Genomic DNA, 115,343 nt, shown 5'->3' with positions numbered 1-115,343 from the left:
GCAGTCAACCAGAAGGGCTACGCCTGCGTTTGCACCGCGCTCTACTGGAAACAACACCTGATCAAGTGCGAGATCGCGCTGGCCAAAGGTAAGGCCGCACACGACAAGCGTGACACCGAGAAAGAGCGGGAATGGAACCGGCAGAAGCAGCGCCTGATGCGCAGCGACAACCGCTAACACCTAATTTGCCACCAAGACCAAATCTCAACTCAGCAAAAGAATAATTACAGGATTTACCATGAGTGCACCGCGAGGACAGTTCACTTCCAACCTCGGCTTCCTGATGGCCGCCGCCGGCTCGGCGGTGGGCCTCGGCAACATCTGGGGTTTCCCAACCAATGTGGCCGCCAATGGTGGCGCCGCCTTTGTAGTGTTCTACCTGATCATGGCGTTCCTGCTGGCTTACCCGGTCCTGATGGCAGAACTCACCCTTGGCCGCCACGCGCGCCGGAACATGGTGCAGGCGCTGCGCGGCATTTCCACCGGCCCGATCAGTAAGGGCGTCGGCACCATCGCGGGCTTTTCCGGCATTGTGGTCGCCTCCCTGATTCTCAGCTTCTACGCGATTGTGGCCGGCTGGATGGTTGCCCACCTGGCAGATCCCTTTGCCGAGCTGTTCGGCGCCGAGCAAACCGCTGCATGGCTCACCGGTGACAGCACCTCTCGCAACTTCACTTTTACCGCCATCTTCAGTGGCCTCACCATGCTGATCATTGCCAGCGGTGTGGAAAAAGGGATCGAGCGCTGGTCTACCCTGCTGATGCCGACGCTGATCATCCTGCTGTTGATGCTGATTGCCTATGTACTGACCCAGCCAGGTGCCATCAAAGGCCTTGAAGCCTACCTGATTCCCGACTTCAGCAAGCTCTCCCCGCAGCTGCTGCTGTCGGCCATGGGCCAGGCGTTCTTCTCACTTTCCCTGGGTGTAGGCACCATGCTGATTTACGGCTCCTACCTCAGCAAACAGGAAAGCCTGCCGCGCCTGGGCGCGCTGGTGACCCTGATCGATGTGGGCATCGCCTTCACCGCAGGCCTCCTGATCCTGCCGGCCATGTACGTGGCGCAGGAAGCCGGCACCCAGATTTTCTCCGCCAGTGGCGACCTGATTGCCGGCCCCGGCCTGATCCTGCAGGTACTGCCCGCCCTGTTCGACACCATGGGTACCAGTGGCCTGTTCGTGGCCATCGCCTTCTTCGCCCTGATGGTCATCGCCTCCCTCACTTCCTCCATTTCCATGCTGGAAGTGCCGGTGGCCTTCTCTATCGAAAACCTGGGCCTGAAGCGCCGCCCCGCCACCCTGCTAATGGGCCTGGTGATCTTCGCCATCAGCAGCGTGATCATCTTCAACTTCGACACCCTGTTCGGGCTCGTGGTCTCAATCAGCACCGAATACGGCCAGCCATTACTCGGCGTGGTCCTGTGCGTCTTTGCCGGCTGGATCTTCCGCAAAGACCAGCTGTTGAGCGAGCTGAAGGAAGGCCACCCGGATATCGAAAAGACCCTGTTCTGGAAGATCTGGCCCTGGTATGTGCGCATCGCCTGCCCGCTGCTGATCCTGGCCGCCTTCGTACAGACCATCATCTAAGCACTCCCTGTTGAGGCCGCGGAAATACCGCGGCCTCTTTGCTCCGCCCCCCTTTTCCCGCCTTTCTCCTCCCCTATTTCACCGCCTATCCCGGCCATACACGCGCATTTCTGTGCGCTGCGGACTATCATTGGCGCCCTCGCGACTCGCGAATTCCACGATCAACCAGAAGCCCGCCCCGGAAGCCCTAGCCACGATGCCATCCAGACGCCCGCCATTCCCCCGTAACAAGGCCCGAACCAGTTCTCAAAGCCGTGCCCAGCCCAAACGCCCGGCCAAGCCCTCCAGCAGCACACCAACCGTAACCATCGACGCCCTCAGCCACGAGGTGCGCGGCATCGCACGCCTGGACGGCAAGACCCTGTTTGTGGATAACGCCCTGCCCGGCGAGACCGTCAAGATCCGCTACCTGGCGCAACGGGCAAAATTTGATGAAGCGGTCGCCATCGAGGTGATTGAAGCCGCACAGGAACGCCAGGCACCGCCCTGCCCCAATTTCGAATTGTGCGGCGGCTGCGCACTCCAGCATATGCAACCGGACGCCCAGATCGCCGCCAAGGAAAAGATCCTGCTGGACCAGCTGCAACGCTTTGCCAAAGTCAGCCCGGATGAGGTGTTGCCGCCGCTTTCCGCCGACATTGTCGGCTATCGCAGCAAGGCGCGCCTCGGTGTTCGCTATGTCAAAGAGGCGCATACGAAAGGCGCAGGCAACAAACCGAAGCTGGTATTGGGGTTCCGCGAAAAGCGCTCCAACAACCTCACCGACATTCGCGAGTGCCTGGTGATGCCGGAATCTTTTTCCAGCCAGTTGCCGCAATTGCACCAGCTTATCGACCAGTGCCGCGAAGGCCGCCACATCTCGCATATCGAAGTGGCCGCGGGCGAAGAAAACATCGCACTGGTGGTGCGTCACCTGAAGCCATTGCCAGAAGGCGATATCCAGCGGTGGCTCGACTTCGTTCAACCGCGCGGCTGGCACCTGTACCTGCAGGCGGAAGACACCGCGCACAAAATCTGGCCCGCAGACGGCGAGGAAAGGCTCAGCTACACCCTGCCGGAATTCGACCTGACCCTGCACTTCCATCCCCAGGACTTTGTGCAGGTGAACTTCGCCATCAACCGCCAGATGGTGCACCGCGCCATTGAACTGCTCGACCCACAGCCCAGTGAGCGCGTACTCGACCTCTTCTGCGGCCTGGGTAACTTCACTTTGCCGCTGGCCAAACGCGCCGCCCAAGTGGTGGGCGTTGAAGGCGCCCTCGACCTGACCCGCCGGGGCCGTGAAAATGCCGAGCACAACCAGCTCAAGAATGTGCAATTCCAGGCCGCCGACCTCACCGATGACTTTTCCACAAGCCCCTGGGCAAGAGGCGGTTTCGACAAAATCCTGCTGGACCCGCCCCGCACCGGCGCGCTCGAAGTAGTACGCAACATCGCGCACTTCGGTGCCCGGCGTATCGTCTACGTCTCCTGCAACCCCGCCACCCTGGCCCGGGATACCGCGGAACTTCTGCAACGGGGCTACCGTCTAACTAAGGCGGGCGTAATGGACATGTTCCCCCACACTACCCATGTGGAGTCCATCGCCCTGTTTGAACGTAAGTAACTGAATAGTCACAAAATTGTGCCACCACCCTATGGCGGCCAGAGACCTTCAGGTATACTGCGCGTTACGCAAATGCGTTTCGAACTGACCAGTGAACAGCATCTGTCCACTGAGTTGATTCCGGGGATGACTTGGATTCGACGTTGGTTGCGAAACCATGGGTGCATGCCGTGAGGGTAGCGAATCACGTAAATCCAAAGCTGCATTTTATTAGTTGCCAACGACGACAACTACGGTGCCCAACTGGCTGCGTAAGCAGCCCGTAAAGCACTTCTAAGGGTTCGCCCTTAGCGGCCTTCAGCAAGGTTCCAGTACCGCGCTGCTGGCTGTCATACAGAACTGGATCGTCCTGAAGCGCGCCTGACGCGGATGGCCTAAAACTTATTCAGGTTCGCTCTCCACGTCCTGCCCGCTGGGCTGTAGAGAGTTAAATCAATAGGCGGAACTAAGCATGTAGAGCCTCTGGCAGAGTGCTGACGGACGCGGGTTCGACTCCCGCCATCTCCACCAAATTAAAAAGGCCCGTTACCGCAAGGTAACGGGCCTTTTTAATTTGGCGAGCTGACGCGAGTGGAATGTAACAGCGCCGGGTTCGATCAACGCGCAAAGCGCGTTAAGACGGCCGAAGGGCCGCCCCGAAGGGGTGAGGTGCAAAGCACCGAATCACTCCCGCCTAATGAACTGCCAGCTCCCATATAACTCCCCTTCTGCCGCTGTTCAGCTTCAGTAAATTTCTGTACAGACATCCGGAACAATACTGCGTCAAATATTTTTCTTCTCTCATTTATTCAGCAAACCCTTAAACTTGAATTAATATAAAATTGACTAATTTTAAAGCCAAGACAGATCCGTCGCTTCAATCAGATTAAGAAAATTAATGAAATATAACTAACAAAAATTGGTTTATTCTGTCCTTTCCCAGCAAATCCTTGTGTTACGATATGGCTCAACTTCAAATGAAGAATAAAAAGCCACAAAAAGCCAAATTATTGAGCCCACAATGAGCACCGAAGCATCCGAAAATAGCAAAGAATTATTGAGTAATGAAAACTCGAATGAGAAACAGGAATCGGAGGGGCCAGCACAAAAGACAGCCAACCCTATAGCTACGGCAATGAATTCCTTTATTCACTCGATTAAAGATTCTGAGGAAGTTGTTTACAACTTTGTCCCGCTTGCAGCTCGGGTCCACAACAAACGCATCTCAAAAATAAAAGAAAATGAAAAGCATGCTCTTGAACTCATAGAGGGAGAAGACAAACAAAACCAGGCTCTCGGGACAAAAAAATTATTCGACGTAATGCGCGAATATGATCGGATTGCTAATGCTAATGTCCCAGAAACTATAGAAAAATCACTTTTCCTTAACCTGTTCAGTAGCTTTGACACATTCATGGGAGAGCTTATTACTGCAATATATGAAGTTCGCCCTGACCTGTATAGTTCCCTCAACAGCCAAATCACTGTATCTGAAATACTATTATTCAGTAGCTTTGATGAACTAAAGCTAAAAGTTTTAACTGACGAAATTGAAACCCTGAGAAGAAAAAGCTACGTCGAACAGTTTTCAGACCTAGAAAAAATGTTTGGCATCCCTCTTAAAAACTTCAAGAACTGGCCACTCTTTGTTGAAATCTCTCAGAGGCGTAACATTCTAATGCACTGCAATGGAATTGCCTCTGAACAATATATATCCATCTGCACCAAAGAAGGATATAAATTTGACCAAGCAATATCGCCAGGAACTAAATTGCTGGCTGATTTCGACTATATTGAAGACGCTTTCAACATAATTGCTGAGGTAGCCATTAAGTTAGGCCACACTCTATGGCGAAAGACACAGCCAGAAGACCTAGAGCCTGCCGACGAACACCTTTCCGAAATTATTTATGACTACCTTCATGATAAAGATTGGAGTAAGGCTATATGTCTAGGTGAATTTTCGGTTTCACAAAGGAAAATTTCATCTGAATTAATGGCCAAGATAAACACGATAAACTTCTCCATAGCGCACAAAATGTCTGGCAATGAAGAGACAGCAAGAAAAATTCTATCAGAGGTAGATTGGAGCGCCTCGACCAATGACTTCAAACTTGCACATGCTGTACTCTTGGAGAATTATGAAGATGCAAAGTCAATAATGCTAAAGCTAGGCCCAGACGGTGGCGAATTAATTACGGAGAGCGCATATCACAATTTTCCGCTATTCTCTAAATTTAGAGAATCTGAAGAGTTCTTAGAAGGATACGAGGAAGTTTTCGGTTATTCATTCATTTCGGAGTTAATAAGGAACAAAGATGATAAAGAAGACGAGAAACCAGACGAAATCAAGGCGTCGCTAAAAACGACATCAAAGGACGAAGAAGCGAAAGAAATTGTCCACTGACGTGAAATAGCACTCGATCATCGCAACAACTGAAGACCACATTCAGTTAACACCAATATACCGAGCGAACGAGTTTTGTGACAGATTCATAAAATTGAGAAATCAGAAATAGCTATTAAATCAACAGATCAGAGCAATTTTTCGACTCCCACCATGTCCATCAAATTTACAGGACTCAATACCGCAAGGTAACGGGCCCTTTAAATTTGGCGACTTGACACAAGTGGAACGTAACAGCGCCGGGTTCTATCAACGCAAGTTGCGCGTTAGGCTGCCCTACAGAGAGAGGCGCACCTACGAATCATTCCCGCCACTCAAAATTCCAGGCCACCAAAAAAATTAGCAAAAAGAGCCTTTTTCGACAAACCAAAAAGAAGTGAATACGAAGTGGGCGCGCATCCAGCGTGCACCCTTCTTATTTACTTTATCTGCTACTAACTTCCAAACTCATCCCGCTGCTCAACCAAAAAATCAATCAACGCCCTTATCTTCGCCGGCATCTGCGCTCGCGAAGGCACATACAAAAAGAATCCCGGAAAAGGCTCACACCAGCTCTGCAACACCCTCACAAGTGAGCCATCGGCCAAATACTGCTGTACGCACAGATCCAAGTGCTGCACGACCCCCACACCATTAAGCGCGGCACGCAGCATACTTTCGTCATCATTGAACACCCCGTTGCCCTTCGGCTCGAACACCAGTGTGCGTTTATCAGCATCCGGCGATGTGAAGGACCAGCGGTCGATGTTGCCACTGGAGGTGAAACGAAAGGCGAGGCAGTTGTGCTGCAACAAGTCATCCGGCGTTTCCGGAGTGCCGTGCTTGGCGAAATATTCCGGGGAGCCAACGATCGCCATCGACATCGGCGGTGTTATCGGCACAGCCACCATATGCTCAGCGAGACTTTCCCCCAGGCGAATGCCTGCGTCCATACCACTGGAAATGATATTGGAAAGGCCATCATCCAGGATCAATTCCAACTTTAGTTTGGGGTACCACGCCAGGAATGTTTCCATCTTTGGCTCCAGCAATAACCTGGCTGCCACCCTCGACGTATTGATCCGTATTACACCGGACGGCTCTGCCTGCGACTCCCCCACCTCAGAGACTGCCCGGTCGACCGACTCAATGGCCGGGGTAAGAACGTCAAACAGCCGCTGCCCCTCCTCTGTTAGCGACATGCTGCGCGTACTGCGATTCAGCAAGCGCACATTCAGCTGCTGTTCCAGCGATTTCAGGTGCTGCGACAGGGCTGCGCGTGATACCTCCCCCTCCTCCGCGGCCTTAGTAATGCTGCTGTGATGCGCTATACGCACAAACCACACTAGAGATGGGTACAGCGAGGGATCGATGGCCATATTGTTAACCTGCACTTAACACTGATTTAAGTTTTAGCACGTTTTTCCAAATAAGGCCCGCCATTAATATTTCCCCTGTCTGAGCACAACGGCTCAGAAAAACACTGAGACCGAAGCTACCAACATGAAGGGCACCATCATGAAAAGCATCAGCATCAAGAACCTCAACGGCCAAGGCGTCACTATCGCCGCCAACGTGTACTTCCCTGCCGACTTTGATGAAAGCCAGCAGTACGCCGCAGTCGTGGTATCCCACCCCGGTGGTGGTGTGAAGGAACAGACCGCAGGCCTCTATGCCGAGCGACTGGCAGAGAGTGGCCTGGTCACGATTGCTTACGACGCCTCTTACCAGGGAGCGAGCACCGGTACCCCGCGTCAGCTGGAGAACCCCTACATCCGCACCGAGGATGTCAGTGCCGTGATCGACTACCTGACCACATTGTCATATGTCGACAACGACCGCATCGGCGCCATGGGTGTCTGTGCTGGCGGCGGCTATTCCGCCAATGCCGCGATCACCGACCGCCGCATCAAATCCCTGGCCACCGTGAGTGCGGTAAACATCGGCCAGATGTTCCGCAACGGCTGGGAGAACACCGTCAAGGATGCCGACGCACTGCCGTATGTTGTGGCGGGCTCCGAAGCGCGCACCAGTGACGCCAACAGCGATGAACTGGGCACCCTGCCTCTGGCCCCAATGAAGGAGGAGGATGCGCCCAATGAAGAGCTGCGTCAGGCATGGGAGTACTACCACACCGACCGTTGCCAGCACCCCAATGCACCCGGTTTTATGACCGCTCGCAGCCTGAACCAGATCATCACCTATGACGCCTACAACCTGGCCGAAGCCTTCCTGACACAACCGGTACTCACCGTTGCCGGCGACCAGGCGGGTAGCAAATGGATGAGTGATGACCTGATCGCACGCGCCGCCAGCAGCGACAAGACCATGCATGTTGTGAAAGGCGCGAACCACATGTCGCTGTACGACGTGCCCGAGTATGTGGACGAAGCAGTATCCGTACTGACGCCGTTCTTCGCGCGCACGCTGAAGTAACTGAATTCAAGGCAATTAATGTCGGGGCACAATCTGTATGTGCCCCGATTCAAAATTCGAGGTGATGTAAATGAGTAAGGTAAACGTACAAAACGTTAATTATCAGAACCTGGGATGGCAGTCGGCAGCTGACCTCTACCTGCCGCCAGAGTTTGATGACACTAAACAATACCCGGCCATCGTCAGCACGCACCCGATCGGAAGTTGCAAGGAACAAACCTCGGGCAATATCTATGCGAAGGCATTGGCGGAGGCTGGCTATGTAACTCTCGCTTTTGACGCCAGCTTTCAGGGCGAAAGCGGAGGTTCCCCGCGGTTTGTCGAGGACCCGTCGATTCGCACATCCGACATCCGCTTTGCGATCGATTACCTGGTGACTCTGCCCTATGTGGATCCAGAGCGTATCGGCGCCATCGGGGTTTGCGGCGGAGGCGGATACACCATTCACGCCGCGATTACTGATCACCGTATCAAGGCACTGACCTCCATTACCGGCGTGAACTTCGGACGCCTGATTCGCGAAGGCTTTAGTGAATTCGACCCCGTGTCTGCCCTGCTGGCCATGGGCAAGCAGCGCACCGCCGAAGCACAGGGTGCAGAACGCCACGTGATTGACTATCTGCCACCTTCGGTGGAAGAAGGCCGGGCCAATGGCATCACCGACAGGGATGTGCTGGAAGCGACGGACTACTACAAAACTGCGCGCGGCCAGCAGCCGAACGGGGCGACCAGCGGCCTGTTTTCGTTTAACAGCGCCGCCATGGGCTGGGATGCATTCCTCAACGCGGAAAGCCTGCTGACACAGCCGCTGCTTGTGGTCATCGGCGATAAACCCGGCGCTTTCGGTGCCTATCGGGATGGCTGGGAGATCTACGGACGTGCCGCGTCGAAAGACAAGCAGATCCTCGTGGCCGAAGGCTACTCCCATTACGACCTCTACGACCAGCCCGAACCTGTGGCACTGGCTATGGCCGAGATACTGCCCTTCTTCGAGCGGCACCTCTAACGGTAGCAGAGTGGCTTGAGTAAAAAGTGAGAAATGCCAGCCGACATGGCTGGCATCTTCATCAGACTCACTGGAGATACACGCGCAGACATACCGCCGGCTCTCCCGAATGTGGCAAAACAATCTATGAAAAATGTACTCGTATTGGGCGCAAACGGACAGATCGCCCGCTGGGTTATCGCTGCGTTAACCGATCGAAACGACGTGTTTTTGACGCTGCTACAGCGCAATCCGAACAAGCTTACCGGGTGGGAGCCTGCCAATGGACAGGTTGTCATTGGCAACGTACTGGATCGTAAGTTATTGCGCGCAGCAATGACTGGTCAGGACATTGTATATGCCAACCTCATTGGCGAGGACCTGGATATACAGGCAACGCGTGTGATCGAAGCAATGCAGAGCGCGGGTGTAAAGCGCCTGGTGTTCGTACTTTCGCTGGGTATTTACGATGAAGTGCCGGGCCAATTCGGTCAGTGGAACAATGCAACGATAGGAAACGACCTGCAACCCTACCGTAGGGCCGCAGATGCGATTGAGCGTTCAGGCCTGGATTACACCATCTTGAGGCCTGCCTGGCTGACCGACGAACATGAGGTGGACTACGAAATCACGACTAAGACAGACCCCTTCAAAGGAACTGTGGTATCACGCAAGAGTGTGGCAGACCTTATCGGGAAAATCATTACGTCCCCCGATCTGCACCTGGGCGGGAACCTGGGAGTAAACAAACCCGGCAGTGACGGTGACAAGCCGCACTTCATGTAAGTAGTAAATGGTTAAAGCCACCATTTTATTGTCACGTTCAGAAACCAGTCACTTGTAAAACGGAGGCACCTTAAATGTCACTTGAAATTGCAAAGACCAAGATTGGTGATGCCGAATTAATCCAGGTCATCGAAATGGATATCGGCCATCATTTCGACTGGTTTCTGCCGGACAATAACCCGGAAGCGATCCGCCAAATCACATGGCTCGACGAACCCTATCGCACAGCTGCTTACCGCCTGAACGGCCTCTCGCAGAGTTTCATCATCAAGCGCGCAGGCCGGATACTCGTTGTCGATACCTGTATCGGTAATGACAAGACGGTAGATGAGATCGAAGAGTGGAATGCCCTGCAGATTGATTTCCTGGGGCGACTGGAACGAGCCGGAATAGACAGGGAGAAGGTGACAGACGTGCTCTGCACGCATTTGCATGTCGATCATGTCGGTTGGAATACGCACTTGAATGACGGGCTTTGGCTGCCGACTTTTCCCAATGCAAAATATCATTTTGCGCGCGCTGAATACGACTTCTGGCTCGATGCGCTAAAGCAGGATAAGGAGGGAGGCATGCAGTCTGTTTCTTTCCAGGAATCCGTTTTACCCATCGCTAAAGCGGGCCTTGCCAATTTTATCGATCCACCGACGGATTTGGGGGATGGCATTACGGTTATACCTACACCCGGCCATACACGTGCACATGTCGCCGTAGTGGTGGAGGCCGACAGTAAACGTTTTGTGATTGCCGGTGATGCCATACATCACCCATGTCAGATCGCGCGGCCGCACTGGGCCACCGTTGCCGACTACGACAAGGATCAGTCGACCGCGACTCGTCGGAAGCTATTAGGTGATCTTGCCGGAACACCGACGCTGGTGGCAGGTATTCATTTCAACGTACCTTCCTTCGGTCGCATAGAGGCCGCGGTCGACGAAGACGGCTTTGTCTTCCTTCCGTACAAAGAATCGCGTTGAAACCAGTTATTTAAAGGAAAGCACTACATGGCAATGCTTGGCCAGAGCTTTGGCCACGAGGCTGGCGATTCCCAAAAAGTAGCAAATTGCTTTTGGTATTAGCCGAGCAAACAGCGTTGCCGCCCCACATTGTTCTCGGTCGCGTCGGGCTTGAGACGGTCAAAGCGGTTGAGGGTGTGCGTGCGGCGACCCGTGACGCATGGCAAGCGGTGGGCGACTGGATCGATTTTGATGTGACCGGGGAATTACCGCCGCTGCCTAATGGGCAGGCGTAGACAACGCCGCACAGGCAACCGACAAGAAATTCCGAATCGTAAGAGAGGAGATTCACAATGAGCCGTATTTGGTTTGTTACCGGTGCCACGCGTGGCATGGGTGTCGAAATCGTAAAAGCTGCGTTGTTGCGTGGTGACAAGGTTGCCGCTACCGGGCGCAATCTGGAAAAACTTCGTGAGGAATTCAGTGAAGTGCCGCCAAGTGGTATTGCACTGTTGCCGCTGGATGTTCGGGAAGAACAACAGGCAAAGGACGCGGTAAAAGCCGTCTCGGAGCGCTTTGGTCGTATCGACGTTCTTGTCAACAACGCGGGTTATTGCCTCCTTGGGCGCTTCGAAGAAGCCAGTGCGACCCAGATTAAGGAGCAATTCTCAACCAACGTCTTTGGCATGGCCAACGTGTTACGTGCCGTGCTACCAGTAATGCGTGACCAAGGTAGTGGGCACATCATCAACACCTCCTCCATCGCGGGGGTTAAAGCAGTGGCCAATGCCACCTTCTACTCCGCATCGAAGTTTGCCGTGGAAGGCATGACGCTGGCGCTGGCCGACGAGGTCGCGCCACTGGGTATTAAAGTCACCGCGATAGAGCCGGGGTTCTTTCGCACTGAATTCTTGAGCGACAACTCGGCCCAGTATGGCGAAAGGCAAATTGCCGACTATGCGCCATACGGCAATGCCCGTTCCTTGCTGGCATCCGCTGATGGCCAACAACAGGGAGACCCCGCGAAGCTGGCACAGGTTGTGATGCAGTTAGCCGCCATGGACAACCCACCGAGACAGCTGCTGATTGGCAACGATGCGGTGGACTTTGTCATGCCCTCATTACTGTCCCGCATTGAAGAAACACGCAGCTTCGAGTCCTTGACCAAGACGACCGATTTTTAATTCTCCCGCGAGACCTCTCGCCCGTTCCAAATCTCGCGCGTTCCAAATGGTGGTGAAGACAATGTCATTTCTGCACTGGATTGCTTTAGCTCTGGCACTGGTTGTCGTTGCCATAGTTGGTGTGTTGTTCAGCGTTACCCGCATAGAAAACTACCAGGCCCGGCATCTGAAAACTGTCGGGCCAGGCATACCGGCCGCATCGGACTCCAAGAGTGTTGCCGTCGTGTTTTTTTCACGTTCGGGTAACACCGGGTTGGCCGCCCGTCACCTGGCTAAACAGCTCGATGCGCATCTGGTGGAACTGCAGACCACGGAATACGAGTTGGGAATGGCAGGTCTTGCTAACGCGCTCAAAGATGCCAACGCATTAAAAGGCAATCATCAGGCGCTGCCCGATATCCAGCCCCGCACTGTTGACCTATCGTCTTTTGAAACCGTTTACCTGGGGTCACCGATTTGGCTCTATTCACCGGCACCGCCGATTTGGGCGTTTATTGAAAGCAACCGTTTTGATGGGAACCATGTGGTTTTATTCAATACGTTCAACAGTAACTTCAGCCAGGAGCGAATTGAATCCTTCCGCAGCAAAGTAATGAGTCGGGGAGCCAAGTCCTTCACACATCTTCAGTTCAAGCGCGGAAGGATGACACAGCAAAAGACTCCAGAAGAGATGTTGGAGTCAATCGATACACAATGGATGCCGGTTATTGAGCGCCCCTAGGGTTGCATATGTCGGGGTAAATAAGCCGCGGCCTTGGCAAGGCTGCGGTGGTGAGCGATATGGGCGATCCATGCCAGGGAGGGAAGAAGCGACGGGTCCATCAGGCAACCCGGTTGTAAAGTTTCACTTACCACTATTTTCACGATTAGCACCTTTTTCAGCCCCAATCAGATGCCTATTATTCGTTCACCAACTGCAAGTCGCCGGTTGAGGCCCACGTCAGCTGGGCAATGCGTCAGCGACCACCCCAAACCGTAATTGGAGAAGACTATGCAAACGGTCATGATCAAGACCCAGTACTGGGACATCGCAGCCAACATCTACTTTCCCCCCGGCTTTGACGACCAGAAGCAATACCCGGCCATTATCAGCGCTCACCCCATCGGGAGCTGCAAGGACCAGACAGCGGGCAACGTTTATGGTGAAGCCCTCGCGAAGGAAGGTTTTGTCGTCATTGCTTTCGACCGCAGCACACAAGGGCAGAGCGGCGGTGAGCCCCGCTATACGGAAGACCCGGCGTTGGCCGTAGAAGACTTCAGCCGCGTAACCGACTATCTGGTGACTCTGCCGTACGTGGATGCCGACCGCATCGGGGTGCTGGGGATCTGCGGCGCCGGCGGCTATGCCATCAATGCGACCATGATCGAGCGCCGCATTAAGGCCCTTGTCAGCATTACCGGTGTCAATTTCGGCCGCCTATGCCGTGAAGGCTTCAGTGATTTCGACCCCATCGGCCAGATGGAAGCGGTGGCTAAGCAACGCACCGCCGAGGCCAGGGGGGAAGCACTCAAGGTCGACCTGTTCGTACCCCCTTCCCTGGAGGCGGCAGCCGAAGCGGGTATTACCGACGTCGACGTGCTTGGTGCCACCGACTACTACCGTAATCACTGTGTCAACGACAATGCCGGCACGCGCGCATTGTTCTCCCGTCGCGCCGCCTCCGCTGCCTGGGATGCCTTCCATCTGGCCGAGACCCTGCTGACAACGCCGATGATGGTGGTGGTCGGCGACATACCTGGTGGCTTTGGTGCCTATCGCGATGGCCTGGAGATTTACGCGCGCGCTGCGTCGAAGGTCAAGGAACTGGTGGTCATCGAGGGTTACTCCCACTACGACCTGTATGACCAGCCGGAGCCAGTGTCTCAGGCTCTGGCCAAGTTAATTCCATTTTATAAGGAACACCTGTAGCTGCAGCGTGTGGGCGTGGATTCACCGCGCCCTATTCGGCAACCGCTTCAGACACTTGTGAATCGCTTATTTCGGCAAACGACACCATCGGAGTTATTCAAGATGACAGTCAAACATTCCGACACAGTATTTGAGTCTTTTACCTTTAAAAATGGCACAACCCTACGCAATCGAATTGTGATGGCACCAATGACGACTTGGTCCGCCAACCCTGATGGGAGCGTTTCCGATCAGGAGCTTGACTACTATCGCCACCGCGCCAACGGCGTCGGCATGGTGCTGACAGGATGTACCCATGTAATGGAAAACGGTATTGGCTTCACGGACGAGTTTGCGGCACATGATGACCGATTCATCCCGAGTTTGCGGAGTCTCGCCCAAGCCGCAAAGAGCGGCGGTGCTCCGGCCATCCTGCAGATATTTCATGCGGGTAATAAGGCGGTCCCTGACCTGGTACCCGACGGTAAAATCGTGAGTGCAAGTGCATTGAAGGCGCAACCAGGTCCATTCAACAGCGGGGAAGTTACGAGCCACGCACTGACTCATGAGGAAATCCTGGAAGTAATTCGGGCATTTGGTGAAGCCACTCGACGTGCCATCGAAGCCGGATTTGATGGTGTTGAGCTACATGGCGCACATGGGTTCCTGATCCAAAACTTTTTCTCGCCCATGTTCAATCAGCGTACCGATGAGTGGGGTGGCTCTCTGGAAAATCGCATACGCTTCCCTTCAGCCTTGGTTAAGGAAGTACGGCAGGTCATCGAAATGCATGCCGAGCAGCCGTTCCTGCTTGGGTATCGAATTTCGCCCGAAGAGTCCGGGGAAGGCGCACTGAGGATTGACGACTCCTACGCACTCATTGATCGCCTGATCGAGAGCGGAGTGGATTACATACATGTTTCGTTAGCGGACATTCTGAACGCGACACCAGTCAATGCCACGGCAGATCAGCTGACTGCCGAGTTGATCACTGAACATGTGGCCAACCGCGTACCTGTTATCGCAGCAGGTAACGTTCGAACGCCTTCAGAGGCTGAAGAAGCACTGAACCTTGGCCTGTCACTGGTCGCCGTAGGAAAGGGACTAGTGATGAACCCCGACTGGGTTGAGCTGGCACAAAGTCAGCGGGCCAGTGAGATTGATACGGAGTTGGCGCCTGAAAAAGTGTCCGGATTCGTTATCCCTGACAAGTTGTGGGGTGTGATCGAGGCTTCCAGGGGAAACGGCTGGTTTCCATTCCGTGAAGACGATCTCGTTGAGGCTTAACCCGCCTCTTGAAGCACTGGATGGTGGAGCGTGCCTGTTCGAGTTGCCGTGGAAGTAAAGAAGGCAGCATGGATTTTGCACAACCTGCAGCGGACACTGGCGCCCTCCTCTGGATGGGGAAAGGCGCCTTGTTTTGTAACACTAGATGTAACACCAAGCAGCACAACACGCCCAAAGTACCCGCCGATAATGCCCGCGGACGTATGTTGACTTCCGCCGTTAATCTAACGCTCTCAACTTAACTGTTCAGGGCCAACTTGCACCACAAGCTTCCCAAAGTTCTCACCTTGCAATAAGCCGATAAAGGCCGATACCGCGTTTTCAAGGCCCGTGACTTTGTCCTCTTTATATTTGATCTGACCCGACATCAACCAAGACACCATGGCTTGTTGAAACTCATCATAGCGATGGCCATAGTCATCAAAGACGATGAAGCCCTGCATTTTAATCCGTTTGACCAGCAGGTTACTCATTAACAATGGCATGCGATCTGGGCCTGCCGGTAAATCCGTTGCATTGTATTGAGCTATCAAACCGCACAGCGGAATGCGCGCTTTCGGGTTTAATAATGGCAATACCGCATCAAACACCTTGCCGCCGACGTTTTCGTAGTAAATATCAATCCCTTTCGGACATGCTTTAGCAAGTTGCTGATCCAGGTCATCGGCATGGTGATTAAGGCATTCATCGAAACCAAGCGCATTCACCGCGTAGTCGCATTTTTCCTGACTGCCCGCTATACCAATCACTTTACAGCCCTGGATTTTGCCAATTTGGCCAACCAGGCTGCCCACAGCGCCTGTCGCGGCTGCCACCACTAGGGTTTCACCGGCTTTGGGATCACCAATGTCCATCAGCCCCATGTATGCGGTTAGCCCCGGCATACCCAATACACCCAGGCCATAGGATGGGTTTGGCATTGCTTTATCGAGTTTGATCACACCTTCGCCATTCGACAGGCTGTAGTCTTGCCAGCCGCCAAATGCCACCACCAGGTCGCCTTTTTCGAAGTCTGCGTTCTTTGATTCTTCAACGCAGCAAATACTGCCACCAACCATCACCCCGCCAATGGCTACGGGTTCTGCGTATGATTTCGCGTCGCTCATACGCCCACGCATGTACGGATCGAGTGACAAGTAGATGGTTCTGAGCAGGATTTCGCCTTCATCCGGGGTTGGCACCGCGGATTCAACAAGTTTGAAATCATCTGATGTAGGCGCGCCATGAGGGCGAGATGCCAAGGTAACCTGGCGGTTAATATCGCGGCGTTGATTCATATAGGCACCATCGTTCTGCTCCGATGAACCCCGATGCACTGTGGCACGGGGGTCATGAGCGGGTTGATAACCGATCTAGCGATCTTTTTCCTTCCGGACTTCCTCGATAAAGTCTACGGCAATTTCTGTGATTCCTCGCTCGCGTGCCGCAGCTTCCACCTTCTTCTTAACGGTACCGCGTACGAATATGGGCACAAAATCCATCGACAGTTCCGCGGTCAAATTCCACTTGATCTCAGACTCACTCAGCGCTCAGCTCACTTAACAGGTAAATAGTCAGGTTAAATTGATCACCGAGCCAGTCTGCTCCACCTGGAAGGACGGGCGCGATTTCACCTATCAAGCCATTGAGTGGCCAGCTTTACCTTGTTGTTTGTCAAAAATGTGGGTGATTCCCCTAAGTATCGAAAATAATGTGGACTCAATACTACTGCGCTTCTTGCTGGATCCGGCTTGCGAGCTGATCACCAAGGGGGAAGTTATGGAACACAGCTACTGACTGGCAAGTTCCCATTTGCGCCGGCCATTCTACCTCTCAACTACAGTTAGGTATGGGATGCCACCAAATGGGGCAGAAGAGAAATATTGGAATGCTCAGAGTTCGGTGCCCAAAAGAGTTGACCACTACACGTCCCCCTTTCCAGCCCCCGTAGGATCCACTGATAAGAAATGCTTTGACTTAGCCCACAGGGGGGCATACAGTGGCCCTAGTTAAAAAGTAAGTCTCTTGTTTAAATCCTCAGTTTCGTCGTAGTCGTTGTTCTTCGTCCTGTAGCATCTAAATTCCAGTCTTTTTTTTGCTATTCATGCCTCATGAAGGCGTACCCCTATTTGTTTACAGGAAATTATCATGTCTAACACAACTACCGGCGTTGTTAAGTGGTTTAACGAATCCAAAGGCTTTGGCTTTATTGAACAGAAATCTGGTCCTGACGTTTTCGCACATTTCAGTGAAATCGTAAGCTCAGGTTTCAAAACCCTGGCCGAAGGCCAGGCTGTTGAGTTCTCCGTAGCGCAAGGCCCGAAGGGTCCGCAAGCTGAAAAAATCGTTTGCCTCTGAGCGAATACGCTCACACCTGTAGTGAACCAGACTCTGGTTTGCTGCTGAGTGGCCGTCAGTGCCACTCTGGTTGCGCCACCCCCTTGGGTCGCGCAATCTGAAAGTCGGGCGTCCACACTAAATCTGGTGTGCATGCCCTACCGCAACGTCCCTCAACACTGTTGAGTCATATCCGCCTGCATATCTTGCCGAGTAACACCTGATCTGTCCTGACACACCACTCCAGTTTTTACCAAGCGCAATCTTATTGGCGGTTTTCCCAAGAGGAAATCATGAGCAAATCCCCAATAGCTACGTTTAATCCACTGGACGCTGAGAAATACAGTAATCCCATTCCCGCACGCGAGTACATCATGAGCTTGCTGGAAAAGAACAAGAAAAATCTCGATCGGGAGCAACTGGCAAAAGTCCTGCATCTCTCTGGCGATGAGCAGAAAGAAGCTCTGCGCCGCCGTTTGCGCGCCATGGAGCGCGACGGGCAAATTCTTTTCGATCACGGTAAAGGTTACAGCCTGGTGAAACCGGAAGATCTGGTAAGCGGCCGAGTCATCGGCCACCCGGATGGCTTCGGCTTTCTTACCAGTGATGACGCCGACGAATACCTGTTTTTATCCGATAACGAAATGCTGAGCGTCTTCGACGGCGACCGCGTGCAGGCCCGCATCAGCGGCACAGACCGCCGCGGCCGTAAAACCGGCGTTATTGTTAGTGTGCTGGAACGCAACACCACACACCTGGTGGGTCGGTTACAGTTTGAGGAGGATCACTACTTCCTCAAGCCGGAAAACAGCCGCATTACCCATGAAATTGACCTCGACCGTGACGAACTGATGGGCGCACAGCCCGGGCAGTATGTGTTTGTCGAGATCACCGAATTCCCCAACCGCCGCTACAACGCCTTCGGCCGCGTGACTGAATTGCTCGGCGATTCCATGGGGCCCGGCATGGAGATCGATGTGGCGATTCGCAGCCACAGTATCCCGCACAGCTGGCCAAAGGATGCACTGCACCAGGCGAAGCGGCTGGGCAGCCAGGTACCCGAGGCAGACAAACTGCACCGCGCCGATTTGCGAGCACTGCCGTTTGTGACCATCGATGGTGAAGATGCCCAAGATTTCGATGACGCCGTGTACTGCAAAAAAGACGCATCCGGCGGCTGGCGACTGTTCGTGGCGATTGCCGATGTGTCCCACTACGTGTCGCCGGGCAGTGCGCTCGACCAGGAAGCGCAAACGCGCGCGACGTCCGTGTACTTTCCCGGCCGCGTTGTGCCGATGCTGCCGGAATCGCTGTCCAATGGTTTGTGCTCGCTCAATCCCAAGGTAGACCGATTGGTTATGGTCTGTGAGATGACCATTAGCAAGTCCGGTGAAATGACTGGTTACACCTTTTCTGAAGGGGTGATCCACTCCCATGCCCGGCTCACCTATAACCAGGTGAACGCGTTCATCACCTCGCCGGATTCGCGATCCGGGCGGCAGGCTGTCCGCCACCTCAACGGCACAGATGCGCACATCCAGGCGTTGCACCAGCTGTATTCGGTATTGAAAAAGGCGCGCACAAAACGCGGGGCCATGGACTTTGAAAAGCCGGAAGTAAAATTCCACTTCACCGAAGACCGCAAGATCGAACGTATAGTCCCGGTCATTCGCAACGATGCCCACAAGATGATTGAGGAGTTTATGCTGAGTGCCAACGTGGCGACCGCAGACTTCCTCAAGAAACAGAAAATGCCGGCGCTCTACCGGGTGCACGATGGCCCCAGGGATAAAAAGCTCACCAGCCTGCGCGTATTCCTGAATGAACGGGGACTCAAGCTGGCCGGCGGCAACAAGCCCTCGCCCGCACATTACGACCGGCTACTGAGCAGTATTGGGCAGCGCACCGATGCCCAGACCATCCGCACCATGATGCTGCGGTCACTGAGCCAGGCGGAGTACAGCCCGGAAAATCGTGGCCATTTTGGTCTCGCTTATTCCGCCTATGCGCATTTTACCTCGCCCATCCGTCGCTACCCGGACCTGCTGGTACACAGAGCCATTCGCTCGGTGATCCGCCAGGAAAAGCAGCGCAACCCATTCCGTCGCGCGCTTAAATTTGTGTTCGGCGCGGGCAGCGCACCGGTGCAGCGCTTCGAGAGCGCCGAACCCCTCTCCCCCGGGAAAAGTTACCCCTACGACAAGCCGGCCATGCAGACGCTCGCGGTACATTGCTCCAACGCATCGCGCCGCGCGGACAAAGCCAGCTGGGACGTGGAAGCGTGGCTGAAGTGCGAGTATATGCAGGACTTTGTCGGCAAGACTTTTCACGGGCTGGTGGGCAGCGTCACGCACTTTGGTCTTTTTGTTGAGATTGAAGATATTCAGGTTGAAGGCCTGATACATATATCCGCGCTAAAAAATGACTACTACAACTTCGACGCCGCCACACAACGGCTTACCGGCGAGCGTGGCAATACCAGCTTCGCCATCGGCGATGCCATCAAGGTGCGCGTAGCGGGCGTCGATATGGAAAGGCGCAAGATCGAATTTACGCTGGCTCATTAAAACTCCGGTAAAAACAATGCCAGCACCCTCTATTGCCTAAAATTAAAAAGGCCCGTTACCACAAGGTAGCGGGCCTTTTTTGTATGCCATACACAAAGAAATTCGGGCTATGTATAACGGTTACGAAACTGCCGAGCCGACGATTGGCGTTGGATCTCTATGAGAAGACCGGTCATTTCAGGCACTGGAAAGTTTCATCAGCACCAATCCCGTAACAATCAGGACTGCGGCCGTGATTCTCATTGCATTCACTGGTTCGGCAAAAACAATAATCCCGACAAGAAACGCCCCGATCGCGCCAATACCGGTCCAGATGGTGTAGGCAGTACCAAGTGGAATAGTCCGCATGGCGATGGCCAACAACCAGAAGCTGCCGAGCATTGTGACCAGGGTGATGAGGGAAGGTGTTAGCTTGGTGAAGCCATGGGACTGCTTCATGGAAAAAGCCCACACAACTTCCAGGGCTCCGGCGACGAGAAGGTAAAGCCAGGACATTGACTGCTCCGCTTCAAACAGGGCCAGGTCGTCCTGGGATCAATACCCGCAATGGGGGAGGTCGTCCTCCTTCAGTAGGCGGCACAATAACTCACCATAATTATTCACGCAAGTTGCAGCCCGCCTGTACCCACATGTGCGAATCCTTTCATTGCAGAGCCACCAAAAGCGACACATGTAGTGACTGACTGAGAAGTCCACGCCCCCCGCCCTATCCACCACTCGGCTACAGTTAGGTATGGGATAGCCCAATAACTTCCACTCGCGCGGAGCATACTGTGAAACTTAACGCTGTTCTGACAGTGAATCTCATCCTGCTATGCGCCTCACTGCATGCCGAGGCGCAGGAAGCCATAGATGCCCGGACTGGCAAACTGAGATTTGAGCGTGGCTACTCGCCAGAGGAGACGGCTACAACCCGACGCCTTTCATGAACGAATTCATATCCTTTCTCGCGGTTTTGGCACTGTGTGTGATCGTGGCATCACTGCCACATTGGTCTACCTTTCAACGAAATTCCCACCCTCCAATATTGAGCGTCTCCGCAGGAATAGGGGTTACCTATGTTTTTCTCGCTCTACTTCCAAAGTTGGCAGAGGTGCAAGCGTCACTAAAAGTGAGTGAAGACAAAACATCCATTCTGCCGGTAGAACTTCATGCATATTTGGCCGCTCTTGCTGTATTCGTTATTTTTCTATTGATAGCAAACAAGGGAATCTTCGAAGATTCCAATGCAAGTAGACGCAGGACTTCATTTGGTGAATTCTTAATATTCGGCGTTTTCGGCATTTATTATGCACAGATTGGATTTTCACTGGGTGACTGGCCCAGTGAAATCATTACGGCCTACTTTGGGCTTGTAACGGCTCTCTCGATGCATTTCGTAGGCATTAACTACCATTTATGGAAACGTTACCCACGCAGGTACCCGATATTCTTTAGGTGGTTTTTTTGCACCTGTCTGCTACTAGGATGGGTAGTATCAGTCTCTACCGAACAACTTACCGGAATAGTGAAAATATCAACCATGTTTGTGGCAGGTGGGATAATCATCACCGCAATACGCGAGGAAATACCTTCACACCAGGACGCGAACACCCCCTATTTCCTAGCGTCTATTTTAGCCACCACGGCGTTCATATTGTTTACAAAAATCTCCCTTCTTAAATAGAGAACAATTACTGAAAGCGTCCATCGACTGAGCAATTAGGTATTTTTTAAACAAAGAACGAGAGAATCAAAGATCCTCCAGGTTGCTCATCAGCTGATAAAAGAATCCTATGGATTTCCCATACTCATCCACTCTGATTCTTTCATTCACCCCGTGAAAGCCGGCAAATTCCGCCATCGACTCGAGTTGAATACCGGTAATCGTGTACACATTGGGAGCGAAGGGACGCGCCTGAAAATGCTTTGAATCGGAGCCGCCGATCACTAAGAATGGCGAGACAATCAGGTCGTTCCCCCAGGTTTGGCGAATTGTTTTCTCCAACATCTTGTAACCGCTGCCATAAGGGTCCGCAATATTAGTCGGCGGTGTCGAGGCGGAGATATCCTTGATTTGGATGCGATCATCATCAATCGCCTGTTTGACATGGGCGATAACGCTTTCTTTGTTATCTCCCGGGGCGATTCTGAAATTGACTACCGCAGTTGCCGATGGCGGCAGCACATTATCCTTGATCCCGGCGTTAAACATGGTGACCGCAATGGTGGTATGCAGCATGGCGCGCGTTACCTGCTGAGCGGCCATCTCGTCGATAAACTTCTTTTCCAACTCGGTGGTTTTACTGTCATTGCCGAACGCCACCGCTTCATACATCGGCTGATCTTCTTTCGGCAGCTCCGGGCCCATAAAGCGGTACTGGTAGCGCACCGCCCGGTTAATCTTGTAGGGGAACTGGGCGTTTTCGAGCTTAGTGATCGCCGCCGCCAATATGCCAATATTGGAATACTCAGGAGGCTGGGAAGAATGTCCGCCCTCACCGTTAACTGAAAGCTGCAGACTCATGTAGCCCTTTTGCGCGATACCGATAAGAGCGGAATTTTCCTTAATACCGGGAAACACGCCCGGTATTAACGGCGCCGACTCATCGATAACAAAGGCGATTTCTTTGATACCGCGGCCTTCCAGCACATCGACGATATGCTTGACGCCTTCCGGGCCACCGACTTCCTCGTCGTGACCGAACACAAAGTAGATGGTGCGATTCGGCTGGAACCCCTCCTTGATCTTCATTTCCGCGGCTTCCAGGATCGCGTGGATCTGGTTCTTGTCATCCAGCACGCCGCGTCCCCAAATATAGCCATCCACGATTGCACCGGAAAATGGTTCCTGCTTCCACTGGTCACGGGATTCCTCGGCAATGGGCACCACGTCCTGATGCGCCATGAATACCACCGGCGGCAATGACGGGTCCTTGCCTTCCCAGGTGTACAGCAGGCTATAAGGGCGGGGCTTGCCGAGTTTCTCCCTTTTCAGGGTCTTGTGAACGTTTGGATAGGCTTCTTCCAGGAACTTGTGGTACCCCTCGAAAGCCTTTACATCAAAGTCCCCCCTATCCTGATTTGAGATTGTTGAAAACTGCACGGCCTTTGACAGTCGCTTTGCTGCTGCGTCTACATCAATATGAACTTCTACCGGCTCTATATTTTTCATCTGCATGGAAGAAAAATCTTGGCTGGCATAACTTACCTCTGAAAGTACCGCACTCAAAAATACGACGCAGAGAAACCTCGAAAAGTAATATTTGTGCGCCTCCATTATTCCACCTCATAATTTTTTACTAGTTTAATTTAGTGGTGAACAGCGGGTAATGGTTCATTACGACGTAAAAAATTAATGGAAATAGCGCTAACCGATGAATACCTAGGCTTTCAATCCGGAAACAAATAGAAGAATTCCACACTGGTTTTACTGGCGTATTTTCGACAGTTTCAAATTTCCGGCTGACTTCACCTATAAAAGGCGCCAAATCGGCGCACAGCGTCCGTCAACACGTCGACATTCAACTATTACTAAGCTACCCGCATCCCGTTTTTTCCTTGAGCAAGGAAGTGAGTAGCCCATGCATATCCGCCACTATTCCCTGTTGGTTGTCGCACTGCTAGCGGCTTGCGGCGTGGATCACGACCGCGAGGCGGCACAAGATGCCAACGAGAAGCCGGCCGCCGCAGTAACAGAGCCCAGTACCGAAAGCGAGGCAGCAAGTACCTCAAGTGCCGAATCATCTGACGCAACCGATACCGCAGCCGACACCGCAACCGACACCAATGTGAAATCAAACCCAAATCGGGACGTGTATTTCGGCAACTTGCATGTGCATACCCGCTGGTCCTTCGATGCTTACATTAACGCCGCCTGGGTAAACCCCGAAGACGCCTACCGCTGGGCCATGGGCGAAGAGATTCCCGGCGGTGGTGACGTTGGGAAACCATTGAAAATAGAACGGCCGCTGGACTGGTATATCGTTTCCGACCACGCGGAATACCTCGGTGCGCTCCCGCTTATGGAAGACCAACAAAGCCCCATCAGCAAACATCCCCTGGCCGCGGATATCACCGGTGACGACCCGAAAAAATCCTTCGATGCCTATGGCACGATCAGTGACGGCATGTACTCCAATCCGCCAAAAGTAGATCCGATCCTCGGCAGTAAAGAACTCGCCAGAACCCTTTGGTCTGAAGTGGTTGCAATTGCCGACAAGTATTACGAGCCGGGCAAATTCACTACCATGCCAGGCTACGAATGGACTTCCGCACCGGACTGGCGAAATATTCATCGGGTAGTGATTTTTCGCGACAGCGCCAAGGTGCCGGATGCACCTTTCTCTGCACTCGACTCCAGCAAGCCGGAAGACCTGTGGCGCTGGATGGATTCGCAGCGGGACAGTGGCAACGACCTCCTCGCCGTTCCGCACAACGGTAATGCCAGCGACGGAATCATGTTTCCTGTGGATAAATCCTTTGGCGGTAGTGCCCTCGATAAGGAATACGCCGCGGCGCGCATGCGCAACGAGCCGGTGTATGAAATCACCCAGATCAAGGGCACCTCGGAAACCTATCCTGCACTCTTCCCCAACGACGAGTTTGGCAACTTCGAACTCTGGGATTACACCCTCGCTCCCACCGCTACGCCTCCGGAACACAAGAAAGGTGGCTATGTGCGCGAGGCGCTGATTCGCGGTCTCAAGCTCCAGAGTGAGGGCAAAGGTAACCCGTTCAAGTACGGTTTTATCGGCGATTCCGATACCCACAATGGCGTGTCCGCGATCGAGGAAGACAACTACACAGGTAAGTTTGGCTTCGAAATAGACCCCAAACACCGGCTGGAAGGACCGCCCGGCGTGGATGAAAAAGGAGCCAAGCAGGTGCGCCATTTCAGTTCCGGTGGCGTGGCCGCGGTATGGGCAGAGTCCAATACCCGCGATGGGATTTTTGAGGCGATCAAGCGCAAGGAGACCTATGCCACGTCGGGGCCGCGGCCAATGGTGCGCTTCTTCGGTGGCTTCGAACTGTCCGGGGTCTCGCTGGGTTCGGAAGACGGCGTGAAGCAGGCCTATGCGAAAGGTGTTCCGATGGGTGGCGACCTGCCCGTACCACCAGCGGGAGGTGGCAAGGCACCGACCTTCATCGTGCAGGCCCTAAAGGAAGCGGACGGCGCCAACCTCGACCGCATCCAGATCATCAAGGGCTGGATCGATAAGGATGGTGAGCAGCAGTCCAAAATTTACGACGTCGCCCTCTCCGACGATCGCAAACCCGGTCCCGACGGAAAAATCCCACCGGTGGGGGACACCGTCAATGAGAAGGATGCCACCTATCAAAACACCATCGGTGACAACCAACTAATGGCGACCTGGACCGATCCCGAATTCGATCCATCACAACCGGCCATGTACTACGCGCGTGTTCTGCAAATCCCCACGCCGCGCTGGTCCACCTACGATGCGGTGAGAAACAATCTCAAGCGGCCGGACGACCTGCCGGTGAGCATTCAGGAACGCGCGTGGACATCGCCAATCTGGTATACCCCGGACGCGCAAACGCAGTAAATAAACACTTTACCGGCGGCATCGGCATTATTCGGGAAAAACCTTTTCCCGATTGCCGCGTCGCAGGCGACTGAAATACTGCAGCTCCCAGGGGCGTAACGCCACCAACAGGCTGGAACCGTAGCGCTCGTCCAGCGCCAGCGCGCTGTCTGCGTCGTGCAGTTCGTCAAACTGTTGCAGCAGCCGGTCCATTTTTTTCATCAATTCGCCGTTTGCCGCCCGCGATAACATGCCGGTGCGAAAAACCAGTTTTTCACCAGGGCCGGAGAAGCTGGAACCGAGGAACTCCGGCTGTATTTCTTTCTGGAACAGCTGCTGGATTGGACCGTTGGGGAGCCAGCGAAATTCTTTTGCCACGATCAATCGGTAGCGGTTGAGCGGCAGGAGTTCGATGAGTTTCAGCCGGTCGAGGCGCGCCAACAATTGAATGCTTTCGGCTTCGCTGAGTTCGTAGGTTTCCAGGATCTGCTCGATGGTCCAGTGGTTGAGTACACACACCGCCATCAGCAACAGGCGCGGATCCACAGCAATTTCCCGCTCCTGCTCTTCGCTCAGGGTGGCGATGCCGCGCCTTGCTTCTGTGGCCTTGCGCACCAGCTCGGAAAAATCCAGCCCGGCGATGTGGCACAGGGATTCGAGCCGCGCAACGGATAAGGTGCCGCCGGTGAACATCCGCTTGATGCTGCTTTCTGACAGATCCAGTTGCCGGGCAATCTCCACGTAAGTGACTCCCCACTACTGCGCTTCTTGCTGGATCCGGCTTGCGAGCTGATCACCAAGGGGGAAGTTATGGAACACAGCTACTGACTGGCAAGTTCCCATTTACGCTGGCCATTCTACCTCTCAACTACAGTTAGGTATGGGATGGTCAAAAATGTCCGATCGCGCGGAGCGCCCAGTGAAACATAATTCATCTCTGACAGTGAATTTCATGCTACGAAGGGCTTCACTAAACGTCATCACGCAGGAAATCCAGGATAGCGGGTTTGACCGGCTCAGTGTGGAAAGTGAATACCCGTCAAAAGAGACGGCAGCAACCCGACGTCTTTCATGAACGAATACATATCCTTTCTCGCAATAGCCGTACTGTGTGTGATCGCAATATCACTGCCACATTGGTCTACCTTTAAACGAGACACGCATCCTCCTATATTGAGCGTCTCCGCAGGAATAGGAATCACCTACGTTTTTCTCGGCCTCCTCCCAAAATTGGCGGAGGTCCAAGCATCACTGAAAGTGAGCGAAGATAGCACGTCAATTTTACCCGTTGAGCTTCATGCATATTTGGGCGCTCTCGCTGGCTTCATCATTTTTCTATTAATTATAAATAAGGGATTCTTTGAAGACATCAACATAAATCAGCGCAGAGTCTCTTTTGGCGAAATCCTAATATTCGCTGTCTTCGGCGTTTATTATGCGCAGATAGGTTTCTCTTTAGGCGATTGGCCTAGCGAAATTGTTACTGGCTACTTTGGGCTTGTCGCCGCTCTTGCAATGCACTTTGTCGGGATTAACTACCATTTATGGAAGCGCTATCCTCGAAGGTATCCGATATTCCTCAGGTGGTTTTTCTGCCTATGCCTGCTGCTAGGATGGGTTACAGCAATTTCTACAGAACAGCTTACCGGAATAGTTAAACTATCAACCATGTTTGTGGCAGGAGGGATAATCATTACCGCAACACGGGAAGAAATACCTTCAAGCAAGGATGCGCACATTCTTTACTTCCTGGCATCTGTCATTATCACGACGGCATTTATATTACTTCTGAAAATTCTTGTCCTTAAGTAAGAAAAAACTCAAAGACTTTCCAAGTTATTAAGCAGCTGATAAAAGAAAGCAATAGCGCGGCCATATTCATCCACCAGAATACGCTCATTCACCCCATGGAAGCCGGCAAATTCCGCCATCGACTCCAGTTGTATCCCGGTAATCGTGTATACATTGGGGGCGAAAGGCCGCGCCTGGAAATGCTTTGAATCAGAACCACCGATCACAAAGAAGGGCGACACAATCAGGTCATTGCCCCAGGTCTGACGAATCGTTTTTTCCAACATCTTATAGCCATCGCCATGCGGGTCCGCGATATTGGTGGGAGGCGTTGATGCAGAGATATCCTTAATCTCGATACGATCATCATCAATCGCTTGTTTCACATGGGCGATCACACTTTCTTTGCTGTCCCCCGGGGCGACCCTGAAGTTGACGACTGCCGTTGCCGATGGCGGCAATACGTTATCCTTGATCCCGGCATTGAACATGGTGACAGCGATGGTGGTATGCAGCATGGCTCGCGTGACCTGTTGTGCGGCCATTTCGTCAATAAACTTCTTTTCCAGCTCGCTGGTTTCACCATCATTCCCAAATGCTACCGCTTCATACATAGGCTGCTTGTCTTGTGGTAATTCCGGCCCCATAAACCGATACTGGTAGCGTACTGCCTGATTGATCTTGTACGGGAACTGCGCTTTTTCGAGTTTTGTGATTGCCGCCGCCAGAATACCAATATTGGACTGCTCCGGCGGTTGGGATGAGTGGCCGCCTTCGCCGTTAATCGAAAGTTCCAGGCTCAGATAACCTTTTTGGGCGATACCGATCAGTGCCGAGTTCTCCTTGATACCCGGAAATACACCCGGTATTAGCGGCGCCGACTCGTCGATGACAAAGGCGATTTCTTTTACACCTCTGTTTTCGAGTACATCGACGATGTGCTTCGCGCCTTCCGGGCCGCCGACTTCCTCGTCGTGCCCAAAAACGAAGTAGATGGTGCGGCTCGGCTGGAAACCCTCCTTGATTTTCATTTCTGCCGCTTCGAGGATCGCGTGAATCTGGTTCTTGTCGTCCAGTACGCCACGGCCCCAGATATAGCCGTCCGCGATGGCGCCGGAAAACGGCTCCTGCTTCCACTGGTCACGGGATTCCTCGGCAATGGGCACCACGTCCTGATGCGCCATGAATACCACCGGCGGCAATGACGGGTCACTACCTTCCCAGGTGTACAGCAGGCTAAAAGGGCGGGGCTTGCCGAGTTTCTCCCTTTTCAGGGTCTTGTGAACGTTGGGATAGGCTTCCTCCAGGAACTGGTGGTACCCCTCGAAGGCTTCTACGTCAAAGTCGCTGCGGTCCTGGTTCGAGATCGTCGGGAACTGCACCGCCCTGGACAATCGCTTGGCCGCTGCCTCTACATCAAACTTGACCTCCACGGGTTCCACGCCGCGCATCTGCATGGAGGTAAATTCATCGTCTGCAAAACTTGCTGTTACGAGACCAATACTCAACAGCGCAGCGGAGATACATTCCAACCTGTGCCATTTCAGCGCCTTCATTTCCTGACCTCCCCTATTCAGATGATCTATTGAATCTAGTGAAAGCTAATCAAAGGGCGCGTATTGCGACGCCAAAAATCAGGTGCGCTTTTTTGATGGCTACAAGGAACCGTCAATTCTTATCGATGATCTCAAATAAAAACTGGGCACGTCGCACACATCTATGCAGCCCCAGAGTTATTGAAGGAATAAAGGAAGTTCGTTAATTGGAACCTTGTTTCAGGCCAGCCGAGTGCGAACCTTGATCTCTGATGTCAACGTACGATGCACAGGGCAGCGATTGGCGATTTCCAGCAACCGATGACGCTGTTCTTCTGTAAGCTCCCCCTCGAGGATTACTTCTCGTACTATTTCATCAATTTTTCCATTGCTGGATTCGCAATCCGCACAGTCTTGCGCATGGATTTTCTGGTGAGAAAGAATCACCCGCACCCGAGCCAGGGGTATCTTTTTATGATCCGCGTACATGCGGATGGTCATACTGGTACAGGCCCCAAGCCCCATCAGAACATACTCGTAAGGCCCCGGCCCGAGATCACTTCCCCCGACATCTTCCGGCTCATCTGCCAGTAATTTATGCATACCTGACGTCATCGTCTGCACGAACTTTCCGTCACCATTTTCTTCTACCGTGACAGTAGTTGACTTGGCATCTTCCATTTTCGTCTTCCCTTTTTTGGTTGATCAGGTGTTTCCGTCGACGGAGCCTGAAAGGCTGTGCAATACATATCTAATACAAGTTTCACCGAAATAGTGGTACGTGATACGTACCAGCGCTATCCGCGCGGCAACAGGATCCAGACCATCCAGGGAAAAGCTTCTTCCCCATCTTGCGCCTGTACAGCGCGCTGGAGCCCCTCTTCACCAAGCAGTGGCGGCCAAGTGAAGTCGAACTCGTGAAGTATTGAACCGGTTACTTCGCAGGCTTCACTTGGGAAAAACCTTTTCCCTGTTGCCGCGGCGCAGGCGACTGAAATACTGCAGCTCCCAGGGGCGTAACGCCACCAACAGGCTGGAACCATAGCGCTCGTCCAGCGCCAGCGCGCTGTCTGCGTCGTGCAGTTCATCAAACTGTTGCAGCAGCCGGTCCATTTTTTTCATCAGCTCGGCATTGGCCACCCGCGATAGCATGCCGGTGCGGAACACCAGCTTTTCACCAGGGCTGGAGAAGCTGGAGCCGAGGAACTCCGGCTGTATTTCTTTCTGGAACAGCTGCTGGATCGGACCGTTGGGGAGCCAGCGAAATTCTTTTGCCACGATCAATCGGTAGCGGTTGAGCGGCAGGAGTTCGATCAGTTTCAGCCGGTCGAGGCGCGCCAGCAATTGAACGCTTTCGGCTTCGCTGAGTTCGTAGGTTTCCAGAATCTGCTCGATGGTCCAGTGGTTGAGTACACACACCGCCATCAGCAATAGGCGTGGATCCACAGCAATTTCTCGCTCCTGCTCTTCGCTCAGGGTGGCGATGCCACGCCTTGCTTCTGCGGCCTTGCGCACCAGCTCGGAAAAATCCAGCCCGGCGATGTGGCACAGGGATTCGAGCCGCGCAACGGATAAGGTGCTGCCGGTAAACATCCGCTTGATACTGCTTTCCGACAGATCCAGCTGCCGGGCAATCTCCGTGTAAGTGACTCCCCTCGCCTTCAGCTCGCGCTTCAGCGTCTTCATCAGTGCCTGTACCTGGCTCATTCCCCGCCCTCCAATCCTGCCCTCAAACCCTGTCCTCAAACCCTGTCCTGCGGAACCACCAAGGTATCACCAGATGACACTTTTTGGTCCGGTTCACGCGACTTTATCGGATTCAGGTGACCCTTGCGATCCTTTGTCGATAGATTCCCCATCGGCGCGTGCGCTTGTGGCACGCAATCCCAATCAGCCCCAGTTGGCATATGGAGGAACCGACAATGCAACGTTTATGGCGCAACACCATCGGCTGGAGTGTGTGTTTACTATTGGGCGCGTTGGCGCCCGGGCTTGCGATGGCCGCGGGCCTGCTGACACCGGCCAACAGCAACCTGCCCCAGTTGGAGATCAAGGAGCACCACGTCAATGTGGTGATCGAGGACGGCTATGCCATCACCGAGGTGGACCAGACATTTGCCAATCCCCACGATCGGGAACTGGAAGCCATTTACTCCTTCCCGGTTCCGGAAAAGGCCTCGGTGGGTGAATTCACCTACTGGATCGATGGCAAACCGGTGACCGGAGAAGTCATGCGCAAACAGCAGGCGCGCGCACTGTATGAACAGGAAAAGTCCCAGGGCCGGCGCACCGCGCTGACGGAACAGGATGAATACCGCAGCTTCGACAGCCGCGTTTACCCGGTATTGCCGAATGACACCGTGCGTATCCGTCTGGTGTATATCCAGCCGGTACATGCGGAACTGGGTATCGGGCGATACGTGTACCCGCTGGAGGAAGGCGGTGTGGATGAAGAGCGCATGGCGTTTTTCACCTATCAGGAACACGTGCAGGAAGCGTTCAGCTTCAAGTTGACCATGCGCTCCTCCTACCCCATCGACCAGTTCCTGATGCCCGCACACCCACAGGCGCAGGTACAGCGCTCCTCGGATCAGGAATGGCAGGTGTCATTCGCAAATTCCGCGGGTGCCACGGCGTTTGCCGATGCTGAGGAACAGGCGCCAACATCGATGGCTGCGACAGCGACGTCCACCGGCAGCGCTTTTACCCTGGACAAGGACATCGTCGCTTACTGGCGCCATCAGCCTGGCCTGCCCGGGGCCGTGGATATGATCAGTTACCGCCCCGAGGGCAGCGATCGCGGCACCTTTATGCTGACGCTGACACCGGGGGATGACCTGGGTGAAATATCCCAGGGCCGCGACTGGACGTTTGTACTCGACCTCTCCGGCTCCATGGCCGGGAAATACCACAGCCTGGCGGAAGGTGTGCGCAAGGGACTGGGCAAGCTGCAGCCGGGAGATCGCTTCCGCATGGTGCTGTTCAATGACCAGGCCCGTGAGCTGACCAACGGCTATGTCGCCGTCAATGACACCAACGTGAACCACTACCTGCAGTTGCTGGAGTCGACCCAACCGAACGGCGGCACCAACCTGTTCGCCGGCCTGAAAGCCGCGTACAACGGGCTCGATTCCGACAGACCCAGTGCCGTCATTCTGGTGACGGACGGCGTTGCCAATGTGGGTGTGGTCGCCAAGAAAGCCTTCCTCGAACTGCTCGAGCAACACGATATCCGTTTGTTCACCTTTGTAATGGGTAACAGCGCCAACCGGCCTTTACTCGAAGGTATGGCGAAGGTGTCCAATGGTTTTGCCATGAGTATTTCCAACAGCGATGACATCTCCGGGCGCCTGGTACAGGCGGCGGACCAGTTGCGCCACGAGGCCTACCGGGATATCTCCCTGCGCATTTCCGGCAACAAGTCCGGAAACAAGTCCGGACTCAAGGTGCGCGATATGAGCCCCGCGCAGATCGGCTCTCTGTACCGCGGCCAGCAGTTGATCGTATTCGGGCACTACTGGGGCGATGGCCAGGCCAAGCTCGAGATCAACGGCAAGGTATCCGGCCGTGACGTGCACTACCGTTCGGACCTGAATTTCCCGTCCACCGATACCCGCAACCCGGAACTGGAGCGACTGTGGGCCTACGCCACCATTGAAGACCTGCAGAACCGCATGGATTACCTGGGCCACGATAGCGACAGCGAAGACGCCATTGTCGATCTCGCGGTGGAGCATGGGCTGGTAACGCCCTATACCTCAATGGTGGTGGTTGAAGAGCAGGTGTTCGAGCAACAGGGTATCGCCCGCAACAACAAGGCGCGCGTAGAACGGGAGAGGACTGCCCGTGAAAACCGCGCCGTAGCACCGACTCAGGACAACCGCCAGGACAGCGCACAACCGGCCTTTAACAGCAACCGCGCCTATCCGCGCAGCAGCGGCGGGTCGACGGGGCCGGTTTTGATTCTGATGTTGTTCACCCTGATCCTGTTGCGCCGACGCGCGCAACGAGCAGCGGCGGGGAATTAATCTGTGAAAATAAAAACCGGGGCTTCACTGGAGTCCCGGTTTTTTACGACCTTCTAAGATTCCAGCAACCGGTTAAAGGCGCACCCTGCTAGAATTTTTTCCGACAGTGCGAATTTAACCTGGTGCACCATGCAAAGACTCATCAAGCTCGTCGGTATATCTGCCGTTTTTATCCTGTTTACCGCCAACCATATCGCCACCGCTCAGTCGAATAACGCCATTCCGTCTTCAATCACCACGCCCGACAAAGTAGAGACGCGTATAGGCACGCTGGAATTTGACGACGGCATGCCCAGCAAAGAAACCCTCAACAAGGTCTACGACAACCTTGATCTCTCCTATGCGGTGCGCGCCTTTACCGACAATCTGCGCGGCGTGAGTATTTATGCGATCCGCAAGGGTCTGCGCGATATCGGTGTGAAGGATAACGAGGTGATTGTCTTTTCAGAGTTGATGGACGCGAAATCACTTTTCCTGACGGCCAATGCGGACACGGTATACGTCATCGGCGGTCTCGACCTCAGCAATGGCCCTGTGGTGCTGGAGGTACCACCACAGGTTCTGGGTACGGTGCAGGATGCGTGGTTCCGCTGGGTCATCGATGTCGGCCTGCCTGGGCCAGATCGCGGCGAGGGTGGTAAATACCTGATTGTGCCACCGGGTTACGACGGCCCCCTGCCCCAGGGCGGCTTCAACATTGCACACGCCAAAACCGTGCACGGCGCCTGGTTTGCGCGCGCCTTTCTGGAAGACGGCAAGGATCCAAAGCCCGTCGCCGAACGCATCCGCCAATTCACCAAGATCTACCCGTATACCCCGGGAGGCGTTGGCACCTCGGTGGCGGAGTTTCTGGACGGCAAGGCCAAGCTGGGGAAGCTGACCAAGCCCCCCGCAACGGTATTCCATGAGGGCAGCGGCAAGGTCATGAATACGGTCCCGCCCAATGACATGTCCTACTACGAGATGCTGAACCAGATAGTGCAGGAAGAGCCCGCCACCTCGCTCGATCCCGAGCTGATGGGGCCGGTCGCCGCCATCGGTATCGTCAAGGGCAAACCGTTCGCGCCGGATGCGCGGATGAAGAAAATTCTCAACGATGCACTGGCGATTGCCAATGCCACGTCACGCAGTCTGCTGATGAGCCCGCGCGCGCCGTCCTGGTTCTATTACAAGAATTCCAACTGGCAGAATATGCTGTTCGACACCGGCTACGAATTCGAAACACCCATTCCCATGATCACCAGGGAAGGGGTCAAGCCGTTCCCCACTACCGGGTATCGAAAACTGGATGCGCGCCAGGCATTCTTTTATGGCGTCACCGGCATTACCCCAGCCATGGCCATGCGACTGACCGGTATCGGCTCTACCTATCTTTGGACCATGGTGGATTCTGACAACAATTATTTCGACGGCGCCAAAACCTACAAGGTGACGCTTCCAAAGAATGTCCCCGCCGAGAAATTCTGGTCGTGGACCCTGTACGACACCATGAGCCGATCCATGCTCGACACGCCCCAGCGCTACCCCCGAGCCGGCAGCCAGAGCTACCCGTCACCAGCGGCGGAAGCGGCCGGCGACGGATCGATTACGGTTTATTTTGCACCCGAGCAGCCCGACGGCGTGGCACGGGGCAACTGGGTTCAAACCGTGCCCGGCAAAAGTTTCTTCCCCGTGTTGCGTCTATACAGTCCGCTGGAACCCTTCTTCAGTAAACAGTGGCAACCAAGCGAGGTCGAACGCGTTAACTAAGAAACCGCCGCTATCAAGGGCGATAACTTTTTAGTTTTCGCCCGCATTAAATTTCGCCCATAAAAATGTACGATAGTGCCACTTGATTGCCGCCTGACTCAGAAACAAAACCCAACGCAAAAATATCGTGAATAATTTAATGCAGAATTTGGATATACCTTCACAGTCCGTTTGATAAAGCCATTCAACAAATCTCTGCTTCTCGACAATTCACCTCATATTAATTGCCTCGCCTCCGGACCATTGATAGTGTTTTCGAGCTACTGAACGGCCTCGCCGATTCAGTCACTTAACAATAACGATGGCAAATGGACGAGCAAATTAATGAAAAAATTTATATCACGCCAAAATGTTTTATCGGGCGCCATTTTATCCGTGATCGCAGCCAGCACGCCGCAAGTAGTGTTTGCGGACGATGAAAAAACCATGGAGGAAATCGCGGTCGTTGGTTCTCGCATTCAGCGCAATGCAGAATTTGAAACAGCGACGCCGATTCAGGTGATGGATCGTGAAGCCATCGAAAAATCTGGCTTTACCAATCTGCAACAAATGTTTGAAAAGAATCCGGCCGCGGGTAACGGCACCTTCTCCACCCGCGGTAATAACCAGGACTCGACCGCCAACGGCGCCGCCGCTGTCAGTCTGCGCGGTATGGGTGCCGATGCCACGCTGGTACTGGTGAATGGCAAACGGGTTGCCATCAGCGCATTTGCCGAGAGCATCACCACCAACTTCGTCGATATCAACAGTATTCCGATCGCGGCGGTTGAGCGGGTCGAAGTATTGAAAGACGGCGCCTCGGCTATTTACGGTTCCGATGCCGTGGCCGGGGTAGTCAACCTGGTACTGCGCAAAGACTTTGAAGGGGCGGAAGTCTCCGCCGACTTCGGTGGTGCCGATGGTTATGACGAGCAGGCGGTTTCCGCGGTTTGGGGGGTTAACGGAGACGATTCAAACCTGACGCTAATTTTTGATCACCGCAGTAACTCGACCCTCGCCAGCGTCGAGCGGCGCGGGCTGGATACCGCCGACCAGTCTTTCCGCGGCGGCATGGATTTCCGCTCTTCCCGCGGTTATCCGGGGCGCTTTATTGTCGACGGTGAAACCACCATCGACCCGGGCTGCCCTGCAGACAGTGCTTCCGGTCAAACCTGTGTATATGACTATGGCCCCTGGACACTGCTGACACCGAAAGCCGAGCGCACCGGTGTGCTGATGCTCGGTCACGCCCAGCTGACAGACAACATCGAGTTCTTTAGTGAGCTGACGGTACAACACAACACCTCCATCGCACAGGGCGCGCCAACACCACTGGACGAAGCCGCCGGGCTCACCGTGCCCATCGACCACCCCAACAATCCTTTCACCGGAGCCAGCAGTATCGATGTGGGCCGCTACCGCACCGTCGATGCCGGCGCACGCCAGTGGGATATCGAAACCGATAACCTGCGCGGTGTGTTTGGCCTGCGCGGCACTATTGCCGACTGGGACTGGGAAGCCTCGGCCCAGCGTTCGCGTAGCGAATCCACCCAAACCGGTGATCGCTCCCAGGGTTGGGTCCGCACCGACCTGCTACAGGATGAAATTGACGCGGGTCGCTATAACCCCTTCGGCGGGGTGCAAAACCCGCAGTCGGTGATCGACGCCATTACCACCAGCCTGGTGCGCCAGGGCAAATCCGAATTGCGCGGTTTGGACTTCACCATCAGCGGTGAACTCTTTGATACCGCCAATGGCGCTATTGCCATGGCTGCGGGCCTGGAGCATCGCGAAGAAAGCGCTTCCGACATCCCCGATGATCAGTTCCAGCGCGGGCTGATTTTCGGTACCGAATCGGTATCCGCTTCCGCCAGCCGGGATATCAATTCCGCATTTGTCGAGTTTGCGATTCCCCTGCCGGCCAACCTGGATCTGACCCTGGCAGGCCGCTACGACGACTACAGCGATTTTGGCAGCACCACTAACCCAATGGTCAATCTGTTGTGGACCGCCAGTGAGCAGCTTTCTCTGCGCGCTTCCTGGGGCACCGGTTTCCGCGCGCCCTCGCTCGCGCAGATAGGCCTGGGCCCGTCGGAGGAATCCCTGTTCTTTATCGACAGCTACGGCTGTGACATCAACGACGCCTACTGTGCCAGCACTGACTACAACATCGTGTTTTCCGGCAACCCGGATCTCGATGCGGAAGAGTCGGAGTCTTATAACCTGGGGGCGGTGGTCAAGCCGATGGACGGCATGCAGCTGTCATTGGATTACTGGAGCATCACCCAGGAAGGCAAGATCGACGAGGTGCCCTTCGGCTACCTGTACAGCCAGTTCTGTAATGATCAAAACAGTACTGTCTGTGTCCGTTCCGCGCCGCTGCCCGGCGAATCCCTCGGTTCCCTGCAGTCGATCAACAGCGGCTTTATCAATATCGGCGAGCAGACGGTCTCCGGCATTGACCTGAGCCTGGTCTACTCTGCGCTGACCGTCGCCGGCGGCGATCTCGGCCTGCGTCTGGATTACTCCTACTTGTCGGAGTTTGAGCGGGTGGAACTTAATTCTGCTGGCGATGCATTCCTGAGCCGTGAACTGGCGGGCGAGTATGAGTACCCCGAGCACCGCTGGGCGGCTTCCGCCGACTGGGCCCTGGATAACTTTGCGTTCACTTTGGGGCTGAACTATATCGGTGAGTTCGAGGATACGCCGGACATTGATTTTGACGGTACCCTGGATTACGACACCAACAGATCCCGCATGGTGGATTCATTCATGACCATGAATCTGCAGGCCCGTTATACCGGCTTCGAAAATATGGTGCTGAGCCTTGGTGCAGACAATGCACTGGATGAGGAACCACCCTTCGCCATCGGTGATGGTGACTCCGATCTCTACGGCTACGTATCCAGCCAGCACGATCCTCGCGGTCGCTTTGTTTACGGCAAGGTGACCTACAACTTCTAAACCGCCGAACAAAAAGGGAGGGCCCAGGCCCTCCCTTTTTTTAAAAAAATTCGTTAAAAACTGACTGGTTAATTAATCACTGTCGCGTGATCACTGCTGCTCGGCAATGGTTACGCCCCTTCCCCACCACGGTATTTCTCCAGCAGCGCCTGCAAGGCATTATGACTCTCACCAGGCTCCGATGTCCGAAGTCCTCTGGTCGCCAGATAGTGCTGGTTAAAAATATTGAAGTAGTGCCGCAGCATATCCGCAGGCTTCTCCTCACCGGCGAGAACCAGGCAGCTGATCGCCGCCTCCGCGGTGGAGAAGCGATCGCTCCTGCCTGAATCGCGCACTGCGTAGGACTTCACCAGTGTTTTCGGCAGGCTCAGGCAGGGAGTACCGTCCAGCCAGCGACTCAAACCCACCATGCGGCTGCACTGTTTCCAGGTGCCGTCGAGTACGATCAGTGTAATTTTTTTGGCAGTCGCGGGCAGCGATTGAACCACCTTCCGCGGGTTCTCCACTGAATCTTCACCGGGGAACACCACAAAGCACTCCCGCTGCGGGTCACGCAGTAGTTCCTTGAGTTCTTCCGGTGCTTCAAGCCGGTTCCACAAATACACCCTTGTATTGGGAAACACATCGACGATCAAACGGCCGGTATTGGTGGGTTTGAACAGCTCCTTGCGGTGCATGAGCAGCACAAATTCTACGGAAGCTTCCTGAGGCCCGCTTTGCACGCTGTCTGCAATCGGACGCCACTCGCACATACAGGCAAACTCACCCATCTGACAGTCGCGACAGCGCTTGACGCTTTTGCCTTTGGCCTGGAATGGCTTGGTGGATTTTGCGAGTTCCTGATCGCGCAGGCGGGTGTATGCGTTGGAATACATAACCATTCTTGATAAAACCTTTGAGGCACCGTCAGGCCCAAGCCCGGCGGTTTCCTCAAATGGAGATTGAACACACTTGAAAAACGACGGATCTCAGCTGCTGGATAGTTTCATCATTACCAGCCCCGCAACAATGAGAATTGCGGCGATGATCCGCATGGCATTTACCGGTTCCGCCAGAAATATAATCCCGACAAGAAAAGCGCCGATAGCGCCAATACCCGTCCAGATGGTGTAAGCCGTACCGAGCGGAATACTGCGCATGGCAACAGCCAACAGCCAGAAGCTACCCAGCATGGTGACCAGAGTGATAAGAGAGGGTACTAGCCGGGTGAAGCCATGGGATTGCTTCATGGAGAAAGCCCAAACAACTTCCAGGGCGCCGGCGACGAGAAGGTAGATCCAGGGGGACATTGACTGCTCCGTTTTCAAACAGGGCCAGGTCGTCCTCGGCATCTTTTCCCAGAGTGGGGGAGGTCGTCCTCCTCAAGTTGGCGCCACAATAACCGATGGCGGAAATTTGGGCAAGTCCCCGAAAGACCGTATCAACCGCAGCGGCCAGGGGTGGGGTACCCGGCCTAGCCCCGGGGTCACCGATCCCCATGCAACCTCGCCACTTCCTGCTACTTTTACTGGTGCTCTCGAATTTTCCGGCAGTTTTCCAAATCAATAATTGCCGCGCCATAACAAAGCTTTCGACCGATAAGGTGACTACCCAAGCATAAGCAGGGTCACTGAGGTCAACCCGTGGCAAACGGGGTTAAACGGAGTTAACCATGAAAAAGCTCAAGTTGGCCGCAACCCTGGTTCTTTTGTTCCCTCTGTTGGCAAAAGCGCAGATTCCTGTTTCAGATGTCGACCTGACCCGCTTTTATGTCAGGGCCGGAGCCAGTTTCGTTTATCCGGATGACAACAATACCACCCTGAAATATTACCTGTTACAGGACTGGGAGCTGTACCGGACCCACTGGGAAATTGAGGGCGATACCACCTGGAATGTCTCGGGCGTGTGGCGTCCACTACCCTATCTCGGTCTTGAATTGCTGTATATCGGGGATTCCGATCACTCACTGCTGCTACAAAATTTTCGTGGACGGCCCGGCCGCGACAATATTCATTTCGGTCGTTTCAGTGCGTCGTCGGCCAACCTGTTCATCAACTGGTACATGACGGATCTGGATTGCCTGGGACAACCCTACATCGGTATTGGCGTTAACTATTCCGATTTTTACGACGACGACATTTACCCGGAATTTAATCACTACCTGTTTGGCAGCGGCATGGCGACACGACCCGCTGCGGCGTTCGGGATGACGCACTCCTGGGGCGCCAGCGCCCAGCTGGGTATCGACTGGCGCCTGGGCCGGGGCATTGCAAGTTCCTGGTTGATCAATGCCGCGATTATCTACACCGATGCCAATTCCGATACGGAAGTGACTTTCCCCACCAGCGACGGCTATGAGCGGCTCTATTCGGATTTCGAGGTCAATCCCTGGACCCTGAATCTGGGCATTACCTATGAGTTCTAAACGCAAAAGCCCCGGGGCGACACCGGCTTTTTCCACCGGGCTCTGGATTGCGATCGGGCTGGCTTCCGTGGCATTCCCTCAGGGCGTTCTGGCGGAGTGTACGCCAGGCAATATCGGCACCGAGGGGCCAGACCAGATCCTCTGTGATGCGGACAACGACGCAGAAGGCGCTGACGTCAGCAGCCTTGGCGGCAACGATATCCTGGACCTGAACGGCGGCACCATCGGCACACTGGATGCCGGCGCCGGCGACGATCAGGTCAATATCGACGGTGCCATAGTAGAAACCAACCTATTTACCGGTGACGGTAACGATACCGTCATCATGAATAACCGAGACTCCGAAATCGGTGGCTTCCTTGGCGGCGGTATGGATACCGGTGCCGGCAACGATCGCGTCGAAATTTACGATGGCATCGTATTCGAGCTGCTGACGGGCGACGGCAACGATGAAGTCACCCTGGACGGCGGCTTTATTTTTAATTTTCTCGACACCGGTAGTGGCGATGACTACATCTACTGGGACGAAGGCATAGTTTCATTAATCAACGCCGGCGATGGCTCCGATTACCTGGAAATCGATGCCTACGCCTATGAGGGCGATGCCACTTTCGATGGCGGCGATGACCTGGATGCCGATGACGGCTATATCGATACCCTCCGGTTCAAACTCGACCACCGGATTGACGGCGGTTTATTACAAAACTGGGAACACATCATCATCAATGGCAGTTCCAAAATTGAACTGTCGGGCGCCCTCGCCGTCGGTGGCGGCACGGTAGGCCGCCAGCGGCTGGGACTGGATATTCGCTTCGGTGGTGTTCTGGCATTTACGCCCGAGAACTACACCATATCCGGTGACGTGGTAAATGCCGGCACGCTTTGGTTGCAGGACGACCGCTTCAATACATTGAATATTGCCCAACACAGCAACGGTCGCTATGGGGACTATACCGGCCGCGATGGCCGCCTGTGGATAGACACCGAGCTGGGGTCCGACAACTCACCCACCGATTTGCTCAACATCGAGGGCGACGCGCGCGGCCATACCTTTGTGCGCGTATACAACCGCAATGGTACCGGCGCACAGACAAGCGGCGATGGAATACAGATCATCACCATCAGCGGTAACTCACCCCGCGATGCCTTTTCACTGGATGGTGAATACATCGGCCAGGACGGCCGGCGAGCGACAGTTGGCGGCGCCTACGGTTATACCCTGCACCACGGCGGGCTGAGCGAATCCAGTATCAACGACGGCAACTGGTATCTGCGTTCGGTCTTGCCCGATCCCTTTGATGGCAGTGGCCAGTTGCTTCCCCGCTGGCAGCCGGGCGCTGTGCTCTACGAAACCTACCCCCAGGCAATCCGACGCATGAACCAGCCCACCACCCTGCGCAAGCGGGTGGGCAACCGTTTCTGGGCCGGCACCAGTTTCAAGGATCGTGGAATCTGTTGTTACGGTAATGCCGTGGAAAGGACCATCGACGGCGGCGGCCTGTGGATGCGCCTGACTTCCGAATACAACGACAATGTGCCGGACGATTCCACCACTCGCGCAGAGTGGCAGCAGGACTTCGGCCAGGTACAGGTCGGCGCCGACTTCTCATTCGACCCGGCGGTACATCGTGGCCGCTTGATACTGGGCGTTTTCGGGCAGTACGCCTATGGCAGTACCGAGCTCGACAGTTTCTTCGGTCACGGTGATATTGATACCGAAAACTTTGGTATCGGCACCACGCTCACCTGGTACGGTAGCCAGGGTAGCTACGCCGACCTGCAAATGCAGTTCAACTGGTTTGACTCAGACCTTTACTCCCACGAGCTGCATTACCTGGGTACCGGCAACGATGCGATGGGATTCAATTTTTCCGTTGAAGCCGGACACAGTTTCAAGCTGTGTGATTTCTTTTCACTCACACCTCAGGTTCAGGTCGCTTATATTGCCGAAGATATCGATGATAATTTCGACCAGTACGGCGTGACCTTTACCGATGCCGAAAACGAGGGCAGCTTTGCGCGCCTGGGACTCGCTTTTGAGCAGCGCCTGAGCCAGAGAATCAATCGCAATATGTACGGCAACCTGCTGCTGGAACGTATTGGCCTCTATGCGATCGCCAATACGTTTTACTACATTGACGATACGACCGATGTGAATATTTCCGGGACGCGTTTGTATCAGGCACGGGATGAATGGTGGGGGCAGGTCGGCGTAGGTGCGACCTACGACCAGTGCGGAGACCGTTGTTCCGTATATGGCGAAATTGACTACGCCAGCAGCCTGGATAACTTCGGCGATAGTGACAGTGTGCAGTTCACCATCGGTTTTCGCTTTAAATGGTAACTGTCAATTAGCTGATCGCGAGTAACTAGCAGTAAATCGCGAAAGGTAAATTGGCGTGATGCACACAGGTGAAAAGAAAACAGGTAAACTGAATTTGACCAGGAGTATGCAGTACTGAGACTAATCTCACCTTACACCGGTTAACGGCGGGAAAAAATTTACCTATACTGGCGCCATGCAAGCAGTCTCTAATCCTTCTTTGCCACAGGCGACGCCCGACCACTGGAACAACCTGCTGTGGGCGCTCCGCAGCCCCGACATCACTCAAAACGCTGCGCTCCCCTGGTTACCGGAATCTCGCCGCCAACGCCTCCACGATTACTTTTCTACGGCGGGCTCGCGGAAATATTTACGCCCGCTTCTACTGCAATCCATCGAAGCCAACACTAGCCGACGGCTGGGTATCTACTTCGAAAACCTGTTTGCTTTCGCCTTCGAGTATCACCCGGACTACGCCCTGATCGCCCGCAACCTCCCCCTGCGCAATCAGGGAAAAACAATGGGCGAACTGGATTTTGTGGTGCACCACCTGCCCGACGACACGGTTGAGCACTGGGAGCTGGCGGTAAAGTTTTACCTGCAGGTGGGCGACCTGTGGGTGGGACCCGGACTAAAGGATCGGCTGGACATCAAGCTGAGCCACACCTGCGATCACCAGCTGCCCATCATTCACAACCCGACTGCTCATGCACAGTTGCAGGCAGAGGGCATTCATATCCAGCGACAGTGGACCCTTATGCCCGGTCGCTTGTTTCACACCCTGCCCCCGGCTAGCCAGCAACTTCAAGCAACAGCGACCTCCGCTGGCGACTACTGGTGGGCGAATCTGACAACCTTCCTCACCACCTTTGCCGGAACACAGTGGCACTGGCACCAGTTGCCAAAGCCCTGCTGGCTGGCGCCACTTGGTTCTAGCCAGGGCACCCCGGAGCAGGCCCTGACCGCAGGGGCGATGGGTGACCACAGCGACGAAATCCGGACCCTGCTACAAGCCCGAGGGCCAATATGTGTTGCTGCCAGCGATCACAGTGGCGAATTGAGCCGCGGCTTTCTGGTTCCCGACGACTGGTATAGTCGTGCCTGCCAGGGAGCGCATTTGCCCCCATCCGGCGCCTGAACGCCTCATTATCTGGCCAACATCTGGCTCGCACCTGAATCCCATCTAGCGAGCGCTAGCACCCATACAGCTCTCCATACTTGACACCGGTCAAATAGCATTTACAATTTTCAGAAATTTCTGAAAGTTAAGAAAAGACCATAAAGAATGAAACTCACCAATCAGGCACAGGCGTTTGTGCTGCACTTCGGCGAGATGGGCAGCCGCTGGGGGTTCAACCGTACCGTGGGCCAGATGTTTGCCCTGCTGACGATCCACAACGAACCGGTAAATGCCGACCAGCTGGCAGAAGCGCTGAAGATCAGCCGCGGCAATGTGAGCATGGGCCTGAAGGAGCTGCAGGCGTGGCGCCTGATCGAATTGCACCACCAGCCCGGTGACCGCAAGGACTACTTCACCGCTGCCGGCTCCATCTGGGACCTGGCGCGCACCGTATTTGAAGAGCGCCGCAAGCGCGAGCTGGACCCCTCCCTTACCCTGCTGCGCCAGCTGTTACTGAACGATCCCCGGGATGAACAGGAAGCTGCAGCCCAGGAAAAAATCCAGGAGGTCTACAGCCTACTGGAAATGCTCGACCAGTTTGCCAATACACTCAGCAAGCTGGATGAAAAAGACCTGCTCAAGCTGATGAAACTGGGCTCCGGCCTCAGCAAATTACTGGAGCTCAAATCCAGGGCAGGCAGTGCCATCAAAAAGGAAACCAAGACCGGAAAAAAATAGTTTGTAACAGGAAGTAGGCCGCTTCAGCATATTCCTTCCGGAGCGGCACGTTTTAACCGAGGTGCTCATGCTGGATACACTGATCCTGTCGCGCATACAGTTCGCGGCCAACATCAGCTTTCATATTCTCTTCCCCACCATCACGATTGCGCTCTGCTGGATTCTGTTCTTTTTCAAATTGCGCTTTGATCGCACCGGAAACCCGGTGTGGATGCGAGCCTACCGCTACTGGGTAAAAGTATTTGCCCTGACGTTTGCGCTCGGCGTGGTGAGCGGGCTCACCATGTCATTCCAGTTCGGCACCAACTGGCCGGGCTTTATGGAGAAGGTGGGCAATATTGCCGGTCCGCTGCTGGGCTATGAGGTGCTCACGGCGTTTTTCCTCGAAGCCACGTTCCTCGGCATCATGCTGTTCGGGATGAATCGGGTTTCCAGCCGCATGCACACCCTGTCCGCATTGATTGTGGCCGTCGGCACCACCCTCTCCGCCTTCTGGATTCTCGCGCTTAATTCCTGGATGCAGACACCGGCGGGCTACGAAATACGCGACGGCGTGGTACACGCCAGCAACTGGCTGGAGATCATTTTCAATCCGTCTTTCCCCTACCGTTTTACCCATATGTTGCTGGCGTCCGGACTGACCGCGGCCTTCTTTGTAGCCGGGCTATCCGCCTACCGGATACTGAAAGGCGACCACAAACAGGCGCCGCGCCTGGCACTGAAAACCGGCCTGGTACTGGCGGCCATCCTGGCACCGGTACAGGCGTTTGTGGGCGACCTGCACGGGCTCAACACTTTCGAGCACCAGCCGCAGAAAATCGCCGCAATGGAAGGCGTATGGGAAACGGAACAGGGTGCGCCGCTGCTGCTGTTTGCAATTCCGGACGAGGAGCAGAAAACCAATCACCTGAGCGTCGGAATTCCCAATATGGCGAGCCTGATTCTCACCCACAAAACCGACGGCACCATCCGCGGGCTCAACGAGTTCGAAGGTAACCATCCTCCGGTCAAGCCGCTGTTTTTCGGCTTCCGTATCATGGTCGGCATGGGTTTACTGATGCTGGCGGTAGCCTGGACCGGCTGCTTCCTGCTCCATCGTCGCAAGGAGTTGCCACCGTGGATGCTGAAACTGCTCGTCGGCATGACGTTTTCCGGCTGGGTAGCAACCCTGGCGGGCTGGTATGTCACCGAGGTGGGGCGCCAGCCATGGCTGGTGACCGGTGTATTGCGCACGGCGGACGCGGTCACTCCGGTGGCAGCGTCCAATGTGGGGCTGTCACTGGCGCTTTACCTGGTCACCTATGTGGTGCTGATGTGGGCCTATATCCACACCCTGAAAGTGATGGCGCTGAAGTCGGTGAAAGTGGAAGAGTTTGAAACCACCGAGCCCGCGGCCGACGGCAGCCTCACCAACCTGCCGGACAACACATCCAGCGAATACGGCTACGACGCTCAGGGAGGTAACCGATGAGCAATTTTGCAGAAATGGCCAATGGCGACTGGCTGCCGGTCGTCTTTATCGGCCTGATGGGGCTGGCAGTCATCGTCTATGCCATCCTCGACGGCTACGACCTAGGCGTGGGTATCCTGCTGCCCATGGACGCGGCCGATGAGCGGCAGCGGGATACCATGATTGCCTCCATTGGCCCCTTCTGGGATGCCAACGAGACCTGGCTGGTGCTGGCCATCGGCCTGCTGCTGATCGCCTTTCCGGTGGCCCACAGTATTGTGCTGACCAACCTGTATCTTCCCGCGGCCATCATGCTAATCGGGCTGATCATGCGCGGGGTGGCCTTCGACTTTCGCGCCAAGGCCGCGGTGGACCACAAGCTGGCGTGGGACCGCACTTTCAAACTGGGCTCACTGCTCACCAGCCTGACCCAGGGTTATATGCTCGGCCAATACGTGATGGGATTTGATTCCAGCTGGCCGGCGCAGGTGTTCTGCGCGCTGAGCGCCGTGGGCGTCACAGCCGCTTATACCTATATCGGCGGCGCCTGGCTGATCATGAAAACCGAAGACGCACTACAGGGCCGGGCAATCCGCTGGACACGCCGGGCCGGCCGCGCGGCGTTTGTGGGTGTGGTTGCGGTTTCCGCGGTCAACCCGTTGGTCAACCCCGGTGTGTTCGACCGCTGGTTTACCTTTCCGCTGGTGATGTTTGTGTTGCTGGTGCCGATACTGTGTTTCTTCGCTTTTGCTGCCAACGAGATATTGCTACGGCGCCTGCCAAAGGTGGACGACCGCCACTGCTGGATTCCGTTCGTGAATGTGCTGCTGGTATTTTTACTGTGCTTTGCTGGCCTCGCCTTCAGCTTTTACCCGGAAATTGTTCCCGGCCAGCTGAACATCTGGGAGGCCGCCAGCGCGCGCGAGTCCCTGCAATTTATTCTGGTGGGTGCGGTGATCGTAGTGCCGGTCATTCTTCTGTACACCGCGCTGTCGTACCGGGTATTTCGCGGCAAGGCCACAGAGCTGCACTATCATTAACAACGTCGTTTAAAACAAAAAAAGCCCGCACTGTATTCATCAGCGCGGGCTTTTTAATTCAGCAAAACCGGTCGATCACGATTTCCATTTGCGGTATTCCTTCAGCGCCTTGTAGGGGCGCTCGGTATACCAGCCGTAACCCGCGCGGCGCTCCGCCGACACCTTGTCTATCTCGAAATACACCTTGCCGTCGCGATCACCGAATACCGGGCGATCGCTGTCGATATCGTAAAACCGTGCCCACAGCGGATCGGCATCTTCCTGCGGTAGCAGCGCGGGTAATTGATCACCGCGACGGTAGCGCAGGCCGTCGATCTGGTGTTTTTCAAACCAGTTATTCGCACGTTCAATGGCCCTGCGGATATTTTCCGGCGGGTTTTTCAGGGTCATCAGAAACAGCATCAGGTCGGCACTTTCACTGGTGGCCAGTGCCACCGGCTCAAAGGCGCGGGCGGCTGTCGGCTCCAGGGTTTGCGCATTGTGCTGGGCGCCCCAGATGGTGGGTTCGCCATCGATCTCCACCTGGGTGGCAACCAGCATATCCAGTGCTTTCTGCAGGCTGTGTTTTGCCTGTGTTTTCAGCTCGTCCGCGAGAAAATTCAATCGCTCGTCACCTTCGGCCGCCGCAGCCACCACTTTCAACAGGTTGGCAATAGCGTCGTCATTGAAGGTAATGTCATCGTGGTATTTACCGCGCAGGGGAAAGGTCTGTGGCCAGCCGCCATTGGGGTACTGGGCCAGCAAGATATAGCGCAGTGCACGGCTGGCGGAATCGCAGTAGCGATCAAGCTTATGCGCATTACAGACATTCACCATCACCCAGAACTGGGTAGTGGTGGCGTAGTTATCAAATGTGGGAACGTAACTTGTTTCGGTACCAAAATGCTGGCCGGGCTTTCGGGGCAAATGCATATCCGTGCGTTTGGACCAGCCACCGGACGGCGTCTGGAAAGTGAGCAGGCTATCCGCCAGGGCCTTGCTTTCTGCACTGGCAATATAGTCGCGGTCGTAGAGCGCTTTTTTGACATCGAAGCCAAACAGCTTGTGCTTGGTGGGCTTGGTGCTTTTTTTCTGCCCGATGGATTCCAGCTCCGCTTGCAGCGCCTTTTCATCCAGTGACCGGAAGTGATCTGAAAGTAGCTGGTATTCCTGCATCGACGTAGCCGGCTGCAGCCCGTCTTTCGCATCTTCTTGCGCGCTGGAATCACCGGAACAGCCCCCAAGCACCAGCAGCGAGACCATGGCGGCACACAGGCATTGGCGAAATTTCATACTAAACCCTGTCAGGCAGATTTATTATTTGGTCATACCAAACCGATGCTATCAGAGTCTCTCCGCCGGTGGAACCCGCTCCCCCCACTGCCCATTCAGGGCTGCCCCCATAAACAAAAAACCCCGGCGCAAGGCCGGGGAAAGCAACAATGAAGGCGGTTAACCAGGGACTGTTAACCAAAGGCTGCTAACGATCAATCAAGGAATTCACAGCGTCCCACTTGGGCACCTGCGGCAACCGCATCCCGTAACCCGCCGGGGAAGCCGGTCTGCTGGGTCACGCCGCCGTTGCACACATGAACCTGGCTCAGGTCGATGTGCCAGGAGAAAGAAGCCCCCGCGAGGCCACCCGCAATCTCCTTACCGGAGGCGCTGATGGAAATCGGGTTGTCCAGCGGCAGTTTGTCCATTTCCACCACACCCTGCTTCTTCAGGAAGTCGGCGAACTGCATCCAGCCGATACCTTCGACCCAGAGACCGCCGGCCAGGCCGAGGAAGAAGCTACCGGCGCGACCGACCATGACAGTGCCGTCATCGCTCATGTCAAACACGGTCAGGGGTACCGAACCCACCGCTTGCGTGATGGCATCTTCGCCGAGGAGTGCGCAGAAATCCCGCCCGAGATAGTTGTACGGCATATCGTGACACCAACGCAGGGATCCGACATTGGTCACCGCGTCTGAGCCCAGGCCCTTCTGCGGGTTCCACACCTGGACGCCGTTCCGCGTCGACAGCGCGACCTTTGTGCCATCGTAGCTAGCCGCATAGGTCTCGTAAGCACCGTAGGCGGTGCCCAGATCCAGCAGCGAGCCACCGTTCACCCAGGCCACGGCTTTGCTGTGCGAGTTGCTGCCGAGAACAACGTTGCCGTTACCGGAGATAGCGTGCGCGCGTACAAACTGGGTTTTGCTCGTATCCAGCGCGGAAGTGTCCAGCTCCTGCATGCCGCCCTTCTCGGTCCACATCCAGGGCACGATTTCGCCCTTGAAGGAGCCCTGGCAGACACCGTCGCCATCCATATCCTTGTAGGCGAGACCAATGGCGGTTTTACCCGCGTCGTCCATATCCCAGCCGCTCGCGGCAGTTACACCGGTTGAACTGCCACCGCCACAGGTGTTGCCATTCAGGTCGCCCAGGGCAATATCCCCTTTCGCACTCCAGATAACTGGTTCCTGAATGCCATTGCCGGTCATATCTTTATGCACCAGCATTTTCTGACCATTGCGGCTCATGGCACCGTTGGCCGGTGTATATTCCGGCGGCAGTACCATAAAGCCACGATCGGTGTACCACATGAATGCGGTGCTACCCACTTCACCGGCGGCGACCTTGCCGCTCTTGGACATATCACGGATAAATGCGGCCACCACCGGGGTCACCTGCACACCTTTTTCAAAGCCGTTGAAATAAAAATCCGCTTCCTTGGTGACGCCGGCTTCCGCAACGATTGGCGTTGCCTCACAGGCATCGTCGGTGAGGGGGTCGCTGCTCTCGGCAAGGTTCCAGTATTCACCAACGGAAGCCAGGCGCTGCGGCGTGGTGGGATAACCACCGGCAACGATTTCTTCCAAATAGAGTACGTAGGACTCACCCGGGGTCAGGTTGCGGATGGTAAAGCGGCCGTCGGGACCAATCTTGCCCTGGGTGGCGGAACCGGTCATATCCGACACGGCGTCGAACATGGGATTGTTGACGTTGCGCGCAATCACGTTGATACCGCTGTATTCGGTCACGCCGTCTTTCAGGCGCAACACACCAGTAATGGTGCCGGTGGTGGAGGCGTAATCCGCGGTCGGATAAATATTGGAAATTGCCGCGCGGTCATCCGGGTGGTCCACGGTGCTCTGTTCCACACCCGCCTGGCCGCTGTGGTCGATAAACGGGAACATGGTTTCAATAATGGCCGGGTTCGCATTATTCGCACCGTAAGCCGCCGGGTAATCGTAGCGGTGCACCGCTTCCACACCACAGCCTTCAATGCCCGGATAATTCGGTGCGTAGGTGTAGCTCATATACGCCATGGAACCGTTGACCTGGCTGTGAGACAGGTTGATGGCGTGGCCGAATTCATGGGTAAACACACCGGCAACCTGGTTGCCTTCGGTATCGTGTTCCCACACATTCCAACCATTCATCACCGCGGTGGCTTCAATAATATTGTTGTCTTCGTCCGCCCATTCCGGGAAGGCGATACCCAGTACGGATTCTTTTGGCACCCCGAAATATTCTTCCAGGATAGAGCCGTCGGTATCGTAGAGCACCCAGAAACCGTAACCGTTTTCCTTGTTATAAATCTCGGCGGCATTTTCGCCGGTAACATCGGCGATACCGGTCATTTTCTCAATGGTGCCGCTGATTTCTGCGGAAAAGGTCGAAGTGGGTACATCACTCCAGTTGGCAAAGGCGTGTGCGGTAATTTCGTTGGCGCGCTGAATAGTCAGAAACGGGGTTTCGCCATCGTAATCAAAGGTAAATGCCTCACCGCCATCGGTATAAACCGGAATGGTGCCCTTGCTGGTATCCCACTTCAGTGGTTGCGGGTTGTCACCATCGGTGGTGTAAAGGGGGCCACCCGCGTGCACGGCATTGGCGGCGACGGCGAGACCAATGGCCATGGTCAGTTTTGATATTTTCATTATTTCATCTCCCCTTTGGCAATCCAGTTTTCCGCGACGGCGCGGCCAACAAGGTCCATAAATGCCGTCGCATTTACGGCACCGGGAGCGGTAATCATGTTTTGCTGCTCGGCGCTCAGCAATTGCTGGTTAATTTCAACACCATCGAACATGCCAGCGTTATTGAATTGATTGACGAGGGTGCCGTTAATCATTTTCAGCTTACCCTGGGCCATACCCGCGGTGGTTTGCAGACCGGTGCGGCCGGCTTTTTTGTACATGAACGCAACCACGTACTCGTCCTTGTGCCAGCGCGGAAAGCCTTCCGGGGCGATAGCCAGCATCTGGTGACCATTGGCGGAGGTGCGTGGCTTCAGCAGGCCGAACTGACGGAAGGTGTAACTTTCGCCCTCTTTTACTTTGCCCTTGGCCACGGAGCCCACCGCGATGGTGACCTCGGTGTAAGGCACACCTGCGGTATCAAGGCCATCGGTCACGTCGGTAACCGTACCCGCAACAATAGACTCAGCGCTCTGAATCAACTGGGTAAGGTTTTGGGTTTTGAGTTTGGTGGCATGCGCCATTGGCACTGACAGCATCACCAGAAGTGCCGCCGCCAGTTTGGCTACGGGCATGCGGTACTGGAGAAGTTTTCTCAACACTTTGCATTCCTCTCGTTGTTGTTGATCGGTGGTCGATAAGGAGAGTCGATGCAGTTTCACGCTTCGACCCGGCCAATAAATTGACCCATCAAACTTAATGAGAGTGCTCGATTACGGGATATAGGGGAAACCCCGATATTCGAGTTAGTGTGAAGTGGTTGTCATATTGGAATAGCACCAAGAAAAAAATTGGTGCACATAACTGTCGCCAAAAAAGTCATGGCACCAGAATGGGTCAGGGTTCGGCAGAAATCATTCCCACCCGAATGGCAAAGCGTACCAACCCGGGGACATGGTGAATTCCGAGCCGCTCCATCAATTGCGCGCGATGGGCCTCTACGGTTTTTACACTGACATTGAGATTGGTGGCAATTTCTCGCGGTCCGCAGCCCTCGGCAATCAGCTGCAATATCTGCCGCTGGCGCGGGGTCAGAATTTCCTGCGCAGAGTGCCCGTTTGGTACACCCTGCACAAAACGCTGCACGGTTTCACTGTCGATGGCAGAACAGAGGTAGTCGCGACCACTGCACACAGCCTGCAGCGCCGCCGCCAGTTCATCGAAGGCAGAGTCTTTCAACAGATAACCGGACGCTCCCGAGCCCAGGGCGCGCGCAACATATTCCGGCCCGGCATGCATCGACAGCATCAGTACCCGGAGGTCCGGATGGGACTGGCCCAGCTGCTGTACCACTTCCAACCCGTTCAATCCGGGCAGCGAAATATCCAGTAACAACAGATCCGGTTCCTCGCGGTGCACCAGTTCCACGGCTTCGAGGCCGTTGCCGCATTCACCAATCACCTCGAAACCTTCGAGCTCATCCAGCAACGCGCGAATTCCTGCGCGCATCAATGAATGGTCATCCACCAGCAGTATGCGTTTTGTCATTTTTATTCCCGCATAAAATGATTCCGGAACTTTTTCTCAAGCAAAATCCGGGACAGTATGGTCAGCCGCGCTCTCGCTTGTTTGCCCGTGCAGGGGAATAACCGCACTGATGCGGCTACCTCTTCCGGGCTCTGCGTCCAAATGTAATTCCCCACCGGCACTGCGCGCCCGCTCCAGCATGCCCAGTAACCCCAGATGCTCGCCGCGTAATACCCGCTGCCACACCTGGTCTGGATCAAAACCGCAGCCGTCGTCTTCGACACAGAGCGACAGTTTTGCGCTGTCGCCACGGAGGTTGACCAGAATGCGCCGGCAGCCCGCGTGGCGCAGTGCATTGTTGACCGCCTCCTGGGTCAGGCGAAAAATGGCGGTGCGTAATTCTTCCGGCACATTGCCCACTTCACCTTCTGCAAGCAAAACAATATCAATCTGGGTGCGACCGGACACCGAGTCCAGGTGGACTTTCAGGGCTTCCACCAGCCCCACTTCATCCAGCAACGGCGGCCGCAATGTGAGGGAAATATTGCGCACTTGTGCAATCATTTTGTCCAGCATCGACACCGAATCACCCAGGCGTGCTTTGCGCTCCTCTGGGTGTGTGGCGCGCCCGACCCGCTGCAGGGACAGTTTGGCGGCCGTGAGGGTTTGCCCCAGTTCATCGTGCAGTTCCCGGGCAATCTGTTGCCGCTGTTCTTCCTTGGCAGACTGCAGCCGTGCGGTGAGATTGCGCAGCCCGGTGTGGGCCTGTGCCAGTTCGCGCCCGCTGACTTCCGCTTTCTCCAGCGCGCGTTCGCGCTCGCGACGGAGACTTTCCAGTGTGCGGTTGCGGCGACGCAGACCGCGCAACCGGAAGTGGTGCAAGGAAAATCCACTCAGCAAAATGATCGCGCCCGCAACAGCGCGGAACCAGCCCGTCATCCAGAACGGCGGCACCACATTGAGCAATAGCGCGGGGGATTCATTCCAACTGCCAAACACATCGCGGCCGCGCACCTTGAGAAGATGCTCCCCCGGTGACAACTCAAGTAGGGTCAGCTCGCGCCTGGGACCGAGAGACTGCCAGGCTTCCGTGGGCCGCAAGCGGTACTGGTACTGATGGGGTGCACTGGCAAAATCGAGGACCGCAAAAGACACCGACAGCATTTCGCCCCAACCAATATCGATACGCTCCAGGGATGTGGCCGGGCGAGTATAAATTCCATTGTCGTCGCCGCTGTCGGCACGGCGCGAGACGTCGACCATGCGCACCGGACTGGCCTGACGTGGCATCATTTCGGTCCCCGCCGGCATGGTCACCAGACCGCCGATTCCACCGAAGTAAAGATGGTGATCATCGCGGGCAACCGCACGCGCATTAAAGTGAGTTACCGGTAAGCCGGTTTCCGCTACATGATGCACCAGCAGTCCATCCTGCGGCCGCAATCGCGACAGGCCCTGGCGCGAACTTATCCACAGTGAACCGTCATCGTCCTCGACGATCCCCATGACGCTGGCCCCCAGCAATCCATCTTCCGCGGTCCAGCGCCGCTGTAATTGCAGCCGGCCTGCGGTATCCAGTTGCAGCTGATGCAGGCCGCCACCATCGGTGCCCGCCCAGATATCGCCCGCGCGATCGCGATAGAGCGCAGTGACATTGTGATGGCCCAACCCCTGCTCGCGACCAAATGGCTGGCACTGCCAGGCGGCCATGGTGCACAAATTCAGGCCGCTGGAGCGCGTACCTACCAGCAACAGGTTGTCCTGCAGTTGCAGCAGTGTGGTGATGTAGTTGCCACTCAGGGAGTGCCCCTGCCCCGGCGTATGCGCGTATCGCTGAAAGCGGTCGCTGCCGGCTGGCAAGCGAAACAGGCCACTGCCACCAACGCCCACCCAGAGGTCGCCGCCCTCCGTTTCCAGCAGGCTGGTCACATACCCCGTGCCCAATCCTTCAGGGGAATCCCCGCTGATCAGGCGGTGGCTATCATCCTGCTCGATCACCCAAAGCCCGTGGTTACTGCCCGCCAGTAACTGGCCGTCGCGGCGCTGGAGAATCGTGAGTATGCCGTCTTTGAAAATCTCGTCGTCCGCTTGCCCGGGGCCTGTCCCCGCACGCTGCCCGGACAGCAGCGGTTGCAGGCCACCACCAAAGGAGCCCATCCAGGGCAGCAGCCCGCGACCGGCGACCACTGCGGTCACATTGTGATGGCGCAACTGCCCCGGCTCTGCTCCCGCGCGCACCCAGCCATAGCCTTCCCGGCGCAAACGCGCCATATACACACCGCTCCCCCAGGTGCCCACGAACAGTCGCCCACCACTGAATTGCAGCGACAGTTGCGGCAGCGCCGGCAACTGCGACTCCTCGCCCAAAGGCTTGGGGTTTGCCGCCGCTACGGTCCCCGAGACAGGGTCATAGACCAGTACGCCACGCGCCATGGTGCCAATCCACAGGCGCCCGTCGGGCCCCCACTCCAGCGTCGGGACCACCGGTGGCAGATCACCGCCCAAATCGATCACCCGCGCTTCGCCACGCTGGATATCCAGCGCCACCAGACCCGCACGGGTGCCCGCAAACAGCAGATCGCGACCGTGGCGTGCGAGAGCAAATACGCTGTTCAGTTCGCCCTCAGCTGCGGTCAGCCGGGAGAGATCAAAGTGGTCAAAGCCACTGGCGCCGCTGCGCCAGCGATTGACGCCGCCGCCAATGGTGGCCACCCAGATCGCATCCCCCGCGGGCTCCGCCAGCACATCGTAGACATAGTTGTGCGACAGCGAGCGCGGCTTTGCCGGGTCGTGCCGGAAGCGCGTTACCTGTCCGGTTACCGGGTCTAGCCGGTTCAGGCCAATCTGACTGCCCGCCCACAGTTGCCCATCGGCGTCTTCTGCCATGCCGTAAATGCTTTCGTGGGAGAGTGAATCAGGGTTGGCGGACTGGTGGCGAAAGTGAGTAAAGCGATCCTCGGCGGGCTGGTAGCGGGTGAGCCCGCTGGTGTTACTGGCAATCCAGATATTGCCGGCGCGATCTTCATACAGCGCGCGGATGTCATTGTCCGGCAGTCCTCCGTCGCCGACCTTGAGGGCAGTGGCCTGATAGCCGTCGAACCGGTACAACCCCTCCCGCGAGGCGACCCACAGCAGGCCATTGCGATCGACCAGTACCGAGGTGGCCACCTTGACGTCCAGTCCGCGGGTCGCCCCCACCGGGGAAAACTCCAGCGGCAAGGAACTCGGTGGAAAGGAATTGAGTATCTGGGAATTCAGAGACAAGGAGTCCGCCGGTTCCGCTTGAACCGCGGGCACCCCCATCAGGATGAAACAGGCCAGGCATACCCAGCGCATCGCAGCTCCGTATTATTGTTTTGCTGGCCACAGATCGGTCCGGCATCCAGATCGGGCGCCGGTTATCCGCTTATTCTAAGCAGAGGACTCCTCCATACAGTGGACGACCGTCACAGTTTGCCGGGAGATTTTCTGGTCATTTTGGGTCACTGCGAGTCACGCTATGAGTCACGCTGCAGAAGCGCCAGGCACAAAGCGGCGGAAACGCAGGCACAAAAAAGCCGGGACTCGCCCGGCTCAAAAGAATGCATTGGTTGTCACGATGCTCAGGCAGCAGCTCCTGCCAGTGCCGCCGCTTTCGCGCGTTTCTTCTCGCGTGCGTTGCGGCGTTTCTCGCGGCGCTGGTACCAGATGTAAACACCAGTAATGGACAGCAGCAGCGGCGACAGGCCGATCACACACCACAGAATCTTGCTCACAAGACCGGCAAAGTTGCCAAAGTGCAGGCGGCGGTAGCTGTCCACAATCACTGCGCCTGCGGAGGCATCGCGGATATCGTAGCTGAGCATATGCTTGCCGCTCTGGGCGTTGTAGGTCACGTTGCTGGCGTACTCGCTGATCAGCGGGTTACCGCTGTGCACATCCCCCCAGAAGGTGAAGTTGGCACCCGGCTCCCAGGGGAAGGAAACGTAGGTGGTCTCGAAGTTCTGGATACGATTGCCGGCATCGTCCATCAGCCCCTGCAGGGAGAGGTCGTCGCTGTACAGACGCTCGGCCATTTTGTAGTGCTCGTGGCCGTCTGCGTGTTCTTCCATTTCGTGGGCAAAGTGGGTGATGTTCCACCAGGCACCGGTAAAGCCGAGGATCAGCAGGATGGGTGCACCGATAATGCCGGTCATTTTATGCAGGTCGGAGAAGTACACGATCATGCGCGCGTTCCAGCGCAGGGTGAAGAAGTTCTTCCAGAATTTGCGGTACAGGATAAAGCCGGTGATCCCGAGCAAGCACAGCAGAATGGAGAAGATACTGGTAACCAGCATGCCCCAGTCGCCCATCAGCAGGGTGTAGTGCAGGTCCAGCAGCCAGTCTGTAAGGTGATGTGTCAGCCCCATGGGTACACGCAGAGGTTCACCGGTGTATTGGTCCAGCAGGGCGTATGTCCACTCGTCGGTACCGCGCTGCATGGTATAGACCAGGTCTGCGCGATCTTTGTCCTGAAACAGCGCCCAGCCCACCACTTCGAAATCGGGGAAGCTGCTGTGCATGGAGGCTTCCAGCGCGTCCAGACTCAGGCGCTCACGGCCGGCGGACTCTACTCGCACCTTGTCAGCCAACAGCAGGGAATCAATCTCGTGCTTGAACACCAGAATGCTGCCGGTAATGCAGATGACCAGTAGCGGGATAAAGGCCGCCAATGCCATCCAGCTGTGCAGTTTGAACAGGGTTTTATTCATGATTCTTTAATATCGGGGATATCGGGAAACGTGCTTTTTTACCAATAGCAGGAAGACCGCCACGGAATAAACAAGGCACCAGCCATCAATCCCAAACGAGGATGGGCCAGCTACAACTGGGGCAAGAGTCTAGCCATCTGGCACCGCAAATACAATGCATTCTCATTTAGATTTTATTAATCAGCGTTATACGGAAAGAATATGAGCACCGGTGAGTCATGAATTCCATTTATCTGCCGAGCTAGTCGGCCAGACCCGCTAAATGGATTGGGCGTGTAAAACTGTGCCATTATCTCCCGCTTACTCGTATTCAACGTTCCGGGAGTTCCGATGCGCTATTTGAAGTTTGCCAAGGCAGTTAAGAGCTCTGCTTGGCACTTGCTACCCCTGTTGACCCTGACCGCCTGTCAACAACTCTCCCCGCCACTGGACCCGCTGATTGGCGATACCGGACAGCCCCTTTCAGAGGTAGCGCAACGAGCAGATGTCAAAGCTTATGACCTGAGCCTGGAAATATTTCCCGACAAGAAAGCTATAAAAGGTACTGGGCGCACGGAGTTCTTGCTATTGGAAGACAGCGCACAGGTCGAACTGAAACTGGATAGCCGGTTCGACATTGAACAGATTCTGGTAAACGATCAGGTAGCGCAGTTCCAGAAAAGTGGCGGCATTCTGACGATTGATCTGGGGCAGACATTCCACCAAGGTGAGCAGGTTACCGTCGACGTGTCCTACTCCGGCAAGCCACATATTGCCCTGAACGCCCCCTGGGCCGGTGGTACCGTGTGGAAACAGACAGAGGATGGGCAACCGTGGATTGCCACTGCGGTACAGGGCGAGGGCTGTGATTTGTTCTGGCCGTGTAAAGACCATTTTGCGGACAAGGCCGACAGTATGCGTATCCGGCTTACTGTCCCAAATGGTTTGAGCGCAGTCACCAATGGTGTTTTACAGGGAACCAACCCGGTGGGTGACGACAAGACCGAATTTGACTGGTTGCTGTCTGTTCCGGCCAGCGACTACAACATTGCCCTGAATATTGGCCCTTACAGCAGAATCCAGCAGTCTTATACCAGCACCAACGGAGCTCAGGTGCCAATTGAATTCTGGGCCCTGAGTAAGAATGCCGAAAAGGCGCAACAACTTATCGATAACGATTTACTCCAACAAATTGAATTCTATGAACGCCAGCTGGGTCCTTACCCCTGGGGCGACCAGAAACTGGGCTTTGTTGAAACGCCCCATCTGGGCATGGAGCACCAGACCATCAATGCCTATGGCAAGGAATACAAGCGCGACGAATATGGGTTCGACTGGCTGCTGCAACACGAACTGGCCCACGAGTGGTTTGGCAACCTGATTACCCATGAAAAACTCAACGATGCCTGGCTACATGAAGGCTTCGGTTTATACATGCAGCCAGCCTATAGCCTCGATCATTTTGGTAACGCGGCGTACAACCACAGCATGTATAAATCGTATCTGGGGTTGATGAATTGCAAACCCATTGTGCTGGAAGGCGATATCACCTCTGAACAGGCGTTCAACTCGGATATTTATGGCAAAGGTGGCTGGACCTTACACACCCTACGCTGGTTGATCGGCGATAAACTGTTCTGGCAAGCAACCCGGGAATTGCTGTATGGCACAGACAATACTGCTGCGCTGGCCTATCCCATTGCCCCCCGCTACCGCAATACCCAGGACTTTATCGATATCGTCAACAAACTGACGGGCGAGGATTACAACTGGCTGTTTGATGTATACCTGAAGCAGGCCGAATTGCCGGAGCTGGTCCGGCAGCAGCAAGAGGGTTCCATCGCCCTTACCTGGAAAACCTCGGACGAGCTTCCCTTCCCGATGCCAGTGCCGGTGTCTGTTAACGGGGAACTTCAGGTATACGAGCCGATAGATGGAATCATCACTATAGCTGCCTCCGCAGACGATCATGTGGTGATTGATCCGGAAATGAAGGTACTGCGGTATTTACCCATCATTGGGCAGTGTGAAGAAAATACCGAAAAGCGTAAAAAGAGAAAAAAGAGCTAGATTCCTCGAATCAATAAAAAAGCGGCGGACTGTTTCAGTCCGCCGCTTTTTTTTGTGGCTACCTGCCCAAGCCCGCCCGCAGGCGAGCAGGGAACTTGATCAATCAGTAACGCCAGTTCACCGACGCGCTGAAGCTGCGCGGAGCGGCGTAGAAGCCCTGATCCCAATACAGGCTGCTGATGTACTTCTCATCGGTAAGGTTTTCACCATTGAGGGAGAAACTCAGCTGCTCGGTTACCTTGTAGTTGGCAAACAATTGCAGAGTGGCGTAGGCCTCCTGCTCGATGACGTGACCAGCAGCATGCATCCGCGAAATATCATCCTGCCAGTTAAGACCACCACCGACTTTCAACGCGTCCAACATGGGCGGACGGTAGCTCGCATACAAACGCACCGTCTGGGCCGGGATAAAGTCGCGGTCGAGACCATTGTCCGCAGTATTGTCGATATTCACCTTGGCGTAGCTGAATTCCATATTGAGGCCATCGGCGAGCTGGCCACTGACAGTCAGATCAAAGCCGTCGCTGTCGTAATCGCGGCCTTCGTAGTAGTCGATCAGGATCTGGTCGTTATTCGGGTCTTCCACCTGGCCAGCAAATTCCGCCACATTGTTCTGCTGGGTCTGGTAATACGCCAGGGTTGCCATCAGCTTGCCTTCCAGGAACTGTGCCTTAACACCTACTTCGTCGTTCACCCCTTCGGTGGGATCGATGAAGGTCAGGTCCTGGGCGACATCGTCCTGGGCAGCGAAAGTTTCAGTGTGGCTGGCGTACAGGGAGTAGTTGTCGTTAACCCGATACACCACACCCGCGTATGGAAGCACCTTGCCATCGACCTCGGTGAGCTTGCTGGTGCCATAACCGGTACCTTCGGCTTCCCAGTTCACCACGCGCGCGCCGCCCACCAGGCTCAGGGCGTCGGTCACACGAAAGCGCGTAGCGGCGAATACGGCGCTCTGTGCTTCATTGAAGTCACTACCCGTCAGGCCGTCGGTAAATACCGGCTTGACCGGAGTCTGGCCATTCCACTGGGTGAAATCACCGATCCAGGGGAAGCCATTGGTGTAATCGTACAGGGACACTTCTTCAGTGGCGCCCTCGGACCAGTTATATCCGAACAGTAAATCGTGCTCGCGCCCAAGCAGGTTGTAGGTGCCGGAAACACGCAGGTCAAACACATCCCGTTTGGCATCCAGGGTATAACCACTGCCGTAGCCGATCAGGCCTTCGTCGGTACCGCGATCTGGCAGGCTGTACATGTACAGCAGTTCGCTATCGCCTTCGACGTCTGCAGTGCTGTAATAACCTTTGACTTCCCAGCCATTGGCCAGTTGGTGCTTCAGCTCGGCGAAAACTTCCTGCTCGATATTGTCCCAGTAGGCCCACTCGGCAGAGGTCGAGGCAGACACATCGTAGTCGGTGGCGGAGCCATCGGAGTACACCAGTGGCAAGGCACCCCACAGCGGGCTGTCTGCCAGGCTCGCCTGATAGCTGGCACCCAGGGTCAGCAGGGTAGATTCGCCCAGATCTTTTTCCAGCACACCGTAGGCCACGGATTTGTCCATGGCGTAGAAGTCCAGGTGAGACTCCTTGTCTTCCTTGGTCAGCACCAGTCGGCCGCGCAGACCATCACTGAGGGTGCCGGCGATGTCGCTCTCAAGACGCAGGCTGCTCCAGGAGCCGGCGATAGCGCTGAACGACATTTGCAGGTCATCGGTAGGACGCTTGCGCACCATGTTGACCGTGGCAGAAGGGTTGCCCGCGCCGCTCATCAAGCCGTTGGCACCGCGCACTACTTCGATACGCTCGTAGATCGAGGTGTCGGTCTCACCGCTGCGGTTGCCGTAGGTAGACGGCAGGCCAACGCCGTCAACCTGGAAGTTGGTCACGTCAAAGCCGCGGGAGGAATAATAGGTGCGATCCGTCTCCACACTCTCGACCTGAATGCCGGGCACTGCCAGCAGCGCGTCGTTCAGGTTGTACAGGTTGAAATCGTCGAGCTGGGTACTGCCAATCGCGGAGACAGACTGTGGCGTATCCATGATGGACAGGCCCAGGCCGGTAGCGGTGTTCATATCCTCGACCAGGTAAGAATCTACCTGTTCACCGACCACCTCGACATTCTCGAGCTTTTCAGACTTCCCTTCCGCGGCGATGGTGGCATTGGCCGCGGTCAGTGCGACTGCCAGCAGAGAGCTGGCAAACAGACGTTGCTTGGATGGCATTTTCGAGTCCCCAGGAACTACCCCTTGAATTTGGGACGCGAGTCTAAAGACAGAAACATGCAAATGCAACAGATTATCATTTAGATTTTGATGATCGGACGGCCAAATAATCAAAAGTGCGCCCCAGATCACCCTACCCGTCGCCCGTGTCATCAAACTGCCACCGGGTAATCTTAACCTCGCACTTTTTTACACATTGATTCGGGGGAACCGGTGGCCGCCAACCGCAAAAGCCTGCGCTGGATACTGCTGCACACCTGCGCCGCAGGTGCGCTGCTGTGCAGCCTGTTGACCGGGCTGCGTATCGCCAGCCTCACCCGCCCGCAGGTAAGCCAGTTTGAAGAGCTGTTGCCTCAGGGCGGGGTCATCCAATGGCACTTCGTGAGCGCGGTGGTGTTTTCACTGGTAGTGATTGCTTACATCGCCTATCGCGTATTTCCCAGTATTGCCCACCGGACTGCCCGCGCAATCTCCACCGACAGTAAAAAGGCCCGGGACCTACACTGGCCCGGCTGGCACCGGGCGATCATTCGCGCCGGCTACCCGCTTCTGGGGTTGTCACTGCTCAGCGGTTGGCTGCTGTTTTACGGTTGGGGGAATTGGGGAATCGGGTTGAACCCGCGGGACTGGCACTTCCTCGCGGCCCTCGGCGCCCTGCTCTATCTAGTGTTCCACGCCGGACTGTATCTGGCGCGCTGGGGGCGACAGTCCCTGGCACTGATCGCAATCCCCAGGTCCGGCCATCGCTCCCGGCGCCGGCAATGGATCGGCGGCGCATTGCTCGGGGTTGCTGTTCTGGTCTTTACCGCCACCTGGCTTTTTACCAGTCAGCAAAGCCAGTTCCGGCTTGAAGTCACCGCTATACCACTGCTCGACCCGGATCACGCGCCCATAGAGATTGACGGCAACGCGGACGAGCCGCAGTGGCAAATGGCAATGCCCATTACTGTCTACACCGATGGCGGCACCAACTTTGATGAAGGCGCCACCGAGATCACCCTGCGGGCACTCAGCAACGGCGAGGAATTTTATCTATCGGCCCGCTGGCGCGACGACAGCCAAAGCCTGGTGCACCTGCCGTTGCTGAAAACAGCACAGGGCTGGGAAGTACAGCAACAGGGCTTCCACAATTTTGACGAGACCCGTTTCTACGAAGACAAATTCGCGGTACTACTTTCTTCCAGCTGCACCTTTGCGGCCGCGGGTACCGCGCACCTGGGGCGCAAGCCACTGGCCGAGCGCCCCGCCAACTGGCACGGCAAGGGGTACCACTACAGTAGCGACGGGCAATTGCACGACCTGTGGCACTGGAAAGCGGTGCGCACCAACGACATGTACCTGGCGGATGACAATTTTATCGGCCCACCGGACAAGGAGCGCCCGGGCGAGCGCCGCTATACCGCGGGCTACCAGCAGGACGGCAAGGAGTCCGGTGCTTATGTGATGAACTGGCAGTGGTACAAGCCGCAAGTCATCACTCCCAAACGCCTGCCGGCTGACCCCGCGCAGCTGGCAGCACTGCAGGGCATTGATCCTGAGCAGCGAACAAATCGCGCGCGCGACTGGGTCATTCCCTGGTTCGACTACCAGCCCTACTCTCCGGAGCAGGACATACGTTATCCACAGGGAACGGTAATGCCTTCGGTGATGTACAACTCCAACCGTTTCGAAGGCGACCGCGCCGATGTACGCGCCCGCGGGCAGTGGCGGGATGGTTACTGGAACCTGGAATTTGTGCGCAAGCGGGTTACCAGCTCCGCCCTGGATGTTCCCATTGTCGATGGCACCTGCCTGTGGGTTTCCGCCTTCGACCATGCGCAGGTGGCGCACACCCGCCACACCCGCGCGATCCGCCTGCAGTTTCTTCAGGAGTTGTCCCGATGAATATCTGGCAGCGCTCGCTCATCGTATTTTGCGTGCCAACTGTGGGACTGTTGGCCGCAGCATTGCACCAACCGCAATCCCCGCAACCGGCACATCACCACTTCACCAAGATCGATGGCAGCGGCGAACCACTGCCCAATTGGGCCGGCCCCTGGCCCTGCGTGTGCGACCAGCGCAGCGGGCTATTGTGGGAAGTGAAAACCGACAGTGAAAATATTCACGATGGCCTGTGGACCTATTCCTGGTACCGCGAATCCAGTGGCAGCTCCGGGAAAGAGTCCGCAGTGGGCGCCCCCAACCAGGGCGACTGTTATTTTGAAGACGAACGCTGCGATACCGCGGATCTGATCCGACGCGCGCGCCAGGAGCAGCTGTGTGGCCAACAGGACTGGCGCCTGCCCACTGCCGATGAAATGCGCACGCTGGTGGACACCGAAGCCAAAGCGGGCCAGCCCACCATCGACACCGCCTTTTTCCCAAAAACCAAACGCGGCGATTACTGGACGTCACAACAGGAAGTCCCGTTACAGGATGTTTACAAAACGCTGGACGGGGGCGCCGTTGCCATCAGTTTTGTGGATGGGCAACAGATCACAATTCCGCACCGCAATGCAGCCTTTGTGCGCCTGGTTTCGGAATCTTCAAAAAGCTGTCACTAATCCCTCGCACACTTCCCCGCGCAGTAACTTCCGAACGTCCACATTTAAAATAATCCTTCGACCAGGGAAAACCCCATGAAAGAGTTTCTGGGAAACAAGCATTTTCGTGTTGCCCGCGAAAATGCGATGCGCGCAATCGCCGGTACCGCCGGCCTGCTGCTGGGCCTCGCGGCAACCGACATCAATGCAGCCACCAAACACCACCGCCTGATTTGGGACAACGACGGCCGCAACAGTGCCGTCATCGGCTTCTCGCCCGATGGCAACAGTTCCAATCCTTATGTGAGTTACGGCTACTCCACCGACGAAAGCGCCTGGACCAGTGCCGGCGTGGATGCGAGCCGCACCTTCGACGGCAGTATCAGCAGCCACTTTGTGCGACTGGAAAACCTGCCGGCAGATTCCGAGGTGTTTTACCGTGTATGTGACCAGGACGGTTGCGGCGATCGCTTCTGGTTTAAAACCGCACCCAATGACAACTCGCCCTTCGTCATGATCGCCGGTGGCGATACTCGCACCGGCCACACCAACCGCCGCCAGGGCAATCAATTGCTGGCAAAAATCCGCCCGCTGGCGGTGATGCACGGTGGCGACTTTACCGATGCCAACAGCGCCTCGCAGATGAGTGCCTTTCTGGACGACTGGGAGCTCACCTACTCCAGCGACCAGATCGACGGGTTGGATTACAAGCGTATTTATCCGCTGATTCCCACCCACGGCAACCACGAGGACGACAATTACTCCACCCTGTGCTTGGTATTCGGCGCCGACTTCAATGGCGATGGCAATTGCAATCCCAGTGACACTTACGGTGCGGTACAAATTTCCCCACTGCTGCGGGTGTACACCCTGAACAGCCAGTTCCAGAACAGCGGCTGGTCCTCCTACGCCTCGGCCATGAACAACTGGCTACAGAGCGACCTCGCCAGCTATGGCGGCAGTGCCCAGTGGCGTTTTGCCCAGTACCACAAGCCCATGTTCCCGCACTACACCGGCAAGTCTGACAATCTCACCCTGCACAGCTGGTGGGCGCAAAATTTCTACGACTACAGCATGAACCTGGTGGTGGAATCCGACACCCACATGACCAAGCTGACCCAGGCGGTTGCGCCCAGTGGCAATGGCTTTGTCACCGCATCAAACGGCGGCACCGTGTATGTGGGCGAAGGCAGCTGGGGGGCACCGGCACGCTCCGCAAACGATCCAAAATCCTGGACCATCGACCTGGCCAGCATCCAGCAATTCAAGGTCATCCAGGTCAGCCCCAGTGAACTGACCGTGCGCACTGCGCAGTTCGATACATCTGCCAGCACCCTGAGTCGCAGCGACCGCGCGGCAGATGCACTGGCACTGCCGAGCAACGTCAACTGGTGGAGCGCCAACCAGGTGGGCGAAGCCATGACCCTCACCCGCAACGCCAGCAACCGCAGCGTGATCAGCGGCGGCAGTTCCTCCAGCAGCAGCTCTTCCAGCAGTTCGGGTGGCTCCTCCAGTGGTTCCAGCGGATCCGGTGGTCAGGGCTACGCCCTTGCCGTGAGCGACGACGTCTTTGTCACCGCCAACCAGACGGGCACCAACTACGACGGCAGTAACGAAGGTCTGCTGGCAGACGGTTCCGACACCACCTACGGGCAGATGATGACCCTGTTGAAATTCGATCTGGACGATGTCGCCAGCTGCAGCAAGTTCAGCAACGTCACTCTCGAAGTGAATGTCACCAACTACTCCAACATCAGTTTCGGTGTATTTGTTGCCGGTAGCGATTGGCAGGAAGCGTCTGCGACCTGGGGCAGCATCGGCGGCACCGGTATCCAGGGCAGCCAGCTGGCCAGTTTCACCCCCGCGACTACCGGCCTGATACAAATTGCGCTCGATAGTAGTGCCGTCGATGCCTGGCTGAATGGCAGCAATACCGGCCTGGTGATCGCGTCCCTGGGTGGCAGCGACGGTGTAGACATGAGCTCCAAGGAAACCGGTGTGGCCCCGGTACTGTATCTGGATGCCGACTGCGGCAGCGCCGGTTCTTCCAGCAGCTCTTCCAGCTCCGGCGGTTCATCCAGTAGTAGCTCTTCTGGCAGCTCGTCAGGCAGTTCGTCCGGTTCGGGCAGCAGCCAGCCATTGGTGCAGGCGGCCTCTGATGATGTGTTTGTGGGCTCGGGTCAAAGCGGCACCAACTTTGATGGCGACAGTGATGGCCTGTTGGCCGATGGCAGCGATCGCCAGTACGGCGAGTTGTACACCCTGCTCAAATTCGATCTCGCCGGTGTCGAAACCTGCAGCAACTTTACCCAGGCCCTGCTTGAGCTGAATGTCACCAACCGCTCGAGTAACACCTTCGGTTTCTATCAGGCAAATAGCGACTGGCAGGAAGCTTCGGTCACCTGGAACAGCGTGGGTGGCAGCGGTATCCTCGGCAATCGGCTGGCCACTTTTGTCCCCAACGGTACCGGCACTTTTCAGGTAGACCTGCTGTCTTCGGGTATCGTGGAAACCTGGCTGAGCGGTAGCAACACCGGGTTGGTCATCGCCGCCGAAAGCGGCAGTAACGGTGTGGACATGACCTCCAAGGAAACTGGTCAGGGGCCACTGCTGCGTTTGCAGGGCACCTGCGGGAATTGAAGTAACCGGCATTAAAAAAGGGGCTTCCAGTGGAAGCCCCTTTTTATTTCAACGTATTCCAACTTATTTCAATCTGACCTGGCGAACTCAGTCCGTCGCTTTCAGCGTACGATCAAAAAAGTCCTTCATCATCTGATGCCAGTGCTTTCCGGTTTCCTTGCCGCGCATACTGTGCTTTTTGCCCGGGTAGGTCATCAACTCAAACTGCTGGCCATTGTCCTGCAGCTGCTTCACCAGCTTGGTGGTATTGGTGAACAGCACATTGTCATCCGCCATTCCATGATAGATCAGCAGAGGGCCTTTCAGGTCCTTGGCATAGGGGAATACCGACGATGCCTCGTAAGCTTTCGGCACCTGGTTCGGGTTGCCCATATAGCGCTCGGTGTAATGGGTGTCGTACAGCTCCCAGCCGGTTACCGGTGCACCGGAGATGCCCGCCTTGAAGTAATCTCCCGCTTTGAACATGGTCATCAGCGCCATATAGCCACCGTAGCTGTGGCCGTAAACACCAATACGCTCCGGATCAACAAACGGCAGGTTGCGCAGGAATTTCACCCCGGTGACCTGGTCATCCACCTCTACACTACCCATTTTCTGGAAGATGGGATCTTCAAACTTTTTACCGCGATTGGCTGAGCCGCGGTTATCCAGGGTGAAGACCACATAACCCTGTTGGGCCATGAACTGGTTGAACGGTCTGTCCCAGCTATTGGTGACCAGCTGCGCGTGCGGGCCGCCGTACAGGAATACCATTACCGGGTAGGATTTCTTCGGATCGAAGCCCGCCGGCTTGTACATGCGGTAATACAGGGTGTGGCCTTCCGGCGCCTTGATCTCACCAAACTCTGGAGTGATCCAGTCACTCATATACGGGTACAGCGGGTGCCCTTTCTCAACCTTGTTTTCTTGCAGCCAGGTAATGCGCTTGCCATCAATATCGTGCAGGCTGACCTGGGTTGGCGTGGTCGGATTGGAGTAACGATCAATATAACCGGATGCATCATCCGCAAAGGCAATGCTGTGCATACCGGAGCGGCTGGAAATTTTCGCGGCTTCCGCTTTTCCATCGAGGTTGGTCACATACAGGTGACGCTCCAGCGGCGTGTCTTTGCGGCCGGTGAAATAAACCTTGCCGGATTTTTCATCCACCGCCTCAACCTGGTCGATCGCCCAGTCGCCCCGGGTGAGTTGTGCCAGCTGCTTGCCACTGAAGTCGTACAGGTACAGGTGTTTGAAACCGTCTTTTTCCGACGCCCAGATAAAGCGGTCGCTGTCTTTCAGGAAACGCAGGTCGTGGAACAGGTTAACCCAGGTATCGCTGGTTTCGGTCAGCGCGGTACGGGTTTTGCCACTGGGGATATCCACAAAACGCAGTTCCAGTTTCTGCTGGCTGCGGTTCTGCCATTGATAGGACAGCAGGTTGTCCCGCGCCCATTTTACCCGTGGAATATAAATGTCCTGGTTTTTGCCGAGATCCAGCCACTGGGTTTTGCCGCTGGCGATGTCCAGTACACCCAGTTTGATTTTGACATTGGGGCGTCCAGCCGCAGGGTAGCGCTGCTGGATCATGTCGATGCGGTCCGCATAAATTTCGCTGCGGGTTACTTCATCAACCGGGCTCTCGTCCACCTGCAGGAATGCAATGCGTTTTTCATCCGGCGACCACCAGTAGCCGGTCATGCGTCCCATTTCTTCCTGGGCCACAAATTCCGCCATACCGTTTTTGATCGGGCCCTTGCCATCGGTGGTGAGCTGACGCTCTTTACCGGTATTCAGGTCCACCACAAAAATATTCTGGTCGCGGATAAACGAAACGAAATGGCCTTTGGGGGAAACCCGCACATCGGTCTCGAAGGCTTCGGTTTCGGTCAGGCGTTTGGATTTGGCTTTGGCCACGTCGTAGAAGAACACATCGCCTGCGAGGGGGAACAGCAGGGACTTGCCGTCTTTGGACCAGCTGTATTCCATGATACCGCTGCCGAAAATACGCTGGCGCTCGCGGCGGGCCTTCTCTTCGTCGGAAAGTTTTTCTTCGCCGCTGTGCAGCTTGTCGGAGTTGACCAGCATACGGGTTTCCCCGTCGTTCACGCTGTATTCCCACAGGTCGTAGCGGTTGTAATCTTCTTCTCGCCCCTTGAGGAAGGTGACGCGGCTGCCGTCCGGCGAATATTGCAGCGCCCGCGGGCTGGTACCGCTCAATGCGGGGTCAGAGAACAATCTATCGATAGTGAGCTGTTCAGCAGAAGAATGCCCGGCAAAAGTGCAGGCCAACAGGAAAAACAGTTTCCGTTTCATGCAGTCTCTCGTATTTATAAACGTATTTATTGAATTTGTATCGGAAACTGCAGTACAGCTCCCCCGAGTCAATCGGGAGATAATAGAGCGAGGGGGTATTCAGTGCCAGAATTTGCGGCGATGCGACCTCAGCCCGCGTCGAACTCCGGGTCCGATTCGTGAACCGCGAGTGGTGCACCGGTAGCCAGGCTCACCAGTACCCCCGCGACCAGCGCGGCAAATACCGCAGGCAATATGGGGTTACCCCAATATTCATTCGCGGTAACCATCACCAGTATCGAAGCCATCGCCCCCGCCAGCAATGAGGCCAGGGCCCCCTGCCAGGTGTACCGGGGCCAGAAACGCCCCAGCATGCCGCAGACGAACAGCCCGGCCATCACGGTGGAAATCATCTTGCCGATGTAGCCGATCAGGTCATCCGACAACATCGCCAGCCCCAGTGCCGCGCCGATCACCAGCACCAACCCGATACGCGATCGACGGATGGAGTCAGACGCTTCCGTTTCCGGCTGCGCAGGGGTGCGGTCAGGGTTGCGGGAAAAGTCCCGCACCAGGATCGACACCCCGGCAATGGCGTCCGAGCTGGCACTGGACATAGTGGCGGAGAGCCCCGCGAGCAGCACAATCAAACCGATGGTGAGCGGCAGTACCTCGATGGCGAGAAAGGGAAACGCATAGTTGCGGTTATCCAGCTCGGGGCTCAGTACATAGGCGCACATACCGATGATCGCCGGCACCAGGGAAAAACCCAGATACAGGGAGCCGGAAATAAAAAAGGAGCGGCGCACCGAAGCCACACTGCGTGCGGAATAGATCCGCTGGCGAAAGGAAGGGGTTGCCAGAACCCCCACCGCGATGACGACCGCCAGGGATATGGAGGGCAGAAGACCGATGGAGCCTGCAGCCAGTGGATTGCGGTGCGATGCCGGCTGCGCCGCCAGCATTGCCTCCCAGCCGCCTACCTGGTGCAGTGCAAACCCGGCCATCAGTAGAAAACCGGTAAACAGTACCAGCGCCTGCAGGGTATCGGTCCACACTACCGCGTGGTAACCGCCGATCACCACAAAAACGGCGAAGCCCAGGGCCACCAGCAGTTTGGCCAGCTGCAGGTCGATACCCGCAATCCAGGCCAGATACAGGCTGCCACCGAGAATATGTGCACCCAGCCAGCCCAGGCAGGCAATAAAGATCAACAGGGCAACGACTTTTTTGACCAGCGGATGGTCTCCCACATAGGACGCCAGCTCTTCGCTCATGGTGGAGAAGCGCTGTGCGCGCACCGGCGCAAACAGGATTCCCAGCAGCAGGATACCCACCGCACCGCCAACACCGTAAAGCGCTCCGCCCCAACCGTGGCCATAGCCAAACCCCACCGCGCCCATGGAAGAGCCGGTGCCGACCATGGTGGCCACGGTGGTGCCTACGGTGAGGAAGATGGGCAGACTGCGACCGGCCAGTAAAAAGTCGTCACCACTTTTCTGGCGACGACTGACAAACCAACCGATGGCAATCAGGAATACGATATAGAGGCCAAACGCGGCGAGGAAATAGTCTGCATTCATATTGGGAATTTATTCTTTTTGAACGCGTTTTTTTAAGTTTATGTTCTTGTTTCAGGCATAGCGTTTATTTTGCCGGATCTCGGTAACAAACTATGCCAACTTCCACCCTGCAGTCCACTACCAGATCACACACGGAACAGATGCGCGCGGGCGGGTTGTCCCCGAAATTTTCTTTGAAGACTTTATTGAAGGATTGAAAGTATCGCGCATCGGTCAAAATAACGGTTACGTGCACCACGTCCTGAACGCCGTAGCCCGCCTTGTCCATGATCGCAAAGCAATTGTCGATCGCCAGTTGCGACTGCTCGACAATACCGCCCTCCACCACTTCGCCATCGCGCATTGGGGTCTGGCCCGATACATAAAGAAAGCCACCGGCTTCCACTGCACTGGAAAATGGCAGGTGTTGACCCCCGGTACCTGTACCGCCTTCGACGCCGAATCTCTGAATCATGTTACTACCCTGTCGTTGGTTTGGTGGTGCGCTTTGATTTTGGTTTGGTGGCGGAAGATCATCGGGCAAGGCTTTTCGAAACCGCTGTGAATACATCCCTGTACGCTGCGTGAGCGACGTCCCTGTCGCTCACGCTTTCGAAAAGCCTTGCCCGACGCTCTTCCTTCCATTCTGGCTTTACCACTTCGTAAGAAAAAATTGCGCCTTCAGGTCGACGAATAGACTGTTGAAAAAGCCACTCTCTCTATTCGAAGTCAATCTGCCCGATATTAAGGTGGAGTGCCGGGTAAAGCTTTTCGGGAGCGTCGCAAACAGGATGTTTGCGCCGCAGCGCCCAGGGATGGGTTCACAGCGGTCCCGAAAAGCTTTACCCGGTGCTCCGCCGCCACCGTAGGAGAACAGAGCACCAACACACTAAAAATCAGGTACGAAACAAAAAAGAACCGCTGCGGCTGTCGAGAACGTCACCATCGGAATAGCTACAAACCCCATTCACCCAGACCCGCCGAATTCCCCGCGTAGGCAATTGCGGTTGCGAATAGTCGGCCATGGATTCCAGCCGCGCGTAATCAAACAACACCAGATCCGCACAATAGCCCTCGCGGATAAAACCCCGGTTCGCCAAACCAAAATTGGTCGCGGAAAGCCCGGTCATTTTGTGCACCGCCGTGGCTAAGTCGAACAGCTTCAGGTCCCGTCCGTAATGGGCAAGCACGCGCGGAAAAGCTCCCCACAAGCGCGGGTGCGGATGCGGGTCATTGGGCAGACCATCCGAGCCCACCATCGTCAACGGGTGGGCCAGAATATTCTGTACATCCGCGTCACTCATACAGTGGTATACCGCACCCGCCGGCTGCAACTTCTCTGCCGCCGCGTAATTGGAAAGATTCCAATCCCGAGCAATATCCGCCAAACGCCGCCCACCCTGCTCCGGAAATGTCTCAGACCAGGTAATAAAAATCTCGATATCGTCGTTCACCTGCGCAAGATCCAGGGTGCTGGAGCTGGCGGTGTAGGGGTAGCAGTCGCAGGCCAGTTTCTGGTGTGGCGCCGCCAGGTCCAGTTTTTCCAGCACTTCACTACTGCGGCCCCAGTTGCCGCGGCCCGCGCATTTCAGGTGGGAAATAATCAGCGGCACACGATGCTCACCGGCCGTCATCAACGCCTCATCAATGGCCTCAAGAATGCGGTCAAACTCGGTGCGCAAATGGGTGGTGTAGACCCCGCCCTGCGCCGCCAACTCGGCAACCATTTCCAACACTTCCGCGGTCTCCGCGCATTTTGCGCTGCCGTAAGCGAGGCCAGAACTGAGCCCGATGGCGCCCTGCTGTAGCGCCTCGCGCAATTGCAGGCGCATGGCTGCGAGTTCGTCCGCCGAGGCCGAGCGCTGCAGGTCTGGCATATGGTTGTTGCGGAGGGAGGTATGGCCGACCAGTGCGGCCACATTGATATTCGGGCGCGCCTTTTGTACGGCGTGGGCGTAATCGGAAAACCTGGGGTAGGAGAAGCGTTCGCGCCCACCGAGCAGGTTGAGCGGATCTGGGGGATCGCTCTTCAGGGTGACCGGGCTGGCACTGATACCGCAGTTACCCACAATGACGGTGGTCACTCCCTGGCTGATCTTGGCCGGCACTTTGGGGTTGTGGATAACCTCCAGGTCGTCGTGGGTGTGTACATCGATAAACCCCGGCGCCAGACAGAGACCCGTAGCATCCACTTCTTCCCACCCGGATTCGCGAATGCCACCATGCGCCACAGCGGTAATTCGCTCGATATTACCTCCGCTGATGGCAAGGTCTGCGCAAACCGCTGCGGCACCACTGCCATCGATCACCTGGGCATTGCGAATTACCGTATCGAAAGTCATCCACTGTCCTGTGCGCCAAAATCTGCGGTGCTGGTCAGTCCCCCAGAGGCAGGCGATCTTCGCCGTGCTTGTGGCTATCCAGTGTGTGTTTGAGCCGGCGCAATGCCTCGCGACTTTTGCGCTTCTGTTTTACGGCCAGCTCCGTGGCCAGCACATCGATCGCCGCCAACATGACGTAACGTGAGGCGCTGGGCTTGAAAATGTAATCGGTCTCCAATGGTTCCATTGGCACCAGGTGATGCAGCACTTTCGCCAGGGGAGAATCCGCAACGGTTACACCCACAATGGTCGCACCGTATTCCCGGGCAATCTCTGCCGCCTCCTGAACATCCGGACTGTAACCGCCCAGGGAGAGGCACAGCACCACATCGCTGCTATCAATAGTCGAGGCCGCCATGCGCATCAGCATGGGATCGGAATAAGCGGTAGCGGCAAATCCGAGGCGGAAAAAACGGTGCTGGCATTCCTGCGCCATCACGGTGGAACCACCACCCACACCAAAAATCAGAATCTGCCGCGCCCCCACCAGGGACGTCACGGCCGGTTCGATGACCGCTTCGGTAATCAGCCGCGCGTTGTGATCCAGCGCCGCTTTAATTTCATCGTAAACCCCGTAGTTGGCTCCGGGCTCTGTCTTTACTTCGGTGTAAAAGCGCTGACCCACGGCCAGCGCCTGGGCCAGGCGCAGTTTCAGGTCGCGCACATTTTTGCAACCCACCGCTTTGGCAAAGCGGGTAATGGTGGCCTCGCTGACCCCGGCCTTGTCCGCCAGCTCGCTGATACTGGCGTGGGCGGCGAAGCTGATATCGTCGACCACCAGACGGGCGATCTTCTGTTCTGCATCCCGCAGCTGGCCGTAGTGGCCATTTATTTTCGACACAATATCCGGTTCGTGACTCACGATGACTTATCCTGTTTTGCGACTGCTTCTGGAGGACAACCGCCGCCGGGCGGTTCGGATATTGATGGTACGTAAGTCGGGCCAGTATAGGTATCGTGTTTGTTACTTTCAACACTTGATTTGAATTTGTGGTATTTTCTACCAAGACCAATAACGAAGACTAGTGAAGAACAGCAGGGACAGGATTTGATGCACACACACACACCCAATTTATTGCGGGAAGAGATAGCCCTGCCCGCTGCCGTGATCTACCGCTCGCGACTGATGCACAACCTCAACTGGATGCAGCGCTTCGCCGATGAACGGGAAGTTGGACTCGCGCCCCACGGCAAAACCACCATGGTCCCCGCCTTTTTCAAGCTGCAGCAGCAGGCCGGTGCCTGGGGTATGACCCTGGCCAATCCCGCCCAGTGCCGGGTCGCCGCAGAAGCCGGTATTTCCCGGATACTGATGGCCAATCAGCTGGTGGGAAAACAGAGCTTCGCCGAGATAGCAAAACTCCAGCGGGACTTTCCCGAGCTGGAATTTTTCTGTTTGGTGGATTCCGCAGAAAATGCGCGTCAGCTCGGGTGCTACTTCTCCGAGCAGCAACAGCCGCTGAAGCTCTTGCTGGAATTCGGCGTACCCGGTGGCCGCACCGGCTGCCGAAATGCACAGCAGGCCCGCATCGTGTGTGACGAAATCGCCAACTGGCCACAACTGCAGCTAGCCGGGATTGAAACCTATGAGGGATTGATTCACGGCCGCGACGCCAGTGGCAACACGGTGGAGGATCGCGTGCGCGAACACCTGATCAGTACCCGCGAGCTTTGCCTCGCCCTGCTCGCGGAAAACCGCTTCGACACCCAGCAGGTGATCCTGAGCGGCGCGGGTTCCGCCTGGTACGATCTGGTAACCGCGGTATTTGCCGATCATAACGAGCCGCGCCTGGTGCCGCTGATCCGCCCCGGCTGCTACCTGATCCACGACCGCGGTATCTATGCAGACGCCCAGGCCGCTGTTATGCAGCGACTGGAAGAGGATAAGCGTTGTAGCCCATCGGACGACCTGCAGTCGAGCCTGGAAATCTGGGCCTATGTACAGTCCATTCCCGAAGCCGGCATGGCGATTCTCGCCTTCGGCAAACGGGATGCGGCCTTTGATGCGGGACTGCCAAAACCAGAACTGCATTTTCGTCCCGGGCGGGACACAGTGCCACAAAACGCGGACCCGCAGTGGACACTGAGCGCGATCATGGACCAGCACGCGATGATGCGGACTCCCGCAAATTGCGATTTGCAGGTTGGGGATATCATCGCTCTCTCCACCTCGCACCCCTGCCTTACCTTCGACAAGTGGCGGCAGATACAGGTCATCGACGATGACTATAACCTGCTGGAAAGCGTGGACACTTTTTTCTGATGCTGGACTCAGATAACAGAATAATGAGAAAAGCCATGGGCAATAGAAGACCCAACATACTCACACTGACCGCGGCGGTCACTCTGATACTGTCGCCTTTCGCCAGTGCTAAATCCTCGGAATACTCAGAGTACGACGCGCGACTACCGGCGATGATGCCCTACCCCCATCAGGTCGACGTCCAACCCACTGCCCCAATGCGCTTAGACGACCGCAGCAAACTCTGTCTGCCGACGGCTGCGTCAAAGCGCTTGAGTGCGGCCAGTGAACGATTTCGCGAACGTCTGCAGCGGCAGCAGAATATCCAGCTGGCTGTTGCCAGACCCTGTGCGGAGATTCCTGACAGTGATGTCGGGAGCCGGATCGAACTTGTCCTTACGTCTCCTGACTATGCAGATGAAAACACCCTTCAGGCACTCCATGTAAACCGGGAGTTTTATCGCCTGCAGGTAACCGCAAATAAAGTACAGCTCAGTGCACACACGGAAATCGGGTTGCTGCGCGGTCTGCAAACCCTGTCGCAATATATCGGTAGCGATAAAAGTGGATTCACCGCCGGATACGAAATGCTACCCGGCATCCAGATCGAAGATCAGCCACGTTTTCGCTGGCGCGGCCTGATGCTGGACTCGGTGCGACACTTTTTTTCTGTAGAGACCATTAAACGGCAACTCGACGGCATGGCCGCAGCCAAGCTGAATGTATTCCACTGGCACCTTACTGACGACCAGGGCTGGCGCCTGCAGAGTCACGCCTACCCGAAACTGCACGAAACAGCCCCCGGCGGAAACTTTTACACCCACGAACAGGTGCGCGACATCGTCGCCTACGCCGCGGCACACGGTATTGTGGTGGTACCGGAAATCGATATGCCCGGCCACACCAGTGCCATTGCTGTCGCTTACCCGGAACTCATGTCCGCGCCCGGTCGCTATACGCCGGAAGATCGCTGGGGTGTACACAAACCGCTGCTGAACCCGGCCAACCCGGAGGTCTATACCTTTGCGCAAAAAATTCTCGGGGAAGTCGTCGCGCTGTTCCCGTTTGAATATGTGCATATCGGTGGCGACGAGGTTGACCCGGAGCACTGGGAAAGCAACCCGGAAATCCAACAGTTTATGCAGGCAGAACAATTGCAGGACAGCCACGCCTTGCACAACTATTTCAACAGCCGGCTGGCACAAATCCTTGCAGGGCTAAACCGCAAAATGATCGGTTGGGATGAAATCCTGCACCCGGGTCTGGCGCAGACCGCCGCGGTGCAATCCTGGCGCGGTCCCGACGCCCTCAAGGAAATCGCCCGCGCCGGCCACTACGGTATTCTCTCCACCGGTTTCTACCTGGACCAGCCCCAGTACAGCAGCTATCACTACCGCAATCACATTCTTCCCAAACAGCGAACATTCAACCAGATCAAAAACAATGAGCTGTGGCAGTCCTGGTATTTCAGCGCACCGCGCAAACGGGGCAGCGCACTGACGGGTACCTTTACCATCGTGGAGTCCACGGATGGCAAGCTGCGTGGCCATATCAAATTCGAAGGCAAGGCGATACAGCGGTTACACAATATCGAGCGCACGGGCCCCTACACCACCTTCAAACTGGATACTTGGATGGGGCCGCTGCGCGCGCGCCTTCTGCTGCAAGACAAGTCCCTGAGCGGTGACTTCCTGGTAGGCAATACGTCCTACCACCCCAGCGGCGAGCTGTTTCGCAGCAGCAGCCTCGAAAGTGAACCCGGCTACCTGGGCTCTGGGGAACCACGATTAAGCGACGAGCAGCAGAACAATATCCTCGGCGGCGAAGTGGCACTCTGGGCAGAAATGATCGATGAGCACAACATCGACCTGCGCCTGTGGCCGCGGGCTTTTGCCGTGGCAGAGCGCCTGTGGTCCGGGAAAGAACTTCAGGATGAGGATTTTCTCTACCAACGCCTGACAGAAATCGATCATTGGGCGGAAACCGCCGTCGGCCTGCAGAACAAGTCCCAGCAGAAAGTGGCGCTGCAAACGCTCTTTCCAGACAAGCTGCAATCCGAGGCCCTGGATTTTTCTGCGGTCCTGGAGCCGGCGCACTACTATCACCGCCATCATGAAAAGTCGGCCAACGAAAGCTACTCCCGTCGCGATCCGCTAAACCGCTTTGCCGACAGCCTGCCAGCGGAAAGTATAGCCCTGCGCGAATTCCGCCAGCTCCTGGATTACCTGCCGGCCAATCCCGCTGTAGAGGTAAACCGCGCGCGCCTGCACTCCGGGCTGATCCCCCTGTGGCGCGCTGGCGTCGCTGCCGAAGCCCTGCTCAAACAGCGCGAACGACTGCCGGCGGATGTCCAGTTGCTCGCCGAACGGGTACAGCAGCAGATGGAACTTTCCTTCACGATTGCCAGTCGCTATATGGACCAACAGGCATTTTCCGAAAGTGAGGCCGCTGATATTCGCCGTCAGATAGAAGCCCTTAAAGGGATGCACGGGGAAGTGGTGCTGCCGGCGGTCTACGTGCTGGAGCGATTGATGGATAACCTGCAATATTCAGGCAACAACGCAGACATAGCTAAGAGATAAAGACAAATGCACAAGATGGCTAATTTACTGGGCACTTCGATACTTGCACTGGCAATTTCCAGCGCTGCGGTCGCTTCCGGCACACGTGACACCACCGACTGGATGCCGGAAGGTAGCTTTACCAGCGGCGTGGAAGGCCCGGTTGTCGGCCCGGATGGCAGCCTTTACGCAGTGAACTTTGCCCGCCAGGGCACCATTGGCCGGGTAACGGCAAAAGACAGTGGTGAAGTCTGGCTGCAACTGCCGGAAGGCAGCATCGGCAATAGCCTGCGTTTTCACGACGGGTTTCTGTATGTAGCGGATTACACCGGCCACAATGTGTTGAAGATTGATCCTGTCAGCAAAAAAGTTATCCACAAGTTCCATAACCCGCAGATGCACCAGCCCAACGACATCGCCATCTCTGCCAGTGGCACCATTTATGCCAGTGATCCTGATTGGGCGAACAACAGCGGTCAGCTGTGGCGAATCTCGCCAGAGGGTACATTTACGCTGATGGAAAAAGACATGGGCACCACCAACGGTATTGAGCTGAGTCCGGATGGCAAGAAGCTGTACCTCAATGAAAGTGTGCAGCGCCGCGTCTGGGTGTACGACGTATTGGACAATGGCGACCTCGCCAATAAACAGCAGTTGATGGCATTTGATGACTTCGGCATGGACGGGATGCAGACGGATGCGGAGGGGAACCTCTATATCACCCGATACGGAGCCGGTGTAGTTCTCAAGGTTTCCCCGGCAGGCGAAGTGCTTTCAACCATTCAACTGAGCGGACAACACCCGACCAATATTGCACTGAGCACGGATGGCGGCACCGGGTACGTAACCATGCAGCAGCGCGGGGCTATAGAGCAGTTTTCCGTCGAGCGCTGAAGTCGTTGGGTGGCGGCGCTACCCAAACAAAAAAAGCCCACCCGCTTTTGGCAGGTGGGCTTTTCCAGTTCAGAAGGCCGGTAAGTTAGCCGGCTCCCGAATCAGAACCGGGCGCGCAGGCCGAGGGCATAGCGGCGATCGGTAACAAAGTTCAGAGAATCGGTACGGGTGCCATCCTGATCCAACTGCAGCTCGGTGCGTGTCTCGGTATTCAGGATATTGCTCGCCTCCAGACCGACCTGGATATTGTCGGTGATGTCGTAGTAAGCGGAACCGTCGAGGAAGCCCGCCGCCTTCGCATACACCGGCGCGAACTCATTGGAATCGCGGCGGGTAACCAGATATTCGGAGCGCCAGTTATACGCCAGACGCACCGATAGATCGGCATACTCGTACATACCCACGATGTTGTAACTCTCATCGGAGTAGCCTGGCAACGGCAGATTGGTGAAGGCGCGGAAGCTGTTGCGGCCATCGTAAATCGGCTCGCCAGTGGTATCGAAGCGCACCGCACCCAGCTGCTCATCGCTCATCGGATCATTCAGATCATTCTGGTCGATGTAGGTGTAGTTCATCTGCACCCCCAAGCCACTCCAGGCGCCCGGCAGATTATCGAAAAACTGGCTGTAGGAAATCTCGAAGCCCTGGATAGAACCCTCGCCATCGTTTGCCGGACCGTTAAACGAAACAGATTCGGTTACGCCCGTGCGCGGGTTGGTCACATCCGCCAGGAAGGGACGCTCGCGGAACAGGTTGTCGATATCCTTGCGGAACACGGCCAGCGCCAGTGAGCCGGTATCAGAGAAATACCACTCGGTGGTCAGGTCAATGTTGAGCGCCTCTTCCGGCTCAAGGTAGGGGTTACGCGCAGTGCCGTTGATCTGCACACTGCCGGGCGTAATACCGGTGACCGGGCCGCCCTCACCGTCGCGCTGTACTTCATATTCCAGGGTCACGATACGTGAGTTGCGGGTGTCCTGCAGGTTCGGGAAGTAGAGACTCTGGGATGCACCGAAACGCACAATCACATCTTCCTGCACATTCACCGCTACGTTGAAGCTCGGCAGTACCGTGCTGTAGTCGGTACCGTCCACCGTGCTCACCGCGCCGAGGCCGTCGGCAAACGCCTGCAGGTTTTCACTCAGGAACTCGGCGCCCTCACCACCCAGTGCGGGCATTACCACATAGCCGGTGGACTCCAGCTGGTAATTCACGTAACGCAGGCCAAAGTTACCGCGGTAGGGCATCGCCAGCGTGTCATCGGCGAAGTCGAAACGCGCATAGGCTTCCTGGCGTTTCTCATTGGTGGAGGTGATGTCGTGGGGGGCGAAGGGGCTGCCCGGGGCTACGCGACCGGCCATGTCCACCATCGCCTGGTAACACTCGGGGTTGCTCTGGCCCACTTCGGAAGCGCCACCCGGATTGGTTTCACCGTAGGGCGCGGTGTTAAACCCGGCATCACAGGCACGACGCATAAAGTTGGCGAAATCTTTAGCCGACGCCATTTTGATAAACAGGAAATCATCGCGTCCGTCGAGAATACCGCCCTGATAGAAATCGCCCCAGCTCTGGCGCTCGAACTCACCGGCAATCGCATTGTAATCGCCGTTCATGGAAAGGGCAGTGTTCCACGGCGTGTTGACCGCACCCCAGTTGGAGTACTCGGTGTCGCGCACGGTGAGGTCCTTGTCGGAACTGTAGACACCACCGCTCAGGGTACGCGCCCAGCCATCGCCCAGTTCGTATTCCAGATCCAGTTTCACCGCGTTCATGCTGGCGTCGGAGTCGATGGCGGTATCCAGTGCGGTGGCCAGCAGTACATCCGGGCGCATGCCATCCCAGTTGGGCGTGTAGTCCGGCTCGAACAGACGGTCGCTCAGGAACTCGATACTCGGGCGACTGCCGCGCAGATCCAGATAAACATCGGAGACTGTGTGCTGGGCGCGGGCGTTGATGCCGTTATTGATCATCTCCTCGGTGGCGTCCACCCGCTGGATATCCAGGCCAACATTCAAACGGTCGGTGGCCTGCCAGTTGATGTTGAAGGACACATCTTCAACCGAGGTTTCGGTTTCGTTGTAGCGGGAAGACAGGTGCATCGGCATTTCCGGGCCGAAGCTGATGACACCGCTGGTGAACATATTGTTGTCATCCCAGGTGGGCATCATGTCTTCCGACACGTCGGTGCGCACACGGGAATCCCACCACTGCCCCTGGGCAAAACCCTGGGCCTGGGGGCCGATTACATTTTCTTGCCACACCAGGGAGGCATCGGAACGCAGGTATTCCAGCGTGGTGATAACGCTGTCATCCGGAGACTGCCATTGGAAGGAGGTGGCGAAACCGGTGCGCTCGCGATCGTTCTCGGCACTGCGCAGGGAGTACTGCCCGGGAATATAGTAAGTGGAGCCAGCAGGCTGATCGGCAAACGCGGGCGGACCTTCCAGCGGGGAGTTTGGCGCTGTGCCACCAATCGCATTGGGGTCCCAGGAGGGCGGCACGTTGATGTGTGCATCGCCGCGGGAATAGAAGTTGGCTACACCAATACCATCACCGCGGGTAGCGAGTTCGGAATGGGAAGCGGAAATCAGAAAACCGAAATCACCGGCATCGGTTTCCCACACATCGCTGAACAGACCGGAGGTGGTGGGCGTCGCTTCCTCGCGGAAGTCGCCGTAATTGGTTTTCACGGTGCCGGCGATAATGCGCTCACCGCTGTCCAGCGGCTTGCGGGTGATCAGGTTTACGGTACCGGCGATACCCCCGGCGATCATGTCTGCGGTCTGGTTCTTCACCACTTCCACCGCACCCAACAGCTCCGGGGAAATATCTTCAAAGTTGAGACCGCCGCTGCGGGTAGCGCTGAAAGAGTCGCGACCGTTGATTTCACTGCGCACGCGATCGAGACCGCGCACCAGCACACCGGTGCCTTCGTCGGCGTAGTGGTTGGGGTCGTCAGAGGCGGCGAAGCGCTCGATACTGACACCGGGCACCCGCTGCAGGGCCTCGGTGACAGACTTGTCTGGCAGTGCACCTATATCCGATGCGGTGATCACGTCTTTCACGGTATCACCGTCGCGTTTCAGTGCCTGTGCGGACTGCAGTGTCGCGCGGATATCACCGTAGACCACAACCTCTTCTACCAGTGCATCGTCCAGTTGTTCTGCTTCCTGCGCTGCCAGCTGCCCTGGCAGCAGGCCGTAAACCGCACCGCACACAGCGACACTCAGCAATTTTCGATTAAACGTGGGATTGAATTTCCTTGGCATGGCTAACCCTCGGTGGTGTATATCTTTTTATTGGTATGACGGCACTACCCCTGGCAATCCCTGCCCAGTGCCCTCTTTATAGTCGCATCCTCAAAGCCCCGCGCGGCCCCAGTATCTATTCAACACCTGTATTGAGTACCTCTATTCAGTACCTGGTTTTCCACACCCCAGCTCCTAAAAACAGACAGTGCAAAAAATGCTCCGGGAGCTCCCCAAACCGGCAATACCTGTGGGAGTCCCGACTGCGAGCGATACAAGGTGAACATCATGAATGGACTGGTGATACCAGCGCATGAGAGAAACATACCAACTGAGAAAATAACTTTCAACAAATATGAAATTAAATGTTAGATATTTTCACAGACTGGCGCGGCGGCACCGCCCACCAGGATTGATCCGGGCACCGCGCCAAACTACCTTTAGCTTCCCAATCGGACAAAAGCGCCACAGGAAAGCACCATGATACCCCTCCCCTCATCCCCCCAGTCAGCGGTCGCGAAGCCTCTGTCTGCTCCACTCCGGACCAGCCCGCTCCGGATGAGCGCCCTGCTGACCTGTACGCTGTTGATCAGCACACTGCTGACCGCCTGCGGCACAGATGCTACCGGTATCTCCGCTGACACCTCTGCCGATAAGGCAGTACCAGCAGACAAGTTCCTGACGCAGATTGCGGCCTACTGTGGCCAGGCCTTTGCCGGCCAGATTACCGCCAACGAACCGCGCTCACCGGAGCCGGATGCCTTTGCAGGCAAGCCGCTGGTCATGCATGTGCGGGGCTGCGACGCACCCAGCCGTGAGATCCGCATCCCCTTTCATGTGGGAGAGGATCACTCCCGCACCTGGATACTCACGCGCACCAAATCGGGTTTGCGCCTGAAACACGATCACCGCCACCAAGATGGCAGCGAGGATGCGGTCACTATGTACGGCGGGGATACCCAGGCCGCGGGAACCGAAAACCGGCAGGAATTCCCTGTGGACCAGGAATCGATTTCGACCTTTACCCGCGAAGGGCTAAATGCCTCCCTGGAGAACACCTGGGCGATGGAGGTCCATCCAGGACAATCTTTTGTTTACGAGCTGACACGCCCTAATGGACGCAAGTTTCGTGTCCAGTTCGACCTGACAAAGCCGGTCGCACTTCCGCCGACACCCTGGGGTTACTGACAAGCTCCTGGGGCAATTTCCAGGGGCAAGTTCCAGGCTTAACAATCGTTAACCAATCTTTACCCGTCAGGACTCAACGCCTAACCACCGTGGTGGTCTCATAGTGCTTACAACACACTGGAGTCACCATGAAATCGCTCTACACCGCGGCCGCTTTTGCGGCCATCGCCACCATTACCGGCTGTGCCAGCACCCCAAAAGCACCGCCGGTTTTCTCCGAATCCTTCATCACCAATATCACCGAACAGGGCAACCGCATGTTCACCTATACCGCCACGATCAATGGCGGCGGTGAGGGCGGCGGCCCCGGCGGTGGTATGGGTGGCGGCAGACGTGGTCCGGGCGGTGGCGGCCCTGGCGGTGGTGGTGGCATGGGCGGTGGTCCCGGTGGAGGTATGGGCGGCGGTCCCGGCGGAGGAATGGGGGGCGGCCCCGGCGGTGGCGGTATGAATGGCAAGATGCGGGAAAACCCGGAAAAAGCCGCAGGAGAACGTCTGGAAGAAGTCCTCGCCACCACCCAATACTGCCCCCACGGTTGGTTTGTGATCGAGAAGAGCAATCTGCAGGGTTCCGTCGAGATCCGGGGAGAATGCCGCGCCGGTTAAGCGCGCCGGTTCAAAAGGTGCAGCAAAAAACGAGAACCAAATTACAAGGCAAAGAAAAATGCGCAAAGAAATCGAAAATTCACCACAGGAAGTCAGCACAAATGCTGACAGGGATGTAGACGCAAAAACCCTGAATCGTCGGCAGATGTTGTCTGCGATGGGCATGACCAGCATGGCATTGCTCGCAGGGTGCAATAGCGGCGGCTCTTCTGGTGGCAACGCCAATTCGGGCAGTTCATCCGGAGGGTCGTCTTCTGGCGGATCTTCCAGTAGCTCCTCTTCTGGTAGCAGTTCCTCGGGGAGTAGTTCTGGCGGCACTTCTGGTACCTGCACCCTGATTCCACAAGAGACCGAAGGTCCCTACCCGCTCACCGCAGTATTGAGCAACTCCGCCATGGTGCGCTCCGATATTACCGAGGGCAAAACCGGGGTACCGCTGACACTGGTGTTGAATCTGGTCGACGTGAATAACGGCTGCGCACCGATTACCAATGCCAGCGTGTACGTCTGGCACTGCGATAAAGATGGGCGCTACTCTGGCTACTCGCAGCCGGGCGCAGACGAACGGGGAACAACTTACTGCCGCGGCATTCAGGATGTGGACAGCGACGGTATGGCGCTGTTCGAAACCATTTACCCCGGGTGGTATAGCGGGCGGATTACCCACATCCATTTCCAGGTTTTCCTGTTCAGCAGCAGCACCGCGACCGCCACCTCGCAGATCGCTTTCCCGCAAGAAATCACCGAGGCGGTATACGACTCAACACTCTACGCAGACAACGGGCAAAACAGCTCGGTGGGCAGTTTCGCATCAGACAATGTGTTCAGTGACGGCGTTAGCTACCAATTGGCAGAAGTCACCGGGGATCTTGAAAGTGGCTATGTCGCGACTCTGCAGGTGGGTATCGCCGTATAGCGATCAAGAAGCAGAAATAAACGAGTAAAAATAAAAAGGCCGGCATATACCGGCCTTTTTATTAAACGAGTGCGCACTATCGAATTAGTGCGCCAACAGATAATCTGCGTGAAAGCGCAGGTGCTGCTCGATAAATGACGCGATAAAGAAATAGCTGTGATCGTAGCCTGCGTGGTACTCGATCTTCACCGGGTATCCCGCCGCTTCCGCTGCCGCTTTAAGCGCATTGGGTTTTAGTTGCTGTTCCAGGAACTGATCTTCTTCCCCCTGAGAAACCAGCATCGGCAGTTTTTCTACCGCGCGACCAATCAATACCGAGGCATCGTGCTCCTCCCAGGTCGCGCGATCTTCGCCGAGATACGCCGCGAAGGCCTTCTCACCCCAGGGGCAGGCAATGGGGTTGCAGATGGGGCTGAAGGCAGACACCGAGGTAAAGCGCTCCGGATTCTTCAACGCGATGGTCAACGCACCATGGCCACCCATGGAGTGCCCTGAAATTGCACGGCGTTGACTGACCGGGAAATTTTCCTCAACCAGCGCCGGCAATTCATCGACGATGTAATCGTACATCCGGTAGTGCGGCTTCCAGGGTGTCTGGGTGGCGTTGACATAAAAGCCCGCGCCCTTGCCCAGGTCATATCCCGCATCGTCTGCCACATCGTCACCACGCGGGCTGGTATCCGGAATCACCAACACAATGCCCAATTCCGCCGCCATGCGCTGGGCACCGGCCTTCTGGGAAAAGTTTTCATCGGTGCAGGTCAGGCCCGAGAGCCAGTAAAGCACCGGAAACTGTTGGTCTTTTTCCGCCTGGGATGGCAGAAAAATGGAAAAACGCATATCGCAATCCAGTACTTCGGAGCGATGTGAATACTGGCACTGGGTGCCATCGAAACAGTGGGTTTTACTAACAAGTTCCATGGTCATTGCTGCACCTTACTGGTAGTGGATGACGCTGCGGATACTTTTACCCTCGTGCATCAGGTCAAACGCTTCGTTGATCTTTTCCAGCGGCATAGTGTGGGTAATAAAGTCATCCAGCTGGAATTCGCCGGCGAGATAGCGCTCGACATAATCCGGCAGCTGCGAACGTCCCTTCACACCACCGAACGCCGTGCCGCGCCACACGCGACCGGTCACCAGCTGGAAGGGACGGGTGGAGATTTCCTGGCCGGCGCCGGCAACACCGATAATGACGGACTCACCCCAGCCCTTGTGGCAACACTCCAGCGCCGAGCGCATGACATTCACATTGCCGATACACTCGAAGGAGTAGTCCACACCGCCGTCGGTCAGTTCGACGATCACTTCCTGAATCGGCTTGTCGTAGTTTTTCGGGTTGATGCAGTCGGTGGCACCGAGCTTTTTCGCCAGCTCGAATTTACCTTCATTGATATCCACCGCGATGATCCGTGAGGCCTTGGCCAGGCGCGCACCGATGATGGTGGCCAGGCCGATACCGCCGAGGCCAAATACCGCGACCGTTGCGCCCTCTTCCACTTTTGCCGTATTCGCCACCGCACCCAGACCCGTGGTGACGCCACAACCCAGCAGACAGACTTCTTCCAGGGGGGCGTTTTTGTTCACCTTGGCCACGGAAATTTCAGGCAGTACCGTGTATTCGGAAAAGGTCGAAGTCCCCATGTAGTGGTAGATGGGCTCGCCGTTAATGGAAAAACGCGTGGTGCCATCGGGCATCAGGCCCTGGCCCTGGGTCGCACGGATCTTCTGGCAGAGGTTGGTCTTGCCGGACAGACAGAATTTGCACTCACCGCATTCCGGGGTATACAGCGGGATAACATGGTCGCCCACCGCGACACTGGTGACGCCCTCGCCCACAGATTCCACCACACCGCCGCCTTCATGGCCGAGAATGGCAGGGAAAACGCCCTCGGGGTCGTCACCAGACAGGGTAAAGGCATCGGTATGACAGACGCCGGTGGCCAACAGTTTGATCCGCACTTCGCCCTTTTTCGGCGGTGCCACTTCGACCTCCTCGATCGACAGCGGCGCGCCCGCTTTCCACGCCACAGCGGCTTTACACTTGATGGTCTCTGCAGACATGAATATTCCTCTTTCTATCTAAACTTATCCGCACGGATTACTTGGTCGGCTCGGCCGAATCTGGCAACTAGCTTAACAGATCAGGGGCTGTCCGCTGTCTCTGCCGGCACAATCTTGACTCACCGGCACACAGTCCGGCGCTTTTTTGCACACTGCTGGTGCTACCAATATCCGATCACCATCATCGCATCGGGTTTCACCTCGCCCCCTCTATTCCCTTCTCTTGCCTTCTCCTCCCTTCTCCTCCCTTCTCTAGATAGTAGCGCCGCCTAAAACTTGGCCCGCAATTTGCTCGAGAGGAGGTAAAAAGACAACAAAGGCTCAATGACGATGAACGATCACCAATGGTTGATGAACTCCCAGGCTCTCAACTCCCTGCGCAAACTCCGCAAGCGCCTGCAGGCCGAATTCGGTTTGAACCTGCGCTTTTCCGACTTTGATTTTGAACAGCAGCTGGCGCAGGTAAAAAGCCGCACCGTCGACAGCGACACCCGCAAGCTGATCGCCCAATTGGAGACCCTCAAGGGCAGCCCCTTCCTGACCGGTGACGAACCACCGGAACGCCTTTATCGCGGCCAGAAAATTTTGCACGAGCCGGGAAAAAAGAATATTTACGAAATGATTTACGGGGAGGAGCTGGCATTACACGATGGTCGCGGGGCCACCATTGCACCCCGCAAAATGTACCGCGGTCATCCGGTACTCAATTGACCGGTAGTGGTCACTAGAATGAAGCTGGATAGTAAAGCCGGATAGTAACCCTGTAATACGAAAGCTGGCTCAGAGACGAGCCAGCTTCAGCAGAGAGCCCGCTTCAAGGTCATCCTCCACCTTATCCAGCACTTCCTCGGCAATCTCTTCCAACAATCGCTCGGTCGCCTGTCGGGTAGTGTCTTCCACCACACCGCCATCTTTTGGCGCACGGGTGCGATAGTCGGCCTTCAGGCGCAGGTCCGCGATATCCACCCGTCCCTGCTTGAGCGGAACCTCTTTACCGGTCCGGTCAAACCCCAGCAACTGGTAGCGGAAATTGCCGTAGGCATTCATGGTGCCTTTTTCCAGGTCGTAATCCGCCCCGTTAAAAATGTCATTCATTCGCTGGCGAATGACAACCGTGAACTTGGTATGCAAGCTCAAGGGCGCGCCCTGTGTCACCAGCTTTACCTTTTCATCGACAAAAAATTCGCCGAAGCGCTGCTGTACCTGCTGCTCAAGGTGCTGGGCAAATTCCTGCATCGCCTTGTTTTTCATTTCCCCCAGACCGCCATTGCTGCCCGACAAGGCCAGCAGTAATTGCAGGTTGTTTCCGGTCAGCGGCGTGGGCGCCTCGACCGTGACTTCCATCGGCGCGACCGCAAGGTGAATGGCAGGGACACCGTCGGCGAATAGCGGCCAGCCAGCGATATTCCCGGACTCGGCAGCGACGGCCATTGTCGCCGAAGACCATGTAAGACAGGCGAGCCCAGCGACAAGTAACGGGCGAAATCGTCGGCTTTGTGGGACTAGACGGACTCGACGGAAAAGACCGGTTAAGGGGAATCGAAGAATTAGTGGGGAATAGTCGGTATCGGCAGGCATGGGCTGTAACTCCCGGGAGCTCCTGATTGAGTGGATCCGTGCCCAAGCTGGGCGCACCAGAATTCCCCTGCAACCAACGGGCCACTTCCAGAAAAAACTCGAACTCTACCGCTACTTTCGCTTCAATTTGTCGATTAACTGAACAAGCCGAAAGACCAAAACAACAGAGACCGCACAATCACCTGAAACACCCGCCGCATACAGAATATTCCGCGGCGCAGTATCCTAGGCCACAGGCGGCCTCTGAGCAAGTTATATCCGCCCATTAAAACGGAGCAGCCTGTTACTGCAGATAGCGAGCCTTCAGCAACGCCAGTTCCTGGCTGTCGACGTCCAGCGCGGTTTCGATATAGTCTTCAACCGAACCGTATTGACGCTCCATTTCGGCAAAGGCGCTTTCCAGCCAGGAGAGCTCAACACCCGACATGGCCCCGCGAATCTCTTCGGGCAACTCGGCGAAGAAGGCGTACATGCGCTTTTCCTTTTCGCTGGCGTCTTCCGGCAACTCCATCATTTTCACGCCCGCCAGGGTTTTGTTGGACAGCATGTAGTCCTGTTTTACCGTCTCGCGATCAACGCCCAGCGCGGTCAGAATCAGCGCTGCGCCGATGCCGGTGCGGTCCTTGCCCGCTGTGCAGTGAAACAGCAGCGCGTCATCGTTTTCGATCAGTTTCTGGAACATGGCGCGGTAGGCTGGGGTCTGCTGAACAACCAGGTCTGCATAGCCCCTGTCCATCAGTTCGACCAGGTCCTGCTTGTCAAAATCGGGCTGCGCGAACAGTTTGGCAAAATCCTGTTCCCAGTTCATCTCGTAGTCCCACTCCAGGGTGATCGCACTGGTGCCGCGCCAGTTATCCGGCTCATTGGTGCGCTCTTTGGTTGAGCGAAAGTCCACAATAGTGCTGATATTGCGATCGCTGAGATACTCGTAGTCCTTCGCCGTCAGGTTGGTCAGTATCCCGGAGCGGTACATTTTGCCCCACTTTACGGTTTTGCCGTCGGTGGTTTCATAGCCACCGAGATCGCGAAAATTGCGTCCGCCTTCCAGCGGCAGTACGCGGGTCTGTTCGACACTCGACTGAACACCGGATTGAACGCTGGCCTGCTCGGCGCTGGCATTCAGGGCGTTACTGTTCAGCGAGTCATTAGCCGCACAACCGCCCAGGGTCATCGCCATAGCAGCAGCGAGAAGGCTAGTTACGAATTTATTTTGCATGATGCACCTGTAAAATTATTTGCGAAAAACTATTTGCGTAAAAAATTAGTTGCGTAACGGACCCACGCTGCATCAGTGCAGCGCGGGCAGTTGTTCATTCGTTGGATCAGAAATTCATCCGGAAGCCGGCCAGGTAACGGCGGCCGTAGCTTTCCACCTGGTTCGGGTTGCTCTCGTCACCGGTGTAGCGCACGTCCTGCTCGTCGGTCAGGTTATTGGCGTTGGCGTAGAGAGTGACGCCCGCACCGAATACATCCATCGGCAGGTCATAGCTCACAGACAGGTCCACACGCTTCTGCTCGGCCCAGTAATCGTTCATGCCGACGTTCTCGGTGGTGGAGAGCCAGTCGTCACGGTACTGGTGGTTCAGGCGAAAGGAGAAACCTTCCATCTCGTAGAACACCGAAGCATTAAAGATGTTCTCAGAGGTGCCCGGCAGGCTGTGGCGAGTGCCGTCCAGGGTTTCAAACTCGCTGTCCAGCAGGGTCAGGTTGGCGCTGACACCAAAGCCTTCCAGTGCCGGCAGGAAATCGGCGGCCTGGGCAATGGCATTGAACTCGGCACCACGCATCTTGCCGTTGCTGCCGTTGACGAATTGGGTGTAAACCCAGTAGTCGGCGCCCACTTCCGGCAGGTAGGCGCTGCCCGCGATCACATCGCTCTGTGCGTAAATCACATTGTCGATGCTGCGGGTGAACAGACCGGCACTCAGCAGGCTGGCATCGCCCGCATACCACTCGAGGGACAGGTCCGCACCCACAGACTCCTCGGCTTCCAGAGACGGGTTACCCGCAGTGACGCTGCTCTGAACAAAGTCGACCATGTCATCGCCGCGCCATTCGGAGTAGGTCGGGCGACTGACACCGGTGGACACGGACATGCGCAGTTTTACGTCTTCCGCCAGGTCAACGTTCAGGTGCGCACTGGGCAGCACATTGGTGAAGCTGTCGTCGAAGTTGCCGGTGGGGCCTTCGCTCAGGTAATCGGTATTCTCTACCCGCGCGCCCAGCACCAGATTGCCCCAGTCATAGTGCGTGGTCACCATGGCGTAACCGGCGGTGATGTCCTCTTCCAGGCGGATGGCCTGGGAATCGTTCGGGGTCAGGGTCAGGCCGCTTACCGCAGCATCCCACGCCTTGCGCAGCCCTTTGTTGTCGTAGTAGGTAGCGCCGGCGATACCGTTGCTGAACTGGCTGTCCCAGGCTTCGTTGGTGGCGAAGTCATTGATGGTTACGTCAGGCGGGAAGAGGCCGTATGACAGCACCATGCCAAAACCATCCGCCTCGCGGGAGTCCAGCTCGAAACCGGTTTTCACCACGGCGTCCTGACCGAACAGCATCAGTTCACGCTCTGCGTCCAGCTTGAATTTGGTCGCATCGATGGTCATTTCTGAACCGATCAGCATACCCAGGTCAACGGCGTAATTGATACCGTTGATATCAATAGGCGCCTGGGCAACCGGGTCGAACAGACCGGTTACTGCCGGGTCCAGCAAATCGGTTACATCAAAGCTCGCCATTGCGAAGCCACCTGCACTGCGCGGCAGCGGCAGGAAGAAGTTGTTTTCGGTTTCGGTGAAGTTCACGCGAGACTCGACATGCCATTCACCCAGGGCGAAATCCGCACCCAGGGTATTGGTGAAGGTGGAGTTTTCGTACAGGCCGTACTCCAGTGAACGTCCCACCAGCGCGAACTGGTTTTCAGCCGCAGCGCCAACGGCCTGAGGGGCACCAACAGCTTCAGCACCGCCAGCAAAGTCGAACACGTACTGGTTGCGCTCTTCGAAGTCCTGGAATTCGTTGTACAGGGTGCTGACGAATACGCGCTCCAGCGCGCCGTCACCACGAAACTCGAAGCGGCCGCCGTAGGCGCGGTCTTCACGGGTGACCTTGTAGCTGCGAAAGTCCAGCTCGTTCACCAACAGCTCACCGCTGTCGGTGCGCTCGATGTCGTACTCGCGGTTGTCGGTGGTCTGCTCACGACTGTTCTCGGAGGTAAACAGGGAAAAGCCAAAGTTGTCGTTGGACCAGGAAGTGCGCAAGGCCAGCTTCTCGATATCGCCGTCGCCCAGCTCCTGATTACCCATGCCCACGTCGGTGGAGAAGGCCCAGCCCTCTTTCACGAAGGGGTCAAAGGTGGAGATGTTGATGTGCCCGGATACCGCACTGCCCGGCATATCCGCCATGATCGCCTTATTGGAATCGATGCGGCTGGTAATCACCGACGGGAAGCTGTCGAAACGCGGTACCCGGCCGTTTTCGGCACCCGGGATACTCAGGCCGTCGATGGCGAGCGAGGTGTAGCGGAAAGGTGCACCGCGGAAGTTGATGTAACGCGCCTGCCCCTGGTCGCGCTCGATGGCCAGACCCGGTACACGGCCGAGGGAATCCGCCAGGTTCTGGTCAGGGAAGCGGCCGATGGTGTCGGCAGAAATGATGTCGACGGTATTGTCGGCATCGCGCTTGGCGTCGATCGCGGCCTTCTGGCTATCGCGGATCGGCTGTGCCATTACGCTCACTTCTTCCAGCTGCGCGGCGTCTACCGCTTCCTGGGCCAGGGCCGGTGCCACGGCACCAGTCAGGGAAAGAGAAATCAGCAGAGACAGTTTGTTGCGCTCAAGATTGATCATTTGTTTTGCTCCGAATCGGTTCGGTATCGGTGTAGAAATCGATGCTCGGGTGGTTTGCTACCGTGGTCCTGTCGAGGTCCTTACAAGGCCCGATGTGTGTCCCGGGCCGCTCGAAGCGCATGATCAAAATTGCGTGTGACAAACAGGTTAAAAGGAGGCCTCAACCTCCAAAAGAGATATCTCCAAAAGAAAAAATATCGATAAATCAGCCAGTTACGACTTCGATGTGTGACGAACACAGAGGCAGGCGATGGCGATAGCGGCCGCTTTTCAGGTCACGTTCTGATTCAAACAGGAAGGGAGTGGCGAGGTTTTCGCCAAGGGCAGAGACCAGTTCATCGCGAATTTTGTTGCGATTCTGATCCAGGGTTTTTGCGCGCAGGCCATGCTCCTTGAGATCGTTGATGGACTTGTTGTGCCCACCGTGGGCCTCCATCCATTCGATCAGGGATTCCGCAGCCGCACGGTCCGGACGATTGACGGGCGGGTTCAAATACCAGCCCTCGCGCTCGCCGCCCTGCCGTTGCAGCGCATACCAGAGGTAATAAAAGAAGGGCGTCTTCGACAGCTTCACCGCAACACCGCGCACGCGAACCTGTAGCGAGGTGCAATCGAATTCCAGCGTGTCACCCATGGCAGCGACCGCCAGCGCCTGTTCGGTGTTACCGGGCTTCGCGCGCATGGCGCAGTCAAACCACTGTAGTTGCTGGTCGGTGAATGTGTCGGAAAGACGGCGCGCCTGTGCCGAACACAGGCCCCGCTGCACCAGTTGTGCAATGCGCGCACGCTGCGCGCGGGAAAGTGGTCGCGGCAACAATGCAATGACTATCACCAGAAGCAGTGCCAGCAGGGACTGGCTCGCAATCAACAGCGGCCAGTTGTACTGCCAGTCCAGCGTCAGCAAAGTGTGGCGCGGCTCACTGCCAATGTGCCACGACACCTGGATATTGCCTCCCGGCGCCGAGCGTTCATCGCCAATCAGTTGTACCACCCGGGCGGAGCAGCTGCGCACCATCGGCAATTTGCCCGCAGGTGTGATGTTTTGCAGATCCTGCTCCAGCCGGCTGGACACCCACTGCCCCAGGTCTCCATCGGTCAGCCGCGCCTGCAGGGCGAGTGCCAGTTTTTCCGGCAGCTGCCGGTTGAGCTGGGCCGAAATATCCTGCACCAGTGTGCGCTGGGATTGCCAGGCGGCCAGCCCACAGAAACACACGCTCAGCAGCGCCCACAGCAGCCCCCAGAAAAGTACCGGGCGAAGATTGGCTCGATCAGGGAGCACAGTGCTCTCCTCCCTCAAACACCCGCTGCCCCTGTAGATAATCGTTGGCAAACCCGTTGAAGGCGGCCACCAGCGCGCACTCGATACCAGGGGCGCGCTTGCGTCTGACAAACAGGGTCGCGGCGTTAGCGTCACCGGAAATCAGGGTGCGGGAGAGCGGGATATCCAGGTCCTGCTGTACATAGTCACCGCCACTCACCAAATCCAGTTCATCCCGCGCGAAGGCCTGGTACAGGCTCACGGCATCGTCGAAATAAACCAGGTTTTCCGCACTGAACTCGATCCCGGCATCCTTGAGCGATGCCAGTGGCAACAGATACAGGGTGTGGCTCAACTTATCGTTGAGTAGGCCAATGCGTTTGCCGTGAAAGTATTCCGCGGTTAATTCCGGTTCGGCTCCACGACTAAACCAGTAAACACGGTACTGGTCGTAACGCAGCAACGGCTCATAGTAATCCCCGTACTCGGGAAGCAATCCCGCCATTGAATGGGTGCGACTCCAGATCAGGTCATAGGCCTCACTCAAAATATCCTCGGCCGCCAGGTGACTGCGGGGCTTCCATGAAACCTGCACGCCGGCGTAGTGCCATCCCATCGCCGGACTTTTGCAGAGGTTATCGGCAATTTCCCGGGCATGTGAGGAGGAAACCAGCAATATCGAAAACAGCTTGCCCTCACCAGCAGCCGCTTTCGCCGGCCCTCGGGTTTCACACTGATAGAGATGGTAGTAGCCGGTCTCCGGCACCTTGCCCTCTTGAGCGGAAAGCAAAAGACACAGTGCCACCCCGACGGCGACAAGAAGCGCCAGCACGGCCAGGTGCACTTTGCGGTCGGTAAAGAAGAGCGGGGTCATCGGGCAATGTAGTCAGCGGTCATTGAACGGCAGTCTATGTACGTTGCATGACAAACCGATGACGACAAACCTCACAATATTAAATGATAAGTATTCGCATTTATGTTTATTTTTGATATAAAGCTGCCAGCCCGGGCGGCCACGGGTCTGACGGCACAGGTGCATAGATAGGTAGAAGGTAAATAGGCAAGTAAATAGCCAGATAGCTAACCAAGTAAGGACAAGGTTTCGACTGCGCAGGCGCCCGGTTTCACAGGCGGACGCCAAACGCGCGCTTCGAGTACGCAGCGCATGGACGCGCTTTCCATCGGGTTAAACCGCATCTCTAAACCCAGGGACAAGCCGGTGTTATACGCCCACCGGCTGGCGTTTGAGAGTGCAAGGATGCACTTTTTTAGCGGTCGGCTCCCGCCCTAGTGATGGGCGGAAACGGCCGCGGCGTAGCGGTGACAGCTGTCGTCGTTCACAGAATGGGAAATATCTCCCATACTCAACATACCCACCATGCGCCGTGCCCCATCCACCACCGGCAAGCGGCGGATCTGCATATGCTCCATGTGCTCGATCGCCTGCTCCATATTTTCATCGGCGTAGCAGTATTCAATGTTTTCTGTCATCACGTCGCGGGCGCATTTATTGCGCAGGTCCCAGCCCTCGGCCACCGCACGGCAGGCTATATCCCGGTCTGTGACCATTCCGATCAGCCGGTCATTTTCGCCCACCGGAATGGCGCCCACATCGTGATCCCGCAGCAACTGTGCTACTTCCTGCAGCGGCGTATCCGGTGAGCACCAGGTGACTCCCCGGTGCATGGCTTGTTCGACTTTCATCTCACACCTCCCACTGCAAACCTTACGCCTGGCGACAAACCCGGCGATAAACTCTGTGCTTTGCAGCAATGATAGTGAGCCGCAACCCAAGTGCGAGCCGTGTATCGCCTAGGAACACGACTGCTTCCGGCCTACCATTCAGTGGTAAACCCCATGCGGTAATACGCAGAAAAAACAGAGGTAAACGACCATGTCAAAAGCCTGGGTTCTGGTAGCCAACCATACTCACGCACGCGTGTTTGAGGCGGAAAAACGCGCGGGCACACTCAACGAAATAGAATCCCTTGTTTACCCGGAAGGCCGCATGAAAGGGCAGGAGCTGCTCAGCGACGCCCCCGGCAGAGCCTTCGACAGCAACGGCCTCGGCCGCCACGCCATGTCGGAGCCCACCAACCTGCGCAAACAGGGCGCACAAAAATTCGCCCGCGATATCGCCCACACCCTGGAACAGGGGCGGCAGCAGGGTCGCTTCGACCGTCTGTATATTGTCGCGGAACCCTCCATGGCCGGCAGCCTGCGGCAGTCCATGTCTTCCCCCTGCCTGGCCACCATCGCCGGCGAGTCCCGCAAAAACCTGACCACCTGCGATACCGAGCAGATTCGCGCGCAACTGCCCATGTGGCTGTAGGCTAAAATCTTCATCCAAGCCGCCACCGGAGCGTGGCGGCAATTGATTTGTTGCCAGCACACTGACACCATGCCCCAGACTCCCCGGGGCCATCGCCTCGGCAAAACCCCAGATCAAGGAAGCGGTAATGCTGAGACTGTTTGAAATCCAGCGCGGCAAAATAAAAGAAACCTACGCCGGTAGCGATTACCGCAGCCAGGACCTCTCCGACTCGGCCTGGATCGACCTGCAGGACCCGGAAGAAAACGAGCGCGACCTGCTGGAACAGCTACTGCGCACCGAGCTGCCCGAATCCGAAGACGTCGAAGAACTGGAATCCTCCGCCCGCTTTTTTGTGGACGCCGCCGGCATCCACGTGCACTCCCTCTACCTCACCCAGAGCGAAGGCCGTCACGACACCGCCACCGTCGCCTTCATCCTCCAGCCCCAGCGGCTCATCACCGTGCGCGAAAGCGAACTGGCCGACTTCCGCCTGCTGCGCATGCGCGCCCGCCGCAACCAGGTCGAAGCCCACAACGCCCAGGAGCTGCTGACCCTGCTGTTCGATCAGAAAGTCGAAAACCTCGCCGACGCCCTGGAAGACAACTACCTGAAACTGGGCGAAGTCAGCCATCTGGTACTGGAAGATGAAGAAGCCGACCTGGAAGAAGCCATCGACCACCTCGCCAAACTGGAAGACTCCAACGGAAAAATCCGCCTCTGCCTGATGGACACCCAGCGCTCCATCGCCTTCCTCCAGCGCCACCTGAAAGACGACCCGGAACTGCGCGAAACCTGCTGGGGCATACTGCGCGACATCGACACCCTGATGTCCCACACCACCTTCCTGTTCGAAAAGATCAACTTCCTGATGGACTCTACCCAGGGCTTTATCAGTATCGAACAGAACAAGATCATCAAAATCTTCTCCATCGCCGCCGTAGTCTTCCTGCCCCCCACCATGGTCGCCAGTATCTATGGCATGAACTTCGACCATATGCCGGAGTTGCAATGGTTGCTTGGCTACCCCTGGGCGCTGGGCCTGATGCTGATGGCGGGAATGGCGCCCTATTTGTATTTCAAGAAGAAAGGGTGGTTATAAAAAACTACATGACTTCGACGCGAAGGCGATGATACCGGGTAGGCCCCTGCGAGACCTTCTGCGAGAGGGACCTCGCAGAAGAGCCCCCATGGATGGGTTCACGGCGTGTCTCGCAGGGGCCTACCCGGTAGCATCGCCGCCACATATCCTGCTACAACAGTTCACTTGTATCCAACGTCCAGAAGTCCACCAAATTCACCGCCAGCTGCTAACCTTTTATGGGTAAAAACTCGATAGGGAAGCAAAGCAACAATGGCAGCGGCGGCTAGTAGTAAAACGGGGAAATCAGGTAGTAAACCCTTCCATATGCGGCGCTGGCTCAGCGTACAGCAGGCCGTCGACCACCTCAGCGCCCTGTCTGAAGAACCCCTCACCAGCGACGACCTCGCCCGCCTGGCCGCGGAACACAAACTGGACCTCTACTGGTACCGCCCCGGCCAGCAACTCGCCTACATCGACCGACCCGGCGCCCCCAACACCGAACTCGAACACCCCCTGCGCCTCTGCCCGGAACACAGCAGCGACTGGCGTGCCATCGTCGGCATACTGCGCCACCACCCCGCACTACCCGCGGAAGAGAACGACACGCCGGTTCTGCAAGATAGCGACGGCAACCGCCTGCGCATCACCTTCGATTTCAGCCGCCGTCCCGAACCCTTCAGCAGTCGCTGGTATCCCAACTACGCCGAGCTGGTGGTCAAACGCCGGGACCTGGATCGCCTGGAAAATCACCTGTTCACCGAGGACGAGGAACAGGCCCTGGCTCCCGATCTGCTGTTGGATGTCATCTGGCAACTGGAACAGATCGCGATGGAAAACGGCAAGGAGAGCGACCAACAACCCCACGACCTGAACTGGTTGACCCACCAGCTCAGCGATCGCAGCCAGCTGGACCCCAGCCTGTTGGGCAAAGTCCTCAACGCCGCCGAGCGCCAGCACGCCAGCCATCACTGACGCCTTACATCTCCAGCTTTCCTCTCTGCTTCCCCTATGCCTTCCCCTATGCCTTCCCCTACACCTTTCCGGCCCATAGCCTGTAGTAATTGCATCCTGTGCGATTTTTTCGAAAAATAGCGCCGGCTTTTTGCGCTATTACCGCGCCATAAAATTTTTATAATGCCTGCCATTCGACAACCCCTGGGCACCCCCTGGCAGACACCGACGGAGTCCGAAGTGCAGACCCGCAACAGTGAATCCCATTACGGCTGGATCGCCGTCGCCTTCCACTGGCTGATGGCACCCGCCATCATCGGTATGTTTGCCCTTGGCTGGTGGATGCGCGGGTTGTCTTATTACGAGCCCTGGTATCGCCAGGGGCCGGATATCCACAAGTCAGTGGGTATCCTGCTGTTAATCCTGTTGTTGCTCCGCTTACTGTGGCGCTGGCTGAATGTGAACCCGTCGCCGGAACCGGCCCCGCGCTGGCAGCAACGGGCTGCCGGTGCAGCCCACTGGATCATTTATGGGCTGCTGCTGGCGATTTCAGTTTCCGGCTATCTGATCAGTACTGCGGATGGACGCGCGATCGAGGTGTTCAACTGGTTCAGTGTCCCGGCGACCCTCGATGGGCTGGAGAACCAGGAAGATGTGGCTGGACTTATCCACAAGTGGCTGGCGTGGAGTTTGATGGGTCTGGTGTTATTGCATGGCCTTGCGGCTTTCAAGCACCACTTCGTCAATCGGGATAGCACCCTGAAAAAAATGCTGGGCCTCGGCCCGCGAACAAATTAGCTCAAGTTTTAACCGAAAATTTTAACCCACTCGCAGGAAGAGATTATGAAAAAGCTCGCAGTTCTGTTGTTCGCCTCCCTGATCGGCGCTACTGCTGCCCAGGCAGCGGACTACAAATTCGACACCAAAGGCGCCCACGCGTTTGTCCAGTTCCGCATCAAGCACCTGGGTTACAGCTGGCTGTACGGCCGTTTCGACAAATTCGATGGCAACTTTGTTTACGATGAAGCCAAGCCGGAAGCCTCTTCCGTGCAGGTCACCGTGGACACCACCAGCCTGAACAGCAACCACGCGGAGCGCGACAAGCACCTGCGCGGCAAAGATTTCCTGAACGTGGACAAGTTCCCTACCGCCACCTTCAAAAGCACCGCGTTTGAAGCCAATGGCGACGGCAAAGCACTGCTGAAAGGCGACCTGACACTGCACGGTGTAACCAAGCCGATCACCATCGACGTGACCGAAATCGGTGGCGGCAAGGACCCCTGGGGCGGCTACCGTCAGGGCTTCACCGGCAAGACCGAGTTCAAGCTGAAAGACTTCGGCATCGATTACGACCTGGGCCCGGCTTCCCAGACCGTTGAAATGATTCTGGATGTGGAAGGTATCCGTCAGTAACCTTCCGTCCAAACCACTTTCCGTCTCACAGGATGGACGAGAAACCCGGTCCTAGTGCCGGGTTTCTTGTATTCAGGCATTCACTGCGCGACTCACGGGCTCGCGAGCCAAAAAATGCCCCACGGCGTAGACCACGAGTCCCATAAGAATCCCGGGCATGCCCTCGTAAATATGTGCATGCCAACCCAGCCAGCGCCAGATCAGCGCGGTGGCAAGTCCCAGTACACTCATCACAATCGCCAGCTTCTGAGAAGGTTTGCCGCCGGCGGCCAACACCATCAGTAGCGGCGCAAAGGCCGAAGCCAGGGCGGACCAGCTCATCACCACCAGGCTGAACACGCTCTGCTTGTTTAACAGCGCCCAGGCGACCGCTGCGGTCGTTATACCCAGCGTAGCGATTTTCAGCAGGCGCGTGTTTTCCGTGCGTTGCGGCAGGAGGTCATGGGTAAGGGCCGCGGAGCAGCTGAGTACCAGCGAATCCGCCGTCGACATGGTGGCCGCAAAAATCCCCGCAAGAATCAAACCCACCAACACCGGCGACAATAATTCCATCGCCATCATCGGTAGCGCCAGCTCCGCGTCAAAGGTACCGGGATCGTTCAACAGAATGCGCGACAACATGCCCACACCCGTGGCCATGAAATAGAAAATCGTGAACCAGAGGTAATACCAGCAGCGCGCCTGGATCATGCGCCCGGAATCATTCAGGGCCATAAAGCGCACCATCACATGGGGCTGGCCGACAACAGAAATGCCGGCAAACAGCCAGCTCAGCGCAAACAGCACGCCGCCGGCAACCCCCGGTAACAGCAAGTCCTGTGGATACCAGTTCAGGAAGCCCTCGACCTCCCCCATCTGTTGCCAGGCGGCCCCCAGGCCTCCGACAGATTGCGTGGCCACATACAACAGTATGCCCATGGCCACCACCATCACCAGTGACTGCGCCGCATCGGTCCAGATGGACGCACGGATACCGCCGGCAAGGCAATAGGCCGCAACAATGACGCCACCGATGACCGCCCCGCTCCAGATCGGCAGGTCCAGTACCACATACAGCGCCTTACTGCCGGCAACCAGCTGCGCGCTGGCATAGGCGAGGAGAAATAATAAGGAGAGAATACCGGCAAGCTTCTGCCAGGCACCGAAACGGGTGCCCTGCCAGCAGGCCAGCACACCGGCGTAACTGGATTCACCGCTGTGTTTTGCCGCCTGTCGCAGATTTTTATGGATCCACAGGGAGCCGAGAAAATCCCCCAGAATCCAGCCCAGCATCAGCCAGATGGAAGCCAGGCCTGTAGCGTAGGTGTAACCGATAACCCCGATAAACATGTAACCGCTGTTATTGGTGGCCACCGCTGAGAGGCCTACCAGCATGGGCGAAATATCCTGGCTGGCGAGGTAGTAGTCTTCTTTGGTACCGCGGCTTTTACGGTAGGAGCTGATGCCTACGGCGGCAAACAAAGCCAGAAAAAACAGGAAACTGATCAGCACGGATACTCCCCCTAAATATTGTTTTAATGCGTTATTGGTTTTCTACAACGATGCTTTTTATGAAATCTATCAATCGCAATGGGCTTAGTGTTTACCTGGTGTAGGCGTGGCGCCATCGGGCTGGATACCCATCAGTGCGGTAAATTCTGCCGAGTTGTACAGGCCATCAAATGCGGAGTCTTCCAGCGCTTCATCGCGGTAGGCCGAGGAAATATCCAGGGCTTTCTTCAGGTAGTCGATGGACTCTTCCCACTGCTCTAAATAGGCATAGGCGCAAGCCAGCTGGTAGTATGCGTTGCCGTTTTCGTTGTCGATCTGCAGCGCCTGCAGGCACAGATTGATGGCCCACTGGGGTTCGTCCAGTTCCAGTACCGCATCCGCCTTGTAGGTCAGCGCTTCGCCGTCGTCCTTGCGCAACTTCAGGATCTGGTCGTAAACCGCAATTTTGCCGCTGGGGGTCTGTTCGCGACCGGCACGCAACCACAGCGAGTGAATTTCCTGGGTCAATTCGATTTCGTCGCGGTTGTTTTCGATGTGCTGGGTTTTTTCCGACAGCTGTTCTTCGATGCTGCGCAAGCGCTCTTCGTACTGCTCTACCAGGCTGGAAATTTCCTGATTGGCGAGGGTGTGCACCTTTTCTTTCACATCGCGAATAGAGGTCCAGCCCATGATCACCAACAGGGAGCTGAAGCCGGCAATCAGGTAGAAGAAATAGGTGATGGTGTCGGTCGCGTAGGTGATGGCCTTGTCGGCGGCGCTCAATTGTCGGTCGACAATGTTTTCGGTGAGAGAGACTTTCTGCGCGGCCATATCCACCCGCAGCTGTTTCAATTCATCCAGCACATAGCGTTCGATGAAGGGCGAATAAAGTGGCTTTTCCAGCTTGTCCGCCGCATCGGAGAGCTTTTCCAGCTCTGCCAGCTTTTCTTTATTTTCTGCTTTCTCTTTTTCCGTAATCACCGGTGGCGCTACGGTTGCATCGTCCTGTGCATTTACCGGACCAGTGATCACCGAAAATGCGACCGCCACAAGTAACACTGCCGCCAGCAGGGCTGGCGGCAGTCGGAACATCCTGGCAGGCATCAGGCTGCGCATATGGCGTCGCCATGCTCGTGCACTTCCACCAGTGCCGCGTGCAGGCTTTTGACCGCACTTTCGTAGTCGCTTTCATCGACCACAAACTGCATGTCCACCTGGCGCATGGACTGGTGCACCGCGAGGATACTGATCGAGGAGTTGGCCAGCGCACTCACGGCACGGGACAGCATGCCGGAAGTTTTCATGTCGCTGCCAATCGCGGAAACCACCGCCACCTTGCGCACCTGAATGTCACAGTCGGGGAACAGCTCGCCAATCGCGCTCTTGATCCGCTTGACGGTTTTCAGGTTGTTACCCAAATAGTGGGTAATGGTATTGGCGTTGGTATCCTTGGTCACCACGCTGCCCTTGAAGCGCGCGATGATTTCGTTGATCGCCCGGTCGTAACTGGTCATGCTGCCCATCATGTCCTGATCGAAACATTCAACAGCATAGATGTTTTTACGCCCCGCGATGATTTCTACCTGCGGTGTGTCGCTTACATAGTCGCCCGTTACCAGGGTACCGCGGTGCTCGGGCTCAAAGGTATTCATCACCCGCAGGGGAATCTCCTGCTGGCGCAATCCTTTTGCCGCGCGCGGGTGGATGGCTTCCATACCCAGGTTGGCAAGCTGGTCCGCCACATCGTAGTTGGTGCGGCCGATGGGCACTGCCTGCTCCTCGCCTACAAGGCTCGGATCGGCACTGCTCAGGTGGTACTCCTTGTGAATAATCGCTTCACTGGCACCGGTTTTTACTGCGATGCGACTGAAGGTCATTTCACTGTAACCGCGCGCAAAGGTCTTCATCAGACCGTCGGCGGTGTGGGCATAACCGGTGGCAATCGGCAGTTCGCTGGCAAAATCCACATCGGCAAAGGCACGCTCGATGCGCTCGTCCAGGGTCATGTGTTCGCCATCGCGCCAACCGGTGAGATCGACAAAGCGCGCATTGATGCCTTCCTGCTTCAACAGCTGCACCGTGTTCCAGGCACTGTGGGCTTCGCCCAGGCTGGCCAGCATTTCGCTGACCACATCCAGGTGCCCTTCCAGGGCAAAGTGGCCGTGCTGGCACACCCGCTCCAGGTCACCGAGGCAGTTGGCGGCATCATCCAGGCGCTCGCCAATAAAACGGTTGGCCTTGGCCAGCATTACCTGGTCGGTAAACAGCGATGCGTTAATTTCTTCCATCTGCTTGCGCAGACCGGCCACCGCATCGGACCACTCGCGCTCATCATCAGCGCCGGCAAACAGGGCAAATACCCCTGGGCGACCGGATTTCTTGTGCTCCAGCAGCATGTCGGTAATGCCACCGTAGGCAGAAACCACAAATACACGCTGGTACAGTCCTTCGGTTTTTGCCCTGCCGTTTTTCAGAATGATGTTGTCACGTACTGCGCGGTAGTCACTCATGGACGTACCGCCAATTTTTTCTACCGTATGGGTCTTCATGGGATCCTTGCGTTGACCGTTTTCGAGTTTCAGATGTGAGGCACCCGCAAAATATTTGCGACTGGTGCCCCAGAACTCTGCCGCCCTGTTGTAAATGGCTGCTTCGTACATCGTGTTACTGCTGCGCTCGGCCGGATTATTTTTCGTCCTGTACCGTTTCCGCATCCAGCTCGTAGGCGCCTTCTGCGTTGTGCACTTCCTTGCCGTGCAGCGGCGGGTTGAAAACGCAGGCCATTTTCATTTCGGATTTGGCCTTGAGTACGTGCTTATCGTTTTTGTCCAGGATGTAGATGGTGCCCGGGGTGATTTCGTGCACCACACCGTCAGCCTCCGCCATCACCGAACCTTCACCGGAAATGCAGTACACCGATTCCAGGTGGTTCTGGTAGTGCAGGTGCAGATCTGCCCCTTCATAGATAGTGGTGATATGGAAGGAAAAGCCCATGTTGTCATTCTTCAACAGCAGTCGGGTGCTCTCCCAGCCTTCGGAAACAATACGACGGTCGGTTTTTTCGGCTTCTTGCAGTTTTCTAACGATCATTGCTTTTACTAACTCTTTCTAAATTCGTGTTCTGGTCTTGAAAAATTTGGCTTTGACTATTTCGTATTGAAAAGCGGCGGCCGGTTTCAGGCCGCACCCGCCAATACTTTTTCTGCGGATTCCGCGTCACTCTCGTCCGCGAAGAAATCGTGCTCTTCCGGGACATCCTGGCCCTTCAGCACTTTGGCCACGGCCGCTTCCACAATATCCAGCGCCTTGGTCAGGTTCTCGTCGCTGATGGTCAGCGGGCACAGGGTTTTCACCACGTGGTCGTCGGCACCGCTGGTTTCAATCACCAGGCCATTGCGGAAGGCTTCGGTAGTGATCTTGTCCGCCAGTTCACCGCTGACGCAGTTGAGACCACGGAACATGCCGCGGCCGCGGGTGGTCATGTTGCCGTCACCGTATTTCTCAACGATGGTGGAAAGGCGCTGCTCTATGTAGTCGCCCTTGCGCAGCACTTCCTTCGCGAACTTGTCGTCGCTCCAGTAGTGGTTGATGGCCGCAGTGGCAGTAACGAACGCCAGGTTGTTGCCGCGGAAAGTGCCGTTGTGCTCACCGGGCTTCCACTGGTCCAGTTCCGGTTTCATCAGCACAACCGCGAACGGCAGGCCGTAACCACTCAGGGATTTGGACAGCGTCACGATATCCGGCTTGATGCCCGCTTCTTCAAAGCTGAAGTAGCTGCCGGTACGACCGCAGCCCGCCTGAATGTCATCCACGATCAACAGTACATCGTGTCGTTTACACACTTCCTGCAAATTGCGCAGCCACTCGACGCTGGCGGCGTTGATCCCGCCCTCGCCCTGTACGGTTTCCACCAGTACCGCAGCGGGATGATCGATACCACTGGAAGAGTCGCTCAGGACTTTATCCAGGTAGGCTGTGGTATCGATATCGTCACCCAGATAATTTTCGTAAGGCATGCGCGATACGCCGCTCATGCTGACACCGGACGCACCTCGGTGATGAGAGTTACCGGTAGCCGCCAGCGCGCCCATGCTGCAGCCATGGAAACCGTTGGTGAAGGAAATGATGTTCTCGCGGCCTTTGTATTTGCGCGCGATTTTCAGCGCAGCCTCAACCGCGTTGGTGCCGGTCGGACCAGTGAACTGCATGATGTAGCTCATGTTCCGCGGCTTCAGGATTTTCTCGGAAAAGGCCTCCAGGAATTGGCCCTTGGCCTTGGTGTGCAGGTCGAGGCCGTGGGTAATGCCATCCTGCTGGATGTATTCCAGCAGCGCTTCCTTGAACACCGGGTTGTTGTGGCCGTAGTTCAGGGTGCCGGCGCCGGCGAGGAAATCCAGGTACTGGTTACCGTCTTCGTCGTACAGGTACTCGCCCTGCGCCTTGTTGAAAATCCGCGGGAAAGCGCGGGCATAGCTCATTACTTCAGATTCGATTTCGTCAAAAATTTTCATACAGGCCACCCTTATTGAATGGTTGATTTAAATAAGTAAAAGGAGAAACACAAAACAGGCCGCAAAACCGGTACCGCGCGCTCAGCCAACTGCAGCTGCAGCCGTCTCGGCAACGGGTTCGGCCGCGGCCGCGGTGAAAGGACCTATACGCAGCAACATTTCACTGTCGTGGGCACCCTTGAAGTGGCGCTCGCGGTCAAACATCACCGAATCCACACAACCAGCGTCCAGCTTGCGCGCCAGACTGCGGAACAGCGCCCAGGAGGCGTCGTTGTCCGGAGTAATGGTGGTTTCCAGGTGGGTGACCGCTCCACAGGCCGGGCGGCCGAGGATTTCGCGCAGCATGCGGCCGGCAAGGCCCATACCGCGCCCCGCTTCGGCCACCGCCACCTGCCATACAAACAGGGTGTCGGGGCGCTCGGGAATCCGGTAACCGGAGATAAAACCCACCAGCTCGCCATCCAGTTCCGCCGCCACGCTGGTGGCTGAGAAGTGGCTGGCCTGCAGCAGGTTGCAATAGAGGGAGTTGGTATCCAGGGGCGGGCAGGCACCGATCAGCTGGTGCACTGCGGCACCGTCTTCGCTCACCGGGCGGCGCAGCAGCACTTGCGCACCCTGTTCGGGCGCACTGGCCGGCTGCGCCAGCTTTACCTTGTCGTCGATTGAGTCGTCTTCTTTCTGTTCGCTTGTCGCGCTCAAACCAATACCTTTAGTCATCAAATTGTTAGATCTATATCAAATGAATGTAAAAAAGCTGTGAAAACGCGACATTACGTCATCACCACTTATTTTCGCTTGAAATTTGACCTTTTCTTTAAAAAATTATTTACTGCTCTAAATATTTAAATACATCGTACTCTAAACATTATCGAGGGCGCAAGGCCAAGCCTCATGCAATTTGATCAGAACGCGACCAGTTTCGACCCCGAAAACGACACGCAGGATTACGCCGAGCCCAGTAAACACGGGGGCCACAGGGAAGCCCATGGCCGCACCGGGTCACGGGCAGAGGCACCCGGAGAAAAGTCGCGAATTGGCACGGAGGTGAACGAAAATGTGACTCAGGGCGGGCAGGCAATTGACAAAAGCGCCGCAGGACCTAAAGTCGGGCGCGGGCAAACAAGCCGCCGCGCCTGCCACCCTGATTTCAAGAGCCTGCTGCTGATGGACAAAATTGAAGAAGTACTGATCACCCTGCGCCGATTGATCCGCGCCACCGACCTGCACTCCAAGCAGCTGGTGAAGACCGCCGGGCTGACCGCACCGCAGCTACTGCTGCTGCAGGCTATCCGTGAGCAGGGTCAGGTCACCATTGGCGCCCTGGCAAAAGAAATCAGCCTCAGCCAGGCCACTGTTACCACCATCCTCGACCGCCTGGAAAAGCGCGGGCTGGTGTATCGGGAGCGCTCCATCGAAGACAAGCGCAAGGTGCACGCCTACCTGACCGATAAAGGCGCAGACATCATTCGCGACGCCCCCACCCCGCTACAGGAGCACTTCGTCAAACAGTTCCGCGACCTGCGGGAGTGGGAACAATCCATGATCATCTCGTCCCTGCAACGGGTGGCACTGATGATGGATGCGGAACATATCGACGCCTCCCCGGTACTGGACGTAGGAGATCTCGACCGCAAGGACACCCGCAACCTGCCGGAACAGGACGAGCCGAAATAGGGAGGGAGTACCAATAAGCCCCCTTTCAAGCACCGAAATACAACCCGGAATCAAGCTTGACCGAGACGCCGGTACAAGCTGTTCGCCCGTTGCTAACAATTCGCATCCAATCATTGCAATCGGGCCGCAGTCGGGTATAAATGGGGCAACAACACTAAAGTGGACGCGCGCCTATCAGTAAGCGTTCACTGACTCAAGACAGCGGCGCTTTGCGTTGTCGCGGCAGAAAAAGATGAGAAGTGCGTCACGTATCTCCCCTCCGGAACATGCTTGAACCACTCGGCCCCCGCGACCGTAACCCGGTAAAAACAATTGGCCCCTGGCAGAGACCCGTATTGCTATACGGACCACTGCCGCATTGGCCGTGCACAAGGCTGTGCTCGGCGAGAAGCAATCCGGCCGCCCTGTCTTGATCATTTCCACACGCACACAAAGCCGAAATGTTGCGGGCTCACTGTGTCACTGCGATGTGGTCTTATTTGGGGAAGGGACTGAACATGGCCTGCTTGCAACATCCTGACCGGGATCAACCGGTTTACCTGATGGCACACCACACTGTGGGTCGCCGCCAGGGTGTCGCCGACACGCGCATCACTCTGCCGGAAATTTCCGGTATTCACGCCGCCATTCAATGGACCGGCAGCCACTGGGTTATTCGCGACCTCAGCCGCAATGGCACCTGGGTCAATGGCCAGCAACTGATCCCCGCCAAAAATCAGCAGCTGCAAGTGGGCGACAAAATTACCTTCGGCCGCGCCAACAACCCGGTGTGGCGAATGGAAAACCTGGACCCACCGGAAAACCTGCTGATCGACATCGAGAGCGGTGAAAGCCAGCCTCTGGAGTCCTATCACCTGCTACCCGATGAGCACGACCCCATCGCCAGCCTGCACTTCAATCCCATCAACGGCGTATGGATTTACGAACTGCTGGAGAGTGCGGAAAACAGCGAAAGCGCGAGAGTCGTCAACCACGGCAGCCGCATCGACTGCGCCCACAACAGCTGGGAGCTGTTCCTCGGCAATAGCCAGAGCACCACCACCGAGCTGTCGATCAACAACCTCTGTGTCTCGGATTTCCGCCTGCGCTTTAGCGTCAGCCATCACGAAGAACACATACAGCTGCAGCTGGCCAAAGACGACATGAAGCTCGACCTGGCGGCGCGCACCCACAATTATTTATTGCTCTACCTGGCCCGCGCCCGCATCCGCGATATTCAGCGCAAAGTCGACCACTCCGACCAGGGCTGGGTCGCCATTGACCTCGCCACCCGCGAGCTGGGCATTACCGTCAACCATCTGAACACCCAGATATTCCGCGCGCGCAAACAGATTGCCGACAGTCTGCCGGACGCCATCGACACATCACGCCTGGTAGAGCGCCGCGCCTATGAAATGCGCCTCGGGTGCAACCAGCTGGATATCTTCAAGGGGTCGCAGAAAGAAGTCCTGGAAGCCACCAGTGACGAACACCCTATTATCAATACGACCACCGGCTCAGAAGTACCCGAACCCGTTTGAGCCACGGCTGGATTAATGTTCAGCGCCCACAGGGAGTGGGCCCAAAACCACGGACGGCGGTTAACCCGTAGTTTTTTACCGCAGTCAGAAGCATGCAAACAGAGCAGTTACCTTTTTATATCGGCCGCTATCACGCTACCGCCCGCCTCGGCTCCGGCGGTATGGGCGTGGTTTACCTGGCAACCGACGAACGCCTGAATCGCCAGGTGGCGATCAAAAAGCTGCTCCGCAACCCCAACAGCAGCAATGCCAGTGAGCGCATTCGTCGCGAGGCGCTGCTGCTGGCACAACTCAATCACAACAATATTGTTCAGCTCTACGATGTGGTCGAGGGCGAAAACGACATTGCGCTGGTGATGGAGTATGTGGATGGCTGCAACCTGCAGCGCTGGCAACGGGAGCGTTCCCCGGATCTGGTGCAGAAGTTACAGCTGCTGAAGCAGATCTGTGCCGGCCTCACCCGCGCCCACAGCGCCGGTATCATTCACCGGGACCTGAAAGCAGAAAATATCCTGGTGGATAGCAGCGGCACCATCAAGATTACCGATTTCGGCATCGCCAAAAACCTGCAGGAAGACAGCGACCTGACCCGCGAGCAGCACGTGGCCGGCAGCTGGGGCGCTATGTCGCCGGAACAGGCCCAGGGCAAGCCCCTGGACAACCGCAGCGACCTGTTTGCCCTGGGGGTCGTGGCCTACCGCCTGCTGTGCGACCAGAACCCCTTCGGCGACAACAGCAGCCCCTATGTCACCGTCGACCGCATCGTCAAACATCCCCATCCACCAGCGTCCAAGCTGGCACCGGAGCTCCCGCCGGCACTCTGCGCGCTGCTCGACCAGCTACTGGCCAAACAGCCGGAGCAGCGCCCCATCAATGCCGCCGCGGTCGCCGCCGAACTCGACCAGCAGCTGCTCGCGATCCAGGGCAGCGGCAGCTTTACCCGCACCCACACAATCACCGCAACGGTCACCGCGGAAAGCTTTTACCAGCAGGGCAGCCATCGTCCACGCCTGTTGCGACACATTGCCCTCGGCACCCTTGCCGCCGGCCTTCTCGCAGCCGCCACCCTTGCCCTGTTCAACAGCGACCTGCTCTCGAAAAGCAGCGCGCCCGCCGCGAGTAAATATATTGCGGTACTGGAACCGCTGGACCGCGACAAGCAAGCAGCGTTAAGCCGCGAACAGCGTCTGCTGGTGAGCAACGTACAGAATGCGCTCAAACAGGGGCTCTCCAACCGCAGCGGCCTCAACCTGATCTCCTTTGCGGAATCCCGTAGCCTGCGCGGTGAACCGCTGGCCGCCCAGGCCAAATCCCTCAGTGCCGACCTGCTGCTGGTGCCGGCGTTCGACTGTGATCCGCTTAGCTGCGAGCTCTCGCTGGAACTGCTCGACAGCGACACCCTCGCGGTCATTGCCAGCCGCAGTACCCGCCTGGCAGTGGTGGAAGAAGGCCTGGAAAGCCGCGGCCGCACCCTGCACCAGGTCAACCACCTGCTGCCGGACTACCCGGCACGAGGCAACGACCAGCCACCCCATATCAGCGATGCGGATTACCTGACCTACCTGGAGATCTACGAGCAACGCAGTGACCAGCTACACCAGGCAACCCTGCTGGACCAGCTGGAGGAACTGCAAAAAACCGCGGGGACCTTTGCGCCGCTGTACGAACTCTATTCAGCCATGGTGATCGATCGCGAAGCCAACAGCCGCGCAGCAGATGCCGATAAACGCCTGGCCAGCTTCCTGCGCAAGGCACCGGCCTCGCTGGCCGACACCCCGGAACTACTGATCGGCGAACTGCGGCTGGCAATCCATGTGAACGACGCGGGCCGCGCAGAAGCGCTGCTCGCACGCCTGAAACTGGTACTGCCGGACAGGGCCAGTTACTACTTTCTCAGCGCTCTCTACCACCACCGGCGTGGCGCCTACCCGCAGGCATTGGAAGAGATCAACAACGCCCTGGCCCTGCGCACCAGTTATGTCTATCTGACCCAGAAGGCACTGGCGCTGACCCAGATGGGCGACATGCCTGCGGCCAACGAAGTACTGCGGGAAGCCATGACCCGCTACACCGGTTTTAGCGATGCCAACTCGCTACTGGCGAGCAACCTGCTGGACCTGGGCCAACCCGAGGAAGCCATTCGCTTGCTGACCGAGGTCGGCGCCGAGAGCCTGGGTCCGCTGGACCTGTACAATCTCTGCCAGGGTTATTACATCGAAAAGCACTACCGCCAGGCCCAGCGCTGCTTCGATCGCCTCGCCCGCCTCTCCCCGGACGATGCCGACCCACTGCTGTACCGCGCCGAAATCGCCCACGAACTGGGGCAGGCGGAACAGGCACCCGCCTTTGCCCAGCGCGCCCTGCAAATCACCCAGGGCCGCGACGACTGGGAAGCACTGCTACTGCAGGCCCGCGCCTATGCGGAACTCGGCGAAGCGGAAAAAGCCGTGGATAACCTGATCCGGATTCGCCGGGATGCGCCGGACGATATTTACGTCAACTATGCCCGCGCCCAGGTGTATATCACCACCGGCGACCTCCTCTCCGCCAAGGCCCATATTCGCAAAACACTGGAACAAGGTTTCTCCCCCATCTGGTATTGCACCGCGCGCTTTGTCAAAATCTGCAATATTCCCGCGTTCGACGACCTCCGGCAGCAATATCCGGGGCTCTGCGGCGGCGCTGGAAAGAACAAAGAAAAGATAGAAAACAGCACCGCTGGCAATTCCCAGATTGCCAGCAGCGGCGATGCCAGCGTGAACCTTTGACCGGCACCCTCGGTTAGAGCCAACCCGGCACGCCGCCCCCGGTCAGGGGTGAAGGCCGGGGTATTCCCAAGGCTCTAACAAAAAGAACACGCAGATGGATATTGCAGATCCAGAAGCTGGCCAACAGGCCAGTGCCGCCAATACCAATCAATCCGCCACGGAGTTACCGGGCAACGGCAGCGACCGCTACCGCATAAACAGCACCCTGGGTGCCGGCGGCATGGGTATTGTCTACCTCGCCGACGACCTCAAACTGCACCGCCAGGTGGCGATCAAAAAGCTCAGGGATGATGTCGCCAGCCAGAACGCCCGCGAACGCATCCAGCAAGAAGCCCGTTTATTAGCCCAGCTCAACCACCCCAATATCGTCGCCCTGCACGATGTGCTCGGCGGCGAAGAGAGTGACAGCGGCGATATTGCCCTGGTGATGGAATATATCGAAGGCACTACCCTGCGTGCCTGGATGCGCGAGCGCAGCCCCAGCCTGCAGCAGAAACTCGGCCTGCTGATGCAGATCTGCAAGGGCCTGAGTGAGGCCCACAACCTCGGCATCATTCACCGCGACCTCAAGTCCGACAACATCCTGATTGCGGAAAACAGCAAGGGTGAAGCGGTAGCCAAGATCACCGACTTCGGCATCGCCAAATCCCAACAGCTGGACGAGCAGACCCTGACCGCGGAAAACCAGCTCGCCGGCACCATCACCGCCATGTCGCCGGAGCAGATCCTCGGCAAAACCCTCGACGCCCGCAGTGACCTGTTCAGCCTCGGCACCATCGCCTATGAATTGCTGTGCGGCAGCCGCCCGTTTGAAAAACACGAAGGCGGCGCCCTGGCCATGGCCAACCGCATTACCAGCGAACCCCACACCCCGCCGCAACAGGCGTGGGCAGAGATTCCCGAGCCACTGGCGGTGCTGCTGGACAAGCTGCTGGCCAAAGATCCGGCACGGCGCCCGCAGAGTGCGCTGATTGTGTATCAGGGATTTGCGTTGCTGCACAAACAGGGGCTGGAAGCCGACAGCGAAGACTACACCGCAACCCTCACTGACTTGTTTACCCAGCAGAAAGTCAAAAGCCGCCGGCGCTGGCAGCGCGTTCTGACAGGCATTGCGGCCACGGTGGTGTTGAGTGCCGGGGGTTACTGGAGCTGGAAAGAAATTACCCGACTGGAGCCGCAGTACATTGCGGTGATGCCGGTGGAGATTAATGGCGAGATTCGCGGCGAGGAAAATGCCAAGGCGCTGACCAGGACCATGGTGCGGCAGGCGTTGATGAATTCGGTATCACAGTTGAAGGCGAGTGCGCTGGTGAGTTTTACACCGAAGGAAGGACAGGATTTTGAAGCGCAGCTTCAAGCGTTACAAAATAGGGGAGTAACTGGCGCACTGCATGCACGATTAGAGTGTGCGCAGACTCGATGTAATATTGATCTGCAGCTCATTTCCCCTTTAGACCAATTGGTAAAGCAGCAAGCTAATATTACCTTCTTAACTAATAAGCAGCAGGAAGCGCAATATCGAACGACTAACGAGGCTATCGAACTATTTAGCCCCAGTTACCGGCACGCAGAGCTGAGACTCACAGCGATGTCAAACTCGGACTATAGTAGCTATTTAGACATTCTTGGTCGTATGGAGAACAAGGCCTTAGAGGTTAATGATCTTAATGACCTCATCTTATTGAGCAGCCGATACCCTCGTAATAGCTATATTTATCAAGGAGCAGTAGATGTAGCGGCTCGACTATTTGTTCTTAATGGCCACGAAGATCATCTTCAATCTGCTTTGCGACTAATAAATCAAGCAGAAGATTATGACATACCCACGCACTTATCAGCTCGCCTAAAGCTCTTTATATTCGGACTAGGGAATTACCCGGAAAAGTACCATAAATTAATAGCAGAGCTAGAAAAAACTGACTTCCCCGTTGCAGAACTACTAAGTGAAAGGTCGCGTCATTTCTATAGGGAAGGTGATTACCAAGCCGGACTGAAATACGCCAATGAAGCCTCCGAGTTAAACCCATCGGTGGATAATTTTTACTTGAAAGCCCTAAATGAAATTTCCAGCGGGAGCTACGACGACGCACGCTCAACTCTTAATCGAATCACCAGCAAAGCCCCTAATCACTGGTCGTCCTATGCAGCCCTTGGGGTAATCGAGCTCGAAAGCGGCAACCTAACAGCTGCAGAATCAGCAATTTCCGCAATACCTCCAAATCTGCGAAGCTGGCGCACATCTTCAAACTTGGGTGTCATTTACTTTTTACAAGGGAAATATAAAGCAGCACTGAACACATACCAAAAAGTGCATTCAACCACACCAGAGAGCGCACTAGTAACCAGCCAAATCGCCGAAACTCAACTGGCACTAGGCAATATAATCGAAGCAAAGAAAAGCTATACAGATGTTTTAAACCTGACAAACGAAAAAGATGATCTAGAATCGCAACAGCTACATATTCTCGCGCTTGCCAATTTAGGCAACACATCGAAAGCGATATCTTTAGCTCACAAACTAGTCCAAAAATATCCAGAAGATACGTACATCAAGTACTCTGCCGCCCAAGCTTATGCTCTCGCTGAAGAGTGGCATTCAGTAAACTACTATGTTGAGCAATTACTAAATCAGGGCATGAGTGCAGAGTGGTTTAATCTACCAGCCTTTCAGAGACTCTGCACCCAGCCCAAAATATCCATCGATCTTAAAGCTGCTATCTGTAGCTAATTAGAGTGGATCAAGCGCAGCTTTTGGGTCACCGGAAACAATGTTCATTTCAGTGTTAATGTCTTGGCACAGCCACAGGAACGAAAAATCATTGCCGTCAGCAGCCTGCTCAGAGCTCTTAATTTTAGCCGTCACTTGCAACACGGAGTAATTTTTATCACTGCCTTTACTAGCTTTGGTATTGAATTCTTGCTTGAACTCCGGACTCAATCCAACAATCCCGTCAAAATTACCCTGATTAGTCTTGGTGAACTGGATTCCTTCTACTTCTGACGTATCCAGGGTGATGTTCAGAGTGATAGATTTGTTCTGCCCGCGGAACTGGAACAATATGTTGCCAAACTCCTCACCGGGGTTGGCGGCATTGAACAGCGGCCAGTATTGCGCCTCGCCATTTACCGGAGAGACCGGCTTCAAGGTCAGATCAAAGGTATCGTTTACGTTCAGGTCGGCGACGAAAGTCGGCTTGTCGGCACATATATTGGCCATGATGTTATTCCCCTAAGTTGTATCCCAAAGTTTGATGCTTTCCTGGATACCGCTCGGAAAGCGCGTTTGCTCTCTAATGGTTCTCGCAGCCACCCCCTATACCGTCCGTGAGCTTTCGGCTACGCGCTATAGCATAAAAGAAAAGTACGCCGGAACTCCATCACATTCCGGACAAAAAAAACCGGCAGTAAGCATGCTTACTGCCGGTATGAATCAGATGGTCCCAGCCATCTACGGTTACAACAACACTATCAAGAGCGAAATGAGGCATCCGTGCCTCTGTCAGGCCCTTCCACAATCCCGGCTTCCTAGGCTCTGTGGTTACCGGGCCGGCCTGACGGTTCAGCTTGCGCCGAAGTCTTCCTGAATTGCCGGGGGGCTTCTGCAAGAGGCCTGCTTAAGGAACCCTGCGGAGATCCCCGGCTACCAATCCTTTGGCAACTGGTCGAAGTGCGCTCTGCTGTTACCGGTGCGGCAAGCGAATCCATCGCTTGCCGTGTTCCGTCTTCCTTAACGGCCCACTGGTAACAGGGTGTCTGCAATCCACCTTGCCGCGGCTCCTGTGACGGCCGGGCATCGCGTGTCCTTCAACCTTGAGCGCTACTCTACGCAGAACCCCATTACACATCGATCACAAGCCATTACACGCCATTACACGCGCGGTGTTTTCAGGCAGTCCTCACCCCCAAGACCAGAAAAATCGGAACCAAGCGCGCTAGTAATCACTTACACCCAGCAGATAAAGCGCAAGACACAAAGGGTTTCACTACACTCAACAGTCAATAAAGGGTGTTCGATGACAGCGTGGAATGGACGGGTAGAACATGCGGGTCGCTTGTTGCCCTGTGACCGATCCCGTAATATCGGCCGTCATTTCGGCCACAATTTAATCAGCCGATTTGCGGTTCAATTTCGCTTTAATTGACGCCAGAACTTTTATTACCGGCCAGGGATTTATCATCTGGCACGCTATGGATAAGCACCGCGATATGCCCAACCTTGTTAAGCGTCTGTTTTCGCACTTGCTGGCTTCGCTGCTGTTGTGTTTCGCCAGCACTGCACTGGCGCCCAATATTGCACTTGCGCAAAGTTACGAGCAGCTGTACAGCGATTATCGCGGCAGCCTGTACCAGATCCGCCTGATCGAGCAGTCTTCCAACTCCAAAACAGGGCTGGGCTCCGGGTTCCAGATCTCTGCCGATGGGCTGATTGCCACCAACTACCACGTGGTATCGGAGGCGGTACACGACCCGGACAAATACCAGCTGAAATACCTGTCGGTCGACGGCGCGGAAGGCGACCTTGAGTTGCTGGATGTGGACGTAATCAACGACCTCGCGATTCTGCGCCAAAAGGGCAAACCCGGTGCCGACCATCTGCAGCTGGCCGCACAATCCCCCAGCAAGGGCGAGACCATTGTCTCCATGGGCAATCCGCTGGACCTGGGCATGACCATTGTGCCCGGCACCTATAACGGCATTGCCGGCGGCAGCTTTTACGACCGTATTCACTTCTCCGGCTCCATCAACCCCGGCATGAGTGGCGGACCGGTAATCAATCGCAATGGCCAGGTGGTGGGTATCAATGTGGCCACCGCGGGTAACCAGATCAGCTTCCTGGTA

87 protein-coding genes and 1 other RNA gene (2 of these 88 cut by a window edge) are annotated in these 115,343 nt (G+C 56.2%); 49 read left to right on the top strand and 39 right to left on the bottom strand.

Features of this window, described 5'->3' with window-relative positions; translation table 11 throughout:
* From smpB to GRX76_RS06505, 5 genes are all read left to right on the top strand, one after another.
* Positions 1 to 177, top strand: partial view of an SsrA-binding protein SmpB gene (gene smpB, locus GRX76_RS06525; RefSeq protein ID WP_160152569.1) — the end only. The gene continues 303 nt to the left of window position 1, outside the view; only the last 177 of its 480 coding nucleotides appear in the window; its start codon lies off the left edge, out of view; it ends in the stop codon at positions 175 to 177.
* Between the two features lie 61 nt (positions 178 to 238).
* Positions 239 to 1,585 (top strand): sodium-dependent transporter, encoded by a 1,347-nt coding sequence (locus GRX76_RS06520; protein ID WP_160152568.1) that lies wholly within the window; start codon positions 239 to 241, stop codon positions 1,583 to 1,585.
* Positions 1,586 to 1,781: 196 nt separating this feature from the next.
* A complete protein-coding gene (gene rlmD / locus GRX76_RS06515) occupies positions 1,782 to 3,191 on the top strand; it encodes a 23S rRNA (uracil(1939)-C(5))-methyltransferase RlmD (RefSeq protein ID WP_160152567.1) in 1,410 nt (469 codons plus the stop codon).
* Positions 3,192 to 3,313: 122 nt separating this feature from the next.
* Positions 3,314 to 3,701, top strand: a transfer-messenger RNA (tmRNA) gene (ssrA, locus tag GRX76_RS06510).
* A 490-nt stretch (positions 3,702 to 4,191) separates the two neighbouring features.
* A complete protein-coding gene (locus tag GRX76_RS06505) occupies positions 4,192 to 5,577 on the top strand; it encodes a hypothetical protein (protein ID WP_160152566.1) in 1,386 nt (461 codons plus the stop codon).
* A 434-nt stretch (positions 5,578 to 6,011) separates the two neighbouring features.
* On the opposite strand, the gene GRX76_RS06500 is transcribed toward GRX76_RS06505, so the two are convergent.
* On the bottom strand, positions 6,012 to 6,935 hold the full coding sequence (locus GRX76_RS06500) for a LysR family transcriptional regulator (protein WP_160152565.1): 924 nt from the start codon (positions 6,933 to 6,935) through the stop codon (positions 6,012 to 6,014).
* A 139-nt stretch (positions 6,936 to 7,074) separates the two neighbouring features.
* Here GRX76_RS06500 and GRX76_RS06495 point away from each other — a divergent pair, with 139 nt between their 5' ends.
* From GRX76_RS06495 to GRX76_RS06455, 9 genes are all read left to right on the top strand, one after another.
* The gene (locus GRX76_RS06495) at positions 7,075 to 7,992 is read left to right on the top strand and encodes an alpha/beta hydrolase (RefSeq protein WP_160152564.1); all 918 of its coding nucleotides are present in this window, start codon (positions 7,075 to 7,077) and stop codon (positions 7,990 to 7,992) included.
* 70 nt (positions 7,993 to 8,062) lie between these two features.
* Positions 8,063 to 8,998 carry an alpha/beta hydrolase gene (locus GRX76_RS06490; RefSeq protein WP_160152563.1) on the top strand — a complete coding sequence of 312 codons (936 nt, stop codon included), beginning with the start codon at positions 8,063 to 8,065 and terminating at the stop codon, positions 8,996 to 8,998.
* A 33-nt stretch (positions 8,999 to 9,031) separates the two neighbouring features.
* Positions 9,032 to 9,763 (top strand): SDR family oxidoreductase, encoded by a 732-nt coding sequence (locus tag GRX76_RS06485; protein ID WP_236250579.1) that lies wholly within the window; start codon positions 9,032 to 9,034, stop codon positions 9,761 to 9,763.
* 74 nt (positions 9,764 to 9,837) lie between these two features.
* The gene (locus GRX76_RS06480) at positions 9,838 to 10,737 is read left to right on the top strand and encodes an MBL fold metallo-hydrolase (RefSeq protein ID WP_160152561.1); all 900 of its coding nucleotides are present in this window, start codon (positions 9,838 to 9,840) and stop codon (positions 10,735 to 10,737) included.
* Between the two features lie 86 nt (positions 10,738 to 10,823).
* Positions 10,824 to 11,012 carry a hypothetical protein gene (locus GRX76_RS06475; RefSeq protein ID WP_160152560.1) on the top strand — a complete coding sequence of 63 codons (189 nt, stop codon included), beginning with the start codon at positions 10,824 to 10,826 and terminating at the stop codon, positions 11,010 to 11,012.
* Positions 11,013 to 11,069: 57 nt separating this feature from the next.
* On the top strand, positions 11,070 to 11,900 hold the full coding sequence (locus tag GRX76_RS06470; RefSeq protein WP_160152559.1) for an SDR family NAD(P)-dependent oxidoreductase: 831 nt from the start codon (positions 11,070 to 11,072) through the stop codon (positions 11,898 to 11,900).
* Positions 11,901 to 11,961: 61 nt separating this feature from the next.
* On the top strand, positions 11,962 to 12,621 hold the full coding sequence (locus GRX76_RS06465; protein WP_201276929.1) for a flavodoxin: 660 nt from the start codon (positions 11,962 to 11,964) through the stop codon (positions 12,619 to 12,621).
* Positions 12,622 to 12,891: 270 nt separating this feature from the next.
* On the top strand, positions 12,892 to 13,809 hold the full coding sequence (locus GRX76_RS06460; RefSeq protein ID WP_160152558.1) for an alpha/beta hydrolase: 918 nt from the start codon (positions 12,892 to 12,894) through the stop codon (positions 13,807 to 13,809).
* A 102-nt stretch (positions 13,810 to 13,911) separates the two neighbouring features.
* Entirely contained in the window at positions 13,912 to 15,075 is a 1,164-nt protein-coding gene (locus tag GRX76_RS06455) for an NADH-dependent flavin oxidoreductase (protein ID WP_160152557.1), read from the top strand.
* A 233-nt stretch (positions 15,076 to 15,308) separates the two neighbouring features.
* Here the strand turns inward: GRX76_RS06455 and GRX76_RS06450 are convergent, their stop codons facing one another.
* Complete coding sequence (locus GRX76_RS06450) at positions 15,309 to 16,352, bottom strand: NADP-dependent oxidoreductase (protein ID WP_160152556.1); 1,044 nt, start codon at positions 16,350 to 16,352, stop codon at positions 15,309 to 15,311.
* A gap of 75 nt (positions 16,353 to 16,427) precedes the next feature.
* Positions 16,428 to 16,574, bottom strand: a complete 147-nt coding sequence (locus tag GRX76_RS06445) for a PCP reductase family protein (protein ID WP_255461862.1) — start codon at positions 16,572 to 16,574, stop codon at positions 16,428 to 16,430.
* A 628-nt stretch (positions 16,575 to 17,202) separates the two neighbouring features.
* Here GRX76_RS06445 and GRX76_RS06440 point away from each other — a divergent pair.
* Together GRX76_RS06440 and rnr are read left to right on the top strand one after the other, a co-directional pair.
* Complete coding sequence (locus GRX76_RS06440) at positions 17,203 to 17,412, top strand: cold-shock protein (protein WP_160152554.1); 210 nt, start codon at positions 17,203 to 17,205, stop codon at positions 17,410 to 17,412.
* 272 nt (positions 17,413 to 17,684) lie between these two features.
* Positions 17,685 to 19,958: a ribonuclease R gene (gene rnr, locus GRX76_RS06435; protein ID WP_160152553.1), complete on the top strand. Its 2,274-nt coding sequence runs from the start codon at positions 17,685 to 17,687 to the stop codon at positions 19,956 to 19,958.
* 177 nt (positions 19,959 to 20,135) lie between these two features.
* Here the strand turns inward: rnr and GRX76_RS06430 are convergent, their stop codons facing one another.
* On the bottom strand, positions 20,136 to 20,453 hold the full coding sequence (locus tag GRX76_RS06430; protein WP_160152552.1) for a multidrug efflux SMR transporter: 318 nt from the start codon (positions 20,451 to 20,453) through the stop codon (positions 20,136 to 20,138).
* Positions 20,454 to 20,883: 430 nt separating this feature from the next.
* On the opposite strand from GRX76_RS06430, the gene GRX76_RS06425 reads away from it, so the two are divergent.
* Positions 20,884 to 21,624 (top strand): hypothetical protein, encoded by a 741-nt coding sequence (locus GRX76_RS06425; RefSeq protein WP_160152551.1) that lies wholly within the window; start codon positions 20,884 to 20,886, stop codon positions 21,622 to 21,624.
* A 66-nt stretch (positions 21,625 to 21,690) separates the two neighbouring features.
* On the opposite strand, the gene GRX76_RS06420 is transcribed toward GRX76_RS06425, so the two are convergent.
* Complete coding sequence (locus GRX76_RS06420) at positions 21,691 to 23,217, bottom strand: M20 family peptidase (protein ID WP_160152550.1); 1,527 nt, start codon at positions 23,215 to 23,217, stop codon at positions 21,691 to 21,693.
* A 304-nt stretch (positions 23,218 to 23,521) separates the two neighbouring features.
* Between GRX76_RS06420 and GRX76_RS06415 the strand changes: the two genes are divergently transcribed.
* The gene (locus tag GRX76_RS06415) at positions 23,522 to 25,507 is read left to right on the top strand and encodes a DUF3604 domain-containing protein (RefSeq protein ID WP_160152549.1); all 1,986 of its coding nucleotides are present in this window, start codon (positions 23,522 to 23,524) and stop codon (positions 25,505 to 25,507) included.
* Positions 25,508 to 25,534: 27 nt separating this feature from the next.
* Here GRX76_RS06415 and GRX76_RS06410 read toward each other — a convergent pair whose 3' ends face one another.
* Positions 25,535 to 26,227 (bottom strand): transcriptional regulator, encoded by a 693-nt coding sequence (locus GRX76_RS06410; RefSeq protein WP_160152548.1) that lies wholly within the window; start codon positions 26,225 to 26,227, stop codon positions 25,535 to 25,537.
* A gap of 330 nt (positions 26,228 to 26,557) precedes the next feature.
* On the opposite strand from GRX76_RS06410, the gene GRX76_RS06405 reads away from it, so the two are divergent.
* Complete coding sequence (locus GRX76_RS06405) at positions 26,558 to 27,298, top strand: hypothetical protein (protein WP_160152547.1); 741 nt, start codon at positions 26,558 to 26,560, stop codon at positions 27,296 to 27,298.
* Between the two features lie 8 nt (positions 27,299 to 27,306).
* On the opposite strand, the gene GRX76_RS06400 is transcribed toward GRX76_RS06405, so the two are convergent.
* From GRX76_RS06400 to GRX76_RS06390, 3 genes are all read right to left on the bottom strand, one after another.
* Positions 27,307 to 28,833, bottom strand: coding sequence for a M20 family peptidase (locus GRX76_RS06400; protein ID WP_160152546.1), 1,527 nt, complete (start codon positions 28,831 to 28,833; stop codon positions 27,307 to 27,309).
* A gap of 219 nt (positions 28,834 to 29,052) precedes the next feature.
* A complete protein-coding gene (locus tag GRX76_RS06395) occupies positions 29,053 to 29,493 on the bottom strand; it encodes an OsmC family protein (RefSeq protein WP_160152545.1) in 441 nt (146 codons plus the stop codon).
* Positions 29,494 to 29,760: 267 nt separating this feature from the next.
* Entirely contained in the window at positions 29,761 to 30,519 is a 759-nt protein-coding gene (locus GRX76_RS06390; protein WP_160152544.1) for a helix-turn-helix transcriptional regulator, read from the bottom strand.
* Positions 30,520 to 30,734: 215 nt separating this feature from the next.
* Between GRX76_RS06390 and GRX76_RS06385 the strand changes: the two genes are divergently transcribed.
* The 3 genes from GRX76_RS06385 to GRX76_RS06375 all read left to right on the top strand — a co-directional run bounded on the left by GRX76_RS06385 (position 30,735) and on the right by GRX76_RS06375 (position 37,532).
* Positions 30,735 to 32,840 (top strand): VIT and VWA domain-containing protein, encoded by a 2,106-nt coding sequence (locus GRX76_RS06385; RefSeq protein WP_160152543.1) that lies wholly within the window; start codon positions 30,735 to 30,737, stop codon positions 32,838 to 32,840.
* 129 nt (positions 32,841 to 32,969) lie between these two features.
* Complete coding sequence (locus tag GRX76_RS06380; protein WP_160152542.1) at positions 32,970 to 34,589, top strand: DUF1254 domain-containing protein; 1,620 nt, start codon at positions 32,970 to 32,972, stop codon at positions 34,587 to 34,589.
* Positions 34,590 to 34,964: 375 nt separating this feature from the next.
* On the top strand, positions 34,965 to 37,532 hold the full coding sequence (locus GRX76_RS06375; RefSeq protein WP_236250578.1) for a TonB-dependent receptor: 2,568 nt from the start codon (positions 34,965 to 34,967) through the stop codon (positions 37,530 to 37,532).
* A 110-nt stretch (positions 37,533 to 37,642) separates the two neighbouring features.
* Here the strand turns inward: GRX76_RS06375 and GRX76_RS06370 are convergent, their stop codons facing one another.
* Together GRX76_RS06370 and GRX76_RS06365 are read right to left on the bottom strand one after the other, a co-directional pair.
* Positions 37,643 to 38,407, bottom strand: coding sequence for a tRNA-uridine aminocarboxypropyltransferase (locus GRX76_RS06370; protein WP_160152540.1), 765 nt, complete (start codon positions 38,405 to 38,407; stop codon positions 37,643 to 37,645).
* A 93-nt stretch (positions 38,408 to 38,500) separates the two neighbouring features.
* On the bottom strand, positions 38,501 to 38,821 hold the full coding sequence (locus tag GRX76_RS06365; RefSeq protein WP_160152539.1) for a multidrug efflux SMR transporter: 321 nt from the start codon (positions 38,819 to 38,821) through the stop codon (positions 38,501 to 38,503).
* A 362-nt stretch (positions 38,822 to 39,183) separates the two neighbouring features.
* Here GRX76_RS06365 and GRX76_RS06360 point away from each other — a divergent pair, with 362 nt between their 5' ends.
* The 6 genes from GRX76_RS06360 (at position 39,184) to GRX76_RS06335 (ending at position 46,607) form a co-directional block, all read left to right on the top strand.
* Complete coding sequence (locus GRX76_RS06360) at positions 39,184 to 39,936, top strand: OmpW family protein (RefSeq protein WP_160152538.1); 753 nt, start codon at positions 39,184 to 39,186, stop codon at positions 39,934 to 39,936.
* Positions 39,926 to 42,280 carry an autotransporter outer membrane beta-barrel domain-containing protein gene (locus GRX76_RS06355; RefSeq protein ID WP_160152537.1) on the top strand — a complete coding sequence of 785 codons (2,355 nt, stop codon included), beginning with the start codon at positions 39,926 to 39,928 and terminating at the stop codon, positions 42,278 to 42,280. The genes GRX76_RS06360 and GRX76_RS06355 overlap by 11 nt, the downstream gene beginning before the upstream one ends.
* A 175-nt stretch (positions 42,281 to 42,455) precedes the next feature.
* Positions 42,456 to 43,397, top strand: coding sequence for a DUF1853 family protein (locus GRX76_RS06350; RefSeq protein ID WP_160152536.1), 942 nt, complete (start codon positions 42,456 to 42,458; stop codon positions 43,395 to 43,397).
* A 147-nt stretch (positions 43,398 to 43,544) separates the two neighbouring features.
* The gene (locus GRX76_RS06345; RefSeq protein WP_160152535.1) at positions 43,545 to 44,117 is read left to right on the top strand and encodes a GbsR/MarR family transcriptional regulator; all 573 of its coding nucleotides are present in this window, start codon (positions 43,545 to 43,547) and stop codon (positions 44,115 to 44,117) included.
* Positions 44,118 to 44,184: 67 nt separating this feature from the next.
* The gene (locus GRX76_RS06340; protein WP_160152534.1) at positions 44,185 to 45,588 is read left to right on the top strand and encodes a cytochrome ubiquinol oxidase subunit I; all 1,404 of its coding nucleotides are present in this window, start codon (positions 44,185 to 44,187) and stop codon (positions 45,586 to 45,588) included.
* Positions 45,585 to 46,607, top strand: coding sequence for a cytochrome d ubiquinol oxidase subunit II (locus GRX76_RS06335; protein ID WP_236250577.1), 1,023 nt, complete (start codon positions 45,585 to 45,587; stop codon positions 46,605 to 46,607). The genes GRX76_RS06340 and GRX76_RS06335 overlap by 4 nt, the downstream gene beginning before the upstream one ends.
* Positions 46,608 to 46,682: 75 nt before the next feature.
* On the opposite strand, the gene pelA is transcribed toward GRX76_RS06335, so the two are convergent.
* The 6 genes from pelA to GRX76_RS06305 all read right to left on the bottom strand — a co-directional run bounded on the left by pelA (position 46,683) and on the right by GRX76_RS06305 (position 56,751).
* Entirely contained in the window at positions 46,683 to 47,879 is a 1,197-nt protein-coding gene (gene pelA, locus GRX76_RS06330) for a pectate lyase (RefSeq protein ID WP_160152533.1), read from the bottom strand.
* Positions 47,880 to 48,073: 194 nt separating this feature from the next.
* A complete protein-coding gene (locus GRX76_RS06325; protein WP_160152532.1) occupies positions 48,074 to 50,515 on the bottom strand; it encodes a matrixin family metalloprotease in 2,442 nt (813 codons plus the stop codon).
* Positions 50,515 to 51,156, bottom strand: a complete 642-nt coding sequence (locus GRX76_RS06320; RefSeq protein ID WP_201276928.1) for a hypothetical protein — start codon at positions 51,154 to 51,156, stop codon at positions 50,515 to 50,517. The genes GRX76_RS06325 and GRX76_RS06320 overlap by 1 nt, the downstream gene beginning before the upstream one ends.
* A gap of 235 nt (positions 51,157 to 51,391) precedes the next feature.
* Positions 51,392 to 52,042 carry a response regulator transcription factor gene (locus GRX76_RS06315; protein ID WP_160152531.1) on the bottom strand — a complete coding sequence of 217 codons (651 nt, stop codon included), beginning with the start codon at positions 52,040 to 52,042 and terminating at the stop codon, positions 51,392 to 51,394.
* 36 nt (positions 52,043 to 52,078) lie between these two features.
* Positions 52,079 to 55,357 carry a two-component regulator propeller domain-containing protein gene (locus GRX76_RS06310; RefSeq protein WP_160152530.1) on the bottom strand — a complete coding sequence of 1,093 codons (3,279 nt, stop codon included), beginning with the start codon at positions 55,355 to 55,357 and terminating at the stop codon, positions 52,079 to 52,081.
* 266 nt (positions 55,358 to 55,623) lie between these two features.
* A complete protein-coding gene (locus tag GRX76_RS06305) occupies positions 55,624 to 56,751 on the bottom strand; it encodes a PepSY domain-containing protein (RefSeq protein ID WP_160152529.1) in 1,128 nt (375 codons plus the stop codon).
* Positions 56,752 to 57,081: 330 nt separating this feature from the next.
* Here GRX76_RS06305 and GRX76_RS06300 point away from each other — a divergent pair, with 330 nt between their 5' ends.
* Positions 57,082 to 58,800, top strand: coding sequence for a M1 family metallopeptidase (locus GRX76_RS06300; RefSeq protein ID WP_160152528.1), 1,719 nt, complete (start codon positions 57,082 to 57,084; stop codon positions 58,798 to 58,800).
* Positions 58,801 to 58,903: 103 nt separating this feature from the next.
* Here the strand turns inward: GRX76_RS06300 and GRX76_RS06295 are convergent, their stop codons facing one another.
* Positions 58,904 to 61,024 (bottom strand): TonB-dependent siderophore receptor, encoded by a 2,121-nt coding sequence (locus tag GRX76_RS06295; protein WP_160152527.1) that lies wholly within the window; start codon positions 61,022 to 61,024, stop codon positions 58,904 to 58,906.
* A gap of 213 nt (positions 61,025 to 61,237) precedes the next feature.
* Between GRX76_RS06295 and GRX76_RS06290 the strand changes: the two genes are divergently transcribed.
* The 3 genes from GRX76_RS06290 (at position 61,238) to GRX76_RS06280 (ending at position 66,186) form a co-directional block, all read left to right on the top strand.
* A complete protein-coding gene (locus GRX76_RS06290) occupies positions 61,238 to 62,908 on the top strand; it encodes an ethylbenzene dehydrogenase-related protein (protein WP_201276927.1) in 1,671 nt (556 codons plus the stop codon).
* Complete coding sequence (locus GRX76_RS06285) at positions 62,905 to 63,567, top strand: DUF1566 domain-containing protein (protein WP_236250576.1); 663 nt, start codon at positions 62,905 to 62,907, stop codon at positions 63,565 to 63,567. The genes GRX76_RS06290 and GRX76_RS06285 overlap by 4 nt, the downstream gene beginning before the upstream one ends.
* A 75-nt stretch (positions 63,568 to 63,642) precedes the next feature.
* Positions 63,643 to 66,186, top strand: coding sequence for a DNRLRE domain-containing protein (locus tag GRX76_RS06280; protein WP_201276926.1), 2,544 nt, complete (start codon positions 63,643 to 63,645; stop codon positions 66,184 to 66,186).
* A gap of 87 nt (positions 66,187 to 66,273) precedes the next feature.
* On the opposite strand, the gene GRX76_RS06275 is transcribed toward GRX76_RS06280, so the two are convergent.
* The 5 genes from GRX76_RS06275 to GRX76_RS06255 form a co-directional block, all read right to left on the bottom strand.
* Positions 66,274 to 68,481: a S9 family peptidase gene (locus GRX76_RS06275; RefSeq protein ID WP_160152526.1), complete on the bottom strand. Its 2,208-nt coding sequence runs from the start codon at positions 68,479 to 68,481 to the stop codon at positions 66,274 to 66,276.
* 128 nt (positions 68,482 to 68,609) lie between these two features.
* Positions 68,610 to 70,043: a sodium:solute symporter family protein gene (locus GRX76_RS06270; protein ID WP_160152525.1), complete on the bottom strand. Its 1,434-nt coding sequence runs from the start codon at positions 70,041 to 70,043 to the stop codon at positions 68,610 to 68,612.
* Between the two features lie 64 nt (positions 70,044 to 70,107).
* Positions 70,108 to 70,497, bottom strand: a complete 390-nt coding sequence (locus GRX76_RS06265) for a RidA family protein (RefSeq protein ID WP_160152524.1) — start codon at positions 70,495 to 70,497, stop codon at positions 70,108 to 70,110.
* Positions 70,498 to 70,918: 421 nt separating this feature from the next.
* Positions 70,919 to 72,364 carry an amidohydrolase family protein gene (locus GRX76_RS06260; RefSeq protein ID WP_160152523.1) on the bottom strand — a complete coding sequence of 482 codons (1,446 nt, stop codon included), beginning with the start codon at positions 72,362 to 72,364 and terminating at the stop codon, positions 70,919 to 70,921.
* Positions 72,365 to 72,398: 34 nt separating this feature from the next.
* Positions 72,399 to 73,265 (bottom strand): MurR/RpiR family transcriptional regulator, encoded by an 867-nt coding sequence (locus GRX76_RS06255; protein ID WP_160152522.1) that lies wholly within the window; start codon positions 73,263 to 73,265, stop codon positions 72,399 to 72,401.
* 189 nt (positions 73,266 to 73,454) lie between these two features.
* Between GRX76_RS06255 and GRX76_RS06250 the strand changes: the two genes are divergently transcribed.
* From GRX76_RS06250 to GRX76_RS06240, 3 genes are read left to right on the top strand one after another with little or no spacing between them, the layout of a single operon-like run.
* Positions 73,455 to 74,666: an amino acid deaminase gene (locus GRX76_RS06250; RefSeq protein ID WP_160152521.1), complete on the top strand. Its 1,212-nt coding sequence runs from the start codon at positions 73,455 to 73,457 to the stop codon at positions 74,664 to 74,666.
* 35 nt (positions 74,667 to 74,701) lie between these two features.
* Positions 74,702 to 77,227: a beta-N-acetylhexosaminidase gene (locus GRX76_RS06245; RefSeq protein WP_160152520.1), complete on the top strand. Its 2,526-nt coding sequence runs from the start codon at positions 74,702 to 74,704 to the stop codon at positions 77,225 to 77,227.
* 6 nt (positions 77,228 to 77,233) lie between these two features.
* The gene (locus tag GRX76_RS06240; protein ID WP_236250575.1) at positions 77,234 to 78,100 is read left to right on the top strand and encodes an SMP-30/gluconolactonase/LRE family protein; all 867 of its coding nucleotides are present in this window, start codon (positions 77,234 to 77,236) and stop codon (positions 78,098 to 78,100) included.
* Between the two features lie 101 nt (positions 78,101 to 78,201).
* Here the strand turns inward: GRX76_RS06240 and GRX76_RS06235 are convergent, their stop codons facing one another.
* Positions 78,202 to 81,369: a TonB-dependent receptor gene (locus GRX76_RS06235; RefSeq protein WP_160152519.1), complete on the bottom strand. Its 3,168-nt coding sequence runs from the start codon at positions 81,367 to 81,369 to the stop codon at positions 78,202 to 78,204.
* Positions 81,370 to 81,906: 537 nt separating this feature from the next.
* Between GRX76_RS06235 and GRX76_RS06230 the strand changes: the two genes are divergently transcribed.
* The 3 genes from GRX76_RS06230 to GRX76_RS06220 all read left to right on the top strand — a co-directional run bounded on the left by GRX76_RS06230 (position 81,907) and on the right by GRX76_RS06220 (position 84,057).
* Complete coding sequence (locus GRX76_RS06230; RefSeq protein ID WP_160152518.1) at positions 81,907 to 82,536, top strand: hypothetical protein; 630 nt, start codon at positions 81,907 to 81,909, stop codon at positions 82,534 to 82,536.
* A gap of 128 nt (positions 82,537 to 82,664) precedes the next feature.
* A complete protein-coding gene (locus tag GRX76_RS19160; RefSeq protein ID WP_201276925.1) occupies positions 82,665 to 83,141 on the top strand; it encodes a hypothetical protein in 477 nt (158 codons plus the stop codon).
* 58 nt (positions 83,142 to 83,199) lie between these two features.
* A complete protein-coding gene (locus tag GRX76_RS06220; RefSeq protein ID WP_236250574.1) occupies positions 83,200 to 84,057 on the top strand; it encodes an intradiol ring-cleavage dioxygenase in 858 nt (285 codons plus the stop codon).
* Positions 84,058 to 84,141: 84 nt separating this feature from the next.
* Here GRX76_RS06220 and fghA read toward each other — a convergent pair whose 3' ends face one another.
* Positions 84,142 to 84,978, bottom strand: a complete 837-nt coding sequence (gene fghA, locus GRX76_RS06215; RefSeq protein ID WP_201276975.1) for an S-formylglutathione hydrolase — start codon at positions 84,976 to 84,978, stop codon at positions 84,142 to 84,144.
* Between the two features lie 15 nt (positions 84,979 to 84,993).
* Complete coding sequence (locus GRX76_RS06210) at positions 84,994 to 86,121, bottom strand: S-(hydroxymethyl)glutathione dehydrogenase/class III alcohol dehydrogenase (protein ID WP_160152516.1); 1,128 nt, start codon at positions 86,119 to 86,121, stop codon at positions 84,994 to 84,996.
* Positions 86,122 to 86,451: 330 nt separating this feature from the next.
* Here GRX76_RS06210 and GRX76_RS06205 point away from each other — a divergent pair, with 330 nt between their 5' ends.
* Positions 86,452 to 86,832 carry a hypothetical protein gene (locus GRX76_RS06205; RefSeq protein WP_236250573.1) on the top strand — a complete coding sequence of 127 codons (381 nt, stop codon included), beginning with the start codon at positions 86,452 to 86,454 and terminating at the stop codon, positions 86,830 to 86,832.
* Between the two features lie 69 nt (positions 86,833 to 86,901).
* Here GRX76_RS06205 and GRX76_RS06200 read toward each other — a convergent pair whose 3' ends face one another.
* From GRX76_RS06200 to GRX76_RS06175, 6 genes are all read right to left on the bottom strand, one after another.
* Positions 86,902 to 87,552 (bottom strand): hypothetical protein, encoded by a 651-nt coding sequence (locus GRX76_RS06200; protein WP_160152514.1) that lies wholly within the window; start codon positions 87,550 to 87,552, stop codon positions 86,902 to 86,904.
* Between the two features lie 430 nt (positions 87,553 to 87,982).
* The gene (locus GRX76_RS06195; RefSeq protein WP_160152513.1) at positions 87,983 to 88,915 is read right to left on the bottom strand and encodes a tyrosine-protein phosphatase; all 933 of its coding nucleotides are present in this window, start codon (positions 88,913 to 88,915) and stop codon (positions 87,983 to 87,985) included.
* A gap of 106 nt (positions 88,916 to 89,021) precedes the next feature.
* Positions 89,022 to 91,544 (bottom strand): TonB-dependent receptor, encoded by a 2,523-nt coding sequence (locus GRX76_RS06190; RefSeq protein WP_160152512.1) that lies wholly within the window; start codon positions 91,542 to 91,544, stop codon positions 89,022 to 89,024.
* Positions 91,545 to 91,749: 205 nt separating this feature from the next.
* Entirely contained in the window at positions 91,750 to 92,823 is a 1,074-nt protein-coding gene (locus GRX76_RS06185; protein ID WP_160152511.1) for a hypothetical protein, read from the bottom strand.
* Entirely contained in the window at positions 92,813 to 93,676 is an 864-nt protein-coding gene (locus GRX76_RS06180; RefSeq protein WP_160152510.1) for a hypothetical protein, read from the bottom strand. Before GRX76_RS06180 ends, GRX76_RS06185 begins: the two co-directional genes overlap by 11 nt.
* A 413-nt stretch (positions 93,677 to 94,089) precedes the next feature.
* Positions 94,090 to 94,506, bottom strand: a complete 417-nt coding sequence (locus GRX76_RS06175; protein ID WP_160152509.1) for a CBS domain-containing protein — start codon at positions 94,504 to 94,506, stop codon at positions 94,090 to 94,092.
* Positions 94,507 to 94,696: 190 nt separating this feature from the next.
* On the opposite strand from GRX76_RS06175, the gene GRX76_RS06170 reads away from it, so the two are divergent.
* From GRX76_RS06170 to GRX76_RS06150, 5 genes are all read left to right on the top strand, one after another.
* Entirely contained in the window at positions 94,697 to 95,134 is a 438-nt protein-coding gene (locus GRX76_RS06170) for a host attachment protein (RefSeq protein ID WP_160152508.1), read from the top strand.
* 127 nt (positions 95,135 to 95,261) lie between these two features.
* Positions 95,262 to 96,215, top strand: a complete 954-nt coding sequence (gene corA / locus GRX76_RS06165; protein ID WP_160152507.1) for a magnesium/cobalt transporter CorA — start codon at positions 95,262 to 95,264, stop codon at positions 96,213 to 96,215.
* 252 nt (positions 96,216 to 96,467) lie between these two features.
* A complete protein-coding gene (locus GRX76_RS06160; RefSeq protein WP_160152506.1) occupies positions 96,468 to 97,169 on the top strand; it encodes a hypothetical protein in 702 nt (233 codons plus the stop codon).
* 219 nt (positions 97,170 to 97,388) lie between these two features.
* A complete protein-coding gene (locus tag GRX76_RS06155; RefSeq protein ID WP_160154842.1) occupies positions 97,389 to 97,946 on the top strand; it encodes a cytochrome b in 558 nt (185 codons plus the stop codon).
* Between the two features lie 45 nt (positions 97,947 to 97,991).
* On the top strand, positions 97,992 to 98,561 hold the full coding sequence (locus GRX76_RS06150; protein WP_160152505.1) for a YceI family protein: 570 nt from the start codon (positions 97,992 to 97,994) through the stop codon (positions 98,559 to 98,561).
* A 72-nt stretch (positions 98,562 to 98,633) separates the two neighbouring features.
* On the opposite strand, the gene GRX76_RS06145 is transcribed toward GRX76_RS06150, so the two are convergent.
* The 6 genes from GRX76_RS06145 to ectA form a co-directional block, all read right to left on the bottom strand.
* Positions 98,634 to 100,052 carry a sodium/proline symporter gene (locus GRX76_RS06145; RefSeq protein ID WP_160152504.1) on the bottom strand — a complete coding sequence of 473 codons (1,419 nt, stop codon included), beginning with the start codon at positions 100,050 to 100,052 and terminating at the stop codon, positions 98,634 to 98,636.
* A gap of 84 nt (positions 100,053 to 100,136) precedes the next feature.
* Positions 100,137 to 101,147 carry a tetratricopeptide repeat protein gene (locus tag GRX76_RS06140; protein ID WP_160152503.1) on the bottom strand — a complete coding sequence of 337 codons (1,011 nt, stop codon included), beginning with the start codon at positions 101,145 to 101,147 and terminating at the stop codon, positions 100,137 to 100,139.
* Positions 101,135 to 102,580 (bottom strand): aspartate kinase, encoded by a 1,446-nt coding sequence (locus tag GRX76_RS06135; RefSeq protein WP_160154841.1) that lies wholly within the window; start codon positions 102,578 to 102,580, stop codon positions 101,135 to 101,137. Before GRX76_RS06135 ends, GRX76_RS06140 begins: the two co-directional genes overlap by 13 nt.
* Before the next feature lie 136 nt (positions 102,581 to 102,716).
* Entirely contained in the window at positions 102,717 to 103,121 is a 405-nt protein-coding gene (locus GRX76_RS06130) for an ectoine synthase (protein WP_160152502.1), read from the bottom strand.
* A gap of 86 nt (positions 103,122 to 103,207) precedes the next feature.
* Entirely contained in the window at positions 103,208 to 104,542 is a 1,335-nt protein-coding gene (gene ectB, locus GRX76_RS06125) for a diaminobutyrate--2-oxoglutarate transaminase (RefSeq protein ID WP_160152501.1), read from the bottom strand.
* Positions 104,543 to 104,623: 81 nt separating this feature from the next.
* Entirely contained in the window at positions 104,624 to 105,241 is a 618-nt protein-coding gene (gene ectA, locus GRX76_RS06120; RefSeq protein ID WP_236250571.1) for a diaminobutyrate acetyltransferase, read from the bottom strand.
* A 465-nt stretch (positions 105,242 to 105,706) separates the two neighbouring features.
* Here ectA and GRX76_RS06115 point away from each other — a divergent pair, with 465 nt between their 5' ends.
* The 4 genes from GRX76_RS06115 to GRX76_RS06100 all read left to right on the top strand — a co-directional run bounded on the left by GRX76_RS06115 (position 105,707) and on the right by GRX76_RS06100 (position 113,232).
* Entirely contained in the window at positions 105,707 to 106,216 is a 510-nt protein-coding gene (locus GRX76_RS06115; RefSeq protein ID WP_160154840.1) for a MarR family winged helix-turn-helix transcriptional regulator, read from the top strand.
* A gap of 497 nt (positions 106,217 to 106,713) precedes the next feature.
* Positions 106,714 to 107,736 carry an FHA domain-containing protein gene (locus GRX76_RS06110; RefSeq protein ID WP_160152499.1) on the top strand — a complete coding sequence of 341 codons (1,023 nt, stop codon included), beginning with the start codon at positions 106,714 to 106,716 and terminating at the stop codon, positions 107,734 to 107,736.
* A 92-nt stretch (positions 107,737 to 107,828) separates the two neighbouring features.
* Complete coding sequence (locus tag GRX76_RS06105) at positions 107,829 to 110,504, top strand: protein kinase (RefSeq protein WP_160152498.1); 2,676 nt, start codon at positions 107,829 to 107,831, stop codon at positions 110,502 to 110,504.
* Positions 110,505 to 110,598: 94 nt separating this feature from the next.
* A complete protein-coding gene (locus GRX76_RS06100; RefSeq protein ID WP_160152497.1) occupies positions 110,599 to 113,232 on the top strand; it encodes a serine/threonine-protein kinase in 2,634 nt (877 codons plus the stop codon).
* Here the strand turns inward: GRX76_RS06100 and GRX76_RS06095 are convergent, their stop codons facing one another.
* A complete protein-coding gene (locus GRX76_RS06095) occupies positions 113,233 to 113,721 on the bottom strand; it encodes a hypothetical protein (protein WP_160152496.1) in 489 nt (162 codons plus the stop codon). It lies immediately after the preceding gene.
* Between the two features lie 971 nt (positions 113,722 to 114,692).
* On the opposite strand from GRX76_RS06095, the gene GRX76_RS06090 reads away from it, so the two are divergent.
* A protein-coding gene (locus GRX76_RS06090) for a S1C family serine protease (RefSeq protein WP_236250570.1) crosses the window boundary here: on the top strand, positions 114,693 to 115,343 show its 5' portion. The gene runs 762 nt beyond the window's last position; 651 of the gene's 1,413 nt are visible here — the first part of the coding sequence; its start codon is at positions 114,693 to 114,695; the stop codon falls past the right edge of the window.

It is taken from the genome of Microbulbifer sp. ALW1 (assembly GCF_009903625.1).
In the GTDB taxonomy this organism is placed as follows: domain Bacteria; phylum Pseudomonadota; class Gammaproteobacteria; order Pseudomonadales; family Cellvibrionaceae; genus Microbulbifer.
Note: the sequence above shows the minus strand (reverse complement) of the source record. Positions and strands in the feature narration are given on the sequence as shown.

Coding starts and splice junctions, on each gene's coding strand:
- rnr (WP_160152553.1), top strand. CDS start 17,685: ATGAGCAAATCCCCAATAGCTACGTTTAATCCACTGGACGCTGAGAAA.
- GRX76_RS06105 (WP_160152498.1), top strand. CDS start 107,829: ATGCAAACAGAGCAGTTACCTTTTTATATCGGCCGCTATCACGCTACC.
- GRX76_RS06455 (WP_160152557.1), top strand. CDS start 13,912: ATGACAGTCAAACATTCCGACACAGTATTTGAGTCTTTTACCTTTAAA.
- GRX76_RS06260 (WP_160152523.1), bottom strand. CDS start 72,364: ATGACTTTCGATACGGTAATTCGCAATGCCCAGGTGATCGATGGCAGT.
- GRX76_RS06480 (WP_160152561.1), top strand. CDS start 9,838: ATGTCACTTGAAATTGCAAAGACCAAGATTGGTGATGCCGAATTAATC.
- GRX76_RS06130 (WP_160152502.1), bottom strand. CDS start 103,121: ATGATCGTTAGAAAACTGCAAGAAGCCGAAAAAACCGACCGTCGTATT.
- GRX76_RS06495 (WP_160152564.1), top strand. CDS start 7,075: ATGAAAAGCATCAGCATCAAGAACCTCAACGGCCAAGGCGTCACTATC.
- GRX76_RS06170 (WP_160152508.1), top strand. CDS start 94,697: ATGTCAAAAGCCTGGGTTCTGGTAGCCAACCATACTCACGCACGCGTG.
- GRX76_RS06350 (WP_160152536.1), top strand. CDS start 42,456: ATGCAAGCAGTCTCTAATCCTTCTTTGCCACAGGCGACGCCCGACCAC.
- GRX76_RS06335 (WP_236250577.1), top strand. CDS start 45,585: ATGAGCAATTTTGCAGAAATGGCCAATGGCGACTGGCTGCCGGTCGTC.
- GRX76_RS06340 (WP_160152534.1), top strand. CDS start 44,185: ATGCTGGATACACTGATCCTGTCGCGCATACAGTTCGCGGCCAACATC.
- GRX76_RS06135 (WP_160154841.1), bottom strand. CDS start 102,580: ATGAAGACCCATACGGTAGAAAAAATTGGCGGTACGTCCATGAGTGAC.
- GRX76_RS06485 (WP_236250579.1), top strand. CDS start 9,032: ATGCCAGCCGACATGGCTGGCATCTTCATCAGACTCACTGGAGATACA.
- GRX76_RS06325 (WP_160152532.1), bottom strand. CDS start 50,515: ATGAAAATATCAAAACTGACCATGGCCATTGGTCTCGCCGTCGCCGCC.
- GRX76_RS06110 (WP_160152499.1), top strand. CDS start 106,714: ATGGCCTGCTTGCAACATCCTGACCGGGATCAACCGGTTTACCTGATG.
- GRX76_RS06425 (WP_160152551.1), top strand. CDS start 20,884: ATGAACGAATTCATATCCTTTCTCGCGGTTTTGGCACTGTGTGTGATC.
- rlmD (WP_160152567.1), top strand. CDS start 1,782: ATGCCATCCAGACGCCCGCCATTCCCCCGTAACAAGGCCCGAACCAGT.
- GRX76_RS06160 (WP_160152506.1), top strand. CDS start 96,468: ATGGCAGCGGCGGCTAGTAGTAAAACGGGGAAATCAGGTAGTAAACCC.
- GRX76_RS06240 (WP_236250575.1), top strand. CDS start 77,234: ATGCACAAGATGGCTAATTTACTGGGCACTTCGATACTTGCACTGGCA.
- GRX76_RS06500 (WP_160152565.1), bottom strand. CDS start 6,935: ATGGCCATCGATCCCTCGCTGTACCCATCTCTAGTGTGGTTTGTGCGT.
- GRX76_RS06420 (WP_160152550.1), bottom strand. CDS start 23,217: ATGGAGGCGCACAAATATTACTTTTCGAGGTTTCTCTGCGTCGTATTT.
- GRX76_RS06280 (WP_201276926.1), top strand. CDS start 63,643: ATGAAAGAGTTTCTGGGAAACAAGCATTTTCGTGTTGCCCGCGAAAAT.
- GRX76_RS06395 (WP_160152545.1), bottom strand. CDS start 29,493: ATGGAAGATGCCAAGTCAACTACTGTCACGGTAGAAGAAAATGGTGAC.
- GRX76_RS06360 (WP_160152538.1), top strand. CDS start 39,184: ATGAAAAAGCTCAAGTTGGCCGCAACCCTGGTTCTTTTGTTCCCTCTG.
- GRX76_RS06390 (WP_160152544.1), bottom strand. CDS start 30,519: ATGAGCCAGGTACAGGCACTGATGAAGACGCTGAAGCGCGAGCTGAAG.
- GRX76_RS06520 (WP_160152568.1), top strand. CDS start 239: ATGAGTGCACCGCGAGGACAGTTCACTTCCAACCTCGGCTTCCTGATG.
- GRX76_RS06490 (WP_160152563.1), top strand. CDS start 8,063: ATGAGTAAGGTAAACGTACAAAACGTTAATTATCAGAACCTGGGATGG.
- GRX76_RS06095 (WP_160152496.1), bottom strand. CDS start 113,721: ATGGCCAATATATGTGCCGACAAGCCGACTTTCGTCGCCGACCTGAAC.
- GRX76_RS06250 (WP_160152521.1), top strand. CDS start 73,455: ATGCACACACACACACCCAATTTATTGCGGGAAGAGATAGCCCTGCCC.
- GRX76_RS06285 (WP_236250576.1), top strand. CDS start 62,905: ATGAATATCTGGCAGCGCTCGCTCATCGTATTTTGCGTGCCAACTGTG.
- GRX76_RS19160 (WP_201276925.1), top strand. CDS start 82,665: ATGAAATCGCTCTACACCGCGGCCGCTTTTGCGGCCATCGCCACCATT.
- GRX76_RS06365 (WP_160152539.1), bottom strand. CDS start 38,821: ATGTCCCCCTGGATCTACCTTCTCGTCGCCGGCGCCCTGGAAGTTGTT.
- GRX76_RS06275 (WP_160152526.1), bottom strand. CDS start 68,481: ATGAAACGGAAACTGTTTTTCCTGTTGGCCTGCACTTTTGCCGGGCAT.
- GRX76_RS06505 (WP_160152566.1), top strand. CDS start 4,192: ATGAGCACCGAAGCATCCGAAAATAGCAAAGAATTATTGAGTAATGAA.
- GRX76_RS06430 (WP_160152552.1), bottom strand. CDS start 20,453: ATGTCCTGGCTTTACCTTCTCGTCGCCGGAGCCCTGGAAGTTGTGTGG.
- GRX76_RS06380 (WP_160152542.1), top strand. CDS start 32,970: ATGCAAAGACTCATCAAGCTCGTCGGTATATCTGCCGTTTTTATCCTG.
- corA (WP_160152507.1), top strand. CDS start 95,262: ATGCTGAGACTGTTTGAAATCCAGCGCGGCAAAATAAAAGAAACCTAC.
- GRX76_RS06235 (WP_160152519.1), bottom strand. CDS start 81,369: ATGCCAAGGAAATTCAATCCCACGTTTAATCGAAAATTGCTGAGTGTC.
- GRX76_RS06370 (WP_160152540.1), bottom strand. CDS start 38,407: ATGTATTCCAACGCATACACCCGCCTGCGCGATCAGGAACTCGCAAAA.
- GRX76_RS06175 (WP_160152509.1), bottom strand. CDS start 94,506: ATGAAAGTCGAACAAGCCATGCACCGGGGAGTCACCTGGTGCTCACCG.
- GRX76_RS06115 (WP_160154840.1), top strand. CDS start 105,707: ATGGACAAAATTGAAGAAGTACTGATCACCCTGCGCCGATTGATCCGC.
- GRX76_RS06265 (WP_160152524.1), bottom strand. CDS start 70,497: ATGATTCAGAGATTCGGCGTCGAAGGCGGTACAGGTACCGGGGGTCAA.
- GRX76_RS06210 (WP_160152516.1), bottom strand. CDS start 86,121: ATGTCTGCAGAGACCATCAAGTGTAAAGCCGCTGTGGCGTGGAAAGCG.
- GRX76_RS06405 (WP_160152547.1), top strand. CDS start 26,558: ATGAACGAATACATATCCTTTCTCGCAATAGCCGTACTGTGTGTGATC.
- GRX76_RS06190 (WP_160152512.1), bottom strand. CDS start 91,544: ATGATCAATCTTGAGCGCAACAAACTGTCTCTGCTGATTTCTCTTTCC.
- GRX76_RS06245 (WP_160152520.1), top strand. CDS start 74,702: ATGGGCAATAGAAGACCCAACATACTCACACTGACCGCGGCGGTCACT.
- GRX76_RS06220 (WP_236250574.1), top strand. CDS start 83,200: ATGCGCAAAGAAATCGAAAATTCACCACAGGAAGTCAGCACAAATGCT.
- GRX76_RS06465 (WP_201276929.1), top strand. CDS start 11,962: ATGTCATTTCTGCACTGGATTGCTTTAGCTCTGGCACTGGTTGTCGTT.
- GRX76_RS06315 (WP_160152531.1), bottom strand. CDS start 52,042: ATGACAAAACGCATACTGCTGGTGGATGACCATTCATTGATGCGCGCA.
- GRX76_RS06470 (WP_160152559.1), top strand. CDS start 11,070: ATGAGCCGTATTTGGTTTGTTACCGGTGCCACGCGTGGCATGGGTGTC.
- GRX76_RS06460 (WP_160152558.1), top strand. CDS start 12,892: ATGCAAACGGTCATGATCAAGACCCAGTACTGGGACATCGCAGCCAAC.
- GRX76_RS06195 (WP_160152513.1), bottom strand. CDS start 88,915: ATGCAAAATAAATTCGTAACTAGCCTTCTCGCTGCTGCTATGGCGATG.
- GRX76_RS06230 (WP_160152518.1), top strand. CDS start 81,907: ATGAGCGCCCTGCTGACCTGTACGCTGTTGATCAGCACACTGCTGACC.
- fghA (WP_201276975.1), bottom strand. CDS start 84,978: ATGGAACTTGTTAGTAAAACCCACTGTTTCGATGGCACCCAGTGCCAG.
- GRX76_RS06415 (WP_160152549.1), top strand. CDS start 23,522: ATGCATATCCGCCACTATTCCCTGTTGGTTGTCGCACTGCTAGCGGCT.
- GRX76_RS06450 (WP_160152556.1), bottom strand. CDS start 16,352: ATGAATCAACGCCGCGATATTAACCGCCAGGTTACCTTGGCATCTCGC.
- GRX76_RS06205 (WP_236250573.1), top strand. CDS start 86,452: ATGAACGATCACCAATGGTTGATGAACTCCCAGGCTCTCAACTCCCTG.
- GRX76_RS06150 (WP_160152505.1), top strand. CDS start 97,992: ATGAAAAAGCTCGCAGTTCTGTTGTTCGCCTCCCTGATCGGCGCTACT.
- ectB (WP_160152501.1), bottom strand. CDS start 104,542: ATGAAAATTTTTGACGAAATCGAATCTGAAGTAATGAGCTATGCCCGC.
- GRX76_RS06345 (WP_160152535.1), top strand. CDS start 43,545: ATGAAACTCACCAATCAGGCACAGGCGTTTGTGCTGCACTTCGGCGAG.
- GRX76_RS06100 (WP_160152497.1), top strand. CDS start 110,599: ATGGATATTGCAGATCCAGAAGCTGGCCAACAGGCCAGTGCCGCCAAT.
- GRX76_RS06305 (WP_160152529.1), bottom strand. CDS start 56,751: ATGAATAAAACCCTGTTCAAACTGCACAGCTGGATGGCATTGGCGGCC.
- GRX76_RS06140 (WP_160152503.1), bottom strand. CDS start 101,147: ATGCGCAGCCTGATGCCTGCCAGGATGTTCCGACTGCCGCCAGCCCTG.
- GRX76_RS06300 (WP_160152528.1), top strand. CDS start 57,082: ATGCGCTATTTGAAGTTTGCCAAGGCAGTTAAGAGCTCTGCTTGGCAC.
- GRX76_RS06400 (WP_160152546.1), bottom strand. CDS start 28,833: ATGAAGGCGCTGAAATGGCACAGGTTGGAATGTATCTCCGCTGCGCTG.
- GRX76_RS06180 (WP_160152510.1), bottom strand. CDS start 93,676: ATGACCCCGCTCTTCTTTACCGACCGCAAAGTGCACCTGGCCGTGCTG.
- GRX76_RS06355 (WP_160152537.1), top strand. CDS start 39,926: ATGAGTTCTAAACGCAAAAGCCCCGGGGCGACACCGGCTTTTTCCACC.
- GRX76_RS06310 (WP_160152530.1), bottom strand. CDS start 55,357: ATGCGCTGGGTATGCCTGGCCTGTTTCATCCTGATGGGGGTGCCCGCG.
- GRX76_RS06385 (WP_160152543.1), top strand. CDS start 30,735: ATGCAACGTTTATGGCGCAACACCATCGGCTGGAGTGTGTGTTTACTA.
- pelA (WP_160152533.1), bottom strand. CDS start 47,879: ATGAAATTTCGCCAATGCCTGTGTGCCGCCATGGTCTCGCTGCTGGTG.
- GRX76_RS06440 (WP_160152554.1), top strand. CDS start 17,203: ATGTCTAACACAACTACCGGCGTTGTTAAGTGGTTTAACGAATCCAAA.
- GRX76_RS06295 (WP_160152527.1), bottom strand. CDS start 61,024: ATGCCATCCAAGCAACGTCTGTTTGCCAGCTCTCTGCTGGCAGTCGCA.
- GRX76_RS06270 (WP_160152525.1), bottom strand. CDS start 70,043: ATGAATGCAGACTATTTCCTCGCCGCGTTTGGCCTCTATATCGTATTC.
- GRX76_RS06200 (WP_160152514.1), bottom strand. CDS start 87,552: ATGGCCGTCGCTGCCGAGTCCGGGAATATCGCTGGCTGGCCGCTATTC.